The sequence below is a fragment of the Herbaspirillum sp. Her3 genome (genome assembly GCF_057961275.1).
The window spans coordinates 1,875,702-1,989,441 of the sequence record NZ_CM176328.1 but is presented as its reverse complement, the minus strand read 5'-3'; the positions used below and the strand labels follow the sequence as shown (position 1 = coordinate 1,989,441).

The window sequence follows — 113,740 nt, the reverse complement described above, 5'->3', positions numbered from 1 at the left end:
GACCGCCGGCGGCCTGGTCAAGGAAGCATTGAAGCAATACGCGGCCACCTCGCACGGCGCCGTGCAACTGCGCTTCGCGGGCGCGTACCAGAGCGATGACGATGCATCCGTGCAGGCGGTGGAAATCACCGTGCGTGGCCGCTACAAAGAAGTGGATATGGGTAATGCCAAGGTGGGCGACGACACCTCGCACAAGTTCAGCATGCCGCTCAGCGCCTACAAGCTCACCATCGACAACGAGGTGATCTTCGATTTCGACTTCATGAACGGCATCGAGATCGTCGGCGGCGAAGATCGTCGCGCCGACATCCGCAAGGCCATCGGCCTGTAATGGCCAGGCGGCATCCCGCCGCCTGCCTCTCCCAATTCCCAATCTGAGAAGGAACCACCATGACCACCGCAACCGTCCCCAAAATCGAAACCGTTGTTGTCGAGCTGGACGAGCCGTTGACCCGTGGCAATACCCAAATCACCGAATTGACCCTGCGCCGCCCCAAGTCCGGCGCCCTGCGTGGCGTCAGCCTGATGGATCTCATGAACATGAACGTGAGCGCACTGCAGGTGGTACTGCCGCGCATCAGTGAGCCGGCCCTCACGCAGTTCGACGTCGCCGCCATGGACCCGGCCGACCTGATCAAGTGCGGCATGGAGGTCTCTGTTTTTTTGGCACCGAAGGCGGACTGCGCCTTGGTCTCCCAATCGAAGTAGAAGATGCCATGGCCGACATCGCGACGGTGTTCCACTGGCCACCGGCCGCGATGGAGGACTTGGAACTGGCAGAGCTCATGAAGTGGCGCGAGCGCGCCCGAGTAAGAAGCGGGGCGGAGTAAATGGCAAATGAACTGAAAATGCAGGTGGTCTTCTCCATGATGGAGAAAATCACCGCCCCGCTAAAGAAGATTGCCGGCGGCGCCAAGGACACCGGTCGTGCACTGAAGGACACCAGCGACCGCCTGCGCGAGCTGAACAAGCAGCAGAGCGACCTCAACGGCCTGCGCGACCTGCACCAGGGCATGCGCAAGACAAATGCCGAGTTGGCCACCGCACAGCAGCGTGTCGCCGAGCTGGCGGCCAGGATGAAGGCCACCGAGACCCCGACTCGCGCCATGACGCGCGAATTCAATGCGGCGGTGCGCAGCGTCAAGTCGCTGCAGGAGGCCAGCGAGCGGCAAGGTACGCAGTATCGTACCTTGCGCGAACGCCTGGCCGACGCCGGCATTGGCGCGCGCCAGCTCGCCAATGCGCAGACCTGGCTCAAGAACAGTATCGCCGCCACCAATGCCGAATTGGCCGACCAGCAAAAGAAGCTGGCCGCCAGCCATCGTCAGCAGCAGGTCATGGCCAATGCGCGCCAGCGAGCCGACAAGCTGCGCAGTACGGCAGGCGGGCTGGCGGCCGCCGGCGTGGGGGCCACCGCCAGCGGGGCCGCCATGGGTGCCCCTGTGCTGGCCGGCCTGAAGGAGGCCAAGCACTACGAGACCGAGAACGGCCGCGTGCGTGCGCTCGGCCTGGGACCGGCGGCGACCGCCGAGGCGATCAAGTTCGCGCGCGACATGAAGACCTACGGCACCAGCCAGCTGGACAACCTGCAGTTGCTGCGCGACGGCATCACTGCCTTTGGTGATACGCACCACGCCGAAATGGTCGCACCCATGATGGCCAAGATGAAATTCGGTAATCACGCCTTTTACGGGGAAGCCGAGGGTGCGGAGAACGAGCGCAAGTTCATGGACATGCTGAAGGTCATCGAAATGCGCAACGGCACCAAGGACATTGGCACCTTCTCCAAGCAGGCCAACATGGTGCAGCAGGTACTGACCGCCACCGGTGGCCGGGTCGGCCCAGGTGAGTGGCTGAACCTGATCAAGACGGGCGGCATTGCGGCCAAGGGCATCAAGGATGAGGCGTTCTATTACCAGATGGAATCCCTGGTGCAGGAAATGGGTGGTAACCGGGTAGGCACCTCGATGATGAGCGCTTACCAGAACCTGTACCAGGGCCGCACCACCAAGCGTTCCATTGGCATGCTGGCGGACCTGGGCCTGATCGGTGACCAATCCAAGGTCAAGCACGACAAGGCCGGCCAGGTTTCGTTCCTGAATCCTGGCGCCATCAAGGGCGCGGACCTGTTCCGAGAGAACCAGTTCGAATGGATGGAGAAAGTGCTCTTGCCGCAGTTAGCCAGCAAGGGCATCACCGACGAAAAGGGGATTCTCGACGCCATCGGCGGGATCTTCTCGAACCGCACGGCGGCACAGCTCTTTTCAACCATGTACCAGCAGCGCGCGCAGATCCACAAGAACGAGAAACTGAACCGGGGTGCCGCCAATATCGACGAGCTCGACAAGCTCGGGCGGGACACGGCCAGCGGCAAGGAACTGGAAACCCTGTCCAAGGTGGCAGACTTGAAACTGGAGCTGGGCACCAAGATTCTGCCGCTCTACGCCTCTGGCCTGCAGATGGCCGCCAATGCCGTCCAGGCGCTGACCGGCTTCATGGAGCGCAATCCGACTACCGCCAAGGCCATGATTGTGGCCTTCAGTGCCATCGCCGCCATCATGGTGGTGATAGGGCCGCTGATGCTCGCCCTGGCCTCGATCATCGGTCCCTATGCCATGTTGCACGTTCTGTTCGCCAAGATCGGGCTGCAGGGCAATTTGCTGATGCCCGTCTTGCGGGGTATTGGAACTGTCTTCATGTGGCTCGGGCGAGTGTTCCTGATGAACCCCATTGGCCTGGCGGTGACCGCCATCGCCGCCGCTGCCTATCTGCTGTACCGGAATTGGGAACCCATTGCCGGCTTCTTCGGCAACCTGTGGCAGCAGGTACGCGGCGCCTTCGCGGGAGGCCTGGCCGGGGTGGGCGCGCTAATCTTGAATTGGTCGCCGGTGGGGCTGTTCTACCAGGCGTTTGCGGGCGTGCTGAGCTGGTTCGGCATCGAGCTGCCGGCCAAATTTACCGAGTTCGGGGCCATGATCCTGCGCGGCCTGGTCAATGGCATTACCAGCGGCATCGGCGCCGTCAAGGATGCGGTGCTAGGCGCCGGGGCCAGCGTCATTGGCTGGTTCAAGGAAAAGCTCGACATCCATAGTCCGAGCCGGGTCTTTGCCGAGCTGGGCGACTACACCATGCAAGGCCTGGCCGTGGGCTTGAATCGTGGCCAGGACGGGCCGCTGTCTACCGTCAGCAGCCTGGCGGGCAAGCTGGCCAGCGCGGGCGCAGCCGTGGCCATTGGCGCGAGCAGCGTGCCGACAATGGCCTTCGATAGCCGGCCACCGATCAGCGGTGGCGCTGCGCAGCCCGTCGTCTACCAGGGCGATACCGTGCAAATCATCATCCAGCCGACGCCCGGCATGGATGAGCAAGCCATCGCCCGCGCGGTGGCCGCCGAGCTGGACCGTCGCGACCGCATGAAGGCGTCGCGCCAGCGCTCGAACCTTGCAGATTGGGATTAAGGAAAAAAATCATGATGATGGTCTTGGGAATGTTCGTCTTCAGCCTGCCCACGCTGGCCTATCAAGAGCTGCAGCGGCAGACGCAATGGAAGTTTGCCAGCAATGCGCGCGTGGGCCGGCGCGACGCAGTGCAGTTCACCGGTAAAGGGGATGACACTATTACCTTGTCGGGCTGGATCGCACCGGAGCTGACCGGTAGCGCCTTCTCGCTGGATGCCCTGCGCCTGATGGCCGATACCGGCAAGAGCTGGTTCCTGATCCAGGGAACCGGGCGCATCTATGGTTCCTATGTCATCGAGAGCATGGACGAGGGGCGCACCGTGCTGGATGGCGACGGCGATGCCAAGCGCATCGAATTCACCATCAAGTTGAAACGCACTGACGATAGCGTGCTGTCATCGCTGGGCCTGGGCGATATCTCGGATCTGCGCAACATGGTCGACATCGACGGCATCACCAACAGCATCGCCGACAAGGCGCGCGATGTCGTCGGCAGTGCCATCGGCGGCGTCAAGTCCACGGTCGGCGGCATCGTCGGTACGTTCGGTGGGGCTGGCCAATGACCACCACCGCGCCAGCCTTCCGCATCGTCATCGAGGACAAGGATATCAGCCGCCCCGTTTCGGACAGGCTCATGAGCATCACCTTGCGCGAATGCCGGGGTGATGAGGCCGATCAACTGGACATCGAGCTGGACGATTCGGATGGCAAGCTGAAGATTCCGCCCAAGGGCGCCAAGCTGAATTTCGCGCTCGGCTGGCTGGGGTCGCCGCTAGTCGACAAGGGCGCGTTCGTGGTCTCTGAGGTGGAGCACAGCGGCGCCCCGGATCGGCTCACCATCCGCGCCCGGTCGGCCAGCATGATCGATGCGTTTCGGCAGCAGCGAGACCGCAGTTTCCATGAGACCACGCTCGGCGGGGTGGTGGATGCGATCGCCGCCGGCAATGGCCTGGCGTCCGGTATCTCGACCGGCTTGCGCGGCATTGCCATCAAGCACCTGGATCAGACGCATGAAAGCGATTCCGCACTGCTACGCCGCCTGGGCAAGAAATATGATGCGGTGGCCACGGTGAAAAATGACACCCTCCTGTTCATGCCGATCAACGAGAGTCGCACCGCCAGCGGCAAGCCCTTACCGGTGGTGAAGGTGGTGCGTGCGCTGGGTGACCAGCACCGATATCACAGCTCGGAATCGGACGCGTATAGCGGCGTGCGCGCGTTTTGGATGGATGAGAAATACGGGCGACGTCGCAGTGTCGTCGCGGGCCAGGCTGGCAACAGCAAGCGCTTGCGCACCACCTTTGCGAATGAGGCCGATGCGCGTACGGCGGCGGCGGCCGAGTGGCAGCGCATTGAACGTGGCCTGGCCACCTTCGAGATGCAGCTTGCGCTCGGCAATGCCAGCATCATGCCGCAATCGCCTGTAGTGGTTTCGGGATTCAAGGCAGATATCGACGCCACGGAATGGCTATCGAAGACCGTCACGCATTCCATCACCGGCAGCGGTTTTACTACGCGCATTGAGTTCGAGACCAAATCCGAGGAAGCTGATACAGAGCGCGAGCTTGATCACGATCCGGAGGAAGGCATCACCGGCGTGAAGGCGGATTGGCACGACAAGGCAAAGAAGAAAAACAACAAGGGCACCGAGCTGGCAGGTAAGGCCGACAATGCCAAGACGCTGAAACGGACCTATTCCACCAAGCAAAGTGCCAACCGTGCTGCAGCCCTGGAGTGGGCCAAGATCAAAGAGGTCCGCGAGATCATCGCGGAAAACAACGCCGATTGACTATCGTGGCTTCGACCAAAATGCTTTACCGGCCGTCGCATCGTAGATGCATTCCTTGATCAGATCGCCGTCCACTCTGATGGTGGCGCCGGTCGAGTATGCCTTGCCTTCAGAAAAACACGTGGTGTTGTCTGCAACCTGTTCTGGTGCTGCCGGCGCGGGCATTTTGTAGAGTGACCATCCACATATCGTAGCGAGGAGGATGATCAAGACCCACAGGCCGCGATTGTTTCTCTGTAAGCGCATATACCCAATGTCTTTCTCGACACAGGTATAACAGATGGTTGGTGATACCGCGACAGGTGCGGGCGCTTCTGGTGGCGAGCTATTAGACTGTTTTTCGGGGATTGGCGTTGGGTCCTTTTCCAAGGCGTCATTACCTTGTTTAGCCTCGGCGAGCCACTGATTGATTTGAGCTTTCACCTGGGGATACTTTTCGCGCGGCATGAACTTCATTTTGGTCGCACCGAAATCCGTCAGAATAATGCGGTACAACGCTAAACGTTCCTCGCCTGTCTTCGCGCAAAGTTGATCGATTAAATCGGCGATGGTGCGGCGCTGAAGTTGCGTAAGAGTTTCTACCTTCTTGTTATCACCCAACACATTAAGAGTGACCACGCTACTCAGTTGCGGCGCCTCATGAACGTTACCATTAACCAGATGGGTGACATCCCCTGCAATATGTAATTTGTGCTCCATTACTTCCCTACCAATAACCCTTAAACATCGACTACTTGTTACGCAAAAAACCAAGTAAGAGCGCAACCCGACCGATGCCGAACTGCGCACCTTCTATTTTTTCTTTTCGGTCTTCTCGCGAGGGGCTTTCACCTTGCTGGGAATATCCCCATTGTTGACTGTGCCGTAGACATCACCGTTGACCTGATGGCCAACACTGCCGCCGATTGAAACCGTATGTCGGGACTTAGGTTTTTCATGAGGAACTGCGCCTTCGATGACACCTAGCACTCGTACCTTCCCCATAAGATCAAGTTTTCGAAAACCGCTCAATAACTGATCCTCCTCAGCCGACAAAGCACCAGGAGTAGGCACTCCAAACATGACGTAAGTCACATCAACACCGATCTTTGACACCGCCACCATAAAACCGATGTCAGGAAGTGTTTTCCCTTGTTCGTAAGAAATTTGGGCCAATTTTTTGACGCCCCCGACTGCAGCGAATGCTTCTTGCGAAAGGCCAAGCCTATTGCGTTCGCTCTTCAATCGCTCGCCAAATGTATTTAATTCCATATTATAAAACTCTTGACGGGTATGTTTTTAAATACTATATTTCCGTCATTGCTAAGTGACGTATACAAATTTTACTCTATGTCTACATCCGCCATTTCGTTGCCATTAAGAAATGAAACTGACATTCCAGCTGCCAGGGATGTCACATCGGTGGTTATGACCACCCGTTTGGATTCTCGCGAGGCGGAAAAAGTCTCGGTCTATGCGGTTCAAGACCATCGAACTCGCTCGTCCTTTCTCCGCCTCATGGTCCTGAAAGGTATTCAGGCCTACGAAAAAGAACACCAATCCGCAACCGCCTGACCAGGGGGAATTTATGTACGACGATCCGCGCCACATCCGCGATCACCGAATCGTGATCCGCTGCAACGCCGACAACTACGCTTTCATGAAGTCGCTCGCCCAACTGCAGGGTGAAAACTTGGCGACCTTGGCCCACGACATGATGCTGCATATGGCCGTTGAGTTCGTTGTTGCTCGTGATGTGCCCATAGTAATCAATCAAAACATGCAAACCAAGGCGCTCAAGAGCCACTTTTCAGTGCCTCAAAATGCCTGATATCGAACTGACGCTGATAAGCCCTGCACTCGTTGAGGCATTGGAAATACTGATGGCGTGCGAGGGATTCGAGACAATCGAAGACGCCGCCGAGTTCGTTTTTTCCGCAGCGGTTCGTGAAGGCGCAAAGCGTGTTACCGGCAAGGCAAGAGTGCTCTATGCCGTCGAGGGGAAGAAGCCATGCGCGTAATCAGCATTCCATGCCCACACTGCCAAAATCGTGTGAGAGCAGCCAAAAGCCGCACCATGTCGTCGATGATGAAAGAAATCACGTACCAGTGCCAGAACGTCGAGTGCGGCCATACCTTCGTGGCCACGCTTGAGGTCTCGCGCACGGTGTCGATGTCGGCCATGCCAAATCCTGAAGTGCGCATTCCGATTTCCTCGCGCGCCTTTCTGGCTGCCAAGAACCAGATGACGCTAGACCTCGCGACCGTCTAAACGGCCGCCCCACTCCCGATAAATCAATACCTGCCGTGCGCCCTATGGCGCACGCGGGATTCGCTCACCCTGAAAAAACATGGCCACGATTACCGATCAGCAAAAAGCCATCAACGCGCTCGCCTTGAGCAGGCTTCGAATGGATGAGGATCTGAAGGAATTCCGCTGCGCGCAGCGCATGCTGATGCACAAGGCCGCACTCATCGACGACGTACGCTGGAACGTCATCTGGGAAGGCAAGAATGTCATTTCGAACCGGCTCGCTGCGCGCCTGCAGCGCATTGACGGCCTGCTCGGGGAATGGTGATGCGTAGCGTGCTGAGTTACTTCGTTGCCGGCTTGCTGCTATTGGCGCCGGCCATGCTGTCGGCGCTTGGCTGGGTGAAAGGCTGAACATGCGCTGCGCCCGTATCAAGGATCATGCGTCATTCCGCCCTGCCACAGATCTGCTGCGCGAGCGTGCGGCACAGGTGCCAACGCCACCGGGTGATGAGGCAGCAAAAGCCGAGCTGGAAAAGGCCATGATGCTGCTGCGCACGCGCAAGCAGCCTAACCATCAGATCGGCGTAGCCTATTCCTGGGCGGCCACTGCCAAGCCGGTGCGTCGGCACATCCTGGCCCTGGCGGGCCTCTCGCCGGACCGCTGGGAATCCCCTATTCACTCCTTTACCGAAGCCGAACGCCTGGCCATGCGCCATGCCGTGCTGCGTGCGATTACGACTTATGAAAGAGCCCTCAATGCAGTATAGAAAAGTCGATGCGAAGACGCGACGCCAGCACAAGGCCTTTCTCGATTCGCCTCAGTTTGCCAGCGAACTAGAACGCATTCCACTGAAGTGGCGCGGCCGTGTTGTGAGTCAGGCGCTTGAGCTCATGTCGGTATGGCACTGGCGCCGGATCTTCGAGCCGGTCGCCCTCGATTTCGTGCGTGACTTCGCCGCGCACTACGTGCCCGCCGGAATTGATCTTTCGCAGGATGATGCTGAAATCTGCGCCACTGCTGAGAAGGCCGCCGAGAACGTCAAGAATATGCTTTGGAAGGCGATTTCCGACACGCACGCCCGCGACATCATCGAGCAGGAATGCTGCGATTACGGTATTGACGTGCCGGAGGTGGACGACGATGACCTGCGCGCCATCATCGCGCGGGTAGTGGACCCACGCTGGTGGCGTCGTCAACTGCGCAAGGTGGTCGGCCGTGCCTTCGAAGGCGGCAATATCCGCTTGGGCTACGTCCACTATCACGGCGAGCCCTATGCCAGCAATGATGCGGTGCTGTCGCGCCTGGCGCAGAACAAGCGCAATGCAGCGGCCCTAGAAGCGACCATGGTGCGCAACGAGGCGGGCCAGGAATTCAGCATTGCAGAGCTGGCCGAGAAGACCACCGCCAATAAAACCATTCGGCGCGGTGAGCTTATGCTGCGCATCAATGGCTTTGAAACCATTGCGCGAGAGTGCAAGGACGAGGGCTTGTTCCTCACATGGTCTTGCCCGTCCCGCTTTCACGCGACGCTACACAGCGGGAAGCCCAATCCGAAATATGACGGTTCCGATCCGCGCACAGCTAACAAGTACCTGGGCAAGATGACAGCCCTGGCGCGCTCGGCGCTGGCACGGCGCGGCATCGGTCTCTACGGCTTCCGCATTGCTGAACCGCATCACGATGGATGCCCGCACTGGCACATGCTGGTGTTTGTGCGCGCTTTGCCGGGCTACACCACTCCGCACGTCAAGGACGTGGCCGGTCGCGCTATCCGCGTGATGAAGCGCTATGCCTGGCGCGCGGACCGTGGCGAGCCGGGTGCATTCAAGCGCCGGCTTGACGTGAAGCGCATTGACTGGTCGAAGGGTAGCGCCGCCGGCTACATCGCCAAGTATGTGGCCAAGAACATTGACGGCGTGGCCGATCACAAGACCAAAGAAGGCTACGTGGTGACCACCGACACGGCCGGCGATTATGAGCTGACGCCCTCGGCGCGCGTCGAAGCCTGGGCCGCCCGCTGGGGCATTCGGCAGTTCCAGCAGTGGGGCGGCGCACCTGTGAGCGTCTGGCGCGAGCTGCGCCGCGTTCCGGCGGACATGGTGCAAGAGGCGCCGCCGGCGATGGCCGCCGCCTGGGAGGCCGTACAAAAGGTCGAGGGCGAGAAGCGTGCATGCTGGGCCAGTTACCTGCGTGCGCAGGGTGGCGCGCTGGTGAAGCGCGACGATCTGATGGTTACCTTGGCCAAAGAAACCAAGACTGTCACCGGCCGCTATGAAGAGTGTGAACGCGTGATGCCCTACGGCGTCCAGTGCCGCCAGATGGTCGGGGTGGTCTTTAAATCCGTTCGTCACACATGGACGCCAGTTCAAGGGCACGACGCCCGCGCTTCGGCGGGTTCGGGGTTCCCTTGGACTCGTGTAAATAACTGTACGCAGCCCGCCGCGCCTGCCTTTGCGGCCGATGTTTCCTTTGAGCCGAAGAGCGCACCGGCGCCGGTCACGTTCCAGCCGGACCAGGCCGCGCAGATCGAACATGCCTGGCTTGCCCTGGGCGCATGCCCCTGGCCTCGGCCGGTGGTCGATGACACGCCAGCGTGGCCAGCGCTGGCCATGACGGCGGACGAACAGAGCCGGGCCCTGGCCGCCTGGGATGCCATCAAGGCATGCCCCTGGCCGCGCATGGTGCCGCTGCCGGACAAGTCGCCACGTCACGGCACGCCGCGCCAGGTGGCCGACTGGCGTGCTGGCCGGCTTGATGTGACTGAACTTCCGATTGATCCCAACCCAACGAAAGGGAACGCCCCATGACCGCGTTTCGTGTCGTCGTGCGCACCGCCAGTGCACGCCATTCATACACCGCCATCGCAGCCCATAGCTGCGACGTGATCGCCGCCGCCGTCGATCGCTTTGGCGTGTGCTCTGTAACGGCCACCAAGGAGAAGAAGCAATGAATGCACCCGTGAAATTCGATGTGATCGCCACCGCCAACCAGCCGCGTGACTTTGTGATGCAGCCTCCGCAGACCCTGGACCGCATTACGTTTAACACGCCCGACGATGGGGTGCTGGCAGGCTATGTGTCGGTCATTCGTCAGCACCTGGGCAATGGCGAGCGATTCGCCTGGGTGGAGCTGGATAACGAGCCGGCCGGGCTGTTCCGCGGCGTGCCCTTGGCAGACATCCTCACTTGCGATGATGCCGGAGACCTGCGCCGCAATACCTCGAACCGTGAAGCAAGACGTCTTTGCCTGAGCGACTACAGTGCGAACATTATCGACAGGGGGAGAATGGATGCTAGCAATTAAAAATCCAACCGCCTGGGGCCAGCTTCTCAGAATGCTGGCCGAGCAGGTGGCAAACGACGTTCTGCAGCAGACGCCGGAAATATCCGGCGATGATGAAACCGAAAAAGCACTCTATATTCAGCACCATGAAAGCAGCGATTTACGCACGTTATAGCACCGACAAGCAGCGCGAGGCCTCTATCGAGGACCAGTTCACAGTCTGCGCACGCCGGGCCGAGCGTGAAGAGCTAGAAGTGGTCCAGCGCTACAGTGACGACGGAGTATCAGGCTCCACGCCAGTAGCGCGCCGAGCTGGTGGCGCGCGACTGCTCATGGATGCGTTCAATGGCCGATTCGATGTCTTGATCGTCGAAGGCCTGGACCGCCTCTCCCGTGACCAAGTGGAGCAGGAGCAGTTGGTGCGCCGCCTGGAACATCGAGGCATCGTCATCGTCGGCGTGGCCGACAGCTACGATAGCCGCATGGGCGGCCGCAAGATCATGCGCGGCGTGCGCGGGCTCATCAACGAGATGTTCCTTGATGACCTGCGCCACAAGACGCACCGTGGCCAAGCCGGCCAGGTCGAACGCGGCTACGCCGCCGGCGGCAAGTCATATGGCTATGACATCGTGCGCGATCACCTGGGCAGCAAGTATCAGATCAACGATGCGCAGGCCGGTTGGGTACGCTGGATCTTCGCGCGCTATGCGGAAGGCTGGAGCGTGCAGCGCATCGCCCATGAACTCAACGCCCGCAAAGTCCCCTCCCCGCGTGCCAGTACCTGGGTTGTATCGGCCATCTATGGTTCGCCCAATAAGGGCAGCGGCATCCTGAACAACTGCCTATATCAAGGACTGCATATCTGGAACCGTTCGCAGTGGGTGAAAGATCCGGACACCGGTAAGCGGCAACGCGTGGACAGACCGCGCGAGGATTGGCGAGAAATTCAGGTGCCTGAGCTGCGCATCGTCGATGAAGATCTTTGGCAGACCGTGCGTAAGCGGATCGATGGCCGGCTGCCGGGCCGCAAACAGGGCGCACCGGTACGGACCTTGTTTGGTGGCCTGATGACCTGTCCGTATTGCAACGGTGCCATCATAGCCATCAATTCCCGGCTGTATGGCTGCGCCAACAGAAAGGATCGTGGGCCAACGGTCTGCAAGGGCATTCATTTTAAACGCGAAACTGCGGACAAAAACCTGCTGGAGACCTTGCGCGGTGAGCTGCTCTCCCCTGCCGCACAGGAACAGTTGCGACGGCAGGTGCAGGCCATCCTGGCAGAGCGTCAGCGCAGCAGCGTGGCCGAAGGTGCCGCAGCAGCCGGACGGCGCAAGGAACTTGATGGGGAAATTCAGCGCCTGGTGGATGCCATTGCCAGCATTGGCACCTCTCAGGCTCTGGCGGATCGCCTGCGAGCGGCCGAGGCCGAACGGGGCCAACTGACCGTCAGTAAGCAGCGGGCCAGTAGTGACGGCCCATCTGCTGGAGAAATCGAGGAAAGGATCGGGAAGACGCTAGCCAGTCTGGAAAACGCCCTGGCCGCTGACGTACAGCAGGCGCGCATACTGGTGGCCGAGCTGTATGGGAGGATCAATGTAATCGCCGAGGGCGAGAATATCTACGCTGAATACAACAATGCCGCTGAGAAACTATTGTTAGCTTCTAGCGGCATGTCTCTAAAACTGGTTGCGGGGGCAGGATTTGAACCTACGACCTTCGGGTTATGAGCCCGACGAGCTGCCAGACTGCTCCACCCCGCGTCTGAAGAAAACAATTATAGGGCAGGTGAAATAGGAATGCAAACATTTTCTGCAATCTTTTTACAGTGATACACTCCTAACCGCATTGCAGCTTCCCGCCACCACCCGGCCGACGTCTCAGACACCCGGTTGCTACCGCAGGAAAATGCACAACGGGCCCTTCCCTACTATATAAATAGACAGACACCTTCCGAGCCTCTATGAAATTCTGTTCCGAGTGCGGTCAGACAGTATCCCAGCAGATTCCTCCCGATGACACGCGGCTGCGCTATGTCTGCAGCAATTGCGGAGCGATCCATTATCAGAATCCCAAGATGGTGGTCGGCTCGGTCCCGGTATGGGAACAGGATGGCCAGGTCAAGGTGCTGCTGTGCAAGCGCGCCATCGAGCCGCGCCTGGGTTACTGGACCCTGCCGGCCGGTTTCATGGAAAACGATGAAACCACAGAAGACGCCGCCCGCCGCGAAACCGAAGAGGAAGCCGGTGCCCGCATCCAGTTGCACGAACTGTTCTCGCTGGTCAACGTGCCCCACGTGCATCAGGTCCACCTGTTCTACCGCGCCACCCTGCTCGACCTCGATTACCAGGCCGGCATCGAAAGCCTCGAAGTCGATCTCTATACAGAAGACCAGATCCCCTGGCAGGACATCGCCTTCCCCACGGTGGAATTCACCCTGCGTGCCTTCTTTGCCGATATGAAGAAAGTGCGCAGCGGTGAAGGCAGCTTCACGCTGCACACCGAAGACATCCGCCGCCGCATGATCTGATCCGCAGGAACACGCATGATCGCCTGGCTGGATCTGGACACGCCCTTCCCCGATGTCTCCCGCGCCCTGGCCGATCCGGCCGGACTGCTGGCGGCAGGAGCGGACCTGTCACCGCAGCGGCTGCTGGAAGCCTATCGCCACGGTATCTTCCCCTGGTTCTCCGAGGGCCAGCCCATCCTCTGGTGGAGTACCGATCCGCGCATGGTGCTGCGCACCGATCAATTCGTCGTCTCCGACAGCCTCAAGAAAACCCTGCGCCGCGTCGAACGCAGCCGCCACGGCGACGGCCTGTGGCAGGTCAGCTTCGACACCGCCTTCGAACAAGTCATGCAGGGCTGCGCCGGGCCGCGCCGGCATGAACAGGGCACCTGGATTTCCCCCGAGATCATCGAAGGCTATACCGGCCTGCATCACGCCGGTTTCGCGCATTCCTCGGAAGTCTGGCTCAACGGCGAACTGGTGGGCGGCGCCTATGGAGTGTCGATCGGGCGCATGTTCTATGGCGAATCGATGTTTGCACGGGTGAGCGATGCCTCCAAGGTGGCCCTGGCGCATCTGGTGTTCTTCCTGCGCAGCCACGGCGTGGAGATGATCGACTGCCAACAGGAAACCTCCCACCTGGCCTCACTGGGCGCGCGCCCGATTGCCCGCAGCGACTTCCTGCGCCATCTGCGCGCGGCCATCCAGTGGCCGCAGATCCGTGGCTGGGCACCGCTGAACCTGCTGGAGACCGGCATCCCGTCGGGCCGGCGCGACTGAGCGCGGCGCCGTTCTTCACTGCGGCCATCAAAATGGTGTAAATTGGAACCTGACTCCACGGACCGCCCGGCGCGCTCGAGCCTCTCGCCGCCGGCCTCCCGCAAGACAGGACAGGACGCACATGACGCATCTCAAAGACTTGCCGTTCTCCACGTTGCAGTTCTATGCAACCGCGCCCTACCCGTGCAGCTATCTCGATGACCAGCAGGCCCGCTCGCAAGTGGCCACGCCATCACACCTCATCAATGCGGATGTGTATTCGGAACTGGTCAAGACCGGCTTCCGGCGCAGCGGCATCTTCACTTACCGCCCCTATTGTGACGGCTGCAATGCCTGCACCCCGGTACGCATCCGCGTGGCCGACTTCGAGCGCAACCGCAGCCAGCGCCGCGCCTGGGAACGCAATCGCGGCCTGCAAACCCTGGTCACCAACCTGACCTACGCCCACGAACACTACGAGCTCTACCTGCGCTACCAGTGCGCCCGCCATGCCGGCGGCGGCATGGACCAGGACAGCCGCGACCAGTACGCGCAGTTCCTGCTGCAGAGCAAGGTCAACACCCGGCTGGTGGAATTCCGCGAGGCCGACGGCACGCTGCGCATGGTCAGCATCATCGACGTGCTCAATGACGGGCTCTCCTCGGTCTATACCTTCTTCGATCCCGACCTGCCGACAGCCTCCTTCGGCACCTACAACATCCTCTGGCAGATCGAGCAGGCACGCCAGCTGGAGATGCCCTACGTCTACCTCGGCTACTGGATCAAGAAAAGCCAGAAGATGGCCTACAAGACCAACTACCAGCCGCTGGAAGCCTTGCATCAAGGTGAATGGCACCTGCTGGAGGGTTGAAGCGGCGTTCACCTCTGTGGCGCCGCGTCTGCAAAAACGCGCGCAATCGCATCAAATTGCCCTGTGCCACGGCATCAGGCGGGGAATGCGCGGCGGCTCGCGTTAGAATAGCGGCAGTTTTTTCTGCCCTCTTCCTTTCCTGATCGTCCCATCGTGTCCGACAAATTCCTCTACGCGCTCGCGCGTCCGCTACTGTTTTCCCTGGAACCCGAAACCGCGCACCACCTGGTGCTGCCCGCGCTGCGCTGCGCCGCACGCTACAGCCTGACCGATTTCATCACCAAGAAACCGGCCGCAGACCCGCGCACGGTCATGGGCATCACCTTCCCCAACCCGGTCGGCATGGCCGCCGGGCTGGACAAGGATGGCGCCTACATCGACGGCCTGGCCGCGCTGGGCTTCGGTTTCATCGAAGTCGGCACGGTCACGCCGCGCGCCCAGCCGGGCAATCCGCTGCCGCGCATGTTCCGCCTGCCGGCCGCCAGCGCCGTGATCAATCGCATGGGCTTCAACAATGGCGGCGTGGATGCCTTCGTGGCCAATGTGCAATCCTCGCGCTTCTACCAGGAACGCCAGGGCGTGCTGGGCCTGAACATCGGCAAGAACGCCGATACCCCCATCGAGCGCGCCGCCGAGGATTATGTCCACTGCCTGGAAAAGGTCTATCCCTACGCCAGCTATGTGACGGTGAACATTTCTTCACCCAACACCAAGAACCTGCGCCAGCTGCAGGGCGCCTCCGAACTGGATGCGCTGCTGTCGCAGCTGAAATCGGCCCAGCGCCGCCTGGCCGACCGCCATGGCCGCTACGTGCCGGTGGCGCTGAAGATCGCGCCGGACATGGATATGGAACAGGTCAAGAACGTCGCCGACGCGCTGCTGCGCCACCAGATCGATGGCGTCATCGCCACCAACACCACCATCACCCGCGATGCCGTGCAAGGCATGCCGCATGGGGAAGAAGCCGGCGGGCTGTCGGGCAAGCCGGTGCTGGAGCTGTCCAACCAGGTGATCCGCGGGCTGAAGGCCGAAGTGGGCGATGCCCTGCCCATCATCGGTGTGGGCGGCATCTTCAGCGGTGCCGATGCACGCGCCAAGATCGATGCTGGCGCATCACTGGTGCAGCTCTATACCGGTCTGATCTACCAGGGACCGGCGCTGGTGCATGAATGCGCCGAGGCGCTGCGCGCTCCGGTGGCTGCTGCGGCGGCTCACCACTGAGCCATCACGGCACGTACAAACGAAAACAGCAGGCCAGGTGCCTGCTGTTCTTCTTTGCGGCGGCGTAGGCCGATCCGATCAATGCCTCGCTCAGTCCTTGGACGACTCCTTCTTGAGGTTGAAGATCCGGCGCGCATTGGCATCGGATTCGGACTTCTTTTCAAAATCGGTCTTTTCGCAACCGGCCAGCACAACGCCGACGACCAGCGTCAGCAGCATGACGACGACACGCATGATATTCCCCTGAAAATTCGGATGAGGCCCGTGATGGCCGCACTCCCTCGCCCGAGGGCAGGCGGACAGCACCGCAGAATGGGCCTCTGCGGGCAGCACATCGGGCCGGCAGGCGCCATTTTATGCGCAAAAGATCACCATACGGCAACTATGAGTGAAAGTTTTCGCTCGAAACCGGTTGGCCGTCCCCTCTATAATGGCAGGCTTCCGGCGGCCAGACCGTCGCCCTGCATTGTGTCCATGTCCGTCAATACCATCGCCATCAATCGTGAGATGCGCCGTTTCGATGACCACGCCAGTGTCTGGCTGTTCGGTTACGGCTCGATCATTTTCAAGGCCGACTTTCCCTACCTGGAGCGCCGTGCGGCGCACATCACAGGCTGGGCGCGGCGCTTCTGGCAAAGCTCGCACGATCACCGTGGCACCGCCGAAGCGCCCGGGCGCGTGGTGACGCTGGTGCCGGAGGAAGGCGCCGTGTGCGCCGGCATGGCCTACCTGATCACGCCGGAAGTCTTTGCCCATCTGGATCACCGTGAAAAGAACGGGTATCTGCGTCTGGCCACGGCGATGACATTCGAAGACGGCCAACAGGCCGAGGGCCTGATCTACATCGCCGCCGAGGACAACGAAGCCTTCGCCGGCCCGGCCAGCGAGCTGGAGATCGCCCGCCAGATCGCCGGCGCGGCTGGTCCCAGCGGGCGCAACAGCGAGTACCTGCTCAAGCTGGCCCAGGCCCTGCGCGAGCTGGGGGCCGAAGACAGCCACGTCTTCGCCATCGAACGCCATCTGCTGCAACTGGCTCCGCAGCAGGCCTTGCTATCGTCCGCGCCACAGCCCTGAGCACCGCATTGCACACTCAACAAGGAAGAAGAACATGATCAAGACCTTCGCCGCCGGCCTCACCATCGCCCTGACCCTGGCCGCCTGCACCACCCCGATCCAGCGTACCGCCAGCGGGGACATTCCCCCCGCCCGCGTCTACATCAAGAGCATGACCGAGCAGGCCGCAGGCCTGTCGCAGATCACCTTCAGCCGCGCCGGCGGCCTGCTCAACAACGAGTTGCTGGAACTGGCCATCAACGACGTGGTGCTGGCCCAGATCGCCGGTGGCGAACACCTCTCGATCTGGCTCAAGCCCGGCAGCTACGATTTCAGCGTCAAGCGTGCGCAGCCGCTGAGCAGCAACGCGGCCGCCGCAGTGGCCCGGCTGACCCTGCCCGTGTCCCAGGGCGGTAACTATCAGGTGCAGATCAACACCGAGCTGCGCGGCCTGACGATGGAGCTGGCCAAGTAAGCCGCGCGGCATCGCCCACAACACACAGCATCGGATTACGTTGTTTTCCGACACTGCCGCTGTCGTACGGATGAAACACTGTACCAGGTGGCAGCCTGTTCCCGCTCCGAACAAATTACACAATACATTGATTTATAAGGATTTTTTTCCAACAATACGGCCACAGCGACGCCGCCCGGCAACATTATTCACGAACTAGATAACTGGTATTGGGATTCAAAATTGGAAGCGCGCCCGTGAAGCGAATATATTGCAATGCAACAGATCAATTTTTTCCTCACGGAGCTCACCATGAACATCGTCGCCGACATCCTCCCGTACACCCTGCTCATCGGCGCCATGGTCGCGCGCTACCTGATTTCGGTCAAGTAAGCAGCCCCCTGGCCGGGCCATCGCCAGCCTCCATAAAGAGGCGGCGCAAGGTTACGGAGCAGTCTTGAAAAGCGGTCATTGTCGCGTTGCAACGCTGACAAGCCGCTTTTTCTTTTTGGGCTCACGCCATCAAGATTTGCACTTTTTCGGTGCGCATTTGCACCATTATCATCATTGCTGATATCTGAGAAGGTTCAAGCTTACCAAACTCAAGCGTATGCCCGCACTTGCAAAGCGGCTGCAGAGCATTACACTCGCAAGCTTCGCCAACGCAACGAAAGTGATGCATGAAGCGACTTGCCTTTCTCCTCGCCGCCTCTACCCTCCTGATGGCCCTGCAGGGCTGTGCCTGCGCGCCCGGCTTCGTCGGCTTTGACAGCCGCTGCCAGTTCAAGAACGTTCCCAGCGGACAGCCCTGAATAAAGAAAAGCGCCGGATTGGCTCCTCACGGAGCCCGTCACGGCTCTTTACATGCGTAATTCCAGGTTAATGGCGAACCCGCTTTACGCGGGCTTTTGCCTATCCTCTTCTCACTGACCAGCGCCCCGGTCTTTCTTATTCCGCTGAGGGCAACTGTCGCAGCCACTCTCGCAAATCGTGCATGGCCTGCTCGCGCAGCCCGGCTTGCTCGTTGAAGATCTCATGGTAGGCCGAGGCATACCAGTGCAGCGTCTTGTGCGGCCCCGGCAAGGCCTCGAAGAACGCCCGGCTGCCGCGCGGTGCCACGAAGGCATCGTCGCCGGCCACCTGCAGCAGCACCGGCCGGGTGAATTGCCCGGCATCGCGGGCCGCCTGGTGCATGGCGTCCAACATGAAGTTGAGCATGCGCGGCGCGATCTTGCCGTGGTTCAGCGGATCCTCCCGATAGGCCCGCACCTGATGCGGGTCATGCGAGATGCGCTGGGCCGGCAAGGCCGTCGGCAGTGCCAGGCCGGGGGCGATGGCCGAGGAGACCTTCAGCAGCAGCCGCTGCCAGCCTGACAGGTCCAGCGCCAGTGCCGGCGAAGACAAGGCCAGCGCGCGCACCGGGCTGAAGCCACCGGTAGCAAACCGCGCCGCCACCAGCCCGCCCATGCTGTGGCCGAACAGAACCGGCGTGCACTGGGTGCGGCGGCTGAAATCATCGAAGCTCTGTTTCAGGTCGCGCAGCAGGTCGTCCGGCTGAATCAGGCTACCCTGCCGCCCGGCCGAATGGCCGTGGCCGCGATGGTCGCAAATGCGTACCGACATGCCAGCCTCGTTGAACAGGCGCGCCAGCGCACCATAGCGCCCGCCGTGCTCGCCCAGGCCATGCACCATCTGCACGGCTGCGGTGGCACCGGGCAGCAGCCAGTCGCGGCAAAAGAGGCGGGTGCCGTCGGCGGCGTCGATCCAGTGTTCCTGCACGGGGATGGGGTGGCTCATGGTCTCTCGATGGTGGAAGGGGCCGGGTTGTCATCAACGCGCCGCGCGCGCCAGCCCTTGCGCAGGCGGCGGCTCTGGCGCAGCGCCAGGTGCAGCGAGGCCGCCCAGGAGAGCGGACGCGGATGCACTACCGCCCGCAGCGCACGCGCATAGTCCAGCACCATGCCAGGGGTCCAGGCCATGGTGACGGCGCGTTTGCGGATCTGGCTGGCGACCCAGATTTCAGGGGTGAACATCATCCGCATCGCATTGAACCAATGCCGGTCGCGCCCGCCGATGACGCCTTCCAGCGCCGCCTCCAGTGCATGCGCGACGGTGCTGGAACAGTTGCGGTAGGTCAGGTTGTAGACCTCGGTCTGGCGGTAATGCTGCCAGAAGCGGTCCAGCGAAGCCCGGCGGTAGTCGCGGAAGACGATCTTCTCGGTCGATTCGCACCAGGCCGCAGCCTCGCTGCGGTAATCCGCCAGGTAGCGACCTTTGACGTCATTGTCGGCGGTGGCCCGCAAGAGGCGGGCGAACTGGTCCGGCGAGCGGTCGATTTCCTCGGCCGGGTACAGGCTGATGTACAGATCGGGCAGGATCTCCAGCGCCGCATGGCCGGTCGAGATGACGCCATGGATGTCGACGGCGGCGATGTAGCGATCGATCACCGGCTGCCGCCGCGCCGGTCCCCTGGCGCTGCCGGTGGGGGTCCACACGTGTACCGTCATGGGCGGCAGCGGCCCGGCTGCGGGCGTGGCCGGGGCCGGGCCGAGCAGCAGCGCCTGCAGGTCGGGCGCGCCATCATGCAGGCCGGCATCGAAGGGCCGCTCATCGCTGCCGTTGCGCTCGGCCAGCACGTCGGCCGCGGCCTGCTGCGGCAGCATGCGGCTGCGCAGGGCCAGCCAGATCATGTTCCAGCCGCCAAAGATCAGGCCCAGCGCCAGGCAATACGGCACGGTGCCCTTGTAATGCGTGGGATAGGGCTGGAAGAAGACGATCGCCAGCACGATCTGCACGATGCCGCCGAACATGGCCGCGCGCCAGCGCGGGAAGCGCACCACCAGCGCCGAGGTGATCTGCAGGGCGCCGCCGATGGTGAAGGCAATGCCAAAGAGCATGGCCAGCGCCATGTTGCTGGCCTGGTGCTGGGTGATGACCAGCACTGCAATGAGCAGGAACAGCCCGCCCTTGACCTGGCGCAGCGTCTTCTGCGCACCCATGCCACTGTTGGCCACCCACAGGGTGACCAGGCTTTCCAGCAAGAGCAGGTAGCCGAACAGGGTCAGCGGGAAATTGAGCACGCCGTCGAGCGCATCGATCATCAGCGAGACGCCGATGGTGCCCCAGGCCAGGCCGGCGACGGCGAGGGCGTGCCAATTGCGGCGGATGAAATCGGCGCCCAGCAATAACAAGACGAGTCGTATCACGGCATTCCCTTGGGCTTGCGCCCTTCCCTTTGCGATCCCGCATTCTCGGGGATTCGCTGCAGCGAGGCAAATCGGCAGGGTGCAAGGCTGGATCAAGCACACGCAATCGCGCACAATGCCGGGCTGACTTCCTCTTGCCGCCGCCCCATGTTCATGTCCATGTCCTTGCCGGTCCTGATCTCCGCCCTTGCCAGCAGCCTCTTGCTGCCGCCCGTCTCGCCCGTGCTGCTGTGCCTGGCCGGCTGGTGGCTGCGGCGCCGTGCGCCACGTGCCGGGCTGGCCTTGATGCTGCTGGGAATGGCGGTGCTGCTGGTGCTCAGTACGCGCATCGGCGCCCGCTGGGTGATCCGGCCGCTGGAAGCGCAATATCCCGCCCTGTCCAGCCCCGGCAATGCCCAGGCCATCGTCATCCTGGGCGCAGGCCGCGTGGACCAGGCCCCGGAATACGGTGGCAGCGATGATTCCACCGCCATCGGCATGAAGCGGCTGCAATATGGCGCCTACCTGGCGCGCCAGACCGGCTTGCCGATCCTGGTGACGGGCGGCAGCCCTGACGGTTCGCCGGAAAGCGAAGCATCGTTGATGGCGCGCGACCTGCAGCGCGACTTCGACGTGCCGGTCCGCTGGCAGGAAGCCCGCGCCGACACCACCGCCCAGAACGCCAGTTATTCGGCCGCCATGCTCAAGGCCGATGGCGTCGAGCGTATCCTGCTGGTCACCGACAGCATCCACATGCCGCGCGCCATGCGTGCATTCGCGCAGACGGGTCTGCAGGTGCAGGCCGCGCCCACCCTGTTCTTCGGCAACGCCCGCGCACGTCCGACCGATATCCTGCCGCGCGCCGGCAATCTGGAACTGGCCAGTTATGCCCTGCGGGAGCGGATCGGCCAGCTGTGGTATCGCGCTCGCACTGCCGTTGGTCAGTAAAAGCGTGCAGTGCAGCACAAGCCAAGCGCAAAAATGAGCACACTTGCTCCTCCTGTTTCGGCATTCATCCTGGCAACACGGCAGTAAAGTGAGAAAGTCGCGAGTATTCCGCCTGCAAAGCCCGTGACCAACAAGCTTCACTTCGAAACAACAATGCTCACAGAAGGCGATGCATCCAGCCTGCACGGCAAGGCGCAATCGCCCCGGCGCAACGACGCCAAGGGCACTTTGACACAAATTGGGAGATCACCTCATGGGCCAGTTGTCCTTCAGCAAAAAGCTGTGGCTGCCACTCGTACTTAGCCTCATTGCACTGCTGGCTATTTCCGTCTTCAGCGCCTTCATGGTGCGCGACGTGCGCCTGGAAGAGCGCAAGAACGACCTCAGCAACATCGGCCAGACCGCGCTGTCCATGGTCAAGGCCTACGGCGCGCTGGCCGACAGCGGCGCCCTCACCAAGGAAGAAGCACAAAAGCGCGCCAAGGCCGCCGTGAAGAGCCTGCGCTACGGCACCGATGGCTACTTCTCGATTTCCACCTCGGCTCAGATCATCATCATGCACCCGATCAAGACCGAACTGGATGGCAAGGACCTGACCAACTTCAAGGACCCGGCCGGCACCAACCTGTTCGTCGAGATCACCAAGGCCGGCAGCAAACCCGGCGGCGGCTTCGTCAACTACCTGTGGCCCAAGGTGGGCGCCGACAAGCCGGTGCCCAAGACCTCCTTCGTGATTGCCTATCAGCCCTGGGACTGGAACCTGACCACCGGCGCCTACATGGATGACATCAACGCGGCCTTCATGCGTACCCTGACCCAGATGGCGATCCTTTTCGCCGTGGTGGCCGCCGCCCTGGTGGCGCTGGTGATCGTGATCAACCGCGGCATCCTGCGCACCGTCGGCGGCGATCCGGCCAAGGCCGCCGAGGTGGCCAACCGGATCGCCCAGGGCGACCTCACCCCCAACATCGAGACCGCGCCCGGCGACCGGAGCAGCCTCCTCTACGCCGTGCGCAGCATGCGCGATTCGCTCCTGGGCACCATCGCCAACATCAAGACCTCGGCCGACACCATTGCCACGGCCAGCCACGAAATCGCCAGCGGCAACCTAGACCTGTCACACCGCACCGAGCAGCAAGCCGGATCCATCGAGGAAACCGCATCGGCCATGGAAGAACTGACGGCCACCGTCAAGCAGAACGCCGACAATGCCCGCCAGGCCAACCAGCTGGCCGAATCGGCCTCCGAAGTGGCGATCCAGGGCGGCAGCGTGGTGGGCCAGGTGGTGCAGACCATGGAAGGCATTACCGACAGTTCACGCAAGATTGCCGACATCATCGGCGTGATCGACGGCATCGCTTTCCAGACCAACATCCTGGCGCTCAACGCGGCGGTGGAAGCGGCCCGTGCTGGCGAGCAGGGCCGCGGCTTTGCGGTGGTGGCCTCGGAAGTGCGTTCGCTGGCCCAGCGCTCGGCTTCGGCAGCCAAGGAAATCAAGACCCTCATCGACGACTCGGTGACCAAGGTCGATACCGGCAGCAAGCTGGTCGAACAGGCCGGCGCCACCATGACCGAAGTGGTGGCCAGCGTGCGCCGCGTCACCGATATCGTCGGCGAGATCAGCTCGGCCAGCCAGGAACAGAGCGCTGGCATCGCCGAAGTCGGCCGCGCCATCACGCAGATGGACGAGGGTACACAGCAGAACGCCGCACTGGTGGAACAAGCCGCTGCCGCCGCGCAATCGCTACAGGACCAGGCGGCCACCCTGGCCGGACTGGTGGGGCATTTCCAGATCGATGGCAGCCAGCCCCACGCAACGACGGTCACGCCGGTGACTGCCAAGCCGGCAGCGCGGCCGGCCCCTGCCGTAGCCCCGGCCGCAGCGGCATCGCGCAAGCCAGCTGCACCGCAAGCCGCCCGTGCGGCCATCGCCGCCCCCAAGGCCGCACCCGCCAAACCTGCTGCAGCGCCGAAGACAGACAAAGCGGAAACAGCCGCTGCCAAGCCAGCCGGCAAAGCCTCGCGCCTGCCGGCCGGGGCAGATGACGGAGATTGGGAAACCTTCTGAAGCACCCCGATTCCTGCGTAGCCAGCCCGCCTTGTGCGGGCTTTTTCATTGGGTGCGCCGGGCGATTGATTCAGGCCAGCGCTGCCAGGTTTTCACCCACCAGGCGGCCGATCAGGCCGCTATCGGGCGCCACCGCCAGGGCGCGCGCCGTGTCCTGCTTGCCGGTGGCAATGAGGCCCTGGTCATGCGGCGCAATGGTGTATTCGCTATGGCAGGCCGGGCAGTACAGCGTATCGCCCGCCGACGCATGGCGCGGCCGCACCACCACCGGGCCGCAGGACAGGCAGCGTTGCAAGGGAATGCCCTCGTCGCTGTGGCCGACGATGTGAGCCAGTTCCGCATGTTCCTGCAAGCCGATGAAGAGCCGGCCCAATGAGGCATCGAATTGCTTGCCCAGCTCGCCCTCGATGATCTCCATCGCGCGTGCAATGGGCATGCCGCTGCGATAGGGACGCGTACTGGTCATGGCGTCGAAGGCATCACAGATGCCGACGATGCGCGCAGCCAGCGGGATGTCCTCGCCGCGCCGTCCATAGGGATAGCCACGGCCATCGGGGGTTTCGTGATGCAGCAGCACGGCGTCTTCGGCCAGGGCGGCCAGCGGGTGGCCGGCCAGCATCCGATAGCCGATCTCCGGATGGGTCTTGATGACGGCATATTCGGTCTCGTCTAGGCGCGATTTCTTGCCCAGCACGGCATCGGGAATGCCGATCTTGCCCAGGTCATGCAGGAAAGCACCGATGGTGATGCGCGCCACCTGCTGCGGCGGCAATCCGGCCGACTCGGCCAGCAGGCGCGAGAGCCGCGCCACCCGCCACAGATGGCCCCCCGTGTAGGGATCGCGCGCCTCCACCGCCCAGGCGAGCAGGAACAGGCTCATCAGCAACTGCTCGTCACGCGCGGCCTGGCGCGCGACGGTCTTGCGCGTGGCACGCTGCCACAGGGAAAGCAAACTCATCCGGTTACTCCTCGGGAATCATCATCGTGAATCAGGCGGATATCAACCTCGCGGTCAACGAAATTCCATTCGGCGCTCTCGCGCAAGCGGCCGACCAGTTCTTCGAAGGCAGCGGCGTGTTCCGGTGCATATTCGAACCAGGTCAGGAAATCGAAGGGCTGCCCCAGTTCGCGTGCATGGTAGAGACGGCGGGCGATGGGCGGAAGATATTCCAGCCCGATGGCGATGTGGTGCGATTGTTCTTCCAGGATGGCACGGCGCTCGTCCTGCCCCAGCGCCCACCAGGCCGCCGTCTTGCGAATCGGGATGAGTGCAGCGCAACGTGCCTCCGGCCGGCCCAGGCCCTGCTGTACCGCGCCCAAGGTATCGAGTTCGCGCCGCGTGGCATAGCGCGGATGGCCGGTCGTGCCATCCAGGCGCCACTGCGCGCGGGCGGCCGTGGCGGCGTCCACCTCGGCGGGATCGAGAACGGCCAGCCGTTCGGCCAGCGCCAGCGGGTGGCCCACCACGGGACTGACGCGCTCGATGCGCCACGCGCCGCTGCTGCCGGCCACGAAGGCCGTAGGGATCACACTCATGCTCAGTCTCTCCGGAAATTACCAGCGCAACAGGCGCGGACCCAGCAGCAAGCCCACCGCTGCCGGAATGAGGATGCCCAAGAGGTACCAGACGCCCCAGAATGGAACTCCCATCTCGGGACAATGCAGGCAATACACCATCGTCGCAGTCGCCCCGGCCAGCAGCCCCGCAACCGCACCGGTCAGGCGCAGGCGCGTCGGTGCCATGCCGCGCACGGCCCAGAAAATGCCGATGAACAGCGGAACGGACAGCAGCGCGATATTGAAGGGGCAGCTACGCCAGCTGATGCCCATGAGCAGCGGCAGGCGCTGGGCTACCGGCGCACTGACCAGCACCAGCGCACCACCGGCCCAGACCACCAGACTGGGCAAGGCGATGCCCGCCCAGCGCACGCCCACGCGCAACCCCGGACGTACCAGGCGCCGCAGCACCAGCATGGCGCCCACGGCCAGCGTCGTCGGCAGGGCCAGCTTGATCCAGAACAGGGGCACACCCAGCATCACGGTGAGGTCGGGGCGCAGCCCGTAGATCGCCAGCATCAGCAGCAGCGAACCCAGGCCGCCCAGCAGCAGTGCCTGGGCCATCTGCCTGGCCGGCAGGCGGCGGTCCACCGGCGCCACGCCGCTGGACATCATGGAAATGAGGTCTTCAGTCTTCATGTTTGCAGTTTCTCCCGTATCTTCAGGGCCAGGGCCTTGAGGCCGCGATGGATGCCCACTTTGACGGCCGATTCCGACATCCCCGTCAGTTGCGCCGTCTCGGCCACCGACAGACCTTCCAGCTTGACGTGCAGGATCGGCAGGCGCTGCTTGTCGGGCAACTCCTCCAGCAGGGCGCCGACGTCGCGCCGGGCCTGGGCCGGTTCGTCGTCGCAGGTGGCCAGCAGGTCGTGCTCTTCTTCCAGCGGATCGTGGAAGGCTTCACGACGTGAACGGGCGCGCAGGAAATCCATCAGCTTGTAGCGGGCAATGGCATGCACCCAGGCCGTCAAGGGCTGCTCAGGGCGATAGGTATGGCGTGCGTTGTGGATGGCCAGCAGGGTTTCCTGCACCACATCCTCGACGTCATCCTGCAGGTGGACCAGACGCTTGCGCAGGAAGGCGCGCAGACGGCCGCTGAGCTCGGCGAGGAAATGGCGATAGGCCACGGCATCGCCGTCAAGGCCGGCCAGCAGCAGCATGCGCAGGCGCTCCTCGGCAGGATGCGACGGTTTGCCGGGACGGCCCGCCACATCATCCGGCAAGACCGGGCCGCCAGTGGCCAACAGGAAAGGACTTTCAGTCATGGCAATGCCGCGAAATCACCAACGAAGCAGCCATGGGCCGCACAAGGCGCCAGCCCCCGTCGGCAGCGCCACCCCCAGTACATACCAGACGCCCCAGAACGGCGGCGCCATCTCCACGCAATAAAGTGAATAGACTAGCACGCCCTGTGCCCCCGCCACCAACCCGGCCACCGCGCCTGCCGCGCGCAGCCGGGTAGGCGCCAGCCCGCGCAGGAACCACAGCATGGCCGCCAGGGTGGGCAGCGACAGCAAGGCCACATTGGCCGAACACACCTCCCAGCTGCTGCCCAGCAGCAGTTCCAGACGCTGCGAGGGCGGCGCCAGCGCCAGCCAGCTGCCACCGGCCAGCCACAGCAGGGCCGGCGGCAACAGCAATCCCGCTGCCGGTGCCAGGCCGATGCGCATGCCCGGCAGCGCCAGCCGGGACGCGGCCAGTTGTCCCGCCAATAGTGCAGCCAGCGGAAACGAGACCTTCATCCAGAACAGCGGCTGCTGCAACAACTCGCGCAGATCGCTGCGCACCCCGTAAAGGATGGCCAGCAGCAGCGCCGCCCCCATCAGCCCCAAGGCCAGCGCCACGGCCATGCGCGCGGCCACGTTGCGCACCAGGGTGCGCTGGCCGGGGCCGGCAGAACCTCCGGTGCCGGTGGCCAGCATATTGACCAATTCCATCGTTTTCATTCACATCCCCCTGTGTAGCCCCTGCGGGCGGACTGCGCAACGGCGCGCTCTCTTGTGTATTCGTTCATAAAACCGTTTTGGTTACAGCCGCCGCGAAAAATATTCCTTCAAAAAATTTTCGATCCGCTGTAACCGGCCAGCCTCCGCCTGCGAATTAACCATCAGATCGGCCGCCTGGAGCAATACACGGGCTGGTACCGATCAGTGTCATCTTCCACATCATCCCTTTTTTAGGAGCACACCATGAACCACCGCCTCGTCGCCACCGCCGCCCTGACCCTCGCTACCCTCGCTTCGGGCGTGGCCATGGCACAAGACAAGCAACCGATGAACAAGACCGCCGTCGAGAAGTGCTATGGCGTCTCCATGGCCGGCCAGAACGACTGCAAGGCCGGCGAAGGCACCACCTGCGCCGGTACCGCCAAGATGGATTACCAGGGCAACGCCTGGAAGAACGTCCCTGCCGGTACCTGCACCTCCATCAAGACCCCGCGCGGCATGGGTTCGCTCAAGCCGATCTGAGCCAACGGGAATCCGTCGCCATGACAGCGCACCTCCTCACCGCCGGCCTGGGCCTGAAGCCCCAGCATTTCGATGCAGCGCTGGCCTGCCCGGCACCGGGCCTGTGGTTCGAAGTCCATCCGGAGAACTACCTGATGGACGGCGGCCCCCGACTGGCCTGGCTGCACGCCATCCGGGAGCAGCATCCGGTGGCCTTGCACGGGGTGTCGCTGTCACTGGCCGGGCCCGACGCGCCCGATCCCGGTCACCTGCGCCAGCTGGCGCAGCTGGCCGAGCGCATCGAACCGGTACTGATCTCCGAGCACCTGGCCTGGTCGCGCGCCGGTGGCCATTACCTGCCCGACCTGCTGCCGGTGCCGCGTACCGCCGAGACCCTGGCGCAGCTGGCCGCCAACATCAGCCGGACCCAGGATGTCTTGAAGCGCCGCATCGCGCTGGAAAATCCTTCCCACTATCTGCGCATGGACCAGCACAGCTGGAGCGAACCGGAATTCCTGCAGGAGCTGGTGCGCCGCACCGGTTGCGGCTTGCTGGTCGACGTCAACAATGTGTACGTGAGCGCCTGCAACCTGGGCATTGATGCCCGCCAGTATCTGGATCAGTTGCCGGCCGACGACATTCTCGAAATCCACCTGGCCGGCCACAGCGCCGATGCCAGCCTGCCCGGCCTGCTGGTCGATTCGCATGACGCCCCGATTGCGGCCCCGGTGTGGGCGCTGTACCAGCATCTGCTGGCGCGCACCGGTGTCCGGCCCACGCTGATCGAACGCGACGGCAACGTCCCGGCCTTCGACGCACTGCTGGCCGAGCGCGAGCGCGCCAGTACCTTGCTGCAACCGGTGATGGCTGCACAAGAGGAGCAAACCGCATGAACGCGCCCGACAGCCGCTATTACGACGCCTTCCTGGAGGCCATCCTCAACGGCCGCAGCGATGATCCCGGCGTCGGCGCGCTGCTGGCCCAGCCGGCCTTTGCGGTCTATCGCAATACCGTTTTCAAGGGCTGCGCCGATGCACTGCTGGCCAACTATCCGGCCGTCCACCGTCTGGTGGGCAGCGCCTGGATGGAATCGGCCGCGCTGGAATTTGCGCATCGGCACTTGCCGCGCCAGGCCAGCCTGATTGCCTATGGCGAAGGCTTTGCCGAATTTCTCGGCACGCTGGACGCCGCGCGCGAACTGCCTTACCTGCCCGGCATCGCCACGCTGGATCGCTGCTGGACCGAATCCCACCTGGCCGCCGACCAGCCCCTGCTGGACGTATCGGCCCTGCACGTCGCGCTGGAGCGAGGCCAGGATGTCACCCTGGTACCGCATGCCGCCAGCCGCTGGCATCACGACCCGCTGCATCCGGTCTACACCATCTGGGACGCCAACCGCAGCGAGGACGGCGATACCGAACTGAGCCCTGAATGGCAGGGCGAAGGCGCCCTGCTCACCCGCCCCCACGCCCACGTGCAATGGCAACCCCTGAGCCTGGGCGGCTGCCGCTTTCTGGAAGCCTGCCGCGATGGCTGCAGCATTGCCAGCGCAGCCGGCCAGGCCCTGGCGCATGAACCCGGCCTGGATATCGGCGCCATGCTGGGCCAGCTGGTCCAGGCCGACGCCTTCACCTCGTTTCACTGAACGGAGAACCCCATGAACCAGCCAGTCACCCTGCCTGCCACCGAGCAGACGCGCACTTCCCTCTGGTCGCGCGCTGCCGACCTCGCCACACGCCTCATCAGCGAGTCCTTGCTGGCCCTGGTGGCGCGCGTGGCGATCGCCTCGATCTTCTTCCTCTCCGGGCGTACCAAGGTCACCGGCTTGCTGGACATCAAGGACAGTACTTATGTCCTGTTCCAGGAGGAATATCGCCTGCCGCTGGTGCCGCCCGAACTGGCGGCGCACCTGGCCACCTATGCCGAGCACTTCTTCCCGCTGCTGCTCATCCTGGGGCTGTTCACCCGCGGCGCCGCGCTGGCGCTGCTGGGCATGACGGCGGTCATCGAAATCTTCGTCTATCCCGATGCATGGCCCACCCATCTGTCCTGGGCCGGCCTGCTGCTGTTGCTGGTCGCACGCGGCGGCGGTGCGTGGTCGCTGGACCGGCGCCTGGGCGTACGCTGATCACTCGCAGGAGACCATCATGTTGACCACCATGAAGCTGCGTTCCGGCCTGCTGTTGGTGCTGGGCCTGTTCACCCTGGCGCTGTGGCTGGCTGTGGGCATGGCCTGGCAGGGCGCACGTTCGGCCAGCCGCGCGACCACGGCGCTGATCGAACTGTCTGACCGCCACATCCAGCCATTGCACGACACCGAGCGGCTGTTCCTGAGCACCCTGATCAACATGGACAACGCCTACATCAACCTGGTCAAGGGCGATGAGATCAAGTCCAACGACTACAGCCGGCGCGCCTCGGCTGCACTGCAGGAAGCGCGCAAGGCCTTCGAGGACTATCGCCGGGGCCTGGCGCCGGACACCTTGTCCGAGCCCGAGGCACAGCGGGTCTCCGCCGCCTACGACAGTTACGTCAAGGTGCTGAACCTGCGCGAGGTGGCGCTGTATGACGTCTCGCTGGAGGACTACGCCGCCGCCACCGTCAGCGCCGAAGCCGCCGACCGTGAATTCGCCGCGACCCTGCGCGCCGTGATCCAGCGTGCAGAACAGGTCAAGGATGGCCTGCGCCAGGCCTCCGAACGCCGCGCGGACCAGGCCCGGCTGCTGGCCATCGCCATGCTGGCGGCATCCCTGCTGCTCATCGGTGCCTGCTGGCTGCTGTTCGACCGCCTGCTGTTGCAGCCACTCAAGCGCGCGGCCGCGCATTTCGACCGCATCGCCGATGGTGACCTGAGCCGGCCGGTGCAAGGCATTTCCGGCAACGAGATCGGTGTGCTGCTGGCGGCATTGCAGCGCATGCAGCTGGGCGTGGCCAGGACCGTCGGCGACATCCGCGAGGCCACCCGCGACCTGCACCATGGCGCCGCCGACATCGCCCAGGGCAATGGCGAACTGGCACAACGCACGCAAGCCCAGGCCACTACCCTGGAAGCCACCGCCGCCACGCTGGAGCGGCTCTCCGGTGCGGTACAAAACAATGCCCAGCACGCCGAGCGCACCAATGCGCTGGCGGCCGCTGCGGCCCGGGATGCGCAACGCGGAGGCCAGGTCATGAGCGGCATTGCCGGCGCCATGGCCCAGGTCACGGCGGGTGCAGGACGCATTTCCGATATCGTCAGCCTGATCGATGGGATCGCCTTCCAGACCAATATCCTGGCGCTCAACGCTTCGGTGGAAGCCGCACGCGCCGGCAGCCAGGGACGCGGCTTTGCGGTCGTGGCCGCCGAAGTACGCTCGCTGGCGCTGCGCAGTGCCGAAGCGGCGCGCGAGGTCAAGGACCTGATCACCACCTCGATCGGCTCGGTCGACCAGGCCGCCGAGCAGGTCAGAGAGGCCGACCAGGCCATCGTCCAGATCGTGCAGTCATTCGGCAACGTCATGACCACCGTCAACGAGATCGCCACCGCCACCCGCGAACAGGCCGAAGGCATCGCCCAGGTCAGTCTGAGCCTGGCGGATATGGATCGCGCCACCCAGCAGAACGCGGCGCTGGTCGAACAGACCGCAGCGGCGGCTGATGCCCTGACGGAACAGGCGGCCACGCTCACGGCGTCGGTGGCCGTGTTCACCCTGGCCGCACCGCAGGCCACGGCGTTCAGTGACAGGGACGCCACAGACTCTGCACCGCTGCATCAACTCGCCGCATTGAGCCAATGAATTCACATCGCGCTGACGATGACACCATGAGGAGCGAACGCATGCCGTCTGCCGGGACCCTGGACGAATTGATCGAAGAAAGCTTCACATCGGCCTTCAGCCACCATGCGGCGGGCCGTCTGGAGGAGGCTGAAGAAGACTATCGCGTGACCCTGGCCATGGAAGAGCACCATGCACCGGCCCAGCATTATCTGGGCGTGCTGCTGCATCAGTGCGGCCGGCATGAAGAAGGCCTGGCGCTGATGCACGAAGCAGCACGCACGGCACCGGCCGATGCCGACTGGTGCAATGATCTCGGCAATGTGCTGTTTGCCTGCGAGCGCTTCGACGAGGCCTCCCTGGCCTACGGACAGGCCCTGGCCCTGCGCCCCGACGATGCACAGCTGTGGACCAACCTGGCCGCCGCGCGGCGTGCGCAGAAGCTGCCCCAGGCGGCCATCGACGCCTGCGAGCAAGCCTTGTTGCGCGACCCGCACTACCTCGCGGCCCTGCATCAGCTCGCCGACATCCACCTGCAGCTGGGCGACCGCATGCAGAGCTCGCGCTACCAGTGCATGGCTTTCGTGCTGCCGCCGCATGAGGGCAAGTCGCGTGAGCTGCTGGCGATCTCGTTCTATTTCCTGGGACGCGTGGCAGAAGCGGCCGAGGTGTGCCGGCTGTGGCTGCAGGAAGAGCCCGGCCACCCCATCGCCAGCCACATGCATGCCGCCTACGCCGGCTTGCCCAGCGACACGGTTCCGCGCGATTACATCGTGCGTCGCTTCGACGACTATGCCGATCATTTCGACAGCAACCTGGTCACGCACCTGGACTATCGCGGACCGCAAGTACTGGGGGCGGTACTGCAGGCTGGCTTGGCCGGGACCGGGCAGACGACCGTACTCGACGCCGGATGCGGCACCGGCCTGTGCGCGCCGGTGCTGGCGCCTCATGCACTTGCACTGGAAGGCGTCGACCTCTCCGCCAACATGTTGCGCCACGCCGCGCAGCAGGCGCCCTACACCACGCTGGCGCAAGCGGACGTGGTGGAATGGATGACGGCGCATCCGGCGCGTTACGGCCTGATCGCGGCCTGCGACGTGCTGATCTATTGCGGGCAGTTGGCGTCTTTCTTTACCGCGGCCCAGCTGGCCTTGCAGGAAAATGGCCACCTGGTCTTCACGGTGGAACTGGCCGGCGAGGAAACTGCAGCGCCCTACTATCTGCACGCCAGCGGGCGCTTCCGCCACCAGCGCAGCTATGTCGAAGAGTGCCTGCAGTCAGTGGGCATGCAGGTCCTGCTGATGCGCGAGGAAAGCCTGCGCGTAGAAATGCAACAGGCCGTGCCGGGACTGGTCGTCCTGGCACGGCGCTGAACGGGCGCGGCAGCGCCGGGCAATTGCCGGACTCAGCCGGCGGCCTGGCGAATGGCCGGCAACATGTCGGCCGGTTCCGGACGGCGGGTGTAATCAGGATTGACTTCGGCATAGACGATCACGCCGTCCGGAGCGATCACGTAACGGGCCGGCATGGGCAGCGTCCAGCTGGTATCGCCGTTGAAGGCGGGCAGCTCGTTCTTGAGCGACCGGTACAGGTCCACCAGATAGTCCGGCAGCGTGAAGCGCAGCCCGAATGCTGCCGCCACCTCATTGCCCGCATCCGACAGGATGGGGAATTCCAGCGCATTCTGACGCACGGCCTTGCGACTGTTGGCTGGCAACTGCGGAGAAACGGCGACCAGGCTGGCACCGGCCTCGCGCAACTGCGGCAGTGCTTCCTGCAGTGCCTGCAATTCCATATTGCAGTAGGGGCACCAGACGCCGCGATAGAAACTCAGCACCAGCGGTCCGCGGGCCAGCAGCTCGGCCGAGGAGACCGGCTTGCCGTCCGGATCGGCGAGCGTGAATTGCGGTGCGCGGTCACCGGCCTTGAGCGCCAGCCGCGCAGCGCCCGAGGCGATCAGTTCATCGGTGGCGCGCTGCATGGTGGCAATCACCGCGGCGGGCACGTTGTAAGGCGGCTTGCCGGCCACGAAGTCGGCTTTGAAGGCGTCCAGTTTGTCTTGCAGAGTCATGATGAAGCTCCTGTCATTGAGTAGGTTGGGTTCGCTCGGCGGTGTGCGTCACCACCGATGAAGCGCATTCTGGCCCTAATGATTCAGGAATGGCAGATAGGCAAAGGCTATAATGCCTATTCCTCTTTGGAATGGGCATGGCACTATGGATCGCTTGCTGGCCATGACGGCCTTCGTACGGGTGGTGGAAGCGGGATCGTTCTCGGGCGCGGCCCGGTTGCTGGGCGTGGGCCAGCCGGCCGTGTCCAAGACCGTCGCGCAGCTGGAAGACAAGCTCAAGGTGAAACTGCTGCTGCGCTCCACCCACGGCCTCACCCCGACCGAAGCGGGGATGCGCTTCTACGAACGCGCGCGGCTGGCCATCCAGGAAGCCGACGAAGCCGAACTGGCCGCACGCGGCGCCGGGGCCGGCCTGGCCGGACGGCTGCGGATCTCGGCGGCGCCGACCTTTGCACGGCTGTTCGTGATTCCGCACCTGCCCCTGTTCCTGGCACGTCATCCGGCGCTGGAAGTGGATGTGATCCTGGACGACCGCACCATCGACCTGATCGCCGAAGGCATCGACATCTCCCTGCGCATGGGCCGGCTGGCCGACTCCGCCAGCGTGGCGCGCAAGCTGGCCACCACGCGGCGCTCGGTCCTGGCCACGCGGGCCTATCTGGAGCGCGTCCCGGCGCCGCGCGTACCGGCGGACCTGAGCACCCATGAGACGCTGGTCTTGAGCCAGCTGGACAATGTCTGGACCTTCACGCGTGCGGGGACTGAAGTCTCGGTAATGGTGCAGGGACGGGTCCGCTTCAATGCTGCCGAGGGCATCCGCGCCGCCGTTCTGGCCGACATGGGCCTGACCATCGCCTCGGACTGGATGTTCGCGCCCGAACTGGCCGCAGGCAGCGTGGTGCGCTTGCTGGAACCATGGTCCCTGCCCGACATTGACCTCTGGGCCGTTTTTCCCACAGGCCGCCTGGCCAGCGCCAAGGCACGTGCCTTTGCCGATTTCGTGGAAGAAATCATGCTGCAGCAGCAATCCTGAAGCAATGCCCAATGGTTCCATCCCGCATCGTATTTCGACAACTCTGCCGCCATCAGCATGCCGCCAAGGCAACGCAGCAGCAACCTGCATATCCGGCCGGCAACATGAGCGAAAGAACTTTCACTTTTTGTCGCACTTTTCGACCAAGGTACAGTCGTACCGGCATCCGGCATGGCTTAAAATAGCCAGAGCTCACGACGTAATCGATTGGTACGTACCGGCCTGCCGTGCAATGAATCCCCGCTCTTCGTTGCACTGCCCAGGCGCCATGGTGCGACATCTGAAAAGGAAAGCGTAATGACGCAACCCAAAAATATCTCGGCCCTGATGTGTGAGCTCAGCGTAGCGCTGGCGGAATTGTCGGAGAAGATGAGCAATCTCTCGGTCACGCTGGAAAATTCCTACCTCGAATCCGATGCCCCCGAACCGGCCGCCCTCATGGAAGCCGCCCGGGAAACCATCGACAAGGCACGCGGCAGTTGAGTCCTGGCCGAGCTTCCGCCAGTTCGACTCACTCTCGCACAATCTCACCTCATCCGGCAGCCGGATTCTCTCCGGCCTGCCGCGTCGCATTGAAAGCGCGCCCGGCGCATCGACGAGCACATCACACCTGCGCCGTTCCCCCGCTCAGAAGTCGTACTTCAGCTCCGCAAACACCGTGCGCTGCGGGAAGGGGTGGTACAGGAAGTAATCCCGGTTGGTCAGGTTGTCCACGCCCAGCGCGCCGCTCCAGTGCCGGTCGATGCGATAGCGCACGCGCGCATCGAAGACGGTATAGCCATCAAAGCCCGTGTAGGTGTGGGTATTGACGTCGGTATTGTCGACGGTGGCATAGACACGGCCGCTGTAGCGGCCCGCCAGCGTATAGGTCCAGCGGTCGTCAGGCTTGTAGCTCGCCACCAGCGTGGCGCGCCACTCTGGCACATAGGGCGTGCGCTTGCCCACCGAGGTGGCGCCTGCAGTGGTGGCGACGTAGCCATTGTTTTGCAGAATGCGCGCATCCACCCAGGTCACGCTGCCGTTGAGCGAGAAGCCGCGCAGCAGCAGGTCATTGCGCTCGAAGGCCGCCTCGATGCCGCGCTGGCGCGTACGGTCCACGTTCTGCGTGTAGGAGGCGACACTGTTACCGAGGATCGAGGTCTGCGAGATCAGCGCATCCGAGACCCGCTCTTCAAAGAACGACACACGCCACTTGCCCAGTCCTTCATGCAATTGCTTTTCGATGGCCAGTTCGGTGGACCAGACCTTCTCGGGCTTGAGATTTGGATTGGCCTGCAGATACACGCCATTGACCAGCACATTCTGGTAGAGCTCGCCCACGGTCGGGAAGCGCAGCGCACGGCCGGTGGACAGCGTGGCCATCCAGTCGTCGGCAAAGGCCCAGGCCAGCGATGCCTTGGGCGAGAGACCACTGTGGCTGATCTCCGGCTGGTTCACCGCATAGGCGGTGCTGCCCGAGGTCGAATAATTGCTGCCATCGAAAGCGCGCCACCATTCGTAACGCGCACCCAGAGTGGCTTTCAGCGAAGGCGACAGACGCCACACATCCTGCGCCCACAGCGCCGAGGTTTCGGTCTTGCCGCGCGAGTCGGAGGACAGGGTACCGTTGCCGCCGCTGATCCAGTTGCTGGTATTCCAGGTCGGCGTGGCCAGCGTGTAGCGGTCCAGGTGCGCGCCGAAGCTGAAGACCTGGGCAAGCCCCTGCGGCCGCCAGATACCCTTGGCATCGACCGTGCTCCAGCCGGTGCCGCTGGCATCGGCGATGGTGCCGGCGCCGCCACTCTGCCCGGCCGGGAAGGCCGCAGTGGAGGTGCGGGTCAGGTCGCGCGAGGCCGACAAGGTGGAGGCCGCCAGTTGCCAGTCCCATTCGCCTTCGGTCTTGCTGCGCAGTTCCAGCGACTGCATCCATTGCTGCTGGTCCACGTCATTGCTGGAAAAACCGCTGGTGTAGACCGTCGCGCCACTGGCGTTCTTCAGGAAGCTCTGCGGATTGGCATTGGCCTGGTTCTGCCAGAAGCCCAGCGTATAGGTGGCCGTGAGCGCCGGCGTGAAGTCGTAGGAAACCTTCAGCCGCGCCGTATCCTGCACCGTATGCGTGAGATTGCCGGCACCCAGCACGTAGAGATTCTTGCCGGTGCGGTCCTGGGCCAGCACGGCGCCGGTGGTGCCGGCAGGAATGCTGGAAGCAGTGATGTAGGTCACCGGCTGCGAGTAGCTGTCCAGGTGATTGACCGAGAAGCGCCACGCCAGCGCACCGCTGCGGTCGCCCAGACTGACGTTGTATTCCTGCGCGCGGTAGGTGCCGGAAGCACCATACTGGCTGAAATCCTGCTGCGCATATTGGGCCTTGATGCTGGCTTCGAACTGCTGCGGCATGCGCGTGGTGATCTCGGTGACGGCGCCATAGGAGTTGCCCGGATACTCGGCCGCGAAAGGTCCATACATCACGTCGATGCGCTCGATCTCTTCGGGCGCCACCATGAACCAGCGCGGCGAGCCGTTGCCGTTGTTGTTGTTCACCAGCGCCGAGAGCAGGATGCCATCGACGTAGACCAGGCTGCGTGCGCTGGCGTTGACACCCGTGGTGCGGGTCGCCAGCGGTGACTGCGTATCGCCGATGTAGCGCTTGCGCACCGACAGGCTGGGCAGGTACTTGAGTGCATCCGAACTGTCGGTGACGTTGATGCTGTCGGCAGCGGTGTCGGCGGTGACGCTGGCACTGGTCTGCGGCAGTTGCTTGCGTTCGGCCACCGAGCCACTGCTGCGCACTTCGATGGTCGGCAAGGCCGCGGCCTCACTGCTGCCGGTACCGGGATCGGATTGCTGCGCCCACGTGCTGCCGCTCCACGCGCAGAGCACGGCCAGGAGCATGGGTGAAGGTTTGCGCCGGGCTGGGCGGCAGGAAGAGGATGGGAACGGCAGCTTCATGGCGAGGGTGTCCTGGTTTTTCTTGGAGTTGTGAAGGAAAGCGCGCGCAGCCGCACCCGCGACCGCCGTGACGTTCGCACTCCCCTTTTTTTGGTCGGCGCAATCTATCACGCAGCCTGTGCGCTGCGGTTGCGCGACCCTGCTACTGCCGGGCAACGGGACGTGACATGCAGAGAAAAAACCCTTTTGGCACAAGCAGTTAGCCGTACCCGCCGACAAAAACAATGGGCTGCGACATATTGCCGCAGCCCGTAAATACAACAGAGAGGAGATGAGATTGGACCCGATTTCCGTTCTGTCCCCCTTAATCCAAATCAAACGCGCTGCGCGCATCGGCCCGTTTTTACCCTTGCACAAAACACCTGGCCGAGGGATCAGAATTCCCTTGGCCCCTGTCCGATCACCGCACAACAAGGTATGATCGCTACCCGCCTGAACGCAGCCCGGTCAATGCGAGCCGTTTTAGCGCATGCACCTGGGGCCTGCACCATGTCAGCGACGCTGCGCTCCCGTGCCGTATCAGCACCATCAGCACCATCCGCTTCACCCGCATCACCAGGAGAAATCATCCATGCTTCGCCGCAACCCATCCGGCCACCGGCCCCAAGTCCACGAATCCGCCTATGTCGACCACACTGCCATCCTGTGCGGCAAGGTGATCGTGCATGAAAATGTCTTCATCGGTCCCTACGCCGTGATCCGCGCCGATGAAGTCGATGACCAGGGCGACATGGAACCCATCGTCATCGGTGCCCATTCCAACATCCAGGATGGCGTGGTGATCCACTCCAAATCAGGCGCGGCCGTGACCATCGGCGAGCGCACCTCGATTGCCCACCGCGCCATCGTGCATGGTCCCTGCTCGGTGGGCGACGGCGCCTTCATCGGCTTCAACAGCGTGCTCTTCAATTGCAGCATCGGCGCTGGCTGCGTGGTGCGCCACAATGCCGTGGTCGATGGCTGCGACCTGCCACCGGGTTTCTATGTGCCCTCCACCGAACGCATCGGTCCCAAGACCGACCTGGCGACCATCCCGCGCGTGACGGTGGCGGCCTCGGAATTCTCGGAAGACGTGGCCCGCACCAACAATGAACTGGTGCGCGGCTACAAGCTGTTGCAGAACGAGTTCTGACCTGCGTCTTTGCACCGCTTGTGGCATAAAAAAATCCGGCTTCTTGCGAAGACCGGATTTTTTGTTATCACGCCAGCCGATGAATCAGCCGCGCATCATCAGCTGCCGCGATAAGTCGAATACGCCCACGGCGACACCACCAGCGGCACGTGATAGTTCTGCGTAGCATCGGCCACACCGAAGGCAATGACCACCTCATCGACGAAACGCGGTTCCGGCAGGCTCACGCCCTGATCCGCAAAATAATCGCCGGCCGCAAACACCAGCTCATACTTGCCGGGCTTCAACGCCTCGTCCTCCAGCAAGGGGGCATCGCAACGGCCATCGCTGTTGGTGACGGCATGCTTGAGCAGTGTCTTGCCGCCCGTATCCACCGCATAGAGCGCCAGCTTCACGCCCGCGCCCGGCTTGCCCTTGGTGATATCCAGCACGTGCGTGCTCAGTTTGCCCATGTTGCCGTCCTTTCCCTGTGATGAGTGAACGCCGATGATATACCGGCGCGCGCAGATGCCTATACGCGTGCGCTTATATCAGCCATCGGGAATGTCTTTTTTGGTCTTCTTTTTCCAGAATTCAGACAATTCTGGTTGAAGAAAATCGGGTTTCCCGATTCAAATTGCACGCCTTAAAAACTCCTGCAAAAAATCGAAATTTATAGGAGTTCTTTTTCCTCCCCCCCTTCCTATACTCGCCCGGATCCGCTCCCGGCACACCTCTTCGGCCGGCCGGATATTCCTGATATCTGACCGCCAGCCCTCGGCCGGAGCCGTTTCCAGCTTTTTTGCACAAAGCTTCATATCGCCCCGGACACCCCTCATCGCCAGCCAAGAGATTTCGCAACCCTCACTCTTGGAACCTGACATGAGCTTCATCAAAAGCCGCAAGCACCCCTGCCCCATCCCTTCCGCCATTTCCTCTCATTGTCGTCTCTCGGCCGCCATCGCCGGCGCCCTGCTGCTGCCGGTCGTAGCTGCGCAGGCCCAGTCCGCCGGCGCGGCATTGCCGTCCGTACAGGTCGATGCCGTCAAGGAACCGACCTACAAGGCGGACCAATCGGCCTCACCCAAGTACAGCCAGCCGCTGGTCGATACCCCGCAGACCCTGCAGATCCTGAAGCGTCCGCTGATGGAACAGCAGGGCGCCACCACCCTGGCCGAGGTGCTGCGCAACACGCCGGGCGTGGGCACTTTCTTCCTCGGCGAGAACGGCAACACCAGCACCGGCGACACGGTGTACATGCGCGGCTTCGATATTTCCAGCGCCATCTTCGTGGACAACGTACGTGACCTGGGCGCCATCTCGCGCGACGTCTTCAACCTGCAGCAGGTGGAAGTGCTGAAAGGCGCTGCCGGCACCGACAACGGGCGCGGCTCACCGACCGGCGCCATCAACCTGGTCAGCAAGCAGCCCGAACTGGCCGATGCGGTCACCGCCAGTGCCAGCTACGGCAGCTTCAACCAGAAGCGCGGCACGGTGGACTGGAACAAGGTCCTCGACAGCGAGCGCGGCCTGGCGCTGCGCCTGAACCTGATGACGCAGAACAGCGGCGTGCCCGGCCGCCACGAAGTCCACAGCCGCCGCGACGGCTTCGCGCCTTCGCTGGCCTGGGGCCTGAACACTCCGACCCGCCTCTTCTTCAACTATCTGCACATGCAGCAGGACAACCGCCCCGACGGCGGCGTGGTCACCATCGGGCTGCCCGGCTACAGCTCGCCCGACCCGGCGCGCCCGTTCATCGGCACAGCGCCGCGGGTCAATCCCCGCAATTTCTATGGCCATATCGACGACTACGACAAGGTGAATGCCGACATGTACACCCTGCGTGTCGAGCACGATTTCTCGTCCGCGCTGAAGCTGCAAAACACCACCCGCTACGCCCGCACCGACCAGGACTACCGCCTCAGCTCCTTCCTCGCCACCGGCGTGGATAGCCCGCGCTTCACTGCAGGCATCATTACGCCCTCGGCAACCGACCGCTCCACCTGGCTCCTGGGCCGGCAACTGGTGACACGGCGCGACCAGTCCAACGAGATCATCACCAACCAGAGCTATCTGACCAGCAAGTTCACTACCGGCAACGTGCAACACACCCTGGTGGGCGGCCTGGAGCTCACACGCGAGCGGCAGCATGCACTTTCCTTCGCAGTCACCGGTTCGCGCCCCTACGCCAACCTGTACCGGCCCGATGCCGGCTTCGACGAATCCAAAGTCAGGATCAGCCCCAACGGCTTCAACCTGGGCCAGACCGATACGGCCTCGCTCTATGCGCTGCACACCATCAAGTTCAATGAGCGCTGGTCGCTCAACCTGGGCCTGCGTGAAGACCACTACCGCACCGATTTCAACAGCGAGGCGCCGAACAACACCAGCCGCCTCTCGACCTCGGGCAACCTGCTGAACTGGAAACTGGCCGGCACCTTCAAGCCCACCGCCAACAGCAGCATCTATGCTCTGCTCGCCACGTCGCAGCAACCGCCGGGTGGCGCCAACTTCAATCTCAGCACCAGCCGCAGGAGTGCCTCCAATCCCGACTATGCGCCGCAGAAGACGCGCACCGCCGAACTGGGCAGCAAGTGGGACGTGCTGGACCGCAAGCTGGCGCTGACCGCCGCGCTCTATCGCACCGACGTCAGCAATGAAATCGAACTGGATTCCGTGACCGGCAATTACTTCCAGATCGGCAAAAAGAGGACGAACGGACTGGAGCTGGGCGTGACCGGAGACGTCACCCGCAACGTCTCTCTGACGGCCGGCTACAGCCGCATGGACAGCCGCGTCACCCGTGGCAACGTCGCCACCGCCAGCGGCGAGAACCACCTTGCCTATGCGCCGCGCCACTCCCTCACCTCCTGGGCCACCTGGCGTGCCGCACCCGGCTTCACCGTGGGCGGCGGACTGCGCTATTCAAGCGGGCTGCTGCGCGGAAGATCCGGTGCCATCGGTACTCCGGCCAGCACCGGCTCCTATTGGGTGGCCGACGCCATGGCCGGCTACGTGGTCAACCGGCATCTGGACCTGCAGTTCAACGTCACCAACCTGTTCAACAAGGAGTACGTGAACTCCATCAACGCCTCCGGCTACCGCTACCTCCCTGGCGCCGAACGCGCCTTCCTGCTGACGGGCAACCTGAAGTTCTGAGTCTGAACTGACCCTCCGGTGGCGGCGTCCTGCCGCCACCATTTCCTCCCGGCATCGCCTTTGCGCAAATGATTTATACCTTTTAGCAAAAAAGCGGCAGGGCAGCGTATTTTCCTCACCACATTCCGGATACACCATTGACGCGCCGCCATGCCTGAGCCGGTGCGGGCTCGCGCACGACTGACCACATCTGACCAATCGAGGCGACGAATGACACGCTCGATTTTTTAGAAATAAGAATCACTTTTATTTGTAACGTGTATATAATTGTAAGCATCCTGAATCCAATCGTTACAACAAAGAGCGAAACGGGATACATAAAAACAACCTCGCCAGCCATTCCGGCGGAGCCTGCCAGGTCTCAACGACCCCGCGATTGCCCGTTCGACTCATAGCCAGCCAAGAGAACCCTCAACAATTTCTCTCGGAACCTTGCCATGAGTTACATCAAGAGCCGCAAGCACGCGCAGGCCGCGTTTGCCTCGACCCGTCTGTCCGCCGCCGTTGCCGGCGCCCTGCTGCTGCCGGCCGTGGGCGCACATGCCCAGACCAGCACAGCCCTGCCCAAGGTCGAAGTGACCGCCACCCAGGAATCGGACTACAAGGCCGACAAGGCCTCCTCGGCCAAGTACAGCCAGCCCCTGGTCGACACACCCCAGACCCTGACCGTCATCAAGAAGCAGCTGATCGACCAGCAAGGCGCGACCACGCTGACCGAAGCGCTGCGCAACAGCCCTGGAGTGGGCACCTTCTATCTCGGTGAAAACGGATCGACCAGCACCGGCGACGCCATCTACATGCGCGGCTTCGACAGCTCCAGCGCGATCTTCGTGGACAACGTGCGCGACCTCGGTTCGATCTCGCGCGACATGTTCAACATCCAGCAGGTGGAAGTCCTGAAGGGCCCGGCCGGCACCGACAACGGACGCGGCTCGCCGACCGGCTCCATCAACATGGTCACCAAGCAGGCCGAGATGAGCAACTTCTTCAATGCCTCGGCCACCTATGGCAGCTGGAACCAGAAGCGCGCCACCGCCGACTGGAACAAGGTAGTGGACGAAGAGCGCGGCATCGCCCTGCGCCTGAACCTGATGAAACAGGACAGTGGCGTACCGGGCCGCCATGAGGTCAAGAACGACCGCTGGGGCGTGGCGCCCTCGCTGGCGTTCGGCCTGAACAGCCCGACCCGCGTGTTCCTGAACTACCTGCACATCGACCAGGACAACGTGCCCGATGGCGGCGTGCCGACCATTGGCCTGCCGGGCTACACCTCGCCGGATAGCTCACGTTCCTTCCTGACCGGTGCGGCGCGCGTGAACTCGTCAAACTTCTACGGCCTGTCGGGCGACTACGACAAGGTGAGCTCCGACATGTTCACGGCGCGCGTGGAACATGACTTCTCGTCCGACGTGAAACTGCAGAACACCACCCGCTATGCCAAGACCAGCCAGGATTACCTGCTGACCTCCTTCATGGGAACCTCGGCCAACCTGGTCACCCGATCGGCCAGCAATCCGTCGGCCTGGACCATTTCGCGCTCCAACCCGACGCGCAAGGACCAGAGCAACGAGATCATCACCAACCAGACCAACATCACGGCCGACCTGCAGGCAGGCGGCCTCAAGCACACCCTGGTGGGTGGCGTGGAACTGACCGAAGAAAAGCAGCACGCGCTGTCCTTCACCCGTAGCGGCACGCTGTCGGTGGCCAACCTGTACAACCCGAATCCGAACGATCCCAAGACCTATACGATGACGGCCACCGGCTACAACGACGGCAAGACCGATACCGTCTCGGCCTACCTGTTCGACACCATCAAGTTCAATGAACAATGGTCGATCAATGCCGGCCTCCGTGAAGACCACTACCGCACCACGTATTACGCCAACGCAGCCGGCACCATCACCAACCTGTCGACCTCGGGCAACCTGTTCAACTGGAAACTGGCCGCGATCTACAAGCCGACCGACTACAGCAGCATCTACGCCCTGTACGCCACCTCGCAGCAGCCACCGGGCGGCAGCAACTTCGCCCTGTCGGCCTCGGCCAACAGCGCGGCCAACAGCAACTACGCCCCCCAGAAGACCAAGACTTCCGAGCTGGGCACCAAGTGGGATCTGCTGAACAAGAAGCTGGCCGTCACCGCCGCCCTGTTCCATACCGAAGTGACCAATGAAGTCGAGCAGGACCCGACCTCGCTGCAATACTTCCAGACCGGCAAGAAGACCGTGCAGGGCATTGAGCTGGGCGTGACCGGCGACGTGACCAGCAATCTCTCGGTGGCCGCCGGTTACACCTGGATGGATACCAAGGTCAACAGCGGCGCCATCACCACCGCAGCCGGGGAGAACAACCTGGCCTACACGCCCAAGCAGGCCTTCACCTCCTGGGCCACCTATCGCCTGCCGCAGGGCTTCACCGTCGGCGGCGGTGCGCGCTACGTGAGCTCGCTGCTGCGTGGCACGGATGGCGCAGTCGGTACGCCCAAATATGCCAACAGCTACTGGGTCTTCGATGGCATGGTGGGGTATGTCGTGAACAAGAACGTGGATCTTCAGTTGAACATCTACAATATTTTCGACAAGGACTACGTAGCGGCGATCAACAAGAGCGGCTATCGTTACACCCCGGGCACGCCGCGTTCGGCGTCGCTGACCGCGAACTTCAAGTTCTGATACGGATGATGGCCATGACTTGATCTGCCTCAGCCCCGCCATGGCCGGCTTTGCCTAAAGTGGTGGCGCCGACTGAGTTCAGTCATGAATCAGCCAGACTTGACGGCCCCTCCTTCACGGGAGGGGCCTTTTCATTAGCGATAGGAGAATTTCATCATGATGCTGCACATCCCCGAAGTCCTCAGCGCCGATCAGGTGCGCCACATCCGCGCCGAGCTGGACCGCGCCGACTGGGTGGACGGCCGCGAGACCGTGGGCGACCAGGGGGCGCGCGTCAAGCGCAACCGGCAGTTGCCGGAGCATTCGCCGCTGGGCTTCGCGCTGGGGGAAATCATCCTGGCGGCCCTGCGCAAGAACCCGCTGTTCTTCGCCGCCGCCCTGCCCAAGAAGACCATGCCGCCCCTCTTCAACAGCTATGAAGGCGGTGGACACTATGGCCTGCACGTGGATGGCTCGGTGCGCAACCTGCCCAATGCGGCGGGCAGCCTGCGCACCGATGTCTCCTCCACGCTCTTCCTGTGCGACCCGGACGAATACGATGGTGGTGAACTGGTGGTGGTCGATACCTATGGCACCCATGAAGTGAAGCTGCCGGCTGGCGACCTGATCGTCTATCCCTCCACCAGCCTGCACCGGGTGGAACCGGTCACGCGCGGCGCACGCGTGTGCTCCTTCTTCTGGACCCAGAGCATGATCCGCGACGACTGGAAGCGCAGCATGCTCTTCGAACTGGACCGCAACATCTTCAGCCTGCGCCAGAAGCTGGGCGACAGCGAGGAAGTGGTGGGGCTGACCGGGCATTATCACAATCTGCTGAGGCAGTGGGCGGATGTCTAAAACGGATGAATAATTTATTTGTTTTATATCGTTTATATCGCTTGTAGTTTTCCGCAACTCCAAACACCAGGGCCGTCCGGCATGACACCGGATGGCCCTTTCACTTTCAGCGGCATCCGGATCGAACACGCAGTTCGTCTTCACATGTTCATACCTGTATATTTGACATACGAATAACGATATACAACAATGCGCTGCGAACGCAGGACGCTTTCATCCGCAGTCCGCACCAGAGTGACCGAAAAACCGCCACCTGCCCCCGCACCATCCAGACCCCGGAGACATCCCCATGTCCAGGCTGCCTGACCATCTCGACATCCATCTCATCCGCATCCTCTATCTCCTGCTATGCGAGAAGAACGTCTCGCGGGTGGCCTTGAAGCTGAACCAGCCGCAGCCCTCGATCTCGGCGTCATTGCGCAAGCTGCGCGAACTGACCGGCGACCCGCTGCTGGTGCGCGGGGCGCGCGGCATGGTGCCGACCCAGCATGGAGAGAGTCTGTTGAAGCCGGCCAAGCGCATCCTCGACGAGACCGAGCGCCTGTTCATCCCCAAGACCGCCTTCGTGCCGCAGGAGGAAGAGCGCACCTTCCACATCGCAGCGCCCGACTACATGAACACGCCCTTCTTCACCGAAGTGATCGGCCGCCTGCGGCGCGAGTCGCCGCGCAGCCGCATCGTCATCCATGCGCTGGGACCGGATACCGATTACGTGCGCCGCCTCTCGGATGGCGAACTGGACCTGGTCATCGCCAACTGGGACGAACCGCCCGCCCACCTGCACCTCTCCAAGCTGTTCGACGATCCCATCGTCTGCCTCATGCGCGCCGACTGCGCCTACGCCAAGCGCACGGCGCGCGATGCCATGAGCATCGAGGACTACCTGTCGCTGCCGCACGCGGCCCCCTCGCAGATCCTGCCCGGCTATCACGGCACCATCGACAGCTTCCTCGAAAAGCAGAACCTGCATCGCAACGTGGTGGTGGAATCAGCGCACTTCCGCATGCTGCCCTACATGGTGGCGCAGACCGACCTGGTGCTGACCGCCGGCCAGCAGTTCGCCCGCGTCTACGAAAAACTGCTGGGCCTGAAAAGCTATGCGGTGCCCATCAAGTTCCCGCCGCTGCGCTTCTACCAGCTCTGGCACGAGCGCGCGCACCAGGCCACCGAACACAAATGGCTGCGCGCCCAGGTCAGCGCGGCGGCCAGGATGATGGCCCAGGCCCGCGCCTGACACGCCGCCAGGCCGCACCAGAAGAGGGCAAATGGCCAGCGTCATATATCGGCGCTGCGCCAGTTGGTATATGCCGACAACTATAGTTGGCACACGCCGGATTGCATTAGTATCGCCAGGATCAGGCCGCCCCCTCTTTCCAGCGGCAAGGCACGCTCTCCCAGGCGCGTTGACGTGGGCGTGGTCACATGCCCTTCGATCAACATGCCAGGAGACAAGCCCATGCAAGCCCCCAGCCATCCGGTGGATGAACACCTCCCCCTCTTCAAGCTCCTTGCACTGGGCATGCAGCACGTCCTGGTGATGTATGCCGGCGCGATTGCGGTTCCCCTCATCATCGGCGGCGCGCTGAACCTGCCCAAGTCCGAGATCGCCTACCTGATCAGTGCCGACCTGTTCTGCTGCGGCCTGGTCACCATCATCCAGAGCGCCGGGATCTGGAAGTTCGGCATCCGCATGCCCGTCATGATGGGCGTGACCTTCGCCGCCGTAGGCCCGATGGTGGCCATGGCCAACAATGCGCAGCTCAACATCCTGCACATCTATGGCGCCGTGATCGCCTCCGGCGTTTTTTGCATCCTGGCTTCGCCCTACATGAGCAAGCTGATGCGCTATTTCCCGCCGGTGGTGACGGGCACCGTCATCACGGTCATCGGCGTCTCGCTCATGGGCGTGGGCATCAACTGGGCGGCGGGCGGGCAGCCGGTGATTGGCAAGCTGGTCGATGGGGTCTTCGTCAAGATGCCCAATCCCGACTACGGCTCGCCGCTATCGCTGTCGATTGCGGCCGTGGTGCTGGTATCGATCCTGCTGATCACCAAGTACACGCGTGGTTTCCTCTCCAACATTTCAGTGCTGATGGGCATGGTGGTGGGCTTCCTCATTGCGTTGGCGCTGGGCAAGATCAGCTTTGACGGACTGCAGGCGGCCGACTGGTTCGCCTTCATCCAGCCCTTCCACTACGGCCTGCCGCAGTTCGACCCGGCCTCCATCATCAGCATGTGCCTGGTGATGATCGTGACCATGATCGAATCGACCGGCATGTTCATGGCCCTGGGCGACATCGTGGGACGCCGCATCGATGACCGCACGCTGGCCAGCGGCTTGCGCGTGGATGGCCTGGGCACGGTCATCGGTGGCTTGTTCAACACTTTCCCCTATACCTCCTTCTCGCAGAACGTCGGCCTGGTGGGCGTGACCGGCATTCGCAGCCGCTTCGTCTGCGTGGCGGCCGGGGTGATCCTGGTGGCCTTCGGCCTGTTCCCCAAGATGGCGCACGTGGCCGCCTCGATCCCGCAATTCGTGCTCGGCGGCGCGGGCATCGTGATGTTCGGCATGGTGGCGGCGACCGGCATCAAGATCCTCTCCAAGGTCGATTTCCACGGCAACCGCAACAATCTCTTCATCGTGGCCATCAGCATTGGCGTGGGCATGATCCCCATCGTCGCCCCGACCTTCTTCGACAAGATGCCGCACCTGCTGGGCACGATCTTCCACAGCGGCATCCTGCTGGCCTCGGCCATGGCGGTGAGCCTGAACCTGTTCTTCAATGGCCGGGGCAGCGACGACGATGTGGCCGGCTATGCGACGGCCGCCGCGCAAAGTTCGGACCACTGATGCCATCCGGGCCAAGATGTTTTAAAGTCTCATCTGCGCCGCAGCGCCCACCTGGCGGCCCTGCGCGCAGATCATGAGGCCACATCCGCACACAACAATCGGCACCGACAATCCTGATTGCCAGCGCAGGCCATCACCAACGAACACAGCGAGGGAGCCGGCGGCACGCCGACCGGCCAGCACATGACGACGACACTGGAACAACTGAACGCCGCCGAGACTTCGGCCTTCATCGCCGCGCTGCACGGCATCTACGAGCACTCTCCCTGGATTCCCGAGCGCGCCGCCGCGCAGCGCCCCTTCGCCAACCTCACCGCCTTCAAGCTGGCCCTGCACAAGGTCGTCACGGAGGCCAGCCGCGCCGAGCAGCTGGGCCTGATCCGCGCCCACCCCGAGCTGGCCGGCCGCGCCGCCATTGCCGGCGAGCTGACTGCCGAATCCACTGGCGAGCAGGCCAAGGCCGGCCTGAACCTGTGCACCCCGGAAGAGTTTGCCCGGCTGCAACAGCTCAATGCCGACTACAACGCAAAGTTCGGCTTCCCCTTCATCCTGGCCGTGAAAGGCCCGACCGGTGCCGGCCTGACGCGCCAGCAGATCATCGCCACCTTCACCCGCCGCCTGCGCAACCAGCCTGAAGACGAACTGCGCGAAGCCCTGCGCCAGATCGGCCGCATCGCCGAGCTGCGCATCAACGACCTGCTGGGCCATCGCCCGGCCCTGGGTGCGACCGTGATGCAATGGGCCGAAGAGATCGGCGCGCTGTCCGAGGACGAAGGCGCCCTCACCTGTACCTACCTCACCGAAACGCACCGCCGCACGGCAGCGCAGATTGCGCAATGGATGCGCGAGGCCGGCATGCAGGTGCACATCGATGCGGTGGGCAACGTGGTGGGCCGCTACCTGTCCGCTGACCCGCAAGCCAAGACCTTGCTGACCGGCTCTCATTACGACACGGTGCGCAACGGTGGCAAGTACGATGGCCGCGAAGGCATCCTCTTGCCCATTGCGGTGGTGAAGCATTTGCATGAACGGGGTGAGACGCTGCCCTTCCACTTCGAGGTGATCGGTTTTTCGGAAGAAGAAGGGGTGCGTTTCAAGAGCACCTTCCTGGGCAGCAATGCGGTGACCGGCCATTTCGACATGCAACTGCTGGACCTGCAGGACAAGGATGGCATCAGCATGCGCGAGGTCATCACCCAGGCGGGCCACGACGTCGCAGCCATCCCGCAGATCGCGCGCGACCCGGCCGGGATCCTGGGCTATGTCGAGGTCCACATCGAGCAGGGACCGGTCTTGCTCAACCGTGATTTGCCGGTCGGCATCGTCACCTCGATTGCCGGCAGCTCGCGCTATCTGGTGGACTTGAAGGGTGTGGCCAGCCATGCCGGCACCACGCCGATGGACATGCGCAAGGATGCGGCCGCTGCGGCCGCCGAGATCATCCTGTACGTCGAACAGCGTTGCTCGCAGGACCAGCATGCGGCGCTGGTGGGCACGGTGGGCCAGTTGCAGGTTCCGCGCGGCTCGACCAACGTGATCCCGGGAGCGTGCCAGCTGTCGCTGGACATCCGTGCGGCGGTGGATGAGGTACGGGTGGCGGCGGTGAAGGATGTCCTGGCCAGGATCGAAGAAATCTGCGCCCGCCGCAGCATCGACATCAAGCTGGAAGAAACCTTGAGCGCCCCGGCCGCACCGTGCGCCCCGTGGCTGATGGCGCAGTTGAGTGCAGCCACGCAGCGCGCGGGTGTACCGCCGTTTGAACTGGCCTCCGGTGCAGGGCATGACGCCATGGCCATTGCCAGGCTGACGGATGTCTGCATGCTGTTTACCCGCTGTGGCAATGGCGGCATCAGCCACAATCCGCTGGAGACGATGACGGCCGATGATGCGGAGGTGTCGGGGCAGATTCTGTTGGACTTCTTGCGTAGCTTCAGGGCGAAGAGTTAATTATTTATATGATTTATTGATAGCGGTGCCTTCGATCAGTCGGAATGGTCACTGGAAGAAAAGAATTTGCTGAGGATGGTTGTCAGGTTTTGGGTAGTCTGCACGGATTGCTTTCCTGCGCTCTAGCTTAATTATTTTCTTTCTCCGGTCGGGAGAACGCGCCGGGGGCGGCCCGGCAGCCGCTCACTTTTCTTGTCTCGCCAAGAAAAGTAAGCAAAAGAAGGCGACCGCAGCTGCGCCGCCCTCCTTCGGAGGGTCCCGCTTCAGAGGGCAACAAAACGGGAAAAATAGAGTCGCTTCGCTCCGGCTATTTTTCTGATCCGTTTTGTTGCCCTCTGAAGCGGCGGCGCAGATGCGGACTGCCTGACAGCCTCGCCTTCGGCATCGTGAGGTCTCCTACTCGCCTTCGGCTTTGCTTTGGCGTTCTTTAGCCTTCGATACGTCGCTACGCGACTACTCAGGACGAACGGACTGTAAATTATTTATATCAAAATCAAAACCAACCCGGTAATCGGAGAAAAGGGCGATGCCGCAGGCGAGCCCCCGCGAGGCCGAAGGCGAGCCCGTTTGGCCTTTCCCCATAGAGCCAGCCGCCGCAGCGGAGCGAAAAGTGGATCAGAAGAATAGCCGGAGCGAAGCGACTCTATTCTTCCCACTTTTCGCTCCGCTGCGGCGGAACCCTCCGAAGGAGGGCTGGCTCTCTGGGGTCGCCTTCTTTTGCTTACTTTTCTTGGCGAGACAAGAAAAGTGAGCGGCTGCCGGGCCGCTCCCGGCGCGTCCTTCCGACCGGAGAAAGAAAATAATTAAGCTAGAGCGCAGGAAAGCAATCCGTGCAGACTACCCAAAAAGCCAACCCTCATCCATTAACGCAAAATTAACGCCAGATCAAACCAGCATTAAACGGGCCTAAACCCTCCCAACAACAACTCCCGCCGCAGCCGTCAATAGGGCAAGAAAGGGACTCCCCCTGTCACCTGCGCCGACCCGCAAGTCAATGAACCCAACAAGGAACCCAAGAAGGAGTCCGGCACCATGCAAGCAGCCCAAGCATCAGACAAAACCATACTGATCCAGAACGCCCGCGTCCTGGTCACCATGAACGAAGCCCGTGAAGAACTCGAAAACGGCGCCCTCTACATCCGCAACAACGTCATCGAGCAGGTCGGCAAGACCGAAGACCTGCCGCAAGAGGCGGACGAGATCATCGACGCCCGCCACCACGTCGTCCTCCCTGGCCTCATCAACACCCACCACCACATGTACCAGAGCCTGACACGCGCCATCCCCGGCGCGCAGAACGGCGAACTGTTCAACTGGCTCACCAACCTGTATCCCATCTGGGCCGGCCTCACCCCCGAGATGATCCGGGTTTCCACGCTCACCGCCATGGCCGAGCTGATCCTCTCGGGCTGCACCACCAGCAGCGACCACCTCTACATCTACCCCAACCAGACCCGCCTGGACGACAGCCTGGAAGCCGCCGCCCAGATCGGCATGCGCTTTCACGGTGCGCGCGGCGCCATGAGCGTGGGCCAGTCCAAGGGAGGACTGCCCCCCGACCGCGTGGTCGAAGACGAAGCCGCCATCCTCAAGGACAGCCAGCGCCTCATCGAGACCTACCACGACCACCGGCGCCACGCCATGCAACGCATCGTGGTCGCCCCCTGCTCACCCTTCTCGGTCTCGCGCGAGCTCATGCGCGAAGCCGCCGACCTGGCGCGCCACTATGGCGTCTCGCTGCACACCCACCTGGCCGAAAACGTCAACGACATCGCCTACAGCCGCGAGAAATTCAACATGACCCCGGCCGAATACGCCGAAGACTGCGGCTGGGTCGGCCACGACGTCTGGCACGCCCACTGCGTACAGCTGGACGACCATGGCATTGGCCTGTTCGCCCGCACCGGCACGGGCGTGGCGCACTGCCCCTGCTCCAACATGCGCCTGGCGTCCGGCATCGCGCCCATTCGCAAGATGCTCGACGCGGGCGTACCGGTCGGCCTCGGTGTGGATGGCAGCGCCTCCAACGACAGCGCCCACATGCTGGGCGAAGTCCGCCAGGCCATGCTGCTGCAGCGCGTGGGCTTCGGCCCCGACGCCATGACCGCGCGCCAGGCCCTGGAAGTGGCGACCCTGGGCGGTGCCAGGGTCTTGAACCGCGACGACATCGGCGCACTCAAGCCCGGCATGTCGGCCGATGTGGTGATGTTCGATACGCGCCAGATCGCCTTTGCCGGCGCCTTGCATGATCCGGTGGCGGCACTGGTCTTCTGTACGCCGGCCAATGTGGACTACAGCATCATCAATGGCCGCGTGATCGTGCGCGAGGGACAGTGCACCACCATCGACCTGGGCGCGGTGCTGGAGCGGCACAATCATCTGTCACTGGAACTGGCGCAAGCGGCACGCTGAGCGCCGTTTCACGATACAGGGCAGCAAAAAACAAAGCCGTTCAGTGAAGCACTGAACGGCTTGGTCGTTTCCGGCGGGCGGAACCCTCAGAACAAATTGCTCAGAACTGTTCCCACTGATCTGCATCCTTCTCAGGAGAATCGCCGATCAGCTCGGTGCGCTTTGCCGGCTTGGCTTTCTCGGCAAGACGCGGTTTGTCCGCGACGCGCGGTTTGACGGGAACAGCCGCGGCAGGCTTGGCCGCACTCCTGGCAGGCCTCACCGGTGACATCACCGCTTGCACCGGCTCTGCACCGAGCCGGAACACGCTCATCGCCTCCGCCAGCATACGTGCCTGGTCTTTCAAGGATTCCGCCGCCGCTGCGGCCTCTTCCACCAGCGCTGCATTCTGCTGCGTAGTCTGATCCATCTGGCCGATGGCGCGGTTGATTTCATCCAGGCCGGCGCTTTGTTCCTGCGTGGCCGAACTGATTTCGCCCACGATATCGGTCACCTTCCTGACGCTATCGACCACCTGGCCGATGGTCGTCCCGGCCTGCCCCACCAACTGGCTACCGGCATCGACCTTGGCCACCGAATCGTTGATGAGGACCTTGATTTCCTTGGCCGCCGCTGCAGAGCGTTGTGCCAGACCGCGTACTTCCGAGGCGACCACGGCAAAGCCGCGGCCCTGCTCGCCGGCACGGGCGGCTTCCACCGCTGCATTGAGGGCCAGGATGTTGGTCTGGAAGGCGATGCCATCGATGACGCTGATGATATCGACGATGCGCTTGGAGGATTCATTGATGGAATCCATGGTCTCCACCACCTTGCCGACTACCTGTCCGCCCTCGATGGCGATCCCCGATGCCGATTCGGCGAGCTTGTTGGCCTGGCGCGCATTGTCGGCATTCTGCTTGACGGTGGAAGTCAGTTCTTCCATCGCCGAAGCCGTCTCTTCGATGGACCCGGCCTGCTCTTCCGTGCGTGCCGACAAGTCCGAGTTTCCTCGGGCAATTTCAGTGGCGCCATTGGTGATGCTGTCAGTCGCGGTGCGAATCTTTCCGACGATCATCGCCAGTTGCTCGCGCATCTGCGCCACCGAATACAACAGACTGGAGCGGTCGCCATTCTTGAGCGAGACCTCGACGGCCAGCTCTCCTGCGGCAATGCGTGACGCAATGGAAGCGACATCGCCGGGCTCGCCGCCCAGCTGGCGCAGAATGCTGCGTGTGATCAGCGTAGCCAGCACAAGCGAGACCAACAAGCCCAAGGCGGCGACCATCAGCAACAACTTGCGGGCAGCAAAATAATCTTCGTGCGCCTGGTTCGCCGCTGCGATATTTTTGCTCACGACGATATCGCGCAACTTGCCCAGCTCATCGGTCCATGGCTGCAAGGATTTGCCCATCTCCAACATCGCCTGCCTGGTCGCTGCAGCATCCCCTCCCGCGTCAAGCTCCAGGACTTTCTTCAACTTCGGAACCACGTCACTGGCAATCTCATCGATACGCTTGAGCGACTGGCGTTCCGGCTCGGTCACGTTGGGATCGGACTCATAGAGCTTGCGCAGGGTTTTTAGCTGGCTGTCATACGCCTGGAGCCTTTCCTCGATCCCCTTTTTTTCAGCCGCCCGGCGCGCCGGATCATCCGAGCCCAGCAGTCGCTGAAGACCGATGGCCGCTCCCTGTGCTTTCCCGATGCCGCTGGCGACCGCGCTGATTTCCTGCGTGCCATAGTCGCCATTCTGGGTCAGCACGTCATTGAGCCCACTGAGCTTGAGCAAAGCCACGATGACGACGGCGGCCAAGGTCGCCAGGACAATCCCGAAGCCTATGTAAAGGCGTGTCTGGACTTTGAACTGAGTGAAATTCATAACAAGCTCCCCCCCTTAATCGTTTTCGTATAACGGCGCAATTGCGCAAACACTTTAATACCTTTACATCAGGCAACACGCCGAGGTGGTACCAAGAAAACAAATACACCGGACCGAATCACCAAACAAGCGCGAGGCCGAAGGCGAGCAAGTCCCGGGCAATGCCGAAGGCGAGCCGGTCCGCAGTCCGCTTCTGCCTCGCCGCGTTGCCGCGCATAAAAACGGATCAGAAAAATAGTCGGAGCGAAGCGACTCTATTTTTCCCGTTTTTATGCGCGGCAACGCGGGGACCCTCCGAAGGAGGGTGAGGCAGCAGCGGTCGCCTTCTTTTGCTTACTTTTCTTGGCGAGACAAGAAAAGTGAGCGGCTGCCGGGCCGCTCCCGGCGCTCCGTTCCGCCCGGAGAGCGATAAGAATTAAGCTAGAGCGCAGGAAAGCAATCCGTGCAGACTACCCAAGAACAAAAATTAACCCACAGCAACAAATCACCCCCAACAAAGCCCCCACCAGACAAAACTGGCAAAATCTGGCCCTGACACAAGAAGATGGCCACCAGGCCTGTCAACAATACTCATCAACAACCCCAGCATCAAAGCCAATTTCCGCCCGACACACCCACTTATAACTCCAGGTTAATAATGTCTATTTCCTGGCGCTTACATACCCTACATGAATTTCAACGACATTAGCAACGCTGCCAAAACAATGCAAAAAGCTACCCCATCAGCACCGTCCACCGGCTGCCTGCCCCCCAACGGAGACACCCCACAATGAACGCCCTGAACAAGTTCTTCCGCCTGGAAGAAAACGGCACCACCGTACGCACCGAACTGCTGGCCGGCCTGACCACCTTCCTGACGATGGCCTACATCATCTTCGTCAACCCCAGCATCCTCGGTGACGCCGGCATGCCCAAGGATGCCGTCTTCGTCGCCACCTGCGTGGCCGCTGCCGTGGGCACGCTCATCATGGGCCTGTACGCCAACTATCCGATTGGCCTGGCCCCTGGCATGGGCCTGAACGCCTATTTCGCCTATGCCGTAGTCAAGGGCATGGGCTTCCCCTGGCAGGCGGCGCTGGGCGCGGTGCTGATCTCGGGCTGCCTGTTCCTGCTGGTGAGCGTGCTGCGCGTGCGCGAGCTGATCATCAAGAGCATCCCGGCCTCGCTGCGCACGGCCATCCCGGCCGGCATCGGCCTGTTCCTGGCCATCATCTCGCTCAAGAGCGCCGGCATCGTCGCCGCCAATCCTGCCACCTTCGTCACCCTGGGCGACCTGCACCAGCCGGCTGCGGTGATGGCCATCATCGGCTTCCTGGTGATCGTCGCGCTGGACCGCCTGAAGGTACGCGGCGCCCTGCTGATCGGCATCCTGCTGGTGACGCTGCTGTCCTTCGTCTTCGGCGGCAACCACTTCACTGGCATCTTCGCCGCCCCCCCCTCGATTGCCCCGACCTTCCTGCAACTGGACATCAAGGGCGCCCTCTCCATGGGCTTGTTGAACGTGGTACTGGTGTTCTTCCTGGTGGAACTGTTCGACGCCACCGGCACCCTGATGGGCGTGGCCACCCGCGCCGGACTGATGAAGGATGGCAAGATGGAGCGACTCAACAAAGCCCTGATGGCCGACAGCAGCGCCATCGTCGCCGGCTCCCTGCTGGGGACTTCCTCCACCACCGCCTACATCGAGAGCGCTGCCGGCGTGCAAGCCGGCGGCCGCACTGGCCTCACCGCCGTGGCCATCGCCGTGCTGTTCCTGCTGTGCCTGTTCATCGCCCCGCTGGCCGGCGTGGTGCCCGCCTACGCGACGGCACCGGCGCTGTTCTTCGTGGCCTGCCTGATGCTGCGCGAACTGGTGCACATCGACTGGGAAGACACCACCGAATGCGTGCCGGCCGTCATCACGGCCCTGGTGATGCCCTTCACCTACTCCATTGCCAATGGCCTGGCGCTGGGCTTCATCAGCTATGCCGGTTTGAAGCTGCTGACAGGCCGTATGAAGGATGTTTCAGTGGTAATCTGGATCATCGCCGCAGTGTTCCTGTTCAAGCTCATCTACCTGGGTGGCGAGTGAGCGGCGCGTAAATGATATGAAGTAATTTGTAAAATTCCGGAGGCGGCTCGCCAGCACGGGCCGCCTCCTCGGGATTGTGAAAAGAGGAAATCGGACAATCATTCGCAACAAGATGCTGCGGACAATCCGTTTCCTCTTTTGACGACCCCGGCACGTTTCTTGAATGCCATCTGGCCACGGGAGACTCCACAGGCAGGCCGCCGCATCATGCGCCCGGACCCGCCTGAAAGCAGATCCAACAACAAGAAGCACGCCCCACGATACGCCCTGGAGCGCGCCATAAAGCAGTCTGTTTTGTAGACAATCCATTTCGAGTAAAAGCCAAATGCCAGAGACAACCCGCCCCATCCAGTTCTACTTTCGCGGCCAGACCCACGAAGTAGCAGGCACCCCCACGACCCGCACCGTTCTGCAGCATCTGCGCGAGGACCTGCATTGCACCGGCACCAAGGAAGGCTGCGCCGAGGGCGATTGCGGTGCCTGCACCGTGGTCGTGGGCGAATTGCGCAATGACCGGCTGGAACTGAAGACGGTCAATGCCTGCATTCAATTCCTGCCCACGCTGGACGGCCGCGCGCTCTTCACCGTGGAAGACCTCAAGCAGCCCGACGGCTGCCTGCATCCGGTGCAGCAGGCCATGGTGGAATGCCACGGCTCGCAATGCGGCTTCTGCACGCCTGGCTTCGTGATGTCGCTATGGGGCTTGTACCTCAAGCACGACAAGGACGGCATCACGCCGAGCAAGCGCGAGATCGACGACGCCCTCTCCGGCAACCTGTGCCGCTGCACCGGCTATCGTCCCATCATCGATGCGGCACGGCGCATGGGCGAACTGCCCAAGGCGGAGTTCGACCGCGAAACCGTCAAGGCCGCCCTGCGCGCCATCGATAGCGATACACCGCTGGCCGTCACGCACGCAGGCCAGACCTTCCACGCACCGCGCACGCTGGCGCAGCTGGCACAGCTGCGCGCGGACCTGCCGCAGGCGCGCATCCTGGCCGGCTCCACCGACGTGGGCCTGTGGGTGACCAAGCAGCTGCGCGCACTGGGCGACATCCTCTACATCGGCCGCGTCGACGAATTGCGCGCCATGCGGGTGCAGGACGGCATGCTGGAGATCGGTGCCGGGGTGTCGCTGGAAGAGGCCTATGCCGAAGCGGCACGCCACTATCCGGAAGAACTGTCGGAACTGTGGCAGCGTTTCGCCTCGCTGCCGGTGCGCAATGCCGGCACGCTGGGCGGCAACCTCGCCAATGGCTCGCCCATCGGCGACTCGATGCCGTGGCTGATTGCGCTGGGCGCGCAGATCGTGCTCTACGGCGTGCGCGGCCAGCGGGTGATGCCGCTGGAGGATTTCTATCTGGCCTACCAGAAGTCGGCGCTGCAGCCCGATGAAGTGGTGCAGGCCGTGCGCATTCCCTTGCCACGCAAGGATGTGCGCTTCCGCGTCTACAAGCTCTCCAAGCGCTTCGATCAGGATATCTCTGCGGTGTGTGCGGCCTTTGCGCTGCGCCTGGACGGCGACACCATCACCGAAGCCCGCATCGCCTACGGCGGCATGGCCGCCACACCCAAGCGCGCGGCGCAGGCCGAAGCACTGCTGCAGGGCGGCGCCTGGAGCGAGGCGCAAGTGCAGGCCGCCATGGCCGCCCTGGCGCAGGATTACGCGCCGCTGTCGGACATGCGGGCCACCTCGGCCTATCGTTTGCGCACGGCGCAGAACCTGCTCTATCGCTATTGGCTGGAAACCCGCACCGAGGCGCCACTGGCGCGCCAGGACGTGCGCGCCTTCGCGGTCAGCGCCGCGTGAAGCCCCTGGACAGCATCCGCAGGAGAACAGCATGAACAAGCAAACCGAACAATTCCTCACTACCCTGGTGCAGCCGCCCAAGGACTGGAGCACCGTGGGCAAGCCGCATCCGCATGAATCGGCGATGCTGCACGTGACCGGCGAGGCCACCTACACCGATGACATCGCCGAGCTGCACGGCACGCTGCATGCGGCGCTCGGGCTGTCGCAAAAGGCCCATGCGCGCGTGCGCGCGATCGACCTGGAGAAGGTCAAGGCCGCGCCCGGCGTGCGCGCCGTCTTCACGGCTGCAGACATCCCCGGGGAGAACGAATGCGGCGCCATCATTCACGATGATCCGGTGCTGGCCGACGGCCTGGTGCAATACGTGGGCCAGCCGGTCTTCATCGTGGTGGCCGACAGCCATGACCAGGCTCGCCGCGCCGCCCGCCTGGCGGTGATCGACTACGAAGAACTGCCACCCATCCTGAGCCCGCGTGAAGCGCATGCCGCGCAGTCCTACGTGCTGCCGCCGATGCACCTGACGCGCGGCGACCCGGCCGCCGCGCTGGCGCAGGCGCCGCACAAGCTGTGCGGGCAGTTCGATGTGGGCGGGCAGGAACAGTTTTACCTGGAAGGGCAGATCTCCTATGCCATCCCCAAGGAGGGGCGCGGCATGCACGTGTATTGCTCGACCCAGCATCCCAGCGAGATGCAGCATCACATCGCCACGGTCCTGAAGATCGCGTCGCATGACGTACTGGTGGAATGCCGGCGCATGGGCGGCGGCTTCGGCGGCAAGGAATCGCAATCTGCCCTGTGGGCTTGCGCAGCCGCGGTCGCAGCGGCGCGCCTGCGGCGTCCGGTCAAGCTGCGCGCCGACCGCGATGACGACATGATGGTCACCGGCAAGCGTCACTGCTTTGCCTACGATTATGAGATCGGCTATGACGATGAGGGCCGCATCGTCGCGGCAAAGATCGACATGATCTCGCGCGCCGGCTTCTCGGCCGACCTGTCCGGACCGGTGGCCACGCGGGCGGTCTGCCACTTCGACAATGCCTACTATCTCTCGGACGTGGAAATCCACGCCATGTGCGGCAAGACCAACACCCAGTCCAATACCGCCTTCCGTGGCTTCGGCGGTCCGCAAGGGGCGCTGGCCATCGAAGTCATCCTCGACGACATAGCCCGCCATCTCGGACGCGACCCGCTGGAAATCCGCCGCAACAATTTCTACGGCCCCAGCGACGCTGAAGGACCTGATGCGCGCAACGTCACGCACTACGGCCAGAAGGTGGAAGACAACGTGATCCACGGGCTGGTGGACCAGCTCGAACGCAGCAGCCGCTATCAGGAACGCCGCCGCACCGTGGCCGACTTCAATGCGGCCAATACGGTACGCAAGAAGGGGCTGGCGCTCACGCCCGTGAAGTTCGGCATTTCCTTCAACGTGCCGCACCTGAACCAGGCTGGCTCGCTGGTGCACGTCTATACCGATGGCTCGGTGCTGGTCAATCACGGCGGCACCGAGATGGGACAAGGCTTGAACACCAAGGTGGCCCAGGTGGTCGCCAATGCGCTGGGCGTGCCGCTGGAGAAGGTGCGCTGCACCGCCACCGACACCAGCAAGATCGCCAATACCTCGGCCACGGCGGCCTCCACCGGCAGCGACCTCAACGGCAAGGCGGCGCAGGATGCCGCCCTGCAGATCCGCGCGCGCCTGGCCGAGGTGGCGGCCGGGCATTTCGGCGTAGCAGCCTCGGAAGTGCGTTTTGCCGATGGCCTGGTGCTGGCCGGCGAGCAGTCGCTGCCTTTCGTCGAGCTGGTGATGAAGGCTTATCTGCAACGGGTGCAGTTGTGGTCCGATGGTTTCTATTCCACGCCCAAGGTGCATTGGGATGCCAAGCGCATGCACGGCCATCCCTTCTTCTATTTCGCCTATGCGGCGGCGGTGTCGGAAGTGGTGATCGATACCCTCACCGGCGAATGGAAGCTGCTGCAGGCCGACCTGCTGTATGACGCCGGCGAGAGCCTGAACCCGGCGCTGGACATCGGCCAGGTAGAAGGCGGCTTCATCCAGGGCATGGGCTGGCTCACCACCGAGGAACTGTGGTGGAACAAGGACGGCAAGCTGATGACGCATGCGCCCTCCACCTACAAGATCCCGGCCATCTCGGATTGTCCGGAAGCCTTCCGCACCGAGCTGTATGCCAACAGCAATGTCTCGGACACCATCCACCGCTCCAAGGCGGTCGGTGAGCCGCCGCTGCTGCTGCCGTTCTCGGTGTTCCTGGCGATCCGTGATGCGGTCTCGTCGGTGGGCGCGCATCGTGTCAATCCGCTGCTGCGCGCGCCGGCCACCAGCGAAGCCATCCTCGATGCGGTCGATGCCGTGCGCGCGGCCACGCTCACCCAGTAAAACCGCAGCGGAGAACCATCATGACGACATGGTTGACGGCCTTGCGCCAGATGCAGCGGGAGACGATCCCGGCCGTGCTGGTAACGGTGGCGCAGATCCAGGGTTCGACACCGCGCGAGCCGGGGGCGCGCATGCTCTATACCGCCGATGGCCAGTTCGACACCATCGGTGGCGGCCATCTGGAATGGCGCGCGGCGCAGATCGCGCGCGCCATGCTGGCGGGCGGCTCCGACGGGCTGACCGATTCGCGGCGACTGGAACGCATCGCGCTGGGCCCCAGCCTGGGGCAGTGCTGCGGGGGTGTGGTGTTTCTCTGCTTCGAGCGTATTACCGCCGATGAAGCCGCTTTGCAGACCTGGCAGGCACTGGAGCAAGCCTGGGCCAGCGGCACCGACCGTTGGCGTGCGCTGCCGCTGGATCATGCCGATCCCCTACTGTTGCCGGACAGCGATGCGCAAGGCCATGGCCTGCCGCTGGAGACCTTGAAGCAGTCGCGCCAGACCCAGCTGGTGCGCGATCATCAAGGCCGCCGCTGGCTGCTCGACCTGTGCCGGGCGCACCAGCCGCAGGTGGTGCTGTTCGGTGCCGGCCATGTCGGGACGGCCATCGTCAAGGTCTTGTCCACCCTGCCCTGCCGGGTGCTGTGGGTGGACGAACGGGAAGACATGTTCCCGCCCGGCTTGCCGCCCCAGGTCCGCATCGAGGCCACCGACGTGCCCAATGCCGCGGTCGACCTGGCCGAGCCGGGCGCGTATTATCTCGTGATGACCCATAGCCACGCCCTCGACCAGCAACTGAGCGAACGCATCTTGAAACGCGAGGATGCGGCCTGGTTCGGCCTGATCGGCTCGCAGACCAAGCGCAGGCAGTTCGAGCATCGCCTGGCCGAACGCGGCTTCTCGGCGGCCCAGCTGGAACGCATCACTTGTCCCATCGGCATTCCCGGCATCTATGGCAAGGAACCCGCCAGCATCGCCATCGCGGTCGTGGCGCAACTGATGCAGCTGTGGGAATTGCGCTTTACCCAACCCAAACCCAAGGCATGGCCACAGACTCTGGCCACACACGCTCTGGACGGCAGAGGCTGAAGGAACACCCTGCCGTCACCCTCCGGGAATCCGCTGGAGCACGCTGATTCCCCTTCGATTCCACCTTCTGCCCTCAAGGAAAGCAGCGTCACGCTGCTGCCTTCCAGTATGATGCCCTTTGAATCAACGACCCGCTCCTGAGCGGCGCCGCGCGCCCCGAGAAAACACCATGACTCCATCCCTGCAAGCCTACCGCGCCAGCCTGCTGTATTTCACCAACGATCCGGCCTTCGACGAACACGCCACCCAATGGCACAGCGATGGCCTCCTGCTGGTGCAAGACGGCAAGATCCGGGCGGCCGGCGACCATGCCCGACTGGCGGCCAGCCTGCCGCCCGGCACCGTCGTCGAAGACCTGCGCGGCAAGATCCTCTGCCCCGGCTTCATCGACACCCACGTCCACTATCCGCAGACCGACATCATCGGCTCGCCCGCGCCGGGTCTGTTGCCCTGGCTGGACAATTACACCTTCCCCGCCGAGCGCCGCTTCCAGCAGCCCGAACACGCGGCAGAAGTGGCCGACTTCTTCCTGAGTGAACTGCTGCGCAACGGCACCACCAGCGCGGCCGTCTATTGCACGGTGCATCCGCAGTCGGTGGATGCCTTCTTTGCCGCCAGCCATGCACGCAACCTGCGCATGGTGGCCGGCAAGTGCCTGATGGACCGCAATGCACCGGATTTCCTGTGCGATACCGCCGAATCGGGCGTGCGGGAAAGTGAAGAACTGATAAACCGCTGGCACAACAAGGGACGCCAGCATTACGCCATCACCGTGCGTTTCGCGCCCACCTCCACGCATGAACAGATGAAGCTGGCCGGTGAACTGGCAGCGCAGTATCCGGACGCCTACATCCAGACCCACGTGGCTGAAAATACCGATGAAGTCCAATGGGTCAAGGAACTGTACCCGGACGCGCGCAGCTATCTCGACGTGTATGACGGCTATGGCCTGATGCGCCAGCGCGCGCTGTATGCCCACTGTATCTGGCTGGACGACCAGGACCGCGCCCGCATGGCGGCCACGCAATCGGCAGCGACCCTGTGCCCGACCTCCAACCTGTTCCTGGGTAGCGGCCTGTTCGACTTCGCCCGGGCCGACGCGGCACGCATGCCCTTGTCCCTGGCTACCGACGTGGGCGGCGGCACCAGCTTCTCGATGCTGCAGACCATGAACGAGCTCTACAAGGTGGCGCGCATGGGCGGGACCTACCTGCCGGCGCAGCGCATGTTCTACCTGGCCACGCTGGGCGGTGCGCGCGCCTTGCAGCTGGAAGGCAGCATTGGCAGCTTCACGCCCGGCTGCGACGCCGACTTCATCGTCCTCGATCCGCAGGCCACGCCCTTGCTGGCCCGCCGCAGCGCCACCACCAACAGCCTGGAGGAACAATTGTTCGCCTTGGCCATCCTCGGCGATGACCGGGCTATCGCGGCGACCTATTCGGCGGGGGTTCGGGTGCATCAGCGCTGAAAACACTTTCATATCGCCCCTTAAGCACGAAAAGCCGGGCTCGCCATTTGGGTGAGCCCGGCTTTTTTGCGGCTGCCATTCTGGCAGCGTTTATCCCATTTTTTCGTGATTGCTGGACTGCTGCTTGGGCGAACATCGCGTCTCGACGTATCCCTCAAGCAACGTCAATTGATATTTTTCTCTACGAAACTGATCAATTGATTTAAACTCGGAGCCTCTGTCATGCCAGCAACCCGATTACAAGTACAGCACTTCTTGAACCAGCTCGGCACCTTGCACCCCGGCGACATCCTGTTGTCGCGCCAGCGCAAGACCTTGGATTTCATGGCGCAGATCGATTACGAGATGATCGACGTGGTACGAGAGCTGAGGCAGTTGGGGATCGAAGACTATAGCTACGGGCCGAACCAGAACGACTGGGGTGTGGGCTGGGTCTGGCACTTCGGCAAGACGGTGGTGCAGTGCGTGAACAGGACGGAACTGGCTCATCGCGTGTACATCAAGCTCTGTCTTGCCGTGACGCGCGAGGGACGCCGGACCACCTGCATGTCCTTCCACCGGCCCGAACAAACGATGCGATTTCCCTACAAGAAGCCCCCTGGGCAATGGAGCATGTGATGCCGATCAAGCCTTTTGAAATTTGTCCGAACTGTGTCGGCGAAGGCACGGTGCAACTCGTCAGCACCACGGAAACCCGTACCGTGAACAAGGAGGAGTTCGAAGTCCCGGTGGACTATTTCGCCTGCCAGCGCTGCGGCGAAAGCTTCCAGACCCTGGACATGGAAGACAGCCTGGTGAAGGCGCGCGAACTGTATCGCACCCGGCACGGCATGGTCAGGCCGGAGCAACTGAGCGCCTGGCGCAAATCGCTCGGGCTGTCGCAGGCCGAACTGGCGGCCGTGCTGGGCTGGGGCGTGGCTACGGTGAGTCGCTATGAAAACGGCAAGCTGCAATCGGATGCCCACGACAAGTCCATGCGCATGGCCATGCGCTCTGCCGATACCCTGATCGAACTGGTCCGCAGTGCCCGGGATCTGCCCGCCCAGGTACGCACCCGGCTGATGGCCGAACTGGAACAAAAGGCCGGCTCGGCGGCCCTGGAGAAGGCCTTCGCCAGCAGTGCGCGCAGCGCGCCCGGCGAAACCATCCGGCTGGAAAAGCTGGAACAGCTGGTGCTGCTGCTGAGCGAAGGCGAAGGTGTCTTCGTCACCAAACTCAACAAGCTGCTGTTCTACAGCGACTTCAAGCACTACCAGCAGCATGGCCGGAGCCTCTCGGGCCTGGCCTATGAGCGCCTGCCCTACGGGCCGGTCCCTTCGGCTTTCCGGCTGCTGTTTTCCTTGCTGGAGCAGCGCGGCGCGATCGACCAGGTGGAAGTGCAGGTGGGCAGCGCCGAAGGTACACAGGTGCGGCCCTTGCGGACTGCGGATCGCAATGTCTTCGACGAGGAAGAACTGGCGCTCCTGCTCGCCATCAAGAAGCGCTTTGCCAGGATGGGCGCCAATGAAGTGTCGGAAGCTTCCCACCGCGAGCAGGCCTGGATCCAGACACCCATGGGCGCCCTGATCGACTACCGCCATGCGGCGGCATTGAGTTTCTGAGGCCGCTCAGCGCGGCTGATACAGATAGATGAACGCGTCCACCGCCCGTTGCGCCGAGGCCTTGAGCTTGGCCGCCGGGATCTCGGTGACCACATCGAGCATGCGCATTTCCACCCATTCCGCTTCCATCAGTGCGCGCAACTGCATGCCCGCGATCCAGGGGTCGCCCGGATGCAGCTTGCCGGCCTTCATCTTGACCTCGATGAACTCGGCAATGCGTGTCCAGCCCCGCTTGGGGCCCCGTTCATACAGCATCGGCCCCAGTTCGGACCTGCCCGCGTAATACATCGCAAGCCGCTTGACGGCGACAATCTCGGGCCGGAAAACCACGGCAAGATAATGCTCGGCCAGACGCAATAAACCGCTGCGCAGTTCGTCTTCATGGCGCAAGGACATGAACATTTCTTCGAACTGGCACCCCACCTGCTTGATCATCACCTCCACAAAGATCTCTTCCTTGGAGCTGAAATAGTTGTACAGCGTGGCCTTGGAGCCGCCGATACGGGCCGAGATTTCGGCCATCGAGGCGCCCTCGAAACCGATTTCGTTGAATACCTCGGCCGCGATGTCGATCATCTGCTGGCGCCGTTCCTCACTCTTCTTGCGCATGATTATCCTGTGATGCTGGCCGGAAAGCCGGCCAATCCCGAATTATAGGCGACGATGCCGACGAAAGCCGCCTGATCGCCATCAAATACGCGCGAAAAATCACTGTTGCGGCGTTGCCGCAGAAAGACGAGTAATTTCTCGCAATGAGCCTTGACACTTCACGAAACCCAATACTATACTGAACTGTACAGTTAATAAACATTGGATTTTCTGATTCAGTCGTTCACTCCACCATCTACGCAAATGAACAACAACTCATTCCTCCCCGGCCAGCGCGCGCCTCATCCGGCGCTGCGGCCCCAGCGGCGCAGCCTGCCGTGGCGGCGGGCCGCGTCGGTCTCGGCGGCCGTGCTGGCGGCAGCACTCACCGCCGGGTGTGCCTCCTTCACCGATCTGGGCCCGCGCGCCGAGCCCAAGTCCATCGACCGCTACCAGAGCAGCCAGACGCTGGCCGCCGATGCCGTGCAGGCCGCCTGGCCGAGCGATCAGTGGTGGAAGGTCTACGGCGACGCACAATTGAACGCCCTCATCGACGAAGCCCTGCAAAACGCGCCCTCCATGGCCGTGGCCAAGGCGCGCCTGATGAATGCCGAAGGCACGGCCCAGCAGAAAGGGGCGGCGCTGCTGCCGGAAGTGAGCGGCAATGCCTCGCTGGACCACATGAAGCAGTCCTACAACAACGGCTTCCCGCCCGCGCTGGTACCGCACGGCTACAACAACGAAACCCGTACCACCCTGGATTTCAGCTATGAAATCGACTTCTGGGGCAAGAACCGCGCGGCCCTGGCCGCCGCCACCTCGGAACTGGAAGCCAGCCGCGCCGACGCCGCCCAGGCGCGCATCACCCTGGCCACCTCGATTGCCTCGGCCTATGCCGAACTGGCCCAGCTCTATACCCAGCGCGACACCAACGAAGCTGCCCTGAAGGTGCGTGAAGAAACGCTGGACCTGTTCCAGCAGCGTTTGGCCAACGGCCTGGAAACGCGCGGCTCGGTCAAGCAGATGGAAGCGCGTCGTGCCCTGGCCCAGGCTGAGCTGAAAGCCACTGACGAATCCATCGGCCTGCAACGCAACAAGCTGGCCGCACTGGCCGGTGCCGGTCCGGATCGCGGCCTGCAACTGACGCGTCCGCAGATCGACCTGACCAAGCCCTTCGGCCTGCCGGCGCAGCTGCCAGTGGAACTGCTGGGCCGCCGTCCCGACATCGTGGCCGCGCGCCTGCGTGCCGAGGCGGCGGGCAAGCAGATCAACGTGGCGCGGGCTGCCTTCTACCCCAACGTCAACCTGTCGGCCTACATCGGTTTCCAGTCGCTGGGCCTGAGCATACTTAGCAAGAACGGTTCGGACATCGGCAGCATCGGTCCGGCGATCTCGCTGCCCATCTTCAATGGTGGCCGTCTGCGCGGACAGTTCCGCTCGGCCAGCGCCAGCTATGACGAAGCCGTGGCCAACTATGACCAGGCCGTCACCCAGGCCCTGCAGGACGTGGCCGACGTGGGCGTGAGCGAAAAAGCCCTGGCCGGACGCCTGCACGACATGCAAGCCGCCGCCGATGCCGCCGAAGAGGCTTATCGCATCGCCAGCAACCGTTACACGGGCGGTCTGAACACTTACCTCGACGTACTCAATGCGCAGGACACGCTCATCAGCAACCTGCGCCAGCTCTCCGATCTGCGCTCGCGCCTGTTCACCCTGGATGTCGCGCTGGTGCGCGCCCTGGGCGGCGGCTACCGTGCCACCGATGACGGCAAGAGCCAAGACAGCGCCACCGCGCCCCACACCGACACGCAAGCGAAAGGTTGAACATCATGTCCCACAGTGATTCCCAAGCGGCCCACACCCTGGCCGAAGACACCCAGCAACGCAATGAAGCCGCCACCCGTGCGGCCGCCGCGCAAAAGCGCAAGAAGCTCTTTACCATCTTCGGCGGCGTGATCGCCATCGTCGCCGTCGGCTACGGCGCCTACTGGTACCTGATCGGCTCGCGCTACGTCGAGACCGACAATGCCTATACCGGCGCCGAAGTGGCCACCGTCACCCCGGCCGTCAACGGCATTGTTTCCGCCGTCGATGTGGTCGATACCCAAGCAGTGAAGAAGGGCGACGTGCTGGTGCGCATCGATGACGCCGACGCCAAGCTGGCCGTGGACCAGGCCGCTGCCGACCTGGACCGTACCGAGCGCAAGGTCCGGGGTTACTTCGCCAACGATGCCGGCCTGGCGGCCCAGGTGCTGGCCCGCGAAGCTGACCAGAAGCGCGCCAGCGCCCAGCTGCTGTCGGCCCAGGCCGATCTGCAGCGTGCCCAGATCGACCTGCAGCGCCGCGAAGCGCTGGCCAAGTCGGGTTCGGTCTCCGGTGAAGAACTGACCAATGCCCGCACCGCCCTGCTGACCGCGCAAGCCAATTTGAAGGCCGCCGAAGCCGCCGAAGTGCAGTCCCGCGCCAACATCAAGGCGACCCAAGGCGCAGAAAAGGCCAGCACCGTGCTGACCGCCCGCACCACCGTGGACGACAACCCGGAAGTGGTCCTGGCCCGCGCCAAGCTGGAGCAGGCCAAGCTGGACCTGGAACGCACCGTGCTGCGCGCGCCGGTCGATGGCGTCATCGCCCGCCGCCAGGTGCAGGTCGGCCAGCGCGTGCAAACCGGCGCCAGCCTGCTGTCCGTGGTGCCAATGAAGCAGATGCACGTGGACGCCAATTTCAAGGAAGGCCAGCTGACCAAGGTCCGCATCGGCCAGCCGGTGACCATGACCTCCGACCTCTATGGCGGCTCGGTGGAATACCACGGCGTGGTCACGGGCCTGTCCGGCGGCACCGGTTCGGCCTTTGCCGTGATTCCCGCGCAAAACGCCACCGGCAACTGGATCAAGGTGGTGCAGCGCCTGCCGGTACGCATCTCGCTGGATCCCAAGGAACTGGCCCAGCACCCGCTGTCGGTGGGCCTGTCGATGGTGGTGGAGATCGATACCCGCGGCCAGATCCAGGCCGGTAACGTGCAGGCCAAGTCGGCCCAGAACACCGATACCAAGGCCGCCGCGCTGTAAGCCGACGGCCACGACAGAGAGAACTTCATCATGTCATCCACATTGAGTGCAGAGGCTGGCGATCTGCCAGCCCCCCAGCCTGGGCCTCTGGAGGCGCCGCTGAGCGGTGGCCAGTTGGTGGGCGCCGGCATCCTGCTGGCCGCCGCCAACTTCATCGCAGTGCTCGACACCACCATCGCCAACGTCTCGGTATCGACCATCTCCGGCGCGCTGGGGGCCTCCACCAGCCAGGGCACCTACGTCATCACCTCCTATGCGGTGGCCGAGGCCATCACGGTGCCGCTGACCGGCTGGCTGGCCAATCGCTTCGGCACCGTGCGCGTGTTCATCCTCTCGATGATCATGTTCGGCCTGTTCTCGGCGCTGTGCGGGCTGGCCAATTCGCTGGGCATGCTGATCGCCTTCCGCGTCATGCAGGGCCTGGCCGGTGGCCCGCTGATGCCGCTCTCGCAAACCCTGCTGCTGCGTATCTTCCCCAAGGAAAAGGCACCCGCTGCGGTGGGCCTGTGGGCCATGACCACCCTGGTGGCACCGATTGCCGGCCCGATCCTGGGCGGCGTGCTGTGCGACCAGTACAGCTGGCCCTACATCTTCTGGATCAACGTGCCGGTGGCACTGATCTGCGGCTACCTCGGCTGGCGCATGCTCAAGCGTTTCGAGACCACGACCACCAAGCTGCCCATCGACCGCGTGGGCCTGATCCTGATGGTGGTCTGGGTCGCGGCCCTGCAACTGATGCTGGATGAAGGCAAGGAAAAGGACTGGTTCGCCTCCACCGAGATCGTGCTGCTGGCCGTCACGGCGGTGGTGTTCTTCATCGCCTTCCTGATTTGGGAGCTGACCGAGCACACCCCCATCGTCGACCTGCGGGTATTCCGCCATCGCGGCTTCACCGCCAGCGTGGTTACCATCTGCCTGGCCTTCGGCGCCTTCTTCGGCTCGGTGGTGTTGACGCCGCTCTGGCTGCAGGGCTACATGGGCTATACGGCCACCTGGTCGGGCTGCATCTCGGCGCTCAGCGGCATCCTGGCGGTGGTCGCCGCGCCCATGGTGGCCAAGGCTTCCACCACCGTGGATGCGCGCAAGCTGGTCTGCTTCGGCGTGACCTGGCTGGGCCTGATCACCGCCCTGCGCGGCTTCAGCAACACCGACATGTCGTTCTTCCAGATCGGCTGGCCCATGTTCCTGCAGGGCATCGGCTTGCCGCTGTTCTTCGTGCCGCTGACCGGCCTGGCGCTGTCCAGCGTGAACGAGGAAGAAACCGCGTCGGCCGCCGGCCTGATGAGCTTCTGCCGCACCATGTCCGGCGCCATTGCCACCTCCATCGTCAACACCAGCTGGGAAAACGACGCCACCTACTACCATGCCGAACTGTCCGGCCTGGTCGATCGCAGCGGCGATGCGGTCAACGCCATGATGGCCTCGGGCATGAGCGCCGAACAGGCCACCTCCTCGCTGGCACAGACGGTGCAGAACCAGGCCGTGATGCTGTCCACCAACCACATCTTCCTGATGGCGGCGGTGTCCTTCTCGCTGGCCGCCATCGCGGTGTGGCTGGCACCCAAGCCGACCCGGGTGGCCGATACGACAGCGGCGCACTGATCCGCCTTCCCCTCTCCCCCCCACAGTCCGTCCTCCCCCTGCGGACTGGGCAGGCGGCCACTTCGGTGGCCGCCTGTTTTTTTTTTTGGCCGCAGACTTTTCTGATGGCCAGGCTCCCGAACTTTCTCGAAATTGACGCACTGCTTTGCCCGCTTCAGGCCGGCGCCATGCCGCACCCTTGGCTGCACCGGGGCAATGCGCGTACAATCCCGGCTCAAGCATGCGGACCACGGTCCGCATTTTTGATTTATGGCGACCCGCCCGTCGGGCCGCCAGGCTGACTTCCCGCCGCCAGCCGTGGCCTGATGAACCCGTGGCCTCCACGCAGATCCAGGCCAGCACGCGCGGCAGTGCATTCCCGAACTTGCAAGAAGCGATCATCGCATCGCCACCCGGACCCATGACCAAAGACCTCGCCGCCCACACGCCGATGATGCAACAGTATTTGCGCATCAAAGCGGACCACCCCAACACACTGGTGTTCTACCGCATGGGCGATTTCTATGAACTGTTCTTCGAGGATGCCGAAAAAGCCTCGCGCCTGATGGGCGTCACGCTCACCCAGCGCGGCTCCTCCAATGGCAACCCGATCAAGATGGCTGGCGTGCCCTTCCATTCGGTGGAGCAATACCTGGCGCGCCTGATCAAGCTGGGCGAATCGGTGGCGATCTGCGAACAGATCGGCGACCCGGCCACCAGCAAAGGCCCGGTGGAACGCAAGGTGGTGCGGGTGGTCACGCCCGGCACCCTGACCGACTCCGACCTGCTGCCCGAAAAGGCCGAGCGCTGCCTGCTGGCCATGCAGCTGCTGCCGGCAAAGTCGCGCAAGCAGATGCAGGTCGGCCTGGCCTGGCTGTCCATGGCCAGCGGTGCGCTGAAGATGATGGAATTCACGGTCGAGACGCATTTGCTGGACGGCCGCGTCAAACAGGAACTGGAACGCATCTCCGCCGCCGAGGTGCTGGTGGCCGATGGCCAGCTGGAACAGTGCGAGCCGCTGCTGCCGCACCGCGCCGTGACAGTGCCGGACTGGCATTTCGACCAGCCCAGCAGCGAAAAGGCCCTGCTCGATCAACTGGGCGTGGCCACCCTGCACGGCTTCGGCGCCGATGGCCTGGGCCCGGCCATCTGCGCTGCCGGCGCCCTGCTGCGCTATGCGCAATCGACCCAGGGACGCGGCCTGCAGCACGTGCGCACGCTCACCGTCGAATCCGAGAACGAATTCATCGGCCTGGACGCCGCCACCCGCCGCAACCTGGAACTGACCGAAACCATTCGCGCCCAGGACGCCAATGCCCTGGCCCCCACGCTCTTCTCCACGCTGGACCACTGCCGCACCGCCATGGGTTCGCGCCTGCTGCGCCACTGGCTGCATCACGCCCTGCGCGACCAGCAGGTGGCGCGCGAACGCCACGCCGCCATCAATGCGCTCATGCGCACCGATGCCTGCTCGGGCCTCTCGGCCACGCTGGCCGCCGTGCCCGACATCGAGCGCATCACCACGCGCATCGCCCTGCTGTCGGCGCGTCCGCGCGATCTGGCAGGATTGCGTAGCGGCCTGCAGCAACTCGGCTCGTTGCGCGCCTATGTGGAAATGTGCGCACGCGACGCTGAAGCTCCGCTGCTGGGCCAGCTGCATGAAGACCTGGCCACGCCCCTGGAATGCCTGGACCTGCTGGAACGCGCCATCATGCTGGAGCCCGCTGCCATGGTGCGCGACGGCGGCGTGATCGCGCGTGGCTATGATGCCGAGCTGGATGAACTGCGCGGCCTGTCGGAAAACGCCGGCCAGTACCTGCTGGAGCTGGAAGCCCGTGAGCGCGAGCGCACCGGCATCGCCAACCTGCGGGTGGAATACAACAAGGTCCATGGCTTCTACATCGAAGTCACCCACGGCCAGACCGACAAGGTGCCGGAAGACTATCGCCGCCGCCAGACGCTCAAGAACGCCGAACGCTACATCATCCCCGAACTGAAGGCCTTCGAGGACAAGGCCCTCTCTGCGCAGGAACGCTCACTGTCGCGCGAAAAATTCCTCTACGAGCAGCTGCTCAATGACATGGGCGCGCACATCGTGCGCCTGCAATCCATTGCCCACGCCCTGGCCCAGCTCGATACCCTGGTCGCCCTGGCCGACCACGCCGTGCGCAACAACTGGTGCGCGCCGCAACTGGTGGCCGAGCCCTGCATCCAGATCGAGCAAGGCCGCCATCCGGTGGTGGAAAACCAGATCGAGCGCTTCATCGCCAACGATTGCCAGCTCGCCGCCGAGCGCAAGCTGCTCCTGATCACCGGCCCCAACATGGGCGGTAAATCCACCTTCATGCGCCAGGTGGCGCTGATCACGCTGCTGGCCTACGTGGGCAGCTTCGTGCCGGCCACCAGCGCGGTGATCGGACCGATCGACCGCATCTTTACACGTATCGGCGCGGCTGACGACCTGGCCGGTGGCCGCTCCACCTTCATGGTCGAGATGACCGAATCGGCCTCCATCCTCAACAACGCCACCGAACATTCGCTGGTGCTCATGGATGAGGTCGGGCGTGGCACCTCGACCTTCGACGGGCTGGCGCTGGCCTGGGCGATTGCCAAGCACTTGATCGACGTCACGCGCAGCTTCACCCTCTTCGCCACCCATTACTTCGAGCTGACGCAACTGCCCGAGGTCCACCCAAGCGCAGCCAACGTGCATCTCTCTGCGGTGGAGCACAAGGACAGCATCGTCTTCCTGCATGCTGTGCAGAGCGGCCCGGCCTCGCAGAGCTACGGCCTGCAGGTGGCTCAATTGGCCGGGGTGCCGGCGCCGGTCATCCGGGCTGCGCGCAAGCATCTGTCGGCGCTGGAAAGCCAGTCCATGCAGCCGACGCCGCAGTTCGACCTGTTCAGCTCAGCTTCCTTCACGGAACCCGTAGAGGAAGCTGAAGAAACGCACGATGAACGCAATCCCGCGAGCGCGGTCGAACCCGATCCGCTGGCCCAGGCGCTGCTGCACTCCCTGGATGGCATTGATCCGGATGCCCTCACGCCGCGCCAGGCGCTGGAAGCGCTGTACCAGCTCAAGGCCCTGAGCCGGGGACAATAACGAGACCACGGCTAACTCCGCCCGTTGCCCCCCTTTGACCCGCAGAGAGACTGCATGCCGATCCCGCCGATCCGACGCATCCTGCTGTGTACCTGCCTCACCGCTGTCGCCGTGCTGGCTACCGGGACCGGTACGGCCTGGGCCGGTGCGCAGGATTTCTCGTTTGGCGTGATCAACCACGCCGCCGCCGGCGTCAAGGGCGACGAGGCGCTGCGCCAGGCGCTGGCCGAGACCGATGCCGACAACCTTGCCTTCGTGGTGGTCAACGGCATCAAGTCGCCTTCCGAAAGCTGTGATGACGCGCTCTACGCCGAACGGCATGACCTGCTCGCGCAGGCGCAGAATGGCATCTTCGTGTCGCTGGCCGGCAGCGACTGGATCACCTGCCGCGACCGTGAAAACCGCTCGGATGCCATCGAACGCCTGGCGCGCATGCGCGAGATCTTCTATGCCGGCGAGTTCTCGCTGGGGGCGAGCCGGCTGCCGATGCTGCGCCAGTCACTCACGCCCAAATTCCGCAGCTATGCCGAGAACACCCGCTGGGAAGTGGGCAACCTGCTCTTTGCCACCGTCAACCTGCCGGCGGCCAACAATCATTTCCTGCTCGACGGTGGACGCAATAACGAATTCGAGGACCGCCTCATCGCCAACCGCAACTGGCTGCAGCACCTGTTCGCCTTTGCCGCGCTGAAGAAGAGCGCGGCCATCGTCTTTTTCTGCGATGGCAATCCCTTCGGCCCGCCGCCCCGGCACTCCTTCTTCCGCACCCAGCGCGACGGCTTTGCCGAGACGCGCAAGCTGTTCACCGAACTGGCCGCAAAATTCCCGGGACGCGTGCTGGTGGTGCACGGCCAGGGCGGCAAGACCAAGACGCCCGCCCACATCCTCTGGACGGGCGGCAACCTGGGCAATGTCGGCGTGGGCGAGCGCTGGCTCAAGATCGTGGTGGATGACCATCTGCCGCAGCTGTTTGCGGTGGCCGATGCGGATGGAGAGCGGCGTTAGGCCGGATACAGAGCCGGTTAAGGGCTTTTTTCCGTTTATATGAACAAAAACGCCCGCAGAGCGGATCTGCGGGCGTTTTTTTCACATCGCCGGAAGGAATTTCCCGATTTTCAGAATTTTCCTGCGGAGGTGGTCGATCAGTTCAGCGGCTGGCTGCGGAAGTGGTCGCCGGCTTCGCCTTCATCTTCGTCATCGTGGTGGTGATGATGGCCATGGGCACCGTGCACGTGGCCGTGGGCCACTTCTTCTTCGGAGGCGGCGCGCACTTCGATCACCGACAGCTCGAAACGCAGGGCGATGCCGGCCAGCGGGTGGTTGCCATCCAGCACGGCCTTGCCGTCAGCCACTTCGGTGACGGTGAAGATGACCGACTCTTCGCTGTCGTCGTCAGGCGAACCTTCGAACTGCATGCCCACTTCCAGCGGCTGCGGCAGGCGCTCGACCGGCTCGATCTTGACCAGCTCGGAATCGTATTCGCCGAAGGCATCTTCCGGCTCGACCTGGAGGGTGGTGCTGTAGCCGGTTTCCTTGCCGTCCAGCGCTTCTTCGATCTTGGGCAGGGTGTTGTGGTAGCCGCCGTGCAGGTAGACCATCGGCTCGCTGCTTTGCTCGATCAGGTTGTTCTGGGCATCCGACAGCTTGTAGTTGACGGAAACGACGGTATTCTTCGCGATCTTCATCGTAAGGGTCCTTTGTATCGATAGTGGTGCGGGAGCGGCAGAGGCTGCGGAGGGAGTCGCGCGGGACATCTGCCACCCGGGTTGGGGCCTAAGAACCATCCCCTTGCCATTCCCGCGAGGCAAGGACGCTTTCAAAAACGGTTTCTCGACTCCGCGATTATACCTGCATCAAACTTGGTCGCCGTCAACCAAGTGCGGCCGCGCTGGCACCTCTATAATGGCGGCCATGAAAAAACTCGATCTGCTCGGCGGCATCACGCCCGCCCAATTCCTGCGTGACTACTGGCACAAGAAGCCGCTCCTGATCCGCAACGCCATCCCCGGTTTCACCGCGCCGCTGCCGCGCCAGCAGCTGTTCGACCTGGCCCGCCTGGAAGATGTCGAATCGCGCCTCATCACCCATCGCCCCGGCGGCTGGGACATGGAACACGGCCCCTTCACCAAGTTGCCGCCCTTGAAGCAAAAGGCCTGGACCCTGCTGGTGCAAGGCGTGAACCTGCACCATCCTGCTGCCGACGCCCTGCTGCGCCAGTTCCGCTTCGTTCCCGATGCACGCCTGGACGACCTGATGATCAGCTATGCCACCGATGGCGGCGGTGTCGGTCCGCACTTCGATTCCTATGATGTCTTCCTGCTGCAGGCGCACGGCCAGCGTCGCTGGCGCATCAGCGCCCAGGATGACCTGACGCTGGAAGAAGGCGTACCCCTGAAGATCCTCAGCCACTTCGAGGCTGAACAGGAATTCGTGCTGGAACCGGGCGACATGCTCTACCTGCCGCCGCAGTATGCCCATGACGGCGTGGCCATCGGCGAATGCATGACCTATTCGATCGGCTTCCGCTCGCCGGCCTACCAGGAACTGGGGGAATCCTTCCTGGAATTCATGATGGATACCATCGACCTGCCCGGCCGCTATGAAGATCCCGACCTGAAAGCCACGGCCAAGCCGGCCGAGTTGCCGCTGGACATGGTGGCGCGCATCCGTGACGAGCTCAACAAGATCCGCTTCACCGACGACGACATCACCATCTTCCTCGGCCAGCACCTGTCGGAACCCAAACACAGCGTTTTCTTCCAGGCACCGGCCCAGGAAATGTCCTTTGCTCGCTTTTTCCAGGGCGCCAAGAAACGGGGTCTGGCACTGCACCGCAAGACACGCATGCTGTACCGCGGCTCGCACGTCTTCATCAACGGTGAATCCTTCCAGGTCGGTCGCGGCGACAAGGCCATCCTGGCCCGGCTGGCCGACTCGCGTGTGCTGGAGAAATCCGACTTCGACCAGGCTTCCGAGGATCTGCTGGAAGCCTTGCATCAATGGCATGAAAGTGGCTGGCTCGAGATTGTTCGAGATTAGTGAAATATTATGGCGCGGGGTGCTCGAAATTACTTGAGAAAATCTCGGAAAGTCGCTTCCGCAAAGGCATTCCGGCCATAGTGTCATTGATGTAAGTTCTTACAAATTCTTACGAATCAACGTTGCGGCGGTGCGATTTCGAGAAAAAATAGCTATAATGATGGGCTGGAAAGTTTTCGTTGTCAGGCGTTGTTTCGGCAGCAAAAAAGAAGCAGAACCGAAGCCCGACCGTGAGGTCATACCCCGCGGCGAAAGCCTCCCAGTAGAGCGATAATTACCGGTAATTATTCATCGCACAATTTTTAAATATTGAAGGAATATTCATGAAAAAGACTCTGTTGATCGCTTCGTTGTTGGCTGTTGCTCTGGCTGCTTGCGGCAAGAAGGAAGAAGCTCCGGCACCCGCAGCTGCTCCTGCTGCTGAAGCTCCGGCCGCTGCTGCTCCGGCTGCTGATGCAAAGCCGGCTGACGCCGCTCCTGCTGCTGACGCTGCCAAGCCGGCCGACGCCGCTGCTCCGGCTGCTGACGCTGCCAAGCCTGCTGACGCTGCTCCGGCCGCTGATGCAAAGCCGGCTGAAGCTCCGGCCAAGTAATCTTCGGATTATTTTCGGAAAAAACCGGTCGCGAGACCGGTTTTTTTTCGTCCCGTTTTTTCCCCGCTGCTGCCTTTTCCTTCATTTCTCCGCGTCCTCGCATCCGCGCTCCGGATTCTTCCATCCCATCACTTCTTGATCTGGCGCAAACGCATCAGAACGCGCTGGAAACGCCTCAAAGCACGTATCCCTCATGCACCTACTGACAAGGGCCTGACAGGCCTTCCAGAGGCCGCATTTATTATCGAAGACACAATATCACCGGCAGCACGGCTCCTGCTTCCGCAGGCATTGGAAAAGAGGGTCTTCAAGCTGGATAAAAAGAGAAACAAATTGTTTCTGACACAACGCGCACAAGTGCGAATCAGCCTGACAAAGCGCTGACCACTCGCATTTGGCGATCACACCTCCAGCCAGGAAAAACCTTCCTCCTGGCAAGCAATACCGATATCGCCAAAGGTGGTCCCCAGCACGCTTTCGATGGCCGCGCGCGCCAGTTCGGGGGTGTTGTTCTGCTGGCTGAGATGGGCACCGATGACGCGTTTGAGCCGGCTCCTGTCGAGCAGGCGCAGGATCTCGGCGCTGGCGTCATTGGCCAGGTGGCCGTAATCGCCGCCGATACGGCGCTTGAGGAAAGCGGGATAGGGTGAGCGGTCCAGCATCTCGCGGTCGTGATTGCATTCCAGCAGCAGCGCGTCGCAGGCACCGAGGGCCTGGACCAGGTGCGTGGTCGGCTGTCCGGCATCGGTGAGCACGCCAAGACGGCGGTCGCCATCGCTGGCCACATACTGGATAGGCTCGCGGGCGTCGTGTGGAACGGTATAGGGAGAGAGTTCAAGATCGCCGATGGCGATCTTCTGGCCATCGGCGCAGAACCGCACGTCGACGTCATTGGCCAGCTCGGCCACTGCCTGCCAGGTACCGTAGCTGAGCCAGACAGGGATGCGATAGCGCCGTGCGAACTTGAAGACGCCGCTGACGTGATCCGAATGCTCGTGCGTGACCACGATGGCCGACACGTCGGAGGGATCGAGACCGAGACGCAGCATGCGTTTTTCGGCCTCGCGCAAAGTAAAGCCGCAGTCCAGCATGACCGTGGTCCCCGACGAGGGACGCTGGTCGCCGGCTGCGGCCGAGATCAGCAGCGCATTGCCTTCGCTGCCGCTACCGAGGCTCGCGAACTTCATCTGAGCCCCGGGTCCTGCTTACTTCAGCTGGTCGTTGAGCAGACCGAGGATCTTGTCGGAGATACCCGAGGTATCGGGACCGCCCTCGCCGTTCTGGACCACGATGTTGCTGCTGTCGGAACCGGCGCCCTTGACCACGATGCGGTACTTGGTGGCCTTCTTGTCCTTGTCCTTGGAGCTGAAGATGCGCGAGAAGAAGCCGTCATCCTTCTTGTCCTTGGCATCCTGGTCCTGGTCCACGTAGCGCACGTAGTAGATGCCCTGGCTGCGGTCGCGGTCTTCCACGGTGAAGCCCACGCGATCCAGCGCCAGGCCGACGCGGCGCCATGCGCGGTCGAAGCCTTCATCCACTTGCACGCTGGTGCCGGTAGCGGTCTTCTGCAGGCGCGAACGGGCCTGCAGCGAGGGAGCATTGGCCACGGCGGCCTTGGCCTTGGCTTCCTGGGCACCCAGGCGCACCATCAGGCGCGACAGGAATTCGGCTTCCAGGCCCGGATCGGAGGGACGTGCGGTCCATACCGAGGTTTCCTTGGCCGAGCCGGTCAGCACTTCTTCGGCGCCGCGATGGCTGATGAAGATCTCGGTGGTGCCATTGGCGCCGCGTTCCAGGCGGGTGCGGAACTTGTCGCGCTCACCGGTGGAATACAGCGAATCAAACACCTTGCCCAGCGTATTGCGAACGAAGTCTTGCGGAATCTTGGCGCGGTTTTCGGCCCAGTCGGTTTCCATCACGCCGGTCTCAGGCGACTCGATGTTGATGAGGAAACCGTTGTCCTGCCAGAAGTCCTTGATCTGCGGCCACAGTTGTTCCGGGGTCTGCTTGACCACCAGCCAGCGCTGGGAGCCGTCGCGTTCGATACGCACCGCATCGCCCTGGGTATCGGGGGCCACGGTCGCCACCTCGGTGGTCGGCTTGGTCTGCTGTTCCAGCTGATAGCCGGAGGCAGTGGCCACGCCCTTGTTGGCCTCGGGGATGGCGTAACGGTTGTCGCGCTGCAGCTGGGTCAGGTCGGGCGGCACTTCCAGGCGCGGGCCACGGGCCTTTTCGGCGCTCTTGTAATCGATACGGTCGCCTTCGAGCATGCTGCCCACGGACGAGCATCCTGCCAGTCCGGCCAGCGCCAGTGCGACGACGATACTGCGTTGGGTAAGTGTGTACGCGGAGCGGGAGACCGGACGAACGTTCTTGCTATTAGTCATATCGTTACTATTGAAAGCGGAATCGGATTTCAGGAGACCTGCGCCAAAGCGGCCAAGCCGATCAGTTTAAGACGCCGGACTCGCGCAGGGCTGCGCGCACGGTGTCGTGGTAAGCCGCGCCCAACGGTGCCAGCGGCAGACGCATGCCCGACGGGATCAGGCCCATCTCCTGCATGGCCCACTTGACCGGTACCGGGTTGGGCTCGACGAAGAGCTTGTTGTGCAGCGGTAGCAGCTGGTTGTTCAGTTCCACGGCACGGGCGATGTTGCCGCTCATGGCGGCCACGCACAGCTCGTGCATGGCGCGCGGGGCGACGTTGGCGGTCACCGAGATGTTGCCGGCACCGCCGTAGAACATCAATGCAATGGCGGTGGCGTCGTCGCCCGAATAGACCGCAAAGCTCTTGGGGGCCAGGCGAATCAGGTCGGTGCCGCGGCCGATGTTGCCGGTGGCATCCTTGACGCCCACGATGCCCTTGACCTGGGCCAGGCGCAGGATGGTCTCGTTGCTCATGTCGGCCACGGTGCGGCCGGGCACGTTGTACAGGATCACCGGCAGATCCACCGCTTCGGCGATGGTCTTGAAGTGCAGGTACATGCCTTCCTGGGTCGGGCGGTTGTAGTAGGGCACCACTTGCAGCGAGGCATCGGCACCGACCTTCTTGGCGAATTCGGTCAGCTCGATGGCTTCGGAAGTGGAATTGCCGCCGGTACCGGCGATGATGGGAATGCGTTTGGCCGTGTGCTCGACCGCGACCTTGATCAGTTCGCAGTGCTCTTCCATCGAGACGGTGGGCGATTCGCCGGTGGTGCCGACGATGACGATGCTGTCGGTTCCCTCGGCGATATGCCAGTCGATCAGCTTGCGCAGGCCATCGTAGTCGAGGCTGCCGTCCGGATGCATGGGAGTGACGATTGCAACAATGCTACCCTTGATCATGGTGTGCGTGCTTTAGTGATGGTCAAAATAAAGGCCTGATTGTAGCGGATAGACGCCTCATCAGGTCAATTTGCCGCTGCTACAGTTGAAAGCGGACGTAAAAAAAACCTGTGACCCCGCCCCCGCGAGCCCTGCGAGCGCCCTGGCGCAGCTTGCCACAGATCAATATCCCAGCCCCATGGCTTCGCGCACGTCGCGCATGGTGTCCTGGGCCAGCTTGCGGGCCTTGTCGCAGCCATCGGCGACGATGGCCCGCACCAGCGAGGGATCGTCCAGGTAGGGCTGGGCCCGCTCCAGCATCGGCTGCTGCTCCTGCAGGATGGCATCGATCACCGGCTGCTTGCACTCCAGGCAGCCGATCCCGGCCGAACGGCAGCCCTTGGCGGCCCAATCCTTCACTTCCGCGTTCGAATAGACCTGGTGGAACTGCCAGACCGGGCATTTGTCCGGATCGCCCGGATCGCTGCGGCGCACGCGCTGCGGGTCGGTCGGCATGGTCTTGACCTTCTTGGTGACCGAGGCCGCATCCTCACGCAGGGCAATGGCGTTGCCGTAGCTCTTGGACATCTTGGCGCCATCCAGCCCCGGCAGGCGCGACGCCTCGGTCAGCATGGCCTGCGGCTCGGTGAGGATGAGCTTGCGGCTGCCCTCGAGGTAGCCGAACAAACGTTCACGGTCGATCATCGACAGGTTCTGGGCATCGTCCAGCATGGCCTTGGCTTGCTCCAGGGCTTCCTCGTCGCCCTTTTCCTGGAATTGGGTACGCAGCTCCAGGTACAGCTTGGCGCGCTTGCTGCCCAGCTTCTTGGTGGCGGCCAGGGCCTTCTCTTCGAAGCCCTTTTCCTTGCCATAGAGGTGATTAAAGCGCCGCGCGATCTCGCGCATGATCTCGATGTGCGGCACCTGGTCCTCGCCCACCGGCACCTGGCTGGCGCGGTAGATCAGCACGTCGGCCGCCTGCAGCAGCGGATAGCCGAGGAAGCCATAGGTGGCCAGGTCACGGTCGGCCAGTTTTTCCTGCTGGTCCTTGTAGGTCGGCACGCGTTCCAGCCAGCCCAGCGGCGTGGCCATGGACAGCAGCAGATGCAGCTCGGCATGCTCGGGCACGCGCGACTGGATGAACAGCGTCGCCTGCGCCGGATCGACCCCGGCAGCGAGCCAGTCGACCACCATTTCCCAGGTGCTGGTCTCGATCACCGAGGGATCGTCGTAATGGGTGGTCAGTGCATGCCAGTCGGCCACGAAGAACAGGCAGGGCAATTCGGACTGCAGCTTGACCCAGTTCTTCAGGGCACCGTGATAGTGGCCCAGGTGCAGCGCGCCCGTGGGACGCATGCCGGAGACGACGCGATCAGGATACATGGCGTTTGGCGATGGTTGGCGGTTGGCGGTTCAACATGGTGGATAGCAACGATATGAACGATCAGAACAGCAAGGTAATGGGGAAGGTAATCAACTGCAGCAACTTGCCGGCCACGTACATCACGGGTGCCATCCACCAGGTGTAGATGACCTTGAGCAGCACCAGCGCCATGACGATGAAGAAGCCATAGGGCTCGATGCGGGCGAATTTATACGCCGCCTTGTGCGGCAACAGGCTGGTGAGGATGCGTCCGCCGTCCAGCGGCGGGATCGGAAACAGGTTGAAGGCGAACATCACCAGATTGGTCAGCACGCCGGCCTTGGCCATGAGCATGAAGAATTCTTCTTGCACACCGCCCAGCACCAGCGCATAGATGGCCAGCGTCCACAGCAAGGCCATGAAGAAATTGGCCGCCGGACCGGCCAGCGAGACCCAGGCCATGTCGCGCTTGGGCTTGCGCAGCTGGCCGAAATTGATCGGCACCGGCTTGGCGTAGCCGAACAGGAAATTGCCGCCAGTGGCGAAGTACAGCAGGATGGGGATGAGGATGGTACCGAAGGGATCGATGTGCTTGATGGGGTTGAGGCTCATGCGCCCCATCGAATACGCCGTGGTATCCCCGAAAAACTTGGCCGCATAGGCGTGCGCCGCCTCGTGCAAGGTGATGGCGAAGAGCACGGGCAGCGCGTATACCGCGACAGTCTGGATAAGTTCGTTCATGGGCGGGGATTTTAGCAGAGGGACAATACACTGCCCCGGAATCGGACCAGGCCTGACCGTCCGATCAGGCCCGATGGAATCAATTTCACTCAGGCAGCCTGCAAACCGAACAGACTTGCATCCCCCCTGCCCTGGCGCACCAGCACCGGTTCATTGTCATCGGTGAGGTCGATCACGGTGGTCGGTTCCAGGCTGCAGGCACCGCTGTCGATGACCAGCTCGATCTGTTTTTCCAGATGGCTGCGGATGTCGTCGGCGCTGGTCAGGGGCAGTTCCTCGTCCGGCAGGATCAGGGTCGTGCCCAGCAGGGGCTGGCCCAGCTCTTCCAGCAGCATGTGGGCGATGCGGTTTTCCGGCACGCGCAGGCCGATGGTCTTGCGCGAGGGGTGCGAGAGGCGGCGCGGCACTTCCTTGGTGGCTTCCAGGATGAAGGTGTAGGCACCGGGCGTGGCGGCCTTGAGCAGCCGGTACTGGCGGTTGTCGACCTTGGCATACTGGGCGATCTCGGAGAGGTCGCGGCACAGCAGCGTCAGGTGGTGCTTTTCATCGACGCCACGGATGCGGCGCACGCGCTCGACCGCGTCCTTGTTGTCCAGCTGGCAGACCAGCGCATAGCAGGAATCGGTGGGCAAGGCCACCAGGCCGCCCTTGTGGATGATCTGCGCCGCTTGCTTGATCAGGCGCAGTTGCGGGTTGTCGGGGTGAATCTCGAAAAACTGGCTCATGATGCGGTTTCCGTTTTCAAATCCAATGCCAAATCGTAAAAAGCACAACGGCGGTGTTGCCACCGCCGTTGTCGCTGCCCGCTGGGCTTAGCGCTGGCCGCGCAGGGCGGCGATGCGCTGTTCCAGCGGTGGGTGCGTCGAGAACAGTTCCATCATGCCGGGCTTGTCGCTGATGCCCAGGGCCGCCATGTTCTGCGGCAAGCCTTCCGGCGAAAAACCACCCAGCCGCGCCAGGGCATTGATCATCGGCTGGGGCGTACCCAACAGACGCGCCGCACCGGCATCGGCACGGAACTCGCGATGGCGCGAGAACCAGGCCACGATCAGCGAAGCACCGATGCCGAAGACGATCTGGCACACCATCACCGTCACCATGTAGCCGATGCCGGGACCGGACTCATCGTTGTTGCGGCGCAGGGCCGAATCGACGAAATAGCCGACCACCCGCGACAGGAACACCACGAAGGTATTCACCACGCCCTGGATCAGGGTCATGGTCACCATGTCGCCATTGGCGATGTGCGCCACTTCGTGACCCAGCACGGCTTCCACTTCTTCCTGCGTCATGCCCTGCAACAGCCCGGTGGACACCGCCACCAAGGCCGAATCCCGGAACGCGCCAGTAGCGAAGGCATTGGGTTCACCGTCATAGACGGCCACTTCGGGCATGCCGATACCGGCGCGCTGGGCCAGCTTGCCCACGGTCTGCAGCAGCCAGGCTTCGGTGCCGTTCATGGGCGTCTCGATCACGCGTGCGCCGGTGGACCACTTGGCCATGCTCTTGCTCATCAGCAAGGAGATGATCGAGCCCGTGAAACCGACCACCAGCGAGAACACCAGCAGCATCGGCAGGTTCAGGCCGGCGCGGGTGAGGAAGCGGTCCACGCCCAGGAGCGACAAGATGACGCTCATCACGACCAGCACGGCGATGTTGGTGGCGATAAACAGCAGGATGCGTTTCATGGGGAAAACTCCTATCGGAAAAGTGGTTATTAGATAGGAATCGGCCTGCTGATTTCAAGGGCATCCAGCCCGGGGCTGCCCCTTACAGCCCCCAGTCGTGCCACACCGGCCTGACCCCGGAGGGCAGCGGCGGCAATGCGCCCAGGTCCATGCGCGACTCGCCCGGGCCATGGAAGTCCGACCCCATCGAGGCCAGGAAGCCATAGCTGCGGGCCACCTGGGCATATTCCTGGTACTGCTCCGGCGTGTGGCTGCCGGTATTGACTTCGATGGCCGCCCCGCCCAGTTGCTTGAATTCATCGAAGAGCGCGCCGAACTGGGTCGGCGTGTACTTGTAGCGGCCCGGATGGGCGATCACCGCCACCCCGCCCGCCCCGCGGATCCAGCGCACCGATTCTTCCAGCGTGGCCCAGCGGTGCGGCACGTAGCCGGGCTTGCCTTCGGTGAGGTAGTTGGCGAAGACTTCCTTGGTATCGCAGCAGGTGCCGCATTCGACGAGATAGCGCGCAAAGTGCGTGCGCGAGATCAGGTCCGGGTTGCCCACGTGTTTCAATGCGCCCTCGTAGGCGCCGCAGATGCCGTGCCGCTCCAGCGCCTCGGCGATCTCGCGGGCGCGGCGTTCGCGGCCGTTACGGGTAGCGGCCAGGCCGTCGATCAGGGTCTGGTCGTTCTCGTTGATGCGCAAACCCACGATGTGCACCGTATGTCCGGCCCAGGTGACCGAAATTTCCACCCCTGCCACGTGCTCCATGCCCAGCGCACGGGCCGCCGCACGGGCGCGCGCCACACCGCCGACTTCATCGTGATCGGTCAGCGCCCACACGTCCACGCCGTTGGCCTTGGCGCGCGCGGCCACCTCTTCCGGCGGCAACAGGCCGTCGGAGACGTTGGAGTGGCAATGCAGATCGAACTTGAGCTCAGACATAGAAATGCGCAATGACAGTCACTCACCGGGCAGGTCGCTTGTGGCTGCCGCCGGTCAGGCCATGCTGGAGGATTGGAATGATTCCATTTTACGCGCTTGGCGCCACTCCCGCACGGCGGGGCCGTGTCAGGCCGGCTGCTGCAGGAAGGCCTCGATCAGTTGTGCCAGGCGCTCGGGCTGGTCGTGGTGCAGCATGTGGCCGGCGTCGGCGATCATTTCCACCTGCGTCCTGGGGATGCAGGCGATGCGGCGGTCGATTTCTTCACGTTTCAGCGAGGCCGGGCCGAAGAAGCGCCAGATGTCGCTGTCGATGGCTTCGATCCACAGCACCGGCGCGGTGATGCGGCTCCAGCAGGCCATCATCTCGTCAACCCGGTACAGGATGGGACTGACCTGCTTGTGCGCCGGATCGCCCAGGATCTGCCACAGTCCGCTCTCATCCTGCTGCGCCCAGTGCTGCGCCAGGAAACCGGCGCGCTCATCGGAGAGGCGCGCATTGTTCTTCTGCAGCCGCGCCGCCACTTCGTCCAGCGTCGCATAACCGCGCAGGACGGGACGATTCTTCATCTCGTCCAGCCATTGCGTGAAGCGTCCAGGCGCCTGCTCCGGCTTGGCCGTGGGCAGGCCGATGCCTTCCAGGTTGATGAGGCGTTGGATGCGCTGGGGGCGCACGCCGGCATAGAGGGTGACGGCATTGCCGCCCATGCTGTGGCCCAGCAGATTGATGGCCTCGTCACCGGCATAGTGGTCGAGAATGGCATCGAGATCGGCCAGGTAGTCGGGGAACCAGTACGACTGCGCCGGCGCGCGCTCGGTGAGGCCGAAACCGCGCCAGTCCGGGGCGATGACGTGCCATTCACCTTGCAAGGCATCGACCATGAACTGGAAGGACGCCGACATATCCATCCAGCCGTGCATCATGAAGATCTTGGGCGCCTGCGGGTCGCCCCAGTGGCGCACGTGGTAGCGCAGGCCGCGCACGTCGAGGAATTCGGAGCGGGAAGCTTTCTTGGCGATGATTGAGCGCATGGCGTTGTCGTTGTTGTATCTGCGATGAAGAATTCAGCAGCAGAGTATAGACAAAAGAGAACGATCGTGCGCGAAGCCAGGGTTTCAGGGCAGGAAGCGCCCGAGGTCGAAGGTGGAGGTATGGCCGATCTGGGCGAAGTTCTGCTCCAGCCATTCCGAGGCGCGTTCGCGGCCCTGCTGGAACAGGCTGCCGATGAAACTGGCCTGGGTATTGAGCTTGGAGAGATTGGTCAGCTGCTCCATCAGTTCATTGGCATCGATCATGTGCAGGTTGAGCTGACGCAGCCGCCGCTCCAGCGAACCGAAGGCCAGCGTCGAATTCTCGGCCTCGCGTTTGGCCAGGGCCAGTCCGCTCAGCTCGGTGAAGAAGGCCGAGCTGAAGCTGATTTCCGAAAGCCGCTGGCCGATGTCGTGGCTCGTGGTGGGCGTACCGGCACGGCGACTGGGGTGCAGCAGCACCACCATCACGTCGCGCGCGGCACAGGCGTGCAGCAGCGGAAAAATCGGCGGATTGGCCGTGAGGCCGCCATCCCAGTAGGCTTCGCCATCGATTTCGATGGGCCGGTGCAGCGAGGGCAGGCAAGCCGAGGCCAGCAGCACTTCCACCGACAGGTCGGCATTGCGGAAGATCTTCAGCGTGCCGGTGCTGACCTGGGTGGCGGCGATGAACAATTTCAGCTCGCGCTGGCGGCGCAGGCGTTCGAAATCCACCTGTTCCACCAGGATGTCGCGCAGCGGGTTGATGTCCAGCGGATTGAGTTGTGTGGGCGAGAAGAAGCGCGTCATCGCCAGCAGCGCCTGCATGCCCGGCATGGGCGCAGGATTGGCGACGACCGGCGCGCCTTCGGCATTGAGATAATCCAGCGGTGCGCCGGTGGAAAGCGCCGTCCAGAAACGCTCCAGCGCCGCGCGGGCACCATCGCGGCCATCCTGCACATAGCCCTGCGCCATCACGGCGGCATTCATGGCCCCGGCCGAGGCGCCGCTGATGCCTTCCAGGTCCAGCCGCCCATCCTCCAGCAGGCGGTCCAGCACGCCCCAGGTGAAGGCGCCATGCGAGCCTCCACCCTGCAGGGCCAGACTGACGATCTTGTTCGACATGATGTCCTTTTCGTTCGGTCGCATCGACAGGGCCTGCCGGCCGGAATGGCTGTCACGCCCGCGTCAGCACATAAGCTTATGCTGCACTGCACGATCATGGTATAACAGAAAAGGGAAGGCAAGACTGCCCGTTGGGGTGACATTTTTATGCCAACAGGCAACATCTTGCGTACCTGCACAGACATTGTAACGAGCCAATGACGGACACAGCAGAGGACACATGAAATCGATTTGCGTATATTGCGGTTCTTCCCCCGGCGCTTCCCCGGCCTATGCCGAGGCAGCGCGCAAGCTGGCCCAGGAGATGGTGAAGAACAACATCGCCCTGGTCTATGGCGGCGGCAATGTGGGCCTGATGGGCATCATCGCCAGTGAAGTCATGCGGCTGGGCGGCGAAGCCACCGGCGTCATCCCCAAGGCCTTGCTGGACAAGGAACTGGGCCACGACGGCCTGACCCGCCTGCACATCGTCAAGGATATGCACGAACGCAAGGCCATGATGGCCGAGCTGGCCGATGGCTTCATCGCCATGCCCGGCGGCATGGGCACCCTGGAAGAACTGTTCGAGGTGCTGACCTGGGCGCAGTTGGGCTTCCACTACAAGCCGATCTGCCTGTACAACGTGGAAGGCTTCTATGACAACCTGATCGCCTTCGTCAATCACCTGGTGTCGCAGCGTTTCGTGAGCACCGACCAGTCGGGGCTGATGATGCATGAAGCCAATCCGGCCATGCTGATCGAGCGCTTCCAGAACTTCAAGCCGACCTACAAGACCAAGTGGGCCGACCGCGAGGCGGTGGCCAACCTGGTGCCCTGAGCCCCGCAAAGGCTGGGTTCCGGCCGGAAGCGATTTCCCGAATTTTTACAAATTCGTTCACCTCGCTTCCATCAAAGACAACGCCCGTCCCTCTTGCGAGGCGACGGGCGTGTCTTTTTCTTCACTTCGGCCTGGAACCGCCGTAGATCAAGCCTCCAGCGCCTGGCGGAAATCACCCACCAGATCGTCCGTATCTTCCAGTCCCACCGAGACGCGGATGAGCGACTCGGCAATCCCCATGCTGGCGCGGCGTTCGGCGCCCATCTCGTAGAAGATGGTATGCGCCACCGGGATCACCAGCGTGCGGGTATCGCCCAGATTGCTCGCGGCCACGGCCAGGTTCAGGCGGTTGAGGTAATCGAAGCAGTCGATGCTGTCCTTCAGTTCAAAGGACATGAGGCTACCGAAGGAACGGAACAGCTCCTTGCTCAAGGCATGCTGCGGATGCGACTCCAGCCCCGGATAGTAGACCGCTGCCACGCGCGGATCGGCTTCCAGCATCTGCGCCAGCGCCAGCGCATTCTTGCATTCGCGTTCCTGGCGTAGGGCCATGGTCTCGGCACCGACGGCGATGTGGTGTGCCGCTTCCGGGCCCAGCGTGCCACCGAAGTCGCGCAAGCCCTTGGCGCGGATCTGGGCCATGCCCCACTGCGGGGCCGGGTTCTTCTTGTAGGCGTCGGCGATGTGCGGGTAGCGGGTCCAGTCGTATTCACCGGTATCGGTCAGCGCCCCGCCCAGCGCATTGCCGTGGCCGCCGATGGATTTGGTCAGCGAATTGACCACCAGACCAGCACCGACCGTCTTGGGACGGAACAGGTAAGGCGAGGTCATGGTGTTGTCCACCACGTAGAGGATGCCGCGCTCGCGGCAGAGCTCGCCGATGCGCTTCAGATCCGCCACCTGGGTGCGCGGGTTGGCGATGGTTTCCACGAAGACCAGGCGGGTCTGCGGGGTAATGGCGGCTTCCACGTTCTTGACATCAGTGGCATCGACCATCGAGACCTTGGCGCCTTGCGCGGCCACCGTCATCCACATGCTGTTGGTATTGCCGAACAGGAAAGCCGAGGACACCACATGATCGCCCTCGCGCAGCAAGCCCTGGACGATGGCACCGATGGCGGCCATGCCGGTGGCGAAGCAGATGGTGGACTTGCCGTCTTCCATCCTGGTGATCTTGTCTTCCAACGCCGACACCGTGGGATTGCCCTGGCGGCCATAGCGATAGCCCGGCTGCTTGCCCTGGAACACTTCGGCCAGCTGGCGTGCATCTTCATAACCGAAGGTGACGGACGTGTGGATGGGCTTGTGCAGGGAACCGTGTTCGATGCCCTTCTGGCGGTCGCTGTGGAGGATGGTGGTGGTGAAGCCGTAGGTCTTTTTATCGTTCATCGCGTGATCGGAAATGCAGGGGTGAGAGGCACACACAAGCCAGCGCGCGGCCAAAGGCAAAATGATAAGCCAGATTCCCGCCGGGCGGGTCCATGCAAAACGCCGGTGCCGCCAAAGCGGCCACCGGCGTCTTGTTCCAGCCTCTGGTCAGGCAGCGCAGATCAGTCCACGCGTGCCAGGTTCAGGTTCAGCTGCGAACGCACCACATCTTCCAGCGCCGGCTTGGGATTCTTGCGGGCGTATTCGATGCGGTCCAGGTATTCCTGGGTGATGTCGCCGGTGATGTAGTGACCGTCGAAGCAGGAGGCCTCGAACTGCTTCAGGGCCGGGTTGGCGTCGGAGATGGCGCGCTTCAGGGCTTCCACATCCTGGTACACCAGGGCATCGGCAGTGATCTCGCGGCACACTTCCTCTTCGCTGCGGCCGAAGGCAATCAGCTCGTCACGGGTCGGCATGTCGATGCCATAGACGTTGGGGAACTTCACCGGCGGCGCAGCCGAAGCGAAGATGACGTTCTTGGCGCCAGACTCGCGGGCCATCTGCACGATTTCACGGCTGGTGGTGCCGCGCACGATGGAGTCATCCACCAGCAGCACGTTCTTGCCCTTGAATTCGCTGCCGATGGCGTTGAGCTTCTGGCGCACCGACTTCTTGCGCAGCGCCTGGCCCGGCATGATGAAGGTGCGGCCGATGTAGCGGTTCTTGATGAAGCCTTCGCGGTACTCGATGCCCAGCTTGAGCGCCAGTTCCATGGCGGCCGGACGCGAGGAATCGGGAATCGGCATGACCACATCGATCTCGCCATGCTTGAACTGGCTGCGGATCTTGTCAGCCAGGAACTCGCCCATCTTCAGGCGGGTGGCGTAGACCGAGGCGCCATCGATGATCGAATCCGGACGGGCCAGATAGACGTATTCGAAGGCGCAAGGATTCAGGGTCGGGTTCTCGGCGCATTGCTGGTTGTACAGCTTGCCGTCGTTGTCGATGAAGATCGCTTCACCCGGATTGACGTCGCGCAGGAAGCGGAAGCCCATGCCTTCCAGTGCCACCGATTCGCTGGCCATCATGTATTCGATGCCCTTGTCGCTCTCGTTGAAGCCCAGGCACATCGGACGGATGCCGTACGGATCGCGGAAGCCCAACAGACCATAACCGGCGATCTGCGACACCACGGCGTAGGAGCCGCGCACGCGCTTGTGCACCATGGCCACGGCCTTGAAGAGCGCGGCCGGGTCCAGCGAGTAGCCGGTGGTGGCTTGCTGGATCTCGTGGGCCAGCACGTTCAGGAGCACTTCGGTATCGGAATCGGTGTTGATGTGGCGGCGATCGTTCTTGAACATCTCGATCTTCAACTGTTCCGCATTGGTCAGGTTGCCGTTGTGCGCCAGGATGATGCCGAAGGGGGCATTGACGTAGAACGGCTGCGCCTCTTCTTCCGAAGAAGAGCTGCCTGCAGTGGGATAGCGCACCTGGCCGATGCCGGTGTTGCCCGGCAGCGAACGCATGTTGCGGGTACGGAAGACGTCGCGCACCAGGCCGTTGGCCTTGTGCATCGAGAAACCGTTGGCGTGATTGGTTGCGATCCCCGCCGCATCCTGGCCGCGGTGCTGCAGCAGCAGCAGCGCGTCATACAGCATCTGGTTGACGGGACTATGAGAGACGATACCGACGATGCCACACATGGTGGACTCCTAACGAAAAACGAAAACGAAAATGAACCACGACTGCAACCCGGTCCAAACGATCTGATGCACTCCGCCACGGAGCCTGGTGTCAGACCGGGGTGGAAAAACTCACATGCTCGGCCAGCTTGCCCGGCAGGTAGGGCAGCACCGCTTCGGCGGCCTGCTCGACCCAGGGACTGAAGCGCGCCTGCTTCCAGAAATCCTGCTGCGGAATGGCCGTGGTACCGCACAGCAAAGCCACCGCCACCACCAGCAATACCCCGCGCGCCACGCCGAAGACACTGCCCAGCGTACGATCCAGGAAACCCAGACCGGTCGCCTTGACCAGTTCGCCCAGCGTCTTGGCCACCAGTGCCATCAGCAGGCGCGTGCCGATGAACAGCGCAATGAAGGCCACGATCAGCCGCGTCAGTTCGCCCGGCACCACATCCGGCAACATCGCCGAGAGCGCCTCGCCATAGGTATTGGCCACCACCAGCGCCACGATCCAACCGGCCAGGGACAACACCTCGCGCACCAGTCCGCGCAGGGTGCCGATGATCACCGAGCAGACCAGGATCAGCAGCACCAGGTAGTCAAATATCGTCACGATGACAACAATATGCGGCTATCTGTAGCCAAATTCAAGCAGGAACAAGGGTAGCATTCAGGCCCAGCTTCTTGATTCGGCCGCTCATGCGCTCGGCTTCCTCGCGGCTGGCAAAGGGACCGACGCGAATGCGCGTGCGTTCACCTGCCTGGGTTGCAATCTTTTGCGTGTACGAATGGATGCCGGCTGCGCTGAGCTTGTTGCGCAATTCAGTCACCTTGTCCTGGGTCGCCAGCGCAGCCACCTGGATGACGAACTTGCCACCGGCTGCGGCGGGCTTCTTTTCCGGCGCCGGAGCGGCAGCGCCCGGCTTGCCTTCCAGGATCGCCAGCGCACGCGCGGCATCGTCATCGGCGGCAGGCTTGGGCCTGGCGGCTTCCTTCTTCGGTTCTTCCTTGTGCTCGGCCACGGCGGGCTTCTTTTCCTCGGCCTTGGGGGCGGGCTTTTCGGCCGCTTTCTCTACCTGCCGCTCTACCGGCTTCTCAACGGGCTTCTCCACCACCTTGGGCGCCACCGTCGCCACGGGCGGAGTCACCGGCTGGGCCGGCGCCGGCGCTGCAGCCGGACTGGCGGGCTCAGGAGCGATGCTGGACGGTTCGACGATCTCTTCCTTCTGGTCCAGCGCCGCCTGCTTGCCAGCCACAGCAGCCGGCTGGGCCACGCCGGCAACCGGCTCATCCTTGGAGGGGATCTGGATGGCGATGTCATCGTTGAGCGGCTTGGGCTCGGAATCGAGGATCATCGGCAATACGATCACCACGGCCAGCGCCAGGGCCACCGCACCGATCAGGCGGCGGCGGGCGCGTTTCTTTTCCGGCAACAGCGGATCGGCGGCGGCATCCTTGCCGGCCTTGCTGCGGCTGCTCCGCGTGCCAGCGGCGCTGCCACTGGCGGCACTGCGGCTGCTGCGGCTGCGAATGACGGCGGATTGCTCCTCGGAACGCGAACGGAAAGACCCTTGGTCAGAAGCAGAGTCCTGCTTGTTTTTACGGAAAAACGAGAACAAGCCCATGCGGAGTCGTCTTGAATTGAACTGGAAATCGTGGAAAACCTGCCTGGCCACTCAGGCCCTGGCGCCGGGCAGGGCGGCCGGCTCCGCAACGCGGTCAGGATCAGTGCAGACCGGGACGGCGCGCCTGCATCACGCCGGCTACGGTCAGGAAGGACCCGAAAACCACAATTCTATCATTCTCCCCTGCTCTGCTTAATGCATTTGCATATGCCTCGGCCGGAGAAGTGAAGGTTTCGATGCTGCGTGCCGCGTCCCGCCTGAATTCCGGCTGCACGCCAGCCCCCAGCAGGGCTTCCCTGAGCTGTTGCGCGCTGGCCGCGCGCGGCAGCGGCAGATCGGTCACGCACCAGTGGTCGATCTTGTCCTTCAGGTGGCTGATCACGCCTTCGATGTCCTTGTCCAGCATGGAACCGAAGACCGCATAGGTGTAGGGATGGAAGCCCATGTTGTCCAGGTTCTGGGCCAGCGTGGCCGCCGCATGCGGGTTGTGCGCCACGTCCAGGATCACCAGCGGCTGGCCCGGCAGTACCTGGAAGCGGCCTGGCAACTCCACCGTGGCCAGGCCCGTGCGCACTTCCTGGGCACCGACCGGCAGCACTTCGCGCAGGGCTTCGAGCGCGGCCAGCGCGGCCGAGGCGTTGAGCAACTGGTTGGCGCCGCGCAGGCTGGGATAGGCCAGCGAATTGCGACGCATGCCACGGCCGCCATAGGCCCATTGCTGTTTGTCGCCCTGGTAGTTGAAATCGCGGCCCATGAGCCAGAGGTCGGCGCCGATCTTCTCTGCGTGGGCGATCAGCGACTTGGGCGGCACCGGGTCGCCACACACGGCCACCTTGCCGGGACGGAAGATACCGGCCTTCTCGAAACCGATCTCTTCGCGGGTCTCGCCCAGGTATTCAGTATGGTCGATGTCGATGCTGGTGACGATGGCCACATCCGCATCGACCACGTTGACCGCATCGAGCCGTCCGCCCAGGCCGACTTCGAGGATCACCACGTCGAGCCGGGCATCGGCCAGCAACTTCATGATGGCCAGGGTGGTGAATTCGAAATAGGTCAGCGAGATGTCGCCGCGCTGGGCTTCCACGGCCTCGAAGGCGGCGATCAGCTGGGCATCGCTGGCCATGTCGCCGGACAGGCGGGCACGCTCGTTGAAATGCAGGAAATGCGGCTTGATGTACAGGCCCACGCGGTAACCGGCACGCAGCAGGATGGACTCCAGCATGGAACAGGTGGAACCCTTGCCATTGGTGCCGGCCACCATGATGACAGGGCACTCGAACTGCAGATTGAGCTTCTGCTTGACCTCCAGCACGCGTTCCAGGCCCATGTCGATCTGCTTGAAGTGGCGTTGTTCCAGCAGGGCCAGCCATTCGTTCAGGGTGGCGGGAGTCGGGGAGGCTTGGGAAGTCATGGCGCGTCTCGGTCGGTGAAGCAACTGCAAAAAACGAAATACGAATTAAAAAAACAAGGCCCGGATTTGCACTTCTGCAAATCCGGGCCTGAAGTATAACGCCTATCAGGAAACCGTTTCGGCGGCCTGGTTTTGCAGCAGGGCCAGCAGACGGGCGATTTCCTCGCGCATCTTGCGGCGGTCGACGATCATGTCGATGGCGCCCTTGGTGACCAGGAATTCAGCGCGCTGGAAACCTTCGGGCAGCTTCTCGCGCACCGTGTTCTCGATCACGCGCGGGCCGGCAAAGCCGATCAGGGCCTTGGGTTCGGCCATCACCACGTCGCCCATGAAGGCAAACGAGGCCGACACGCCGCCCATGGTCGGGTCGGTCAGCACGCTGATGAAGGGCAGCTTCTTTTCCGACAGCTTGGTCAGCATGGCGGTGGTCTTGGCCATCTGCATCAGCGACAGCAGGCCTTCCTGCATGCGCGCACCGCCCGTGGCGGTGATGCAGATGAAGGGAACCTTCTGCTCCAGCGCCGCCTGGGCACCGCGCACGAAGCGCTCGCCGACCACGGAGCCCATGGAACCACCCATGAATTCGAACTCGAAGCAGGCCACCACGACCGGCAGGGTCATGATGGCGCCGCCCATGACCACCATGGCGTCGGTTTCGCCGGTGGATTCCATGGCGTCCTTCAGGCGATCGGGGTACTTCTTGCTGTCCTTGAACTTCAGGGTATCGACCGGCAGGGCTTCCTGGCCGATCTCATAGCGGCCGCCTTCGTCGAGCAGGGCATCGAGACGAGCGCGGGCGCGGATGCGCATGTGATGGCTGCACTTGGGGCAGACATGCAGATTGGATTCCAGGTCGGTACGGTAGAGCACCGCTTCGCAGGAGGGGCACTTGACCCACAAACCTTCCGGGATGGCTTTGCGGCTGGTGGAACCGCGTTGAATCTGGGGTGGCAATAACTTCTCGAGCCAGCTCATAGAGACCTCATAGATTTTTCCGGTGGCGCGCATTGTACCAGAGCCCACCGGCGACAGACGTAAAGCACGGTCATGCTTTCCGCAGAGCAAGAAAACATCTCCTGCCCGCTTGCACCATCTCAAAAAACAAAGCCCCCGGCACGTGCCGGAGGCTGTCGGCTCCCCTGCCCTGCCGGTCGGGGATCAGATGTTTCAGGCGTCCAGCGCCTGGCGGATGTCAGTCACGAAGGCTTGCACCGCTTCGCAGGCCTTGTCCTGGGGGGTGTTTTCCAGTTCGGCGATGATGCGGCTGCCGATCACGACCGCATCGGCCACGCTGCCCACAGTACGGGCGGTAGCGCCGTCACGGATGCCGAAGCCCACCGCGATGGGCAGCTTCACGTGCTGGCGGATGGCGGCGATGCGCTCGGCGACCTCGGCAGTATCGATGTGGCCGGCACCGGTGACGCCCTTCAGCGAGACGTAGTAGCAGAAACCGCTGCTGACGGCGGCCACCTGGCGAATGCGTTCTTCCGAAGAGGTCGGCGCCAGCAGGAAGATCGGGTCCATGCCCCTGGCCTGCATCTTTTGGGAGAATTCTTCACATTCCTCGGGCGGATAGTCCACCACGATGGTGCCATCCACGCCCGCTTCGCTGGCTGCAGCGATGAAGGCATCGACGCCAAAGCGCTCGATGGGGTTGGCATAGCCCATCAGCACGATGGGCGTGTGGGTGTTGGTCTTGCGGAACTCGCGCACGTAGCCCAGCACGTCATGGGTGCTGATGCCGAATTTCAGCGCACGCTCGCAGGCGCGCTGGATCACCGGGCCTTCGGCCATGGGGTCGGAGAATGGCACGCCCAGTTCGAGGATGTCGACGCCGCCGGCCACCAGCGCGTGCAGCAGCGGCACGGTCAGCTCGGGAGCCGGGTCGCCGGCCGTAATGAAGGTAATGAGCGCCTTGCGCTTCTGTTCGGCCAGTTGGGAAAAGGTGGTCTGGATTCTGGACATGATGATGTGAAGTTTTTTGTCGAATCAGCCGGCTAGCCCTGAAGGCCAGCCGGCACGTGCGGGCCAGGCCGGGGATCAGCCCTGGCGCTGTTGCACGGTATGCATGTCCTTGTCCCCACGGCCGGACAGGTTGACCAGGACGATCTGGTCCCGGGGCAAGGTAGCCGCCAGCTTGGCCGCATGGGCCAGGGCATGGCTGGACTCCAGCGCCGGGATGATGCCTTCGATGCGGCAGCAGGTATTGAAGGCGTCCAATGCCTCGTCATCGGTGATGCAGGCATAGCTGGCACGGCCGCTGTCCTTGAGCCAGGCGTGTTCCGGACCCACGCCCGGATAATCCAGGCCGGCCGAGACCGAATGGGTCTCGATGATCTGGCCATTGGCATCCTGCAACAGGTAGGTGCGGTTGCCGTGCAGCACGCCGGGCGAGCCCAGGGTCAGCGAGGCCGAGTGGCGGCCGGTGTCCAGGCCGTCGCCCGCGGCTTCCACGCCGACCAGCTTGACGTCCGGGTAGTCGATATACGGATAGAAGATGCCCATGGCATTGGAACCGCCACCGACCGCCGCCACCACGTAGTCCGGCTGGCGTGACGCGATTTCCGGCATCTGCTGGATGCACTCGTTGCCGATCACCGACTGGAAGTCGCGCACCATCATCGGATACGGATGCGGACCAGCCACCGTGCCGATGATGTAGAAGGTGGTCTCGACATTGGTGACCCAATCGCGCATGGCTTCATTGAGCGCATCCTTCAGTGTCTTGGAGCCGGACTCCACCGGCACCACCTTGGCACCCAGCAGGTTCATGCGGTAGACGTTCTGCAGCTGGCGCTTCACGTCTTCGCTACCCATGTAGACGATGCATTCCATCCCGAAGCGCGCGCAGATGGTGGCCGTGGCCACGCCGTGCTGGCCGGCGCCGGTCTCGGCGATGATGCGCTTCTTGCCCATGCGCTTGGCCAAGAGCGCCTGGCCGATCACGTTGTTGATCTTGTGGGCGCCGGTGTGGTTCAGGTCTTCACGCTTGAAGTAGATCTGCGCCCCGCCAGCCAGCTCGGACCAGCGCTTGGCGTGGTACACCGGGCTGGGACGGCCGACGAAATGCTTCAGTTCGGTATGGAATTCGGCGAGGAATTGTTCATCGTGCTGGTAGCGAGCATAGGCCTCGCGCAGCTCGTTGAGCGCCAGGGTCAGCGTTTCGGACACGAAGCTGCCGCCGTAGGGGCCGAAGTGGCCACGGGCGTCGGGCAGGTTGTAGTGGGCCGTCTGATGCAGGGCGGCGGCGGGAATGGCTTGACGCTCGGCAAAGCTGCCGAGGGGATTCAATTCTTTCATGATGTTCCTCTGAAACTCTTTGGGGGTGTGCTACGCGGCGGTAGCATCCGCCAGACGCACGGCCTGGATGAAGGCCTCGATCCTGGCGGCATCCTTGATGCCCTTGGCGGCTTCCACACCACTGCTGATGTCGACCGCATACGGGCGAACGCCGGCCACCGCCTCAGTGACGTTGTGTACGCTCAAGCCACCACTCAAAACGGCCCGAGGCGCGAGTTCTTTTGGAATGAGAGACCAATCGAAAACCTTTCCGCTGCCGCCATACTCCTCGACCAGGGTGTCGAGCAGCAGTCCGGTAAAAAACGGACTGGCAGAGCGATATGCCTGCTCGTATTCTAGCAAATCCGCGGGCTGCGTCGAACTTCCTATTCTGGCCGCGCGTATGAAGGGTCTGACAACGGCGGCGGCGATGGCGGCACACTGCCCTGGCGTTTCGTCGCCATGGAACTGCAGCACCGTCAGCGGCGCCTGCGCCAGCACCTGCTGCACCTCTTCCAGGCTCGGATTGACGAACAGGCCGACGATGCTCACGAACGGCGGCACCGCACGCGCCAGCTCACCGGCGCGCTGCGGCGTCACGTAGCGCGGACTCTTGGGGTAGAACACCAGGCCCAGCGCATCGGCGCCGGCGGCCACGGCGGCGCCGACGTCCTCTTCACGGGTCAGGCCGCAGATCTTGATGCGGGTACGGTGCGTCATGAATAGGGTCTCTCTGCAAATACGGGATTACAGCCAGGGCCAGGCGCGGCTTTCCTGCGGCAGCGCCCAGGCATCGGGATAGTCTACCCGGGCCAGGTACAGGCCATCGGGCATGAAGGTGGGCGCAGCACGGCTGCGGTCGCGCAGGGCCAGCACCTGGCCCATCCATTCCGGGCCCTGCTTGCCGCTGCCCACCACGATCAGCGAACCGACGATGTTGCGCACCATGTGGTGCAGGAAGGCATTGGCTTTCAAGGTAAAAACGATCATATCGCCATGGCGGCGCACGGCGATGCTTTCCATCTTGCGCACGGGGGACTTGGCCTGGCATTCGACGGCGCGAAAACTGGTGAAGTCATGTTCACCGATCAGGTATTGCGCCCCCCTGTGCATGCGATCTGCGTCCAGCGGGCGGAAGGTCCATCCTGCCTTGCCCGCCAGCAGCGGCGAACGCACCGCGTGGTTGTAGAGCACGTAATGATAGGTACGGGCGATGGCCGAAAAGCGCGCGTGGAAACCGAACCGGGCCAGGCTTTCGGCCCCTTCGCGATCGGCCCCGTGCAGCTCGGCAGTGTGCGCACTGGCAATGGCGGCATCATCCACCCAGGGCAGCTCGCACGCCCAGCGCACCGCGATGGTCGGCGGCAGGAAGGCATTGGTGCCGCGCACCCAGGAAAAGGTATCGCGGGCGATGGGCGTGTCGAAATGGACGACCTGCTCCAGCGCATGCACGCCCGAATCGGTGCGGCCGGCGCAGGTGGTGGCAATCGTCGTCGTGCTGAAGCGCTGCAGGGCGGCTTCCAGCTGGTCCTGCACGGTCTGGCGGTGCGGCTGGGTCTGCCAGCCCTGCCAGCTGGCACCATCGTATTGCACGCCCAGCACTACGCGGCGCAGGCCCTCAATTGGGGAAGAAAGTTCAGTCATGGATGTTCACTGCCTGCCGCAACGGCCGGTTTTCCGGTAGAGGTGTGCAGGAATCTTCATACAGGCCGCACACCGCCGTCTGGCGGCACGATAAAAACGAACGGGCAGCCCATGCGAGCTGCCCGCGAGATGACGCTATTGTAATCGCCGGGAAGGCTGGCCGCAGTGCGGTCAGCCCAGGGCGGCCATCATTTGCTTGGCGCGTGCCACCTGGGTGTCGTTGCCGCCGCGCATCACTTCTTCCAGCAATTCGCGGGCGCCTTCCTTGTCGCCGATTTCTTCATAGGCGGCGGCCAGGTCGAGCTTGGTGGTCATTTCCTGCTCGAAGGCCGATTCCTCGTCTTCTTCCAGCAGGTTGGTGGCCGAGGGCGCGGCGTTTTCTTCCGGCAGGCTCAGGTCCAGGTCGGCCAGGCTGGTGGCAGCCGGCGCATCGTCGATGCTGTCGAGCAGCACCGAGGCCGACGTCGCCCCGCTGGAGACCGGCAGGATGGGCTCGTCGGCATCCGGCTTGGCGCCGTTTTCCAGATCGAGGTCGAAATCGATGTCCTTGCCCAGGTCCATCGGTGCGGCCGCCGCAGGGGCTGGCACCGGATTGGCCTCAGGCTGCACTTCGGCGGCCTTGAAGTCGGACAGGTCGAATTCCATGGCCGGCGCTTCCTCCGGCTCGGCTGGCGTGCCGCCGTAGAGCGGATTGGTCGGATCGATGCTCAGGCCCAGCGCTGCCGCCTTGACCCAGGCTTCGTTGAGGCCACCGCTCAAGGCATGCAGGTTCAGGGCCACGCGGTTGAAAGCGGCCACGTCGCCGCGCTTGGCATAGATCTCCAGCAGCTTGGCGTGCAGGGCCTGCCGCTCGGGCTGGGTCTGCAAGGCCAGCTTGAGGATGTCCTCGGCCTGTTCGTCGCGGCCATAGGCGATGTACATGTCGGCCTCGGCGATGGGATCGACCGGGGCCTCTTCCACTGCAGCCGCCACCGGTGCGGCTGCGGCTTCCACGGCCGGTTCGGCGGCGGGCTCGGCGGCCGCTGCGGGCGCAGGTTCTGGCGCGGCGGCCGGGGCCGCCAGGACGGGCTCAGGTGAAAGCGCAGGCTCAGGCTCGCTGGGCGGCTCGACCGGGCCGTCCTCGGATTTCTTCTTGCGGCGGCGCATGGCCAGCACGCCGCCACCCGCGGCCAGCAGGGCCACCAGCACGCCTGCGCCTGCAAGAATGTAGGGATTTTCCTTGATCTTGTCGACGAAGCTGCCCTCGGGCTTGGCGGCCTTGGCCGCTGCGGGTGCAGGCGCCGGTGCTGCCGCTACCGGTGCAGCAGCAGGGGCAGGCGCGGGCTGGCCCTCGGGCTTGTCGGCAGCCGGCGCAGTAGCCGCTGCAGCGCCAGGCGCTGCCGGCTTGGCGGCTTCGGCTTCCTTCTGCTGCTGGGCGGTCAGTTCGGCGATGGTCTTGTTCTTCAGCTCCAGCAGCTTCTGGAGGTTGTCGACGTTCTTTTCGAGGTCCTTCACGCGGTCATTGGCGTCGGCCAATGCGCGTTCGCTGGCGGCCTTGTCCTCGGCAGCGCCGGCGTTGCCGGTCTTGCCACGGCCCTTGTTGGCGCGCGAGAGCTCCAGGCGGTCGCGCGCACCCTGGGTGCCGGAACGCTCTTCCACCCGCGCCGTGATCTTGCCGCCGCCGCTCTGGCGGTTGCTGCCGGACTTGCCGGCAGGCGCGTTGGCGACCTGGCCGGCCAGCTTGTTGCGATAGGCGTTGAAGTCCTGGGCTTGCGCCACCACCATGCTGCGCGCTTCGCCGCGATCCACTGCGGCGGCGGTCGGCTGGTCGGGGATGGCCAGGATCTTGCCCGCGCGCAGGCGGTTGATGTTGTTGCCCTGGAAGGCATCCGGATTGGCGCGGTACAGCGCAATGAGCATCTGGTCCAGAGAGACATTGGCCTGCTGGTTGCGCGTGGCGATGCCGGCCAGCGTGTCGCCCGGCTTGACGCGGTAATCACCAGTCTTGCCGGTAGAGGCTGGTGCTGCGGACGACGGCGTGGCACCGGCCGCAGCAGGTGCGGCCGGTGCCGTGCCCTGCGGGCTGGCCGAGGCCGGGGTGTTTTCAGGCGAAGCCTGCTGGCGGCGGATCAATTCTTCAGCCAGGGCCGACGGCGCCGGACGCTGCACGATGCTGGCCGACGGCTCTTCGCTGCTGACCGGAATCGGCGCGCTGGCGGGCGCCGGGGCAGCCATGGCGGACGGTGCGGCCGGTGCCGCAGTGGCGGCCGGAGCAGTCGGTTCAGCCGGGGCCGCTGGCGCGGCCGCAGCAGGCGCTGTGGCTGCCGGAGCAGCCGAAGGAGCCGCAGCCGCTTCCGGCGCGGCAGCCGGTGCATTGCCCGGCGTCAGCGGTGCCACCTGCGGATTGCGCGGGGCCTTGCTGTCGGCCGGATCGAGCAGGAAGGTGTATTCACGCAGTTGGCGCGATTCGCCGCTGCCCAGTTCCAGCAGCAGGTCGACGAAGGGATCGCTGACCGGCTGGGAGGAACTGATGCGGATGAAGTGACGGCCCTGGCGCTGTTCCAGCACGATGGACAAGGAACTGAGCACCGGGTTGTAGTCGATGTTGGCGCGGCGGAAGGCCTCGGCCGGTGCCAGGCGGGCACTGAGCTTGCCTGCCTCGTCGGCACTGACGGCGGTGACCTCGATCTCGGCCCGCAGCGGCTGGCCCAGCGCCGACAACACGGTCAGCTTGCCCAGTGCGGCGGCCTGCGCGCCCAGCGGCAAGGCCATGGCCAGCGCGATGGCCGCGCTCAGGGTCTTCATCTGGGACCGGGGAAGCTTCTTGTTGGTATTTACAGGCATGTTTTATTTGGCTTAGAGAAACGTTCCGCGTCAAACCCGTCACGCTGGCGTTCCACCTGGTGCTGGCCTGGGAATGCCGTACAGATCCGTGAATGGGGCTGGTGCCGCGCGGCCTGTGCAACCGGCCCGCGCCACTCCGGTCCGGGCCGGCTTGCTGTTGTCGCCTTTTCTTGCAGGCCAGCGGCTCGGAGCAGATCCATTTCATCAAATCCAGCAGGCGCTCGGCAATAGCGCTGCCACATGTTGGCTTTCATGAAATGAATTGGCTTTTCAACTTATCATCAAGAACTTACACCCGCAAGTGTACTTAGTTTCTCAAGATGAGAAAAACCCGCCAGCTTCCACACGGGTGGCCGCTGGCGGGCTATTGTTGCAGACTGACAACGCGTAAGGCAAGTCTTATTCGCATTGCAGCATTGCCATATTGCAACAAGCTGGCTGGCCGGGAGGGTTTCCCGGCCACCGGCATCACTCCAAGTTGCCCAGGATGATGCGCAGCATGCGGCGCAGCGGTTCGGCCGCGCCCCACAGCAGTTGGTCGCCGATGACGAAGGCGGAGATGTATTCCGGGCCCTGGTTCAGCTTGCGCACACGGCCCACGCCGATTTCCAGGCCACCGGTGATGGCAGCAGGCGTCAGCTCCTTGACCGTGATGGCACGGTCATTCGGCACCCACTTCACCCATTGGTTGCCGGCACGGATGATGGACTCGATGTCAGCCAGGGGCAGGTCGCGCTTCAACTTGATGGTCAGCGCCAGGCTGTGGCAGCGCATGGCACCGATACGCACGCACAGGCCGTCGACCGGGATGATCTGCTCGTTGCCGAGGATCTTGTTGACTTCGGCCTGGCCCTTCCACTCTTCCTTGGACTGGCCGTTTTCCAGCTGGGCGTCGATCCAGGGGATCAGGCCGCCGGCCAGCGGGGCACCGAAGAACTCGGTGGGCACGTCTTCACGGATGGTCTTGGCCACCTTGCGGTCGATGTCAAGGATGGCCGAGGACGGGGTCGCCAGCTCGTCGGCCACGGCCGCGTTGATGACGCCCATGCCCTTCAACAGCTCGCGCATGTGGTTGGCGCCGCCGCCGGAAGCGGCCTGGTAGGTCATGGAGCTGACCCACTCGACCAGGCCTTCCTTGAACAGGCCGCCCACGCCCATCAGCAGGATGGAGTTGGTGCAGTTGCCGCCGATGTAGTTCTTTACACCCTTGGCCAGTGCGTCCTTGATGACGTTGTTGTTCACCGGATCGAGCACGATCACGGCGTCATCCTTCATGCGCAGCGAGGATGCAGCGTCGATCCAGTAGCCATCCCAGCCAGCAGCGCGCAGCTTGGGGAATATCTCATTGGTGTAGTCGCCGCCTTGTGCGGTGATGATGATGTCGCATTTCTTCAGATCTTCAATGCTGTTGGCATCTTTCAGCGTCGTTTCCTTTTTGGCAAACGACGGCGCCTTGCCGCCCGCATTCGAAGTCGAGAAAAACACCGGTTCGATGTGATCGAAATCACCTTCGTCCTGCATGCGTTGCATCAGGACCGAACCCACCATTCCACGCCAGCCAACCAAACCAACCAGTTTCATCATCTTTCCCTATTTAGAACTTCCATGGTGAACAAATCAGATTGAACACAATTGCGCCGGACCATCCGGCATTTCAAGCACCTGGCCGCGCCGGTTGGGAGCGGCCAGGCGACGTTGATCTCAGGCGAGGGCCTTGACCACGGCTTCACCCATCTGCTGGGTGTTGACCTTGGTGCAGCCTTCTTCATAAATATCGGCGGTGCGCAGACCTTGCGCAAGCACTTTCTTCACCGCGTTCTCGATACGGTCGGCCTGCTCGGCCTTGTTCAGCGAGAAGCGCAGCATCATCGCCGCCGACAGGATGGTCGCCAGCGGATTGGCGATCCCCTTGCCGGCGATGTCGGGTGCCGAACCGTGCGAAGGTTCATACAGGCCCTTGTTGTTGGCATCCAGCGACGCCGAGGGCAGCATGCCGATGGAACCGGTCAGCATGGCCGCCGCGTCCGAGAGGATGTCGCCGAACATGTTACCGGTGACGATGACGTCGAAGTTCTTCGGTGCCTTCACCAGTTGCATGGCGGCGTTGTCCACGTACATGTGCGACAGCTCGACTTCCGGATACTCCTTGCCCACTTCGGTGACGATATCCTTCCAGAACTGGAAGGTTTCCAGCACGTTGGCCTTGTCCACGCTGCACAGGCGCTTGCCGCGCTTGGCGGCGGCCTGGAAGGCGACGTGGGCGATGCGGCGGATTTCCGGTTCCGAATAGCGCATGGTATCAAAACCTTCACGTGCGCCCTTGAAAGGACCGTCCGGCGCTTCGCGCATGCCGCGCGGCTGGCCGAAATAGATGTCGCCGTTCAGTTCACGCACGATCAGGATGTCCAGGTTGGCCACCAGCTCGGGCTTCAAGGAGGATGCGCCGGTCAGTTCCGGATAGCAGATCGCCGGGCGGAAGTTGGCAAACAGCTGCAGGTGCTTGCGCAGGCCCAGGATGGCTTGCTCGGGGCGCAGGGCGCGTTCCAGCTTGTCGTACTTCCAGTCGCCGACGGCACCGAAGAGGATGGCATCGGCCTCCTTGGCCAGCTTCAGGGTGCCATCGGGCAGCGGATGGCCGTGGGCTTCATAGCCGGCGCCGCCGACCGGGGCGGTTTCCATCTCGAACTTTTCGTCCAGGGCGTTGAGCACGCGCACGGCCTCATCGACGATCTCGGGACCGATGCCGTCACCCGGCAGGATAGCAATCTTCATGGCTTCTCTTTCTCAGTGTTTCCAGCGTTCTTGGAAAATAGTAACGACAAGGGCGGCCACTTGACCGCCCTTTGCTGTTGTGTCAACGATCGCTTCAGATCGTGTTGCTCAGCCAGGGCTGTTCGTGCAGGTGTTTCTCTTCGTAGGCACGAATGGTGTCGGCTTTGCGTAGGGTCAGGCCAATGTCGTCGAAACCGTTCAGCAGGCAGTACTTGCGGAATTCGCTGATGTCGAACGGATAGACTTCGCTGCCACTGGTGGTGCTGACGACCTGCTTTTCCAGGTCGATGACCAGGCGGTAACCCGGGAAGGCCTTCACTTCATTGAACAGGTGATCGACCTGTTGTTCGCTCAGGACGATGGGCAGCAGACCATTCTTGTAGCAGTTGTTGAAGAAGATGTCGGCAAAGCTGGGCGCGATCACGGCGCGGAAGCCGTACTGGTCCAGCGCCCACGGTGCGTGCTCGCGCGAGGAGCCGCAGCCGAAGTTCTTGCGCGAGAGCAGGATGGACGAACCCTGGTAACGCTCCTGGTTGAGCACGAAATCGGGATTGAGCGGACGCTTGCTGTTGTCCATGCCCGGCTCGCCATGGTCCAGGTAGCGCCATTCGTCGAACAGGTTGGGGCCGAAGCCGCTGCGCTTGATCGACTTCAGGAACTGCTTGGGGATGATCGCATCGGTATCGACGTTGGCGCGATCCAGCGGCGCCACCAGTCCTTCATGCACGATAAATTTATTCATGAGCTTGACCTCGGGTCGGCGGGGCGATTGCTCTGCCCTACCCTTCCTGTTTCCTGTTCAAAAACTGAAGCTGCGGCACGCAGGCCGCAGCCTTGCACTGTCTGATCCTGCTGATTTCTGCTTATTTCTTGCTGGCGTCCTGCATCTTTTCGCCGACCTTTTCGACATCCTTGCCGAAACCATTGACGGTATTGCAACCAGCCAGCGCACCCAGGGTGACGGCCAGCAGAACCAGAGCGGAGATTTTTTTCATGGTTGTTTTCTCTCGAAAAGATTCACAAGCAAGCGCTTACAGCGAACGCACATCCACGAAGTGACCGGCGATACCGGCCGCCGCAGCCATGGCCGGGCTCACCAGGTGGGTACGGCCACCGGCGCCCTGGCGACCTTCGAAGTTGCGGTTCGAGGTCGAGGCGCAGCGTTCGCCCGGTTCGAGGCGGTCGGCGTTCATGGCCAGGCACATGGAGCAGCCGGGTTCACGCCATTCGAAACCGGCGTCGCGGAAGATCTTGTCCAGGCCTTCGCGTTCGGCCTGTTCCTTGACCAGGCCCGAACCCGGCACCACCATCGCCAGCTTGACGTTGGAGGCGCGGAACTTGCCACGCACCACCTTGGCGGCTTCGCGCAGGTCTTCGATGCGGGAGTTGGTGCAGGAACCGATGAACACCTTGTCGATGCGGATGTCTTCGATGGGCGTATTGGGCTTGAGGGCCATATAGGCCAGGGCCTTTTCCATGCCGTCGCGCTTGGTCGGGTCCTTTTCCTTGTCGGGATCGGGAACGCGGGCGTCAACGGACACCACCATCTCGGGCGAGGTGCCCCAGGTGACTTGCGGCTTGATCTCGGCGGCGTTCAGGGTCACCACCATGTCGAACTTGGAACCCGGGTCCGAATGCAGCGTGCGCCAGTAGGACACGGCACGCTCCCAGTGCGGACCGGAGGGCGAGAAGGGACGGCCCTTCAGGTATTCCAGCGTCACGTCGTCAAAGGCCACCATGCCGGCGCGGGCGCCTGCTTCGATGGCCATGTTGCAGACCGTCATGCGGCCTTCCATGGACAATGAACGGATGGTCGAACCGGCGAATTCGATGGCGTAGCCGGTGCCGCCTGCAGTGCCGATCTTGCCGATCACGGCCAGCACGATGTCCTTGGCGGTGACACCGGCCGGCAGCGCGCCGTCGACCTGCACCAGCATGGCCTTGGACTTGCGCGCCAGCAGGGTCTGCGTGGCCAGCACGTGTTCGACTTCGGAAGTACCGATGCCATGCGCCAGCGCGGCGAAGGCGCCGTGGGTGGAGGTGTGCGAGTCGCCGCAGACCACCGTCATGCCCGGCAGCGTGGCGCCCTGCTCAGGGCCGATCACGTGCACGATGCCTTGACGCTTGTCGTTCATGCCGAAGTAGGTCAGGCTGAATTCTTTTGCATTGCCGTCCAGCGTTTCGACCTGCAGGCGCGAGATCGGGTCGGCGATGCCCTGGGCGCGGTCGGTGGTGGGGACGTTGTGGTCGGCCACCATCAGGTTGGCCGAGTTCCGCCAGGGTTGGCGACCGGCTAGCTTGAGGCCTTCGAAGGCTTGCGGGCTGGTCACTTCATGGAGCAGGTGGCGGTCGATATACAGGATGGCGGTACCGTCATCTTCCGTATGAACGACGTGCGACTCCCAGAGTTTGTCGTAAAGCGTCTTGAGCATGTTGCGGTCCGGCGGAATCGAAAAAGGGATGCTGAACGGGAAAAATAGCATTTGATTATGCCATAAAGCGAGAGGCCTGACCTCCCTGCCGTGTTTTCCGCCGCCTCGCAACAACAGGGAATAATGCTGCAAAGCAGCAGAAAAAGCGCAGCAAGTGCGGCGCCCATGAAAAAACCGGCATTTCTGCCGGGACTGGAAGAAATGCCGGTGCGTTGCCGGCCGGGAGGGCGCAGATCAGCGCTTGCGCGTCTGCTGGTACAGCGGTTCCACGCGCTGGGCGTACACCGTCAGGTCAGCGATGCGCTCGCTGCTGGAAGGATGGGTGGACATGAACTTCATCGGCTCATCGCCGCCCAGGCTGGCCATCTTCTGCCACAGCGTCACGGCGGCCTTGGGATCGTAGCCGCCGCGCGCAGCCAGCTCCACGCCGATGCGGTCGGCCTCGGTTTCATTGGCACGCGAATTGGGCAAGCCCATCAGGCCCATGTACAGGTATTGCCCGCCCTGCTTGCCGACATCGCCCAGGCCCAGCAGCGCGGCGCCCAGCGAAATGGCCGAATTGGCCACCACTTGTTGCGAAGCGCGCTCGCGGGCGTGCTCGCGCAGGGCGTGGGCGATTTCGTGGCCCATCACGGCGGCCAGTTCGTCGTCGGTAATCTTGAGCTTGTCGATCAGCCCGGTATAGACCGCGATCTTCCCGCCCGGCATGCACCAGGCATTGGTTTCATCGGAACTCAACACGTTGACTTCCCACTTCCAGTTCAGCGCATCCGGCCGGAACACCCCTGTCTGCGGGATCAGGCGGTTGGCGATGGTGCGCACGCGCTGCACCTGGGCGGCGTTGCGATTGAGTTGCCCCTTGCTGCGCGCCTCGGCCAGCACCTGGGCGTATTCCTTGCTGGACGCCGCTTCCATTTCTGCGGACGAGACCAGCATCTGCTGCTTGCGGTCGATGCCGACGGCACCGCCTTGCGTGGTCTGGACGGTTTCACAGGCCACCAGGCCCACCAGGGCTGCGGCCAACAGGCTGTTCTTGATGATAGGGTTGAGCGTCATGCCCGCCTCCTTCGAATAATTGATCTGATGTCGGGGCCGGTCTGCCGGTCTGCTGCTGGCCGGTCAGCCGTGCGCCGTTTCGACCAGGCTCATTCAAAATTGTTTCGCACAAGAAAAAAGCCGGCAACCGCAGTGCGGTGACCGGCTCGCCTGCAGCGGGCAAACGCCTCTCAGCGCAGCGCCGGGGTATCCACCCTGACGTCGCCGCACTGCGCACGATGGCGCAGGGCATGATCCATCAGCACCAGGGCCAGCATGGCTTCGGCAATGGGCGTGGCGCGGATGCCCACGCAGGGATCGTGGCGACCGAAGGTTTCCACCGAGATCGGCTGGCCGTTCTTGTCGATGGACGGGCGCGGCGTGCGGATGCTGGAGGTCGGCTTGATGGCGATGGAGGCCGTGATGTCCTGCCCGGTCGAAATGCCGCCCAGGATGCCGCCGGCATTGTTGCCGACGAAGCCTTGCGGGGTCAGCGCGTCACCATGTTCGGAACCCTTCTGCGCGACCGAGCGGAAGCCGGCGCCGATTTCCACGCCCTTGACGGCATTGATGCCCATGAGTGCAAATGCGATCTCGGCATCGAGCTTGTCATAGAGCGGCTCACCCAGGCCGACCGGCACGTTCTGCGCCACCACGTCGATGCGCGCACCGATGGAGTCGCCGTCCTTGCGCAAGGCATCCATGTAGTCTTCCAGGCGCTCGATGATGCTGGCGTTGGCGGCAAAGAACGGGTTGTTGGGCACGTGTTCCCATGATTCGAAGGGAATGGCGATCTCACCCAGCTGGCTCATGCAGCCCTTGAAGGTGGTGCCGTACTTCTCGAACAGCCACTTCTTGGCGATGGCGGCCGCGCCCACCACCGGTGCGGTCAGGCGCGCCGAGGAACGGCCGCCACCGCGCGGATCGCGGATGCCGTACTTGTGCCAGTAGGTGTAATCGGCGTGACCGGGACGGAAGGTGTCGAGGATGTTGCCGTAATCCTTGCTGCGCTGGTCCTGGTTGCGGATGAGCAGCGCAATCGGGGTGCCGGTGGTCTTGCCCTCATACACGCCGGAGAGGATTTCGACCGTATCCGGCTCCTGGCGCTGGGTGACGTGGCGCGAGGTACCGGGACGGCGGCGGTCCAGTTCCGGCTGGATGTCGGCTTCCGACAGCGCCATGCCCGGGGGGCAGCCATCAATCACGCAGCCGATGGCCGGGCCGTGGGATTCGCCGAAAGTGGTGACGGTGAAAAGCGTGCCGAAGGTATTGCCGGACATGATGGGATTCGCACAAAAATTGGGGGAAACCGCGATTCTACCAGCCTCGGCCGCCGCCGACGAGCCAGGCCACCGGGCCCGCCCATCGGCAGCGCTGCTTACTTCCAGTCGCCGCGCAAGGCCCTGACCTGTTCCTGCAAGCCTTCCGGGCTGACGTTTTCGGGCGCAATCGGCTCGCCCACCGCCAGCTCCAGCCGCGAAAACAGGCCACGCCTGAAGGTGCGCGCCACCGGGTTGCTCGGGTCGCGCGAGAACAGGCTGCCCCACAGCCCGCGCAGCGCCATGGGCAGCACCGGGACCGGGCTGCGGTCGATGATCTTCTGCACCCCACCCTTGAAGGGATTGAGCTCGCCATCGCGGGTCAGCTTGCCTTCGGGGAAGATGCATACCAGTTCCCCTTCGTGCAGGGCCTGGGCGATATCGACGAAGGCCTTTTCGGTCAGCCACGGGTCTTCCTTGACCGGCGCAATCGGAATGGCACGCACGTTGCGGAACAGCCAGGACATCAGTGGAATCCTGAAGATCTGGTAATCCATCACGAAACGCACCGGGCGCGGGCTGGCAGCCATGATGGCGATGGCATCCACGTAGCTCACGTGATTGCACACCAGCACCGCCGGTCCTTCGTCGGGAATGGCCTGGCCATTGATGATGCGCACGCGGTAGAAGGTATGAATGAGAATCCAGGCCAGGAAGCGGATCAGGAATTCCGGCACCAGCGAGAAGATGTAGACCGCCACCACGCCATTCATGATGGCGGTGGCCAGGAAGATCTGCGGAATGGTGAGCCCGGCCTTCAACAACACCATCGCCACCAGCGCCGACACCACCATGAAGAGCGCATTCATGATGTTCATCCCGGCAATCGTGCGCGAGACGTGGGCCGGATCGCAGCGCGTCTGGATGAGTGCAAACAGCGGCACGATGTAGAGCCCGCCAAACAGGCCGATGCCGAGGCAATCGAACAGGATGCCCCAGCTGCCACCCTGCGCCAGGAAGCCGCCCAGGTCCAGCATGGCGGCCGGGGTCACGTAAGCCTGGCTGGCGAAATACAGCTCCAGCCCGAACACCGACAAGCCAATCGAGCCGAACGGCACCAGCCCGATCTCCACCTTGTGTCCGGAGAGCCGCTCACACAGCAGCGAACCGACGCCGATGCCCACCGAGAAAACCGCCAGCAACAGCACGAAGACGCTATGGTCGCCATGCAGGTAATTCTTCGCGTACACGGGGAATTGCGCCAGCATGATGGCGCCATAGAACCAGAACCAGGAATTGCCCAGGAGCGACAGGAACACCGGCCGGTTGCGCCGCGAAAAACCGATGTTGCGCACGGTCTCGGTGAAGGGATTCCAGTTCACCTTCAGTTCCGGCACCGGAGCCGGCGAAAGCGGAATACGCAGGCTCGCCAGCCAGCCCAGCACGGCAATTCCGATGGTCATGCCGGCCACCAGATGCAAGCCCCAGGGCTGGTGCACCACCAGCACCGCGCCCAGGATTTCCCCCAGCAGGATGCCGACGAAGGTGCCCATCTCGATCAGGCCATTGCCGCCGACCAGTTCCTCGCGCTTCAACTGCTGCGGCAGGTAGGCGTATTTCACCGGCCCGAACAGTGTCGAGTGGATGCCCATGCCGATCACGGCCGCAATGAGCAGCACCAGGTGATGGGTCATCCAGCCATAGGCGGCGATGCCCATGATGGCGATTTCCAGCAGCTTGACGAAGCGTGCAAGCCTGCCCTTTTCGAGCTTGTCGGCCAGTTGGCCCGAGGTGGCCGAAAACAGGAAGAACGGCAGGATGAACAAACCCGGAATCAGGTTGTTGAGCAGGCCCGGATCCATGCTCGTCCAGGACAGCGCGTCATAGGTGAGGATGGTCAGCAGCGCCGTCTTGAACACGTTGTCATTGAGCGCGCCCAGGAACTGGGTCCAGAAGAAGGGAGCGAAGCGCCGTTGGCCGAACAGCGTGAACTGGCTGTGTTTTTGCATGGGCAATCAGGATCAGGTCGTGACGGAAACGCGCAGCCTACGCAGGCTGCAGCCCATTGGCAACCATACCAATGGACAATAAAAAACCGTTCCAGCAGGAACGGTCATGATGGCGCTGCCCGAGATGAACAGGCAGGCGCCGATGGCGAACAAGAAAACGCTCAGCTGTTGCCTTCGCGCTCTTCTTCCTCGGCCGGCCAGTCGCGGATGTAGGCCTTGAGCATCTTGTTCTCGAAGCCCTGCGCATCCAGCACCGCCTTGGCCACGTCGTAGAAGGACATCACGCCCAGCACGGTGCGCGCTTCCATCACCGGCACGTAGCGCGCGTGCTTTTCCAGCATGATGCGGCGCACTTCGTTCAAGTCGGTATCGGGGGTGACGGTGATGGGCGCATCGTTCATGTGCTTGCGCACGGTCGAGCCGCCCAGCGCGCCGCCGTTCTGGTGCAGCGTCAGCAGCACTTCGCGGAAGGTCAGCATGCCCACCAGATCGCCGTATTCCATCACCACCAGCGAGCCGATGTCTTTCTCGGCCATGGCGTTGACCGCCTCCTGAATCGGGGTGTCCGGCGTGACGGTGAAGAGGATGTTGCCTTTGACCTTGAGGATTTCAGAGACTTTCATGATGTCGTCCTGGTTATATGAAGCTGTTTTGACTGTAGGCGATGACGCCGGGAAAATCCAATGGATTGGGGGCGACAGGATAACTGATCCTGCGCGTGGCCGCTGCGGCCGCCTGTTTTCCCCATCCATGGCGGGATGCAAGCCACATGGTACGGGCAAGCGCGCCCTTTGGGCAACCGGGAAACGCGCTGCTGCGCAGTATTTCCCGGCAGCATTGCGTTTACACATGTGAAGTTTTATTCAGCACAAGGATTGCAAACCGGCGCGCCGCTGACTACGCTGAAGGTGTCAGGATCACCGGGAGAAGCCCATGTCCGCCACCCTGCCCAAACGCCATTACGGCAGTTTCAGCGAGTTCTATCCGACCTATCTGAGTGAGCATTCGCACCGGGTCAACCGGCAGCTGCATTTCCTCGGATCGACGCTGGCGCTGTTGAGCCTGATGCTGCTGCTGATCACGCATCAGTGGTTATGGCTGGCGGTGGCGCTGTTCTGCGGCTACGGCTTTGCCTGGGTCGGGCATTTCATGGTGGAGAAGAACCAGCCGGCCACTTTCCGTCATCCGCTCTATTCCTTCATGGGCGATTGGGTGATGTACTGGCAAATGCTCACCGGGCAGGTCTCGTTTTAAAAATCTTCATATCCGGGCCAAAAACGCCTGAACCGGCTCAACTTTGCCTCATCGTTCCCACAGGCGCCGCCGTGCCTCCAATGGCACCGGCGCATGCGGCATGGCGGCCACGGTCGCCGCCACTTCGTCCTGGGCCGCGCTGCCGGCCTGGCAGTACTGTTCCAGCGACTGCGCCAGCACGGCATTGATGGCTTCTTCCACGCGCGCCACCAGTGCCTCTTCCTCCCCGGCCTGGGCCAGCACGGCCGGGTCGAACACGAACAGGCGGTACACCCGCGCCAGCTGGATAGTGGCGGGATTGGCCACCAGCGTCCAACGGTCCATGTCGTCCGTAATGCGGCGGTTCCAGCCGCGCCGGGCGCTGCCCGTATCGGGCTTGACCGAGGCCACCCAGCCTTCTTCGCTCATGCGCGAGAGCAGCTGCTGCAGCTCGCCCAGCCCCAGCCGGGTGGCGCGCCGCACCTCTTCCATGCTGACCACGGCCGAGTCCACCCCCACCCGTGCGGCGTGCAGGAACTTCAACACCTTGACCGCATCGATGAATTCCGCCCCCGGCGAAGGCACGTGCCACCAGCGCTCATAGCGCACCACCGGCAGCGCGGCCGTGAGCAGGGCGCCAAAGAGCGTGATCATCCACATCATGTAGATCCACACCAGGAAGATCGGCAGCACCGCCACCGTGCCATAGACCATGGTGTAGGTCGGGAACTGCAGGATGTAGGCGGCAAAGAGGCGCTTGGCGACTTCCAGCCCGATACCGGCCAACAGGCCTCCTGCGGCGGCATCGCGCCAGTCCACGGTCTGGTTGGGCACGGTGCTGTAGAGCAGCGTGTAGGCCAGCGTGGAAAGCATCAGCGAAACCAGCGTATAGAAGCTCGCACCCAGCCACGGCAGGCTCTTGACGGCGCCGCCGGTGGCGGTGGAAAGATACGAGGTCACGCTGATGGACACCCCGATCAGCAGCGGTCCCAGCGTGATGATGGCCCAGTACACCAGCACCCGCTGCACCAGCGGGCGCGACTTCTTGACGCGCCAGATCTGGTTGAACACGCTCTCGATGGTAGACATGGTGAGCACCGAGGTCAGGATCAGCAGCACCCCGCCCACCGCCGAGATCCGCGCCGACTTGGCCGCGAACTGGTTCAGATAGCCCAGGATGGTATTGGCCACACCCTTGGGCATGAGGTTTTCGATGAAATACGCTTCCAGCGAGGCGCGAAACGTCGAAAACAGCGGGAAAGCCGTAAACAGCGCCAGCGCGATGGTCAGCATCGGCACCAGCGAGAGGATGGTGGTGAAG

At 63.1% G+C, this 113,740-nt stretch carries 104 protein-coding genes and 1 tRNA gene (2 of these 105 only partly in view); 57 read left to right on the top strand and 48 right to left on the bottom strand.

Translation table 11 applies throughout. The features are described 5' to 3' along the window. The 6 genes in view from ACVC5H_RS09120 to ACVC5H_RS09095 are tightly spaced (at most 59 nt apart) and all read left to right on the top strand, a layout consistent with a single transcriptional unit that may run on beyond the window. Positions 1–331 carry the 3' portion of a phage major tail tube protein gene (locus ACVC5H_RS09120; RefSeq protein ID WP_489622011.1) on the top strand. The gene continues 179 nt to the left of window position 1, outside the view, so the window shows 331 of its 510 coding nt (coding positions 180–510); its start codon lies off the left edge, out of view; it ends in the stop codon at positions 329–331. A 59-nt stretch (positions 332–390) separates the two neighbouring features. Next, complete coding sequence (locus tag ACVC5H_RS09115) at positions 391–708, top strand: phage tail assembly protein (protein ID WP_489622010.1); 318 nt, start codon at positions 391–393, stop codon at positions 706–708. An 8-nt stretch (positions 709–716) separates the two neighbouring features. Next, positions 717–830: a GpE family phage tail protein gene (locus ACVC5H_RS09110; RefSeq protein ID WP_489622009.1), complete on the top strand. Its 114-nt coding sequence runs from the start codon at positions 717–719 to the stop codon at positions 828–830. Further along, positions 831–3,455 (top strand): phage tail tape measure protein, encoded by a 2,625-nt coding sequence (locus tag ACVC5H_RS09105; protein WP_489622008.1) that lies wholly within the window; start codon positions 831–833, stop codon positions 3,453–3,455. Between the two features lie 11 nt (positions 3,456–3,466). Continuing rightward, positions 3,467–4,018: a phage tail protein gene (locus ACVC5H_RS09100; RefSeq protein WP_489622007.1), complete on the top strand. Its 552-nt coding sequence runs from the start codon at positions 3,467–3,469 to the stop codon at positions 4,016–4,018. Beyond that, the gene (locus ACVC5H_RS09095) at positions 4,015–5,244 is read left to right on the top strand and encodes a contractile injection system protein, VgrG/Pvc8 family (RefSeq protein ID WP_489622006.1); all 1,230 of its coding nucleotides are present in this window, start codon (positions 4,015–4,017) and stop codon (positions 5,242–5,244) included. The genes ACVC5H_RS09100 and ACVC5H_RS09095 overlap by 4 nt, the downstream gene beginning before the upstream one ends. Here ACVC5H_RS09095 and ACVC5H_RS09090 read toward each other — a convergent pair whose 3' ends face one another. Together ACVC5H_RS09090 and ACVC5H_RS09085 are read right to left on the bottom strand one after the other, a co-directional pair. Beyond that, positions 5,245–5,943 carry a hypothetical protein gene (locus ACVC5H_RS09090; protein ID WP_489622005.1) on the bottom strand — a complete coding sequence of 233 codons (699 nt, stop codon included), beginning with the start codon at positions 5,941–5,943 and terminating at the stop codon, positions 5,245–5,247. Positions 5,944–6,036: 93 nt separating this feature from the next. Continuing rightward, positions 6,037–6,495, bottom strand: coding sequence for a helix-turn-helix domain-containing protein (locus tag ACVC5H_RS09085; RefSeq protein ID WP_259432903.1), 459 nt, complete (start codon positions 6,493–6,495; stop codon positions 6,037–6,039). Between the two features lie 316 nt (positions 6,496–6,811). Between ACVC5H_RS09085 and ACVC5H_RS09080 the strand changes: the two genes are divergently transcribed. The 10 genes from ACVC5H_RS09080 to ACVC5H_RS09035 all read left to right on the top strand — a co-directional run bounded on the left by ACVC5H_RS09080 (position 6,812) and on the right by ACVC5H_RS09035 (position 12,487). Further along, positions 6,812–7,054 (top strand): hypothetical protein, encoded by a 243-nt coding sequence (locus tag ACVC5H_RS09080; RefSeq protein ID WP_204727040.1) that lies wholly within the window; start codon positions 6,812–6,814, stop codon positions 7,052–7,054. Then, the gene (locus tag ACVC5H_RS09075) at positions 7,047–7,244 is read left to right on the top strand and encodes a hypothetical protein (RefSeq protein ID WP_017452875.1); all 198 of its coding nucleotides are present in this window, start codon (positions 7,047–7,049) and stop codon (positions 7,242–7,244) included. Before ACVC5H_RS09080 ends, ACVC5H_RS09075 begins: the two co-directional genes overlap by 8 nt. Positions 7,245–7,312: 68 nt before the next feature. Then, complete coding sequence (locus tag ACVC5H_RS09070) at positions 7,313–7,495, top strand: ogr/Delta-like zinc finger family protein (protein ID WP_433694802.1); 183 nt, start codon at positions 7,313–7,315, stop codon at positions 7,493–7,495. Positions 7,496–7,574: 79 nt separating this feature from the next. Then, positions 7,575–7,802: a hypothetical protein gene (locus tag ACVC5H_RS09065; protein ID WP_489622004.1), complete on the top strand. Its 228-nt coding sequence runs from the start codon at positions 7,575–7,577 to the stop codon at positions 7,800–7,802. Positions 7,803–7,890: 88 nt separating this feature from the next. After that, a complete protein-coding gene (locus ACVC5H_RS09060) occupies positions 7,891–8,244 on the top strand; it encodes a hypothetical protein (RefSeq protein ID WP_489622003.1) in 354 nt (117 codons plus the stop codon). After that, positions 8,234–10,285: a replication endonuclease gene (locus ACVC5H_RS09055; protein WP_489622002.1), complete on the top strand. Its 2,052-nt coding sequence runs from the start codon at positions 8,234–8,236 to the stop codon at positions 10,283–10,285. The genes ACVC5H_RS09060 and ACVC5H_RS09055 overlap by 11 nt, the downstream gene beginning before the upstream one ends. Further along, positions 10,282–10,428: a hypothetical protein gene (locus tag ACVC5H_RS09050; RefSeq protein WP_008330650.1), complete on the top strand. Its 147-nt coding sequence runs from the start codon at positions 10,282–10,284 to the stop codon at positions 10,426–10,428. The genes ACVC5H_RS09055 and ACVC5H_RS09050 overlap by 4 nt, the downstream gene beginning before the upstream one ends. Continuing rightward, positions 10,425–10,781 carry a hypothetical protein gene (locus ACVC5H_RS09045; RefSeq protein ID WP_489622001.1) on the top strand — a complete coding sequence of 119 codons (357 nt, stop codon included), beginning with the start codon at positions 10,425–10,427 and terminating at the stop codon, positions 10,779–10,781. The genes ACVC5H_RS09050 and ACVC5H_RS09045 overlap by 4 nt, the downstream gene beginning before the upstream one ends. Beyond that, the gene (locus tag ACVC5H_RS09040; protein ID WP_171940828.1) at positions 10,768–10,935 is read left to right on the top strand and encodes a hypothetical protein; all 168 of its coding nucleotides are present in this window, start codon (positions 10,768–10,770) and stop codon (positions 10,933–10,935) included. The genes ACVC5H_RS09045 and ACVC5H_RS09040 overlap by 14 nt, the downstream gene beginning before the upstream one ends. Beyond that, the gene (locus ACVC5H_RS09035; RefSeq protein WP_489622672.1) at positions 10,871–12,487 is read left to right on the top strand and encodes a recombinase family protein; all 1,617 of its coding nucleotides are present in this window, start codon (positions 10,871–10,873) and stop codon (positions 12,485–12,487) included. Before ACVC5H_RS09040 ends, ACVC5H_RS09035 begins: the two co-directional genes overlap by 65 nt. On the opposite strand, the gene ACVC5H_RS09030 is transcribed toward ACVC5H_RS09035, so the two are convergent. Beyond that, positions 12,444–12,520: transfer RNA gene (locus tag ACVC5H_RS09030), tRNA-Met, on the bottom strand. The two genes, ACVC5H_RS09035 and ACVC5H_RS09030, sit on opposite strands and share 44 nt — an antisense overlap. Positions 12,521–12,720: 200 nt before the next feature. Between ACVC5H_RS09030 and ACVC5H_RS09025 the strand changes: the two genes are divergently transcribed. The 4 genes from ACVC5H_RS09025 (at position 12,721) to ACVC5H_RS09010 (ending at position 16,117) form a co-directional block, all read left to right on the top strand. After that, positions 12,721–13,287, top strand: a complete 567-nt coding sequence (locus tag ACVC5H_RS09025) for an NUDIX hydrolase (protein ID WP_489622000.1) — start codon at positions 12,721–12,723, stop codon at positions 13,285–13,287. Between the two features lie 15 nt (positions 13,288–13,302). Further along, the gene (gene aat / locus ACVC5H_RS09020; RefSeq protein WP_489621999.1) at positions 13,303–14,046 is read left to right on the top strand and encodes a leucyl/phenylalanyl-tRNA--protein transferase; all 744 of its coding nucleotides are present in this window, start codon (positions 13,303–13,305) and stop codon (positions 14,044–14,046) included. 121 nt (positions 14,047–14,167) lie between these two features. Further along, the gene (locus tag ACVC5H_RS09015; RefSeq protein ID WP_489621998.1) at positions 14,168–14,896 is read left to right on the top strand and encodes an arginyltransferase; all 729 of its coding nucleotides are present in this window, start codon (positions 14,168–14,170) and stop codon (positions 14,894–14,896) included. 153 nt (positions 14,897–15,049) lie between these two features. Next, the gene (locus tag ACVC5H_RS09010) at positions 15,050–16,117 is read left to right on the top strand and encodes a quinone-dependent dihydroorotate dehydrogenase (protein ID WP_489621997.1); all 1,068 of its coding nucleotides are present in this window, start codon (positions 15,050–15,052) and stop codon (positions 16,115–16,117) included. A 90-nt stretch (positions 16,118–16,207) separates the two neighbouring features. Here ACVC5H_RS09010 and ACVC5H_RS09005 read toward each other — a convergent pair whose 3' ends face one another. Then, positions 16,208–16,351 (bottom strand): hypothetical protein, encoded by a 144-nt coding sequence (locus ACVC5H_RS09005; RefSeq protein ID WP_157845704.1) that lies wholly within the window; start codon positions 16,349–16,351, stop codon positions 16,208–16,210. A gap of 240 nt (positions 16,352–16,591) precedes the next feature. On the opposite strand from ACVC5H_RS09005, the gene ACVC5H_RS09000 reads away from it, so the two are divergent. From ACVC5H_RS09000 to ACVC5H_RS08990, 3 genes are all read left to right on the top strand, one after another. Continuing rightward, positions 16,592–17,191 carry a gamma-glutamylcyclotransferase gene (locus tag ACVC5H_RS09000; RefSeq protein ID WP_489621996.1) on the top strand — a complete coding sequence of 200 codons (600 nt, stop codon included), beginning with the start codon at positions 16,592–16,594 and terminating at the stop codon, positions 17,189–17,191. Between the two features lie 34 nt (positions 17,192–17,225). Continuing rightward, entirely contained in the window at positions 17,226–17,645 is a 420-nt protein-coding gene (locus ACVC5H_RS08995) for an NAD-GH domain containing protein (RefSeq protein ID WP_489621995.1), read from the top strand. Positions 17,646–18,304: 659 nt separating this feature from the next. Continuing rightward, the gene (locus ACVC5H_RS08990; RefSeq protein WP_489621994.1) at positions 18,305–18,436 is read left to right on the top strand and encodes a hypothetical protein; all 132 of its coding nucleotides are present in this window, start codon (positions 18,305–18,307) and stop codon (positions 18,434–18,436) included. A gap of 136 nt (positions 18,437–18,572) precedes the next feature. Here the strand turns inward: ACVC5H_RS08990 and ACVC5H_RS08985 are convergent, their stop codons facing one another. Together ACVC5H_RS08985 and ACVC5H_RS08980 are read right to left on the bottom strand one after the other, a co-directional pair. Then, positions 18,573–19,421 carry an alpha/beta hydrolase gene (locus ACVC5H_RS08985; RefSeq protein ID WP_489621993.1) on the bottom strand — a complete coding sequence of 283 codons (849 nt, stop codon included), beginning with the start codon at positions 19,419–19,421 and terminating at the stop codon, positions 18,573–18,575. Beyond that, entirely contained in the window at positions 19,418–20,830 is a 1,413-nt protein-coding gene (locus ACVC5H_RS08980; RefSeq protein WP_489621992.1) for an HdeD family acid-resistance protein, read from the bottom strand. Before ACVC5H_RS08980 ends, ACVC5H_RS08985 begins: the two co-directional genes overlap by 4 nt. A gap of 159 nt (positions 20,831–20,989) precedes the next feature. Between ACVC5H_RS08980 and ACVC5H_RS08975 the strand changes: the two genes are divergently transcribed. After that, positions 20,990–21,757 (top strand): YdcF family protein, encoded by a 768-nt coding sequence (locus ACVC5H_RS08975; RefSeq protein WP_489621991.1) that lies wholly within the window; start codon positions 20,990–20,992, stop codon positions 21,755–21,757. A gap of 253 nt (positions 21,758–22,010) precedes the next feature. Then, the gene (locus ACVC5H_RS08970) at positions 22,011–23,825 is read left to right on the top strand and encodes a methyl-accepting chemotaxis protein (RefSeq protein ID WP_489621990.1); all 1,815 of its coding nucleotides are present in this window, start codon (positions 22,011–22,013) and stop codon (positions 23,823–23,825) included. Positions 23,826–23,895: 70 nt separating this feature from the next. Here the strand turns inward: ACVC5H_RS08970 and ACVC5H_RS08965 are convergent, their stop codons facing one another. From ACVC5H_RS08965 to ACVC5H_RS08945, 5 genes are read right to left on the bottom strand one after another with little or no spacing between them, the layout of a single operon-like run. Further along, positions 23,896–24,783 carry an HD-GYP domain-containing protein gene (locus tag ACVC5H_RS08965; RefSeq protein WP_489621989.1) on the bottom strand — a complete coding sequence of 296 codons (888 nt, stop codon included), beginning with the start codon at positions 24,781–24,783 and terminating at the stop codon, positions 23,896–23,898. Then, positions 24,780–25,361 carry a chlorite dismutase family protein gene (locus ACVC5H_RS08960; RefSeq protein WP_489621988.1) on the bottom strand — a complete coding sequence of 194 codons (582 nt, stop codon included), beginning with the start codon at positions 25,359–25,361 and terminating at the stop codon, positions 24,780–24,782. The genes ACVC5H_RS08965 and ACVC5H_RS08960 overlap by 4 nt, the downstream gene beginning before the upstream one ends. Before the next feature lie 18 nt (positions 25,362–25,379). After that, complete coding sequence (locus ACVC5H_RS08955; RefSeq protein WP_489621987.1) at positions 25,380–26,021, bottom strand: NrsF family protein; 642 nt, start codon at positions 26,019–26,021, stop codon at positions 25,380–25,382. Then, positions 26,018–26,647 (bottom strand): sigma-70 family RNA polymerase sigma factor, encoded by a 630-nt coding sequence (locus tag ACVC5H_RS08950; RefSeq protein ID WP_489621986.1) that lies wholly within the window; start codon positions 26,645–26,647, stop codon positions 26,018–26,020. The genes ACVC5H_RS08955 and ACVC5H_RS08950 overlap by 4 nt, the downstream gene beginning before the upstream one ends. A 15-nt stretch (positions 26,648–26,662) precedes the next feature. Further along, positions 26,663–27,319: a DUF1109 domain-containing protein gene (locus ACVC5H_RS08945; RefSeq protein ID WP_489621985.1), complete on the bottom strand. Its 657-nt coding sequence runs from the start codon at positions 27,317–27,319 to the stop codon at positions 26,663–26,665. A 252-nt stretch (positions 27,320–27,571) separates the two neighbouring features. On the opposite strand from ACVC5H_RS08945, the gene ACVC5H_RS08940 reads away from it, so the two are divergent. Genes ACVC5H_RS08940 through ACVC5H_RS08915 form a run of 6 tightly spaced genes read left to right on the top strand, consistent with a single transcriptional unit; the run spans position 27,572 to position 32,960 of the window. Beyond that, positions 27,572–27,850: a BufA1 family periplasmic bufferin-type metallophore gene (locus ACVC5H_RS08940; protein ID WP_489621984.1), complete on the top strand. Its 279-nt coding sequence runs from the start codon at positions 27,572–27,574 to the stop codon at positions 27,848–27,850. A 20-nt stretch (positions 27,851–27,870) separates the two neighbouring features. Then, positions 27,871–28,722, top strand: a complete 852-nt coding sequence (gene bufB / locus ACVC5H_RS08935) for an MNIO family bufferin maturase (RefSeq protein ID WP_489621983.1) — start codon at positions 27,871–27,873, stop codon at positions 28,720–28,722. Further along, entirely contained in the window at positions 28,719–29,474 is a 756-nt protein-coding gene (locus tag ACVC5H_RS08930; protein WP_489621982.1) for an HvfC/BufC family peptide modification chaperone, read from the top strand. The genes bufB and ACVC5H_RS08930 overlap by 4 nt, the downstream gene beginning before the upstream one ends. 12 nt (positions 29,475–29,486) lie before the next feature. Further along, positions 29,487–29,957, top strand: a complete 471-nt coding sequence (locus ACVC5H_RS08925) for a DoxX family protein (protein WP_489621981.1) — start codon at positions 29,487–29,489, stop codon at positions 29,955–29,957. A gap of 19 nt (positions 29,958–29,976) precedes the next feature. Continuing rightward, on the top strand, positions 29,977–31,605 hold the full coding sequence (locus ACVC5H_RS08920) for a methyl-accepting chemotaxis protein (RefSeq protein ID WP_489621980.1): 1,629 nt from the start codon (positions 29,977–29,979) through the stop codon (positions 31,603–31,605). Positions 31,606–31,646: 41 nt separating this feature from the next. After that, positions 31,647–32,960 carry a class I SAM-dependent DNA methyltransferase gene (locus tag ACVC5H_RS08915; protein WP_489621979.1) on the top strand — a complete coding sequence of 438 codons (1,314 nt, stop codon included), beginning with the start codon at positions 31,647–31,649 and terminating at the stop codon, positions 32,958–32,960. A gap of 32 nt (positions 32,961–32,992) precedes the next feature. On the opposite strand, the gene ACVC5H_RS08910 is transcribed toward ACVC5H_RS08915, so the two are convergent. Next, complete coding sequence (locus ACVC5H_RS08910) at positions 32,993–33,658, bottom strand: peroxiredoxin-like family protein (protein ID WP_489621978.1); 666 nt, start codon at positions 33,656–33,658, stop codon at positions 32,993–32,995. Positions 33,659–33,803: 145 nt separating this feature from the next. Between ACVC5H_RS08910 and ACVC5H_RS08905 the strand changes: the two genes are divergently transcribed. Continuing rightward, positions 33,804–34,691, top strand: coding sequence for a LysR family transcriptional regulator (locus ACVC5H_RS08905; RefSeq protein WP_489621977.1), 888 nt, complete (start codon positions 33,804–33,806; stop codon positions 34,689–34,691). Positions 34,692–34,988: 297 nt separating this feature from the next. Beyond that, positions 34,989–35,174: a hypothetical protein gene (locus tag ACVC5H_RS08900; protein ID WP_489621976.1), complete on the top strand. Its 186-nt coding sequence runs from the start codon at positions 34,989–34,991 to the stop codon at positions 35,172–35,174. Positions 35,175–35,318: 144 nt separating this feature from the next. Here the strand turns inward: ACVC5H_RS08900 and ACVC5H_RS08895 are convergent, their stop codons facing one another. Beyond that, on the bottom strand, positions 35,319–37,619 hold the full coding sequence (locus ACVC5H_RS08895; protein ID WP_489621975.1) for a TonB-dependent receptor: 2,301 nt from the start codon (positions 37,617–37,619) through the stop codon (positions 35,319–35,321). A gap of 571 nt (positions 37,620–38,190) precedes the next feature. Here ACVC5H_RS08895 and ACVC5H_RS08890 point away from each other — a divergent pair. Further along, positions 38,191–38,751: a gamma carbonic anhydrase family protein gene (locus tag ACVC5H_RS08890; RefSeq protein WP_489621974.1), complete on the top strand. Its 561-nt coding sequence runs from the start codon at positions 38,191–38,193 to the stop codon at positions 38,749–38,751. A 98-nt stretch (positions 38,752–38,849) separates the two neighbouring features. On the opposite strand, the gene uraH is transcribed toward ACVC5H_RS08890, so the two are convergent. Beyond that, positions 38,850–39,203, bottom strand: coding sequence for a hydroxyisourate hydrolase (gene uraH / locus ACVC5H_RS08885; RefSeq protein ID WP_489621973.1), 354 nt, complete (start codon positions 39,201–39,203; stop codon positions 38,850–38,852). A gap of 409 nt (positions 39,204–39,612) precedes the next feature. Between uraH and ACVC5H_RS08880 the strand changes: the two genes are divergently transcribed. The 7 genes from ACVC5H_RS08880 (at position 39,613) to ACVC5H_RS08850 (ending at position 52,611) form a co-directional block, all read left to right on the top strand. After that, positions 39,613–41,889, top strand: a complete 2,277-nt coding sequence (locus ACVC5H_RS08880) for a catecholate siderophore receptor Fiu (RefSeq protein ID WP_489621972.1) — start codon at positions 39,613–39,615, stop codon at positions 41,887–41,889. Between the two features lie 437 nt (positions 41,890–42,326). Continuing rightward, on the top strand, positions 42,327–44,564 hold the full coding sequence (locus ACVC5H_RS08875; protein ID WP_489621971.1) for a catecholate siderophore receptor Fiu: 2,238 nt from the start codon (positions 42,327–42,329) through the stop codon (positions 44,562–44,564). A 156-nt stretch (positions 44,565–44,720) separates the two neighbouring features. Beyond that, positions 44,721–45,401 carry a Fe2+-dependent dioxygenase gene (locus ACVC5H_RS08870; protein WP_489621970.1) on the top strand — a complete coding sequence of 227 codons (681 nt, stop codon included), beginning with the start codon at positions 44,721–44,723 and terminating at the stop codon, positions 45,399–45,401. Between the two features lie 289 nt (positions 45,402–45,690). After that, positions 45,691–46,635: a LysR substrate-binding domain-containing protein gene (locus tag ACVC5H_RS08865; protein ID WP_489621969.1), complete on the top strand. Its 945-nt coding sequence runs from the start codon at positions 45,691–45,693 to the stop codon at positions 46,633–46,635. A 222-nt stretch (positions 46,636–46,857) separates the two neighbouring features. Further along, positions 46,858–48,252, top strand: coding sequence for a nucleobase:cation symporter-2 family protein (locus ACVC5H_RS08860; RefSeq protein ID WP_489621968.1), 1,395 nt, complete (start codon positions 46,858–46,860; stop codon positions 48,250–48,252). A 183-nt stretch (positions 48,253–48,435) separates the two neighbouring features. After that, the gene (locus ACVC5H_RS08855) at positions 48,436–50,199 is read left to right on the top strand and encodes an allantoate amidohydrolase (protein ID WP_489622671.1); all 1,764 of its coding nucleotides are present in this window, start codon (positions 48,436–48,438) and stop codon (positions 50,197–50,199) included. A 1,032-nt stretch (positions 50,200–51,231) separates the two neighbouring features. Next, complete coding sequence (locus ACVC5H_RS08850; protein ID WP_489621967.1) at positions 51,232–52,611, top strand: 8-oxoguanine deaminase; 1,380 nt, start codon at positions 51,232–51,234, stop codon at positions 52,609–52,611. 100 nt (positions 52,612–52,711) lie between these two features. Here ACVC5H_RS08850 and ACVC5H_RS08845 read toward each other — a convergent pair whose 3' ends face one another. Then, a complete protein-coding gene (locus tag ACVC5H_RS08845; protein ID WP_489621966.1) occupies positions 52,712–54,466 on the bottom strand; it encodes a methyl-accepting chemotaxis protein in 1,755 nt (584 codons plus the stop codon). A gap of 769 nt (positions 54,467–55,235) precedes the next feature. On the opposite strand from ACVC5H_RS08845, the gene ACVC5H_RS08840 reads away from it, so the two are divergent. The 7 genes from ACVC5H_RS08840 (at position 55,236) to ACVC5H_RS08810 (ending at position 64,905) form a co-directional block, all read left to right on the top strand. Then, positions 55,236–56,537, top strand: a complete 1,302-nt coding sequence (locus ACVC5H_RS08840; RefSeq protein ID WP_489621965.1) for an NCS2 family permease — start codon at positions 55,236–55,238, stop codon at positions 56,535–56,537. Between the two features lie 325 nt (positions 56,538–56,862). Then, positions 56,863–58,347: a xanthine dehydrogenase small subunit gene (gene xdhA, locus ACVC5H_RS08835; RefSeq protein WP_489621964.1), complete on the top strand. Its 1,485-nt coding sequence runs from the start codon at positions 56,863–56,865 to the stop codon at positions 58,345–58,347. A gap of 31 nt (positions 58,348–58,378) precedes the next feature. Further along, positions 58,379–60,748: a xanthine dehydrogenase molybdopterin binding subunit gene (gene xdhB, locus ACVC5H_RS08830; RefSeq protein WP_489621963.1), complete on the top strand. Its 2,370-nt coding sequence runs from the start codon at positions 58,379–58,381 to the stop codon at positions 60,746–60,748. A gap of 20 nt (positions 60,749–60,768) precedes the next feature. After that, positions 60,769–61,836, top strand: coding sequence for a xanthine dehydrogenase accessory protein XdhC (gene xdhC / locus ACVC5H_RS08825; protein WP_489621962.1), 1,068 nt, complete (start codon positions 60,769–60,771; stop codon positions 61,834–61,836). A gap of 169 nt (positions 61,837–62,005) precedes the next feature. Then, positions 62,006–63,304, top strand: a complete 1,299-nt coding sequence (gene guaD, locus ACVC5H_RS08820; protein WP_489621961.1) for a guanine deaminase — start codon at positions 62,006–62,008, stop codon at positions 63,302–63,304. A 222-nt stretch (positions 63,305–63,526) separates the two neighbouring features. Beyond that, positions 63,527–63,922: a hypothetical protein gene (locus ACVC5H_RS08815; RefSeq protein ID WP_489621960.1), complete on the top strand. Its 396-nt coding sequence runs from the start codon at positions 63,527–63,529 to the stop codon at positions 63,920–63,922. Next, a complete protein-coding gene (locus ACVC5H_RS08810) occupies positions 63,922–64,905 on the top strand; it encodes a type II TA system antitoxin MqsA family protein (RefSeq protein WP_489621959.1) in 984 nt (327 codons plus the stop codon). Before ACVC5H_RS08815 ends, ACVC5H_RS08810 begins: the two co-directional genes overlap by 1 nt. Positions 64,906–64,911: 6 nt before the next feature. On the opposite strand, the gene ACVC5H_RS08805 is transcribed toward ACVC5H_RS08810, so the two are convergent. Beyond that, the gene (locus ACVC5H_RS08805) at positions 64,912–65,514 is read right to left on the bottom strand and encodes a TetR/AcrR family transcriptional regulator (protein WP_489621958.1); all 603 of its coding nucleotides are present in this window, start codon (positions 65,512–65,514) and stop codon (positions 64,912–64,914) included. A gap of 243 nt (positions 65,515–65,757) precedes the next feature. On the opposite strand from ACVC5H_RS08805, the gene ACVC5H_RS08800 reads away from it, so the two are divergent. The 5 genes from ACVC5H_RS08800 (at position 65,758) to ACVC5H_RS08780 (ending at position 74,247) form a co-directional block, all read left to right on the top strand. Beyond that, complete coding sequence (locus ACVC5H_RS08800; protein WP_489621957.1) at positions 65,758–67,317, top strand: efflux transporter outer membrane subunit; 1,560 nt, start codon at positions 65,758–65,760, stop codon at positions 67,315–67,317. 5 nt (positions 67,318–67,322) lie between these two features. Continuing rightward, positions 67,323–68,558: an EmrA/EmrK family multidrug efflux transporter periplasmic adaptor subunit gene (locus ACVC5H_RS08795; protein WP_489621956.1), complete on the top strand. Its 1,236-nt coding sequence runs from the start codon at positions 67,323–67,325 to the stop codon at positions 68,556–68,558. A 30-nt stretch (positions 68,559–68,588) separates the two neighbouring features. Further along, positions 68,589–70,160 carry a DHA2 family efflux MFS transporter permease subunit gene (locus tag ACVC5H_RS08790; RefSeq protein WP_489621955.1) on the top strand — a complete coding sequence of 524 codons (1,572 nt, stop codon included), beginning with the start codon at positions 68,589–68,591 and terminating at the stop codon, positions 70,158–70,160. 400 nt (positions 70,161–70,560) lie between these two features. Continuing rightward, positions 70,561–73,242 carry a DNA mismatch repair protein MutS gene (gene mutS, locus ACVC5H_RS08785; protein ID WP_489621954.1) on the top strand — a complete coding sequence of 894 codons (2,682 nt, stop codon included), beginning with the start codon at positions 70,561–70,563 and terminating at the stop codon, positions 73,240–73,242. A gap of 54 nt (positions 73,243–73,296) precedes the next feature. Then, a complete protein-coding gene (locus tag ACVC5H_RS08780; RefSeq protein ID WP_489621953.1) occupies positions 73,297–74,247 on the top strand; it encodes a hypothetical protein in 951 nt (316 codons plus the stop codon). 137 nt (positions 74,248–74,384) lie between these two features. On the opposite strand, the gene ACVC5H_RS08775 is transcribed toward ACVC5H_RS08780, so the two are convergent. Next, positions 74,385–74,927, bottom strand: coding sequence for an FKBP-type peptidyl-prolyl cis-trans isomerase (locus ACVC5H_RS08775; RefSeq protein WP_489621952.1), 543 nt, complete (start codon positions 74,925–74,927; stop codon positions 74,385–74,387). A gap of 226 nt (positions 74,928–75,153) precedes the next feature. On the opposite strand from ACVC5H_RS08775, the gene ACVC5H_RS08770 reads away from it, so the two are divergent. Both ACVC5H_RS08770 and ACVC5H_RS08765 read left to right on the top strand, forming a co-directional pair. Further along, a complete protein-coding gene (locus tag ACVC5H_RS08770) occupies positions 75,154–76,281 on the top strand; it encodes a JmjC domain-containing protein (RefSeq protein ID WP_489621951.1) in 1,128 nt (375 codons plus the stop codon). A 323-nt stretch (positions 76,282–76,604) separates the two neighbouring features. Continuing rightward, positions 76,605–76,874: a hypothetical protein gene (locus ACVC5H_RS08765; RefSeq protein ID WP_489621950.1), complete on the top strand. Its 270-nt coding sequence runs from the start codon at positions 76,605–76,607 to the stop codon at positions 76,872–76,874. 401 nt (positions 76,875–77,275) lie between these two features. Here the strand turns inward: ACVC5H_RS08765 and ACVC5H_RS08760 are convergent, their stop codons facing one another. From ACVC5H_RS08760 to ACVC5H_RS08715, 10 genes are all read right to left on the bottom strand, one after another. Next, positions 77,276–78,061, bottom strand: coding sequence for an MBL fold metallo-hydrolase (locus tag ACVC5H_RS08760; RefSeq protein WP_489621949.1), 786 nt, complete (start codon positions 78,059–78,061; stop codon positions 77,276–77,278). A gap of 18 nt (positions 78,062–78,079) precedes the next feature. Further along, the gene (bamC, locus tag ACVC5H_RS08755; RefSeq protein ID WP_489621948.1) at positions 78,080–79,261 is read right to left on the bottom strand and encodes an NlpB/DapX family lipoprotein; all 1,182 of its coding nucleotides are present in this window, start codon (positions 79,259–79,261) and stop codon (positions 78,080–78,082) included. A gap of 61 nt (positions 79,262–79,322) precedes the next feature. Next, positions 79,323–80,201 carry a 4-hydroxy-tetrahydrodipicolinate synthase gene (dapA, locus tag ACVC5H_RS08750; protein ID WP_489621947.1) on the bottom strand — a complete coding sequence of 293 codons (879 nt, stop codon included), beginning with the start codon at positions 80,199–80,201 and terminating at the stop codon, positions 79,323–79,325. A gap of 162 nt (positions 80,202–80,363) precedes the next feature. After that, complete coding sequence (locus ACVC5H_RS08745) at positions 80,364–81,563, bottom strand: tryptophan--tRNA ligase (RefSeq protein WP_489621946.1); 1,200 nt, start codon at positions 81,561–81,563, stop codon at positions 80,364–80,366. A 61-nt stretch (positions 81,564–81,624) separates the two neighbouring features. Continuing rightward, on the bottom strand, positions 81,625–82,284 hold the full coding sequence (locus tag ACVC5H_RS08740) for a site-2 protease family protein (RefSeq protein WP_489621945.1): 660 nt from the start codon (positions 82,282–82,284) through the stop codon (positions 81,625–81,627). Between the two features lie 89 nt (positions 82,285–82,373). Next, positions 82,374–83,009 carry an L-threonylcarbamoyladenylate synthase gene (locus ACVC5H_RS08735; RefSeq protein WP_489621944.1) on the bottom strand — a complete coding sequence of 212 codons (636 nt, stop codon included), beginning with the start codon at positions 83,007–83,009 and terminating at the stop codon, positions 82,374–82,376. Positions 83,010–83,096: 87 nt separating this feature from the next. Then, a complete protein-coding gene (gene htpX / locus ACVC5H_RS08730) occupies positions 83,097–83,972 on the bottom strand; it encodes a protease HtpX (protein ID WP_489621943.1) in 876 nt (291 codons plus the stop codon). A gap of 82 nt (positions 83,973–84,054) precedes the next feature. Further along, a complete protein-coding gene (locus ACVC5H_RS08725) occupies positions 84,055–84,897 on the bottom strand; it encodes a 3',5'-nucleoside bisphosphate phosphatase (protein ID WP_489621942.1) in 843 nt (280 codons plus the stop codon). A gap of 126 nt (positions 84,898–85,023) precedes the next feature. Beyond that, positions 85,024–85,926 carry an alpha/beta fold hydrolase gene (locus tag ACVC5H_RS08720; RefSeq protein ID WP_489621941.1) on the bottom strand — a complete coding sequence of 301 codons (903 nt, stop codon included), beginning with the start codon at positions 85,924–85,926 and terminating at the stop codon, positions 85,024–85,026. 84 nt (positions 85,927–86,010) lie between these two features. Continuing rightward, entirely contained in the window at positions 86,011–87,027 is a 1,017-nt protein-coding gene (locus tag ACVC5H_RS08715; protein WP_489621940.1) for a patatin-like phospholipase family protein, read from the bottom strand. A gap of 220 nt (positions 87,028–87,247) precedes the next feature. On the opposite strand from ACVC5H_RS08715, the gene ACVC5H_RS08710 reads away from it, so the two are divergent. Continuing rightward, a complete protein-coding gene (locus ACVC5H_RS08710; RefSeq protein ID WP_489621939.1) occupies positions 87,248–87,844 on the top strand; it encodes an LOG family protein in 597 nt (198 codons plus the stop codon). A 147-nt stretch (positions 87,845–87,991) separates the two neighbouring features. Here the strand turns inward: ACVC5H_RS08710 and ACVC5H_RS08705 are convergent, their stop codons facing one another. From ACVC5H_RS08705 to ACVC5H_RS08610, 20 genes are all read right to left on the bottom strand, one after another. After that, positions 87,992–89,233, bottom strand: coding sequence for a cystathionine gamma-synthase family protein (locus ACVC5H_RS08705; protein WP_489621938.1), 1,242 nt, complete (start codon positions 89,231–89,233; stop codon positions 87,992–87,994). Between the two features lie 161 nt (positions 89,234–89,394). Continuing rightward, entirely contained in the window at positions 89,395–90,915 is a 1,521-nt protein-coding gene (purF, locus tag ACVC5H_RS08700; RefSeq protein ID WP_489621937.1) for an amidophosphoribosyltransferase, read from the bottom strand. A 91-nt stretch (positions 90,916–91,006) separates the two neighbouring features. Beyond that, positions 91,007–91,507 (bottom strand): CvpA family protein, encoded by a 501-nt coding sequence (locus ACVC5H_RS08695; protein ID WP_489621936.1) that lies wholly within the window; start codon positions 91,505–91,507, stop codon positions 91,007–91,009. Between the two features lie 34 nt (positions 91,508–91,541). Then, a complete protein-coding gene (locus ACVC5H_RS08690) occupies positions 91,542–92,519 on the bottom strand; it encodes an SPOR domain-containing protein (RefSeq protein WP_489621935.1) in 978 nt (325 codons plus the stop codon). Positions 92,520–92,619: 100 nt separating this feature from the next. After that, positions 92,620–93,933 carry a bifunctional tetrahydrofolate synthase/dihydrofolate synthase gene (folC, locus tag ACVC5H_RS08685; RefSeq protein ID WP_489621934.1) on the bottom strand — a complete coding sequence of 438 codons (1,314 nt, stop codon included), beginning with the start codon at positions 93,931–93,933 and terminating at the stop codon, positions 92,620–92,622. Positions 93,934–94,038: 105 nt separating this feature from the next. After that, the gene (gene accD, locus ACVC5H_RS08680; RefSeq protein WP_338715864.1) at positions 94,039–94,908 is read right to left on the bottom strand and encodes an acetyl-CoA carboxylase, carboxyltransferase subunit beta; all 870 of its coding nucleotides are present in this window, start codon (positions 94,906–94,908) and stop codon (positions 94,039–94,041) included. A 192-nt stretch (positions 94,909–95,100) separates the two neighbouring features. Next, a complete protein-coding gene (trpA, locus tag ACVC5H_RS08675) occupies positions 95,101–95,898 on the bottom strand; it encodes a tryptophan synthase subunit alpha (RefSeq protein WP_489621933.1) in 798 nt (265 codons plus the stop codon). A gap of 75 nt (positions 95,899–95,973) precedes the next feature. Next, entirely contained in the window at positions 95,974–97,233 is a 1,260-nt protein-coding gene (gene trpB, locus ACVC5H_RS08670) for a tryptophan synthase subunit beta (RefSeq protein ID WP_489621932.1), read from the bottom strand. A 30-nt stretch (positions 97,234–97,263) separates the two neighbouring features. After that, entirely contained in the window at positions 97,264–97,932 is a 669-nt protein-coding gene (locus ACVC5H_RS08665) for a phosphoribosylanthranilate isomerase (RefSeq protein WP_489621931.1), read from the bottom strand. 27 nt (positions 97,933–97,959) lie between these two features. Then, the gene (locus tag ACVC5H_RS08660; protein ID WP_489621930.1) at positions 97,960–98,856 is read right to left on the bottom strand and encodes a tRNA pseudouridine synthase A; all 897 of its coding nucleotides are present in this window, start codon (positions 98,854–98,856) and stop codon (positions 97,960–97,962) included. A gap of 171 nt (positions 98,857–99,027) precedes the next feature. Continuing rightward, positions 99,028–101,679: a motility hub landmark protein FimV gene (locus ACVC5H_RS08655; protein WP_489621929.1), complete on the bottom strand. Its 2,652-nt coding sequence runs from the start codon at positions 101,677–101,679 to the stop codon at positions 99,028–99,030. A 468-nt stretch (positions 101,680–102,147) separates the two neighbouring features. Then, complete coding sequence (gene asd, locus ACVC5H_RS08650; RefSeq protein WP_489621928.1) at positions 102,148–103,260, bottom strand: aspartate-semialdehyde dehydrogenase; 1,113 nt, start codon at positions 103,258–103,260, stop codon at positions 102,148–102,150. 120 nt (positions 103,261–103,380) lie between these two features. Next, complete coding sequence (gene leuB, locus ACVC5H_RS08645) at positions 103,381–104,451, bottom strand: 3-isopropylmalate dehydrogenase (protein ID WP_489621927.1); 1,071 nt, start codon at positions 104,449–104,451, stop codon at positions 103,381–103,383. Positions 104,452–104,545: 94 nt separating this feature from the next. Further along, complete coding sequence (gene leuD, locus ACVC5H_RS08640; RefSeq protein WP_489621926.1) at positions 104,546–105,193, bottom strand: 3-isopropylmalate dehydratase small subunit; 648 nt, start codon at positions 105,191–105,193, stop codon at positions 104,546–104,548. Positions 105,194–105,314: 121 nt separating this feature from the next. After that, the gene (locus tag ACVC5H_RS08635) at positions 105,315–105,446 is read right to left on the bottom strand and encodes an entericidin A/B family lipoprotein (protein WP_008330868.1); all 132 of its coding nucleotides are present in this window, start codon (positions 105,444–105,446) and stop codon (positions 105,315–105,317) included. Positions 105,447–105,482: 36 nt separating this feature from the next. Next, positions 105,483–106,883, bottom strand: coding sequence for a 3-isopropylmalate dehydratase large subunit (gene leuC / locus ACVC5H_RS08630; protein WP_489621925.1), 1,401 nt, complete (start codon positions 106,881–106,883; stop codon positions 105,483–105,485). A 234-nt stretch (positions 106,884–107,117) separates the two neighbouring features. Further along, the gene (locus ACVC5H_RS08625; RefSeq protein WP_489621924.1) at positions 107,118–107,939 is read right to left on the bottom strand and encodes a M48 family metallopeptidase; all 822 of its coding nucleotides are present in this window, start codon (positions 107,937–107,939) and stop codon (positions 107,118–107,120) included. Between the two features lie 170 nt (positions 107,940–108,109). Then, positions 108,110–109,198, bottom strand: a complete 1,089-nt coding sequence (gene aroC / locus ACVC5H_RS08620) for a chorismate synthase (RefSeq protein ID WP_489621923.1) — start codon at positions 109,196–109,198, stop codon at positions 108,110–108,112. A 98-nt stretch (positions 109,199–109,296) separates the two neighbouring features. After that, positions 109,297–111,186, bottom strand: coding sequence for an MFS transporter (locus tag ACVC5H_RS08615; RefSeq protein WP_489621922.1), 1,890 nt, complete (start codon positions 111,184–111,186; stop codon positions 109,297–109,299). Positions 111,187–111,347: 161 nt separating this feature from the next. Next, complete coding sequence (locus ACVC5H_RS08610) at positions 111,348–111,809, bottom strand: CBS domain-containing protein (RefSeq protein WP_489621921.1); 462 nt, start codon at positions 111,807–111,809, stop codon at positions 111,348–111,350. Positions 111,810–112,119: 310 nt separating this feature from the next. On the opposite strand from ACVC5H_RS08610, the gene ACVC5H_RS08605 reads away from it, so the two are divergent. Then, positions 112,120–112,440 (top strand): Mpo1-like protein, encoded by a 321-nt coding sequence (locus ACVC5H_RS08605; RefSeq protein WP_489621920.1) that lies wholly within the window; start codon positions 112,120–112,122, stop codon positions 112,438–112,440. 48 nt (positions 112,441–112,488) lie between these two features. Here ACVC5H_RS08605 and ACVC5H_RS08600 read toward each other — a convergent pair whose 3' ends face one another. Then, positions 112,489–113,740 carry the 3' portion of a YihY family inner membrane protein gene (locus ACVC5H_RS08600; RefSeq protein ID WP_489621919.1) on the bottom strand. Its footprint extends 98 nt past the window's final position, so 1,252 of the gene's 1,350 nt are visible here — the last part of the coding sequence; the start codon falls outside the window, past its right edge; the stop codon is at positions 112,489–112,491.

Bases quoted from the DNA above. Each gene is read 5' to 3' on its own strand.
- ACVC5H_RS09115 (WP_489622010.1), top strand. From the start codon at position 391: ATGACCACCGCAACCGTCCCCAAAATCGAAACCGTTGTTGTCGAGCTG.
- ACVC5H_RS09110 (WP_489622009.1), top strand. From the start codon at position 717: ATGGCCGACATCGCGACGGTGTTCCACTGGCCACCGGCCGCGATGGAG.
- ACVC5H_RS09105 (WP_489622008.1), top strand. From the start codon at position 831: ATGGCAAATGAACTGAAAATGCAGGTGGTCTTCTCCATGATGGAGAAA.
- ACVC5H_RS09100 (WP_489622007.1), top strand. From the start codon at position 3,467: ATGATGATGGTCTTGGGAATGTTCGTCTTCAGCCTGCCCACGCTGGCC.
- ACVC5H_RS09095 (WP_489622006.1), top strand. From the start codon at position 4,015: ATGACCACCACCGCGCCAGCCTTCCGCATCGTCATCGAGGACAAGGAT.
- ACVC5H_RS09090 (WP_489622005.1), bottom strand. From the start codon at position 5,943: ATGGAGCACAAATTACATATTGCAGGGGATGTCACCCATCTGGTTAAT.
- ACVC5H_RS09085 (WP_259432903.1), bottom strand. From the start codon at position 6,495: ATGGAATTAAATACATTTGGCGAGCGATTGAAGAGCGAACGCAATAGG.
- ACVC5H_RS09080 (WP_204727040.1), top strand. From the start codon at position 6,812: ATGTACGACGATCCGCGCCACATCCGCGATCACCGAATCGTGATCCGC.
- ACVC5H_RS09075 (WP_017452875.1), top strand. From the start codon at position 7,047: ATGCCTGATATCGAACTGACGCTGATAAGCCCTGCACTCGTTGAGGCA.
- ACVC5H_RS09070 (WP_433694802.1), top strand. From the start codon at position 7,313: ATGAAAGAAATCACGTACCAGTGCCAGAACGTCGAGTGCGGCCATACC.
- ACVC5H_RS09065 (WP_489622004.1), top strand. From the start codon at position 7,575: ATGGCCACGATTACCGATCAGCAAAAAGCCATCAACGCGCTCGCCTTG.
- ACVC5H_RS09060 (WP_489622003.1), top strand. From the start codon at position 7,891: ATGCGCTGCGCCCGTATCAAGGATCATGCGTCATTCCGCCCTGCCACA.
- ACVC5H_RS09055 (WP_489622002.1), top strand. From the start codon at position 8,234: ATGCAGTATAGAAAAGTCGATGCGAAGACGCGACGCCAGCACAAGGCC.
- ACVC5H_RS09050 (WP_008330650.1), top strand. From the start codon at position 10,282: ATGACCGCGTTTCGTGTCGTCGTGCGCACCGCCAGTGCACGCCATTCA.
- ACVC5H_RS09045 (WP_489622001.1), top strand. From the start codon at position 10,425: ATGAATGCACCCGTGAAATTCGATGTGATCGCCACCGCCAACCAGCCG.
- ACVC5H_RS09040 (WP_171940828.1), top strand. From the start codon at position 10,768: ATGCTAGCAATTAAAAATCCAACCGCCTGGGGCCAGCTTCTCAGAATG.
- ACVC5H_RS09035 (WP_489622672.1), top strand. From the start codon at position 10,871: ATGATGAAACCGAAAAAGCACTCTATATTCAGCACCATGAAAGCAGCG.
- ACVC5H_RS09025 (WP_489622000.1), top strand. From the start codon at position 12,721: ATGAAATTCTGTTCCGAGTGCGGTCAGACAGTATCCCAGCAGATTCCT.
- aat (WP_489621999.1), top strand. From the start codon at position 13,303: ATGATCGCCTGGCTGGATCTGGACACGCCCTTCCCCGATGTCTCCCGC.
- ACVC5H_RS09015 (WP_489621998.1), top strand. From the start codon at position 14,168: ATGACGCATCTCAAAGACTTGCCGTTCTCCACGTTGCAGTTCTATGCA.
- ACVC5H_RS09005 (WP_157845704.1), bottom strand. From the start codon at position 16,351: ATGCGTGTCGTCGTCATGCTGCTGACGCTGGTCGTCGGCGTTGTGCTG.
- ACVC5H_RS09000 (WP_489621996.1), top strand. From the start codon at position 16,592: ATGTCCGTCAATACCATCGCCATCAATCGTGAGATGCGCCGTTTCGAT.
- ACVC5H_RS08995 (WP_489621995.1), top strand. From the start codon at position 17,226: ATGATCAAGACCTTCGCCGCCGGCCTCACCATCGCCCTGACCCTGGCC.
- ACVC5H_RS08990 (WP_489621994.1), top strand. From the start codon at position 18,305: ATGAAGCGACTTGCCTTTCTCCTCGCCGCCTCTACCCTCCTGATGGCC.
- ACVC5H_RS08985 (WP_489621993.1), bottom strand. From the start codon at position 19,421: ATGAGCCACCCCATCCCCGTGCAGGAACACTGGATCGACGCCGCCGAC.
- ACVC5H_RS08975 (WP_489621991.1), top strand. From the start codon at position 20,990: ATGTCCTTGCCGGTCCTGATCTCCGCCCTTGCCAGCAGCCTCTTGCTG.
- ACVC5H_RS08970 (WP_489621990.1), top strand. From the start codon at position 22,011: ATGGGCCAGTTGTCCTTCAGCAAAAAGCTGTGGCTGCCACTCGTACTT.
- ACVC5H_RS08965 (WP_489621989.1), bottom strand. From the start codon at position 24,783: ATGAGTTTGCTTTCCCTGTGGCAGCGTGCCACGCGCAAGACCGTCGCG.
- ACVC5H_RS08960 (WP_489621988.1), bottom strand. From the start codon at position 25,361: ATGAGTGTGATCCCTACGGCCTTCGTGGCCGGCAGCAGCGGCGCGTGG.
- ACVC5H_RS08955 (WP_489621987.1), bottom strand. From the start codon at position 26,021: ATGAAGACTGAAGACCTCATTTCCATGATGTCCAGCGGCGTGGCGCCG.
- ACVC5H_RS08950 (WP_489621986.1), bottom strand. From the start codon at position 26,647: ATGACTGAAAGTCCTTTCCTGTTGGCCACTGGCGGCCCGGTCTTGCCG.
- ACVC5H_RS08945 (WP_489621985.1), bottom strand. From the start codon at position 27,319: ATGGAATTGGTCAATATGCTGGCCACCGGCACCGGAGGTTCTGCCGGC.
- ACVC5H_RS08940 (WP_489621984.1), top strand. From the start codon at position 27,572: ATGAACCACCGCCTCGTCGCCACCGCCGCCCTGACCCTCGCTACCCTC.
- bufB (WP_489621983.1), top strand. From the start codon at position 27,871: ATGACAGCGCACCTCCTCACCGCCGGCCTGGGCCTGAAGCCCCAGCAT.
- ACVC5H_RS08930 (WP_489621982.1), top strand. From the start codon at position 28,719: ATGAACGCGCCCGACAGCCGCTATTACGACGCCTTCCTGGAGGCCATC.
- ACVC5H_RS08925 (WP_489621981.1), top strand. From the start codon at position 29,487: ATGAACCAGCCAGTCACCCTGCCTGCCACCGAGCAGACGCGCACTTCC.
- ACVC5H_RS08920 (WP_489621980.1), top strand. From the start codon at position 29,977: ATGTTGACCACCATGAAGCTGCGTTCCGGCCTGCTGTTGGTGCTGGGC.
- ACVC5H_RS08915 (WP_489621979.1), top strand. From the start codon at position 31,647: ATGCCGTCTGCCGGGACCCTGGACGAATTGATCGAAGAAAGCTTCACA.
- ACVC5H_RS08910 (WP_489621978.1), bottom strand. From the start codon at position 33,658: ATGACTCTGCAAGACAAACTGGACGCCTTCAAAGCCGACTTCGTGGCC.
- ACVC5H_RS08905 (WP_489621977.1), top strand. From the start codon at position 33,804: ATGGATCGCTTGCTGGCCATGACGGCCTTCGTACGGGTGGTGGAAGCG.
- ACVC5H_RS08900 (WP_489621976.1), top strand. From the start codon at position 34,989: ATGACGCAACCCAAAAATATCTCGGCCCTGATGTGTGAGCTCAGCGTA.
- ACVC5H_RS08895 (WP_489621975.1), bottom strand. From the start codon at position 37,619: ATGAAGCTGCCGTTCCCATCCTCTTCCTGCCGCCCAGCCCGGCGCAAA.
- ACVC5H_RS08890 (WP_489621974.1), top strand. From the start codon at position 38,191: ATGCTTCGCCGCAACCCATCCGGCCACCGGCCCCAAGTCCACGAATCC.
- uraH (WP_489621973.1), bottom strand. From the start codon at position 39,203: ATGGGCAAACTGAGCACGCACGTGCTGGATATCACCAAGGGCAAGCCG.
- ACVC5H_RS08880 (WP_489621972.1), top strand. From the start codon at position 39,613: ATGAGCTTCATCAAAAGCCGCAAGCACCCCTGCCCCATCCCTTCCGCC.
- ACVC5H_RS08875 (WP_489621971.1), top strand. From the start codon at position 42,327: ATGAGTTACATCAAGAGCCGCAAGCACGCGCAGGCCGCGTTTGCCTCG.
- ACVC5H_RS08870 (WP_489621970.1), top strand. From the start codon at position 44,721: ATGATGCTGCACATCCCCGAAGTCCTCAGCGCCGATCAGGTGCGCCAC.
- ACVC5H_RS08865 (WP_489621969.1), top strand. From the start codon at position 45,691: ATGTCCAGGCTGCCTGACCATCTCGACATCCATCTCATCCGCATCCTC.
- ACVC5H_RS08860 (WP_489621968.1), top strand. From the start codon at position 46,858: ATGCAAGCCCCCAGCCATCCGGTGGATGAACACCTCCCCCTCTTCAAG.
- ACVC5H_RS08855 (WP_489622671.1), top strand. From the start codon at position 48,436: ATGACGACGACACTGGAACAACTGAACGCCGCCGAGACTTCGGCCTTC.
- ACVC5H_RS08850 (WP_489621967.1), top strand. From the start codon at position 51,232: ATGCAAGCAGCCCAAGCATCAGACAAAACCATACTGATCCAGAACGCC.
- ACVC5H_RS08845 (WP_489621966.1), bottom strand. From the start codon at position 54,466: ATGAATTTCACTCAGTTCAAAGTCCAGACACGCCTTTACATAGGCTTC.
- ACVC5H_RS08840 (WP_489621965.1), top strand. From the start codon at position 55,236: ATGAACGCCCTGAACAAGTTCTTCCGCCTGGAAGAAAACGGCACCACC.
- xdhA (WP_489621964.1), top strand. From the start codon at position 56,863: ATGCCAGAGACAACCCGCCCCATCCAGTTCTACTTTCGCGGCCAGACC.
- xdhB (WP_489621963.1), top strand. From the start codon at position 58,379: ATGAACAAGCAAACCGAACAATTCCTCACTACCCTGGTGCAGCCGCCC.
- xdhC (WP_489621962.1), top strand. From the start codon at position 60,769: ATGACGACATGGTTGACGGCCTTGCGCCAGATGCAGCGGGAGACGATC.
- guaD (WP_489621961.1), top strand. From the start codon at position 62,006: ATGACTCCATCCCTGCAAGCCTACCGCGCCAGCCTGCTGTATTTCACC.
- ACVC5H_RS08815 (WP_489621960.1), top strand. From the start codon at position 63,527: ATGCCAGCAACCCGATTACAAGTACAGCACTTCTTGAACCAGCTCGGC.
- ACVC5H_RS08810 (WP_489621959.1), top strand. From the start codon at position 63,922: ATGCCGATCAAGCCTTTTGAAATTTGTCCGAACTGTGTCGGCGAAGGC.
- ACVC5H_RS08805 (WP_489621958.1), bottom strand. From the start codon at position 65,514: ATGCGCAAGAAGAGTGAGGAACGGCGCCAGCAGATGATCGACATCGCG.
- ACVC5H_RS08800 (WP_489621957.1), top strand. From the start codon at position 65,758: ATGAACAACAACTCATTCCTCCCCGGCCAGCGCGCGCCTCATCCGGCG.
- ACVC5H_RS08795 (WP_489621956.1), top strand. From the start codon at position 67,323: ATGTCCCACAGTGATTCCCAAGCGGCCCACACCCTGGCCGAAGACACC.
- ACVC5H_RS08790 (WP_489621955.1), top strand. From the start codon at position 68,589: ATGTCATCCACATTGAGTGCAGAGGCTGGCGATCTGCCAGCCCCCCAG.
- mutS (WP_489621954.1), top strand. From the start codon at position 70,561: ATGACCAAAGACCTCGCCGCCCACACGCCGATGATGCAACAGTATTTG.
- ACVC5H_RS08780 (WP_489621953.1), top strand. From the start codon at position 73,297: ATGCCGATCCCGCCGATCCGACGCATCCTGCTGTGTACCTGCCTCACC.
- ACVC5H_RS08775 (WP_489621952.1), bottom strand. From the start codon at position 74,927: ATGAAGATCGCGAAGAATACCGTCGTTTCCGTCAACTACAAGCTGTCG.
- ACVC5H_RS08770 (WP_489621951.1), top strand. From the start codon at position 75,154: ATGAAAAAACTCGATCTGCTCGGCGGCATCACGCCCGCCCAATTCCTG.
- ACVC5H_RS08765 (WP_489621950.1), top strand. From the start codon at position 76,605: ATGAAAAAGACTCTGTTGATCGCTTCGTTGTTGGCTGTTGCTCTGGCT.
- ACVC5H_RS08760 (WP_489621949.1), bottom strand. From the start codon at position 78,061: ATGAAGTTCGCGAGCCTCGGTAGCGGCAGCGAAGGCAATGCGCTGCTG.
- bamC (WP_489621948.1), bottom strand. From the start codon at position 79,261: ATGACTAATAGCAAGAACGTTCGTCCGGTCTCCCGCTCCGCGTACACA.
- dapA (WP_489621947.1), bottom strand. From the start codon at position 80,201: ATGATCAAGGGTAGCATTGTTGCAATCGTCACTCCCATGCATCCGGAC.
- ACVC5H_RS08745 (WP_489621946.1), bottom strand. From the start codon at position 81,563: ATGTATCCTGATCGCGTCGTCTCCGGCATGCGTCCCACGGGCGCGCTG.
- ACVC5H_RS08740 (WP_489621945.1), bottom strand. From the start codon at position 82,284: ATGAACGAACTTATCCAGACTGTCGCGGTATACGCGCTGCCCGTGCTC.
- ACVC5H_RS08735 (WP_489621944.1), bottom strand. From the start codon at position 83,009: ATGAGCCAGTTTTTCGAGATTCACCCCGACAACCCGCAACTGCGCCTG.
- htpX (WP_489621943.1), bottom strand. From the start codon at position 83,972: ATGAAACGCATCCTGCTGTTTATCGCCACCAACATCGCCGTGCTGGTC.
- ACVC5H_RS08725 (WP_489621942.1), bottom strand. From the start codon at position 84,897: ATGTCTGAGCTCAAGTTCGATCTGCATTGCCACTCCAACGTCTCCGAC.
- ACVC5H_RS08720 (WP_489621941.1), bottom strand. From the start codon at position 85,926: ATGCGCTCAATCATCGCCAAGAAAGCTTCCCGCTCCGAATTCCTCGAC.
- ACVC5H_RS08715 (WP_489621940.1), bottom strand. From the start codon at position 87,027: ATGTCGAACAAGATCGTCAGTCTGGCCCTGCAGGGTGGAGGCTCGCAT.
- ACVC5H_RS08710 (WP_489621939.1), top strand. From the start codon at position 87,248: ATGAAATCGATTTGCGTATATTGCGGTTCTTCCCCCGGCGCTTCCCCG.
- ACVC5H_RS08705 (WP_489621938.1), bottom strand. From the start codon at position 89,233: ATGAACGATAAAAAGACCTACGGCTTCACCACCACCATCCTCCACAGC.
- purF (WP_489621937.1), bottom strand. From the start codon at position 90,915: ATGTGTGGCATCGTCGGTATCGTCTCTCATAGTCCCGTCAACCAGATG.
- ACVC5H_RS08690 (WP_489621935.1), bottom strand. From the start codon at position 92,519: ATGGGCTTGTTCTCGTTTTTCCGTAAAAACAAGCAGGACTCTGCTTCT.
- folC (WP_489621934.1), bottom strand. From the start codon at position 93,933: ATGACTTCCCAAGCCTCCCCGACTCCCGCCACCCTGAACGAATGGCTG.
- accD (WP_338715864.1), bottom strand. From the start codon at position 94,908: ATGAGCTGGCTCGAGAAGTTATTGCCACCCCAGATTCAACGCGGTTCC.
- trpA (WP_489621933.1), bottom strand. From the start codon at position 95,898: ATGTCCAGAATCCAGACCACCTTTTCCCAACTGGCCGAACAGAAGCGC.
- trpB (WP_489621932.1), bottom strand. From the start codon at position 97,233: ATGAAAGAATTGAATCCCCTCGGCAGCTTTGCCGAGCGTCAAGCCATT.
- ACVC5H_RS08665 (WP_489621931.1), bottom strand. From the start codon at position 97,932: ATGACGCACCGTACCCGCATCAAGATCTGCGGCCTGACCCGTGAAGAG.
- ACVC5H_RS08660 (WP_489621930.1), bottom strand. From the start codon at position 98,856: ATGACTGAACTTTCTTCCCCAATTGAGGGCCTGCGCCGCGTAGTGCTG.
- ACVC5H_RS08655 (WP_489621929.1), bottom strand. From the start codon at position 101,679: ATGCCTGTAAATACCAACAAGAAGCTTCCCCGGTCCCAGATGAAGACC.
- asd (WP_489621928.1), bottom strand. From the start codon at position 103,260: ATGAAACTGGTTGGTTTGGTTGGCTGGCGTGGAATGGTGGGTTCGGTC.
- leuB (WP_489621927.1), bottom strand. From the start codon at position 104,451: ATGAAGATTGCTATCCTGCCGGGTGACGGCATCGGTCCCGAGATCGTC.
- leuD (WP_489621926.1), bottom strand. From the start codon at position 105,193: ATGAATAAATTTATCGTGCATGAAGGACTGGTGGCGCCGCTGGATCGC.
- ACVC5H_RS08635 (WP_008330868.1), bottom strand. From the start codon at position 105,446: ATGAAAAAAATCTCCGCTCTGGTTCTGCTGGCCGTCACCCTGGGTGCG.
- leuC (WP_489621925.1), bottom strand. From the start codon at position 106,883: ATGCTCAAGACGCTTTACGACAAACTCTGGGAGTCGCACGTCGTTCAT.
- ACVC5H_RS08625 (WP_489621924.1), bottom strand. From the start codon at position 107,939: ATGACGCTCAACCCTATCATCAAGAACAGCCTGTTGGCCGCAGCCCTG.
- aroC (WP_489621923.1), bottom strand. From the start codon at position 109,198: ATGTCCGGCAATACCTTCGGCACGCTTTTCACCGTCACCACTTTCGGC.
- ACVC5H_RS08615 (WP_489621922.1), bottom strand. From the start codon at position 111,186: ATGCAAAAACACAGCCAGTTCACGCTGTTCGGCCAACGGCGCTTCGCT.
- ACVC5H_RS08610 (WP_489621921.1), bottom strand. From the start codon at position 111,809: ATGAAAGTCTCTGAAATCCTCAAGGTCAAAGGCAACATCCTCTTCACC.
- ACVC5H_RS08605 (WP_489621920.1), top strand. From the start codon at position 112,120: ATGTCCGCCACCCTGCCCAAACGCCATTACGGCAGTTTCAGCGAGTTC.